Below are 115,343 nucleotides of genomic sequence, written 5' to 3' on the forward strand. Positions count from 1 at the left end.
TAGGTGAGCGTGAACAGGTCGCGGTCCAGCACCGGGTCGCGGAAGCCGGACATCAGCAAGGCATCGCCGAATTGCGCGATCGGCGGGAAGCGGCTGACGTGCGGGGCGGTGTCGGCCTGGGCGAAAGCGTCGCGCAACTCGATCAAGGTTTCCGGCCCGAAGGTGGAGCACAACAGCAGCCCGCCCGGCCGCAGCGCACGGCGGAACCCGGCGAACACTGCCGGCAGGTCTTCCACCCATTGCAGGCACAGGTTGCTGAAGATCACATCCACGCTGCCGTCGGCCACCGGCAGCGCGCGCGCATCGGCGCAGACCTGCGCAAACGGCTTCCACCAACCGGCGGCCTTGCGCGCCTGGCGCAGCATCGGCATGGCCTGATCGAGCGCGATCACCTGCGCCTTGGGCCAGCGTTTCTTGATCGCGCCGCTGGCGTGGCCGGGGCCGGCGCCGACATCCAGCACCACCTTGGGCACCTGCTCGCCCAGGTAATCGAGCGATTCGAGCAGGCGCGTTTCCACTTCGCGCTGCAACGCGGCGGCGGCGGCATAACTGTTGGCGGCCCGCGCAAAGGCGCGGCGGACGTGGCGGGGATCGAAAGTGCTGTTCATGACGACGCTATTGTCGCCCGTGGGCGCGGCGGAGGGAATCGATGCGTGGTGCGGCGTGGCAATCGGCCTGGAGAACTCTGCGAGCGGTCGCTCTGCCAGCGACTGCGTGGCGACCGCAATGAACTAGCAATGTGTTTCGACAAGCCGAGTCGTGGCCGAAAACAACCGCGACGTCGTCCGCGGTTGCCACAAGCTCCGCATGGCCGGTGCGCTAGAACGTGCCCGGATAACTGCCGCCGTCGATCAGCAGGTTTTGCCCGGTGATATAGCCGGCCTGCGCGCTGCACAGAAACGCGCAAGCCGCGCCGAATTCGTTCGGCTCGCCGAAGCGCCCGGCCGGGATGGCGGCCTGCTTGCGCGCGGCGACCGCGTCGGCGGTGCTGCCTTGCTGTTGCGCGATGGCGGCGAAGTTGCCGCGCAGGCGGTCGGTGGCGAACTGGCCGGGCAACAGATTGTTGAGCGTGACGTTGTCGACCACCGTGCTGCGCGCCAGCCCGGCAACGAAGCCGGTGAGGCCGGCACGTGCGCCGTTGGACAGGCCCAGGATGTCGATCGGCGCCTTCACCGCACTGGAGGTGATGTTGACGATGCGGCCGAAGCGGCGCGCACGCATGGCATCGACGGTGGCGCGGATCAGTTCGATCGGCGCCAGCATGTTGGCGTCCAGCGCGCGCAGCCAGTCCTCGCGTTCCCACTGCCGGAAATCGCCCGGTGGCGGGCCGCCTGCGTTATTGATCAGGATGTCGACCTGCGGGCAGGCTGCGAGCGCGGCGGCGCGTCCTTCCGGTGTTGCGATATCGGCCACGACACTGCGCACGTCTCCGCCGCCGGGTAGTGCGCGTAACGCATCGGCGGCCGCGTCCAGTGCAGCGCGGCCGCGTGCGGCGATCACCACGTTGACGCCTTCGCGCGCCAACGCGCGGGCGCAGCCCAGGCCCAACCCTTTGCTGGCAGCGCAGACCAGTGCCCAGCGCCCGGCGATTCCCAGATCCATGCGATGTGTCCTCGATCAGCGAAGTCGCATGATCGGCGATCTGCTCACGGCACGGACGCAACGAAGCGTTGCAACGCCTCGGCCACCTGATCGGCATGGCCGAGAAACGGTGCGTGGCCGCCACCGGCGATGGTGAGCGCCTGCGCGTGTGGCGCGAGCGCGGCGGCGGCGTGCATGCCGGCGGCCGGCACCAGCCGATCGCGTTGCCCGGCAATCCACAGACTGGGGCGCGCCAGCTGCGGCAATGCGCGGCGCAGGTCGGTACGTTCGAGCAGGCGCAAGCCGTGTTGCAGGGCGTCGGCCGCCGGCTCGCCGCGTGCGGTGAGCGTTTCGCGCAGGCTGCGCAGTTCGGCGCGCGCATGCGCCGAACCCAAGGTATCCAACGCAAGAAAACGCTCCAGGGTGCCGCGGTAATCGCGCGCCAGGTCTTGGCCGAATTGCACGAACACGTCGCGCTCGACCGCATCGGTCCAGTCGGCACCCCGCACAAAGCGCGGCGTTGCCGCGATCATCGCCAGCCCACGCACCTGCGGTTGGGTGGCGGCGGCATGCAAGGCAAACAGGCCGCCCAGCGACCAGCCCACCCACACTGCCGGCGGCGTGGCCGCGGCAATCGCGGCGACCACGTACGGCAAGGCCAACGGCGTGGTGTCGTCGCGACTGAAACCGTGCCCGGGCAGATCGACCAGATGCAGTTGGTAGTGCGACGACAGCCGCTCCACCAGCGGTGCGAACACGCCGCCGTGCAACGCCCAACCGTGCAGAAGAACCAGCGCAGGCCCGTGGCCGATGACATCGATATGCATGCGTGGATTGTCGCCGATTGGCGCGCGCTCAGCGTGCAGCGTGTGTGCGCACTGCGCTGATCGCAGGCGCGAGCACTGCCCATTGCTGGCGTGCATACCGGCGCCAGCACCAACGATCCGGCCAACGCCAGCGACGCGCGCGCTGTGTGGCGATCGCAGCCGCCAGCCAGTCGTGATCGAAGCCTTCCCACACGCCGGCTACGCTGCGCAGATTGCCGATCAGCACCGGGTGCACCTCGTGCAGCAGCATCGTGCGCAGTTGCGGCAACGTAAACGGCGAGGCGGCCAGGATCCGGGCAATGCGCGCGTGGTCGCCATCGCACGCGCTGTCCAGATACAGCAGCGACAGCGCTTCCCAGACGCAGCGTTGCGCCGGCGTGGCGGTTTGCGTCTCGGGCGCGGTCATTGCCATGTCAGCGGACTTGTTCCGAGTGACTGCCGGCGTGGGCGATGCGGTACCAGCGCGGAGCTGCCGACACTCTGGTTGCTGCATTCGAGTCGAAGCGCTGCCGCAGTGGGTTGATCAGGCGTGCGGTGATGTGCCGTGCGCCCAATGCCGCCGACGCAGAGTTGCATGCAGTCGGCACGTGCGCCTGGACAGTACGCACGCATCGAACCATTCGCGCGATACATCGAGCGTCCGGGCGCCGGCCGCGCCGGTCCGGCGTTGCGCACGAGCGCGCTGCCGGCAACGGTTTAGAGCAGCGAACAAAACGACTGTGCTCACCGCCAGGCGGGCGTGGGCGGTGCTCGATGCGGCATGGTCCACGCGTACACTCCGGTTCCTCTGCGCCGCCCACACCCACCTGACGACTGCTCGCGACGTTGTGTTAGCCGCTCTTAAGCGGAGGCGCGCAGCGGCTGCCGGCTGACCACGTCACGCGCCTGCACAATCGCCTCGATCAATGCCTGCACCTGCTGCGGCGTGTGCAGCGCCGACAAGGTCACGCGCAGGCGCGCCTTGCCTTCGGGCACGGTGGGCGGGCGGATCGCGCCGACCATGAAACCGGCCTGTTCGAGTGCGGCCGACATCGCCATCACCGTGGCTTCCTCGCCGCATAGCAGCGGCTGGATCGGCGTGTCGGAGGCCATCAGTTCGAACCCATGCCGGCGCGCGCCATCGCGGAAGTTGCCGATCAGTTCGACCAGGCGCGCACGCCGCCAATCGTCGCGTCGCGCCAGCCGCACCGCGGCCAGGGTGGCGGCCACCTGCGCCGGCGGCAGGGCGGTGGTGTAGATGTAAGGGCGTGCGGTTTCGGCCAGATGGCGGATCAGCGCTTCTTCGCCGACCACGACCGCGCCGTAGCCGCCGAGTGCTTTGCCCAGCGTCACCAACTGCAGCGGCACTTCGGCAACGCCCAGGCCGGCATCGGCGACGCAGCCGCGCCCCTGCGGGCCCAGCACGCCCACGCCGTGCGCATCGTCGACATAGAACAGCGCCTCCTGCATGCGCGCCACCAGGCTCAAGGCACGCAGCGGCGCCACATCGCCATCCATGCTGAAAACGCCGTCGCTGGCCAGCATCGCCGCGCCCTCGGGGGCGCCCTTGAGCTGGCGCATCGCGCCTTCTACATCCAGATGCGGATACCGCCGCAGCCGGCAGCCGGCCAGACGCGTGGCGTCGAGCAGGCTGGCGTGGTTGAGCCGGTCCTGCACGCAGACATCGTCTTCTTCGCTGAGCAAGGCTTGCTGCACGGCCAGATTGGCGATGAAGCCGCTCCCAAACAGCAGCGCCGACGGGTAGCCCAGCCACTCGGCGATTTCGCGCTCGAGCGTTTCGTGTGCGGTGTGGTGGCCGCAGATCAGATGCGAGGCGGTCGCACCGGCGCCATCGCGCGCGGCGGCGTCCTGCAGGGCGGCAACCACTTCGAACTGTTGCGACAGGCCCAGATAGTCGTTGGAACAGAAACCGGTCAGCCAGCGGCCGTCGATCTCCAGCCGCACGCCATCGCGGCGGCCGACCTGGCGGCGCACCCGCACCCGTTCCTGGGCGACGCGCAACTTGCGCAGCGACGAAATCCGTTCGTGCAGATCGGGGCGAGCCATGAGGGAGTTCGACAACAGATAAGGGCCGCTAGCGTAGCGTGCCGCGGCCACATCGCCCAGCCGGCACCGACGGCCGGTGGGGGCGGGTTGGCTGCCCGGTGAGCTTGGGCTGCCAGTCATAACGGTTTACTGCCGCGCCTGGCCCTACTGCGGTCAGCAGGGCCGGGCGCAGTGCAGGCTCATCCTTGGATGGCGTGCGCCGTCGTCACGCTGCGTGCTCGCACGCCGCGCCGCGGGTGATGTCCGCATGCACGGTGCCGGGGTGATCGTGATCGTGGTCGGCGGCGTCGACGGTGATCTGCATCGGGCGCAGGCCCAGGCGCTGGAACAGGGCCTGGTCGCGCTCGGTGTCCGGGTTGCCGGTGGTCAGCAGCTTTTCGCCGTAGAAGATCGAGTTGGCGCCGGCCAGGAAGCACAGCGCCTGCAGCTCATCGCTCATCGCCTCGCGGCCGGCGGACAGGCGCACCATCGACTTGGGCATGACGATGCGTGCCACCGCGATCATGCGCACGAACTCGAACGGGTCCAGCTGCTGGGTGCCGTGCAGCGGCGTGCCGGGGACCTGCACCAACTGATTGATCGGCACCGAGTCAGGGTGCGCCGGCAAGGTGGCCAGCGCCAGCAGCAGGCCGATGCGGTGCTCGCGGGTCTCGCCCATGCCGACGATGCCGCCGCAGCAGGTCTTCAGGCCCACATCGCGCACGTGCTCCAGGGTGTTCAGGCGGTCCTGGTACTGGCGGGTGTGGATGATGGAATCGTAGTAATCCGGCGCGGTGTCCAGATTGTGGTTGTAGTAATCCAGCCCGGCGTCCTTGAGCGCACGCGCCTGGCCGGCGTCGAGCATGCCGAGAGTGGCGCAGGTTTCCAGGCCCATGGCTTTGACCTCGCGGATCATCGCGGCCACCTTGGGGATGTCGCGCTCCTTCGGCGAGCGCCACGCCGCGCCCATGCAGAAGCGCGAGGCGCCGGCGGCCTTGGCCTGTCGCGCCTTGGCGACCACTTCTTCGGTTTCCATCAACTTCTGCGCGGTCACGCCGGTGTCGTAGCGCTGCGCTTGCGGGCAGTACGCGCAATCTTCCGGACAACCACCGGTCTTGACCGACAGCAGCGTGGAGACCTGCACCTGCGCCGGATCGAACTGTGCGCGGTGCACGCTGGCCGCGTGATGCAGCAACTCGGGGAACGGCAGATCGAACAACGCCTGCAGCTCTTTGCGATCCCAGTCATGGCGTACGACAACAGACATCGGAGTTTCCTGACAGTCAGCGGCTTGGAAGCCAGGCAGTCTGGTGAGCATGGAAGAGGCTGTCAACTTTGAAGAGGTGGGGTCGGTTTACAGATGGCCGCAACGGGTGTTGCGCCTGCTGTTGCCGAGCCTGTGCCTGGTCTGCGCGGAAGCGGGCATGGCCGATTGCGATTTGTGTCCATCGTGCCGGGCCGCATTGCCGGAGCACGGCCATGCATGTCTGTGCTGCGCCACCCAGCTGTTCGCCTCCGATGGCGTGGCACTGTGCGGACAGTGCCTGCAGCAGATACCGCCGCTGCAGCGCGTGCATGCGTGCTTTACCTATCGTTGGCCGGTGGACGGATTGCTGCGGCGCTTCAAGTTCCATCAAGACCTGGCGGCAGGGCGACTGCTCAGCGAATTGATGGCCAGGCGCTGCGCACGGTTGCCGCGGCCGCAGGCCCTGGTGCCGGTGAGCCTGCATCGGCAGCGCCTGCGTCAGCGCGGGTACGACCAGGCGCTTGAGCTGGCCAAACCGCTGGGCCGCGCGCTGCGGTTGCCGTGTTTGCCGTTGCTGCGCCGCGTGCGTGCGACGGCGCCGCAATCCGAGCTGGATGCCGTCGAGCGCCAACGCAATCTGCGCGACGCCTTCATCGCACGCGGCGCCTTGCCCGCACATGTGGCGCTGGTGGACGACGTGATGACCACCGGCGCCACGCTGCACGCGGCAGCGCTGGCCTTGCGACGCGCGGGCGTGCAGCGGGTCGATGCCTGGGTGTGCGCGCGGGTGCCGTGATGGTGTGGCTGGGAGCGGTCTGTGGTTGAGATGGCCGGGGGCTGAGGCAAGGCTGCCGTAGGTGGTGGCAAGCTAGGTCAACGACGACGGGGTCGGGCCGGCGGGCGCTTTGCCGCTCTGTGCGGTTGGTCAGCGCGTTACGCGTTTTTCGCTTCGGGTGCGGTGGTCAGGTGGGTGCTGTTCTTTTAGCGCGACGCTGCCCTGGGTTCTCGGGTAGTAGACAGGCGTTCTTTTCACTCGGTGAGCGCGATCACAGGCGAAGACGCGAGTGTCGGTAGCCTGCTGTCGTGCTTAAAACGCTTAAAACAGGGGCGAAGCGAGCCGAGGCCAAAAGCAGATGCTGATGCGAGTGCGGGCTTGTTGCATCGGCCCGTACCCTCACCCCAACCCCTCTCCCGCAGGAGAGGGGCTTGTCGCCTGCGGAATGGCCCTCATCACTCTGTGCCTTATCTGGAGAGGTCGGTGCGGGTTCTATCAGCGCGGTTGTGGAAAGAGATCACCTGCTCGGAAAGCCTGGCGCACAGCCTTTAGGGAAGCTCTGAACAACTCTTTTCATAGGCTTCCGATCGATGCCTTGGACAGACTAAATCACGCGCAAGTGTTTGATTTTAAGCGCCGGCGATTGTCGTGATTAGGCTGGATTGCAACTCTCTCTCGCTGGGCCATGAGTTATTCAAGGGTCCTTAGCGTCTCTCATAGCCCACAGCCCACACCCTGAATTACGAATCCCAAACTACGAATCCCCAATCCCCAATCCCCAATCCCCGCTCCTAACGCACCGCCACCGCGATCCCGACAAAGATCGCCAGACCAACCCAGTTGTTATGCAGGAAGGCGCGAAAGCAGGGGCCGCGTTCGCGGTGGCGGGCGATGCGGAATTCGTAGAGCACCAGCGCCGCCGCCACGCCCAGGCCCGCCCAGTAGGCTGCATCCAGGCCGGCGCGCAGTCCGACGGCTGCCAGGGTCGCAAACATCAACGCATAGAGCGCACCTTGCGCCAGCAGGTCGTACTTGCCGAACAGGATGGCGGTGGACTTGCTGCCCATGCGGATGTCGTCGTCGCGGTCGACCATGGCGTACCAGGTGTCGTACGCGGTCGCCCACAGGATATTGGCCGCATACAACAGCCAGCCCAGCAACGGCACGCTGCCTTGTACCGCCGCAAAGCCCATCGGGATGCCCCAGCCGAACGCCATGCCCAGATAGACCTGCGGCAGGTGGGTGTGGCGCTTCAGATAGGGGTAACTCGCGGCCAGGAACACGCCGGGCACGCTCAGTGCCACGGTCAGCCAGTTGAGGCTGAGCACCAATGCGAACGCCACTAGCATTAGCACCACGAATACCCACAGCGCTTCGCGCCCGGACACCGCGCCGGTGGCGAGCGGGCGCGACTTGGTGCGCTCTACATGCGGGTCCAGCCAGCGGTCGGCGTAGTCGTTGATCACGCAGCCGGCCGAGCGGGTCAGCCAGACCCCGGCGGTGAACACGAACAACGTCCATAACGGTGGCATGCCGTCGGCGGCCAGCCACAGTGCCCACCAGGTGGGCCAGAGCAGCAGCAAGCTGCCGATCGGGCGGTCGCCACGCACCAGTTTCCAGTATTGCCCCAGCCGCTCGGACCACGTCAGCGCGGGCGCTGCGGGTGCCTGTTCGAAACCATGCTTGCTCATGCTGCAAAGGGTAGCAGCGCGCCCTGGATGCGGCCATCTGGATGCGGCAATGCAGGTGCCGGCTGCAAGAACTCCGGCCAACACGGGGACATGCATCTGCGGTCGGAACTGGGGCGAAGCACCATGTGCGTGAGGCTCGGTGGCTGCGTCGGGTGTCGGCTGCTCCGGCAAGCGTGCGCTCCGCATGAGGGAGTCTGCAGAACACATTGGACAGCTCCCGCCGGGCGGCCTGCGGACGTCAGCGGCCCAAGGCATCACGCGGGTGGCACGGGTTCTGGCATAATGCGCGGCCAGGCGCTCGTAGCTCAGCCGGATAGAGTAGTGGCTTCCGAAGCCATTGGTCGGGGGTTCGAATCCCTCCGGGCGCACCAGATCGCATCGTTCGGCCCGCTGCAGTGGCATTCCATTGCAGCGGGCCGAAGTCGTTTCTGGGGTCAGGTCTTACGGTTTCTAAGCGCCTTTGCGTCGCAAGTGACGCTGCATGTCGCCAGCGCTGGTGTCGAAGTTTGTGATGTTCTGTCCCGGCAGCGCGGATGCACCGCTGCGAAGCCGGACGTTTACCTCGCAGCGCTAGTGTGGGCCGATGTCATCGTGTGTGAGCGCTGATGGCCTTCGCTTAGTGCGCCGGTGAGCGCCATGCGAGGCGTCCATTGCGGACTGCGCTCAAGCCTGCGGCGAATCGCTCCCACGCCATGTGTCGAAGAACGTGGTGCGCCGAACAGGCCTCGAAGCTGGACTCACTCAGACGTTGGGCTCACTCAGATGTGGGCTCACGCAAAGGCAGGGCGCGTACGCCCCGCCTTTGAAGCGAATCAGAGGTTGTCCGGTGCCGGTGCGGTGGCCCTGGCGTGCTGCTTGCCGCGCGCATGTTCGATGGCGGTGCGTAACTTGCGGGCCGCGCCGGTGACGGCGGAGGCGGTGGTTTCGGCGCTATTGGTGGCGGCGATCGGCGGCAAGCCGGCCACGTGCGCTTCGATACTGCAGGTTCGATCCGCTGCGCCGCCGCGTTGGCCGTTCTCGTCGCGCAAATGCACTTCGACGCGGGTGATGTCGTTGGCGAAATGCGCCAGCTGGGCGGTGCAGGTCTTCTCGACATGCTGCACGACGGACGGGTCATGCGGCACGTGCTTGTCGGTCTGGATCTGAATCTGCATGGAGTTCTCCTTCGCGGTCATCCGCTGCGTCTGCCGCAGCGGTGACCTGATTCTGCGACAGCGCACTGTTGCCGCGAGGTGACAAGCCGCACAACGTTCATGCGCAGGTTTGGATGCGGGGATGCCACGTCACATGCGGCTGCTGGCGTGATAGCTGCCTTCGCTGACGAGCCGCCCATTGCGTCTTGCCATTGCACACTGGCGAGCTCTGCCAGCCTGAACCCGGGTGGCAGTGGCGATCGGCTGCGCTGTAGGCAGTGGCTTAAGATGCCGGCACCGCGGTGGTCCGCGCCTGTCCGATGCCTGCCTGTGTCCGAATTCCGAGTTGTTCGAAGTGCTCCGTGGGGTGTGGTGCGGCGTCTGCTGTTGCTGGCCGTGCTGTGGACGGTCTGCGTGGGCGCGGCGGCGGCGCAGGACGAGGACAAGCAGCTGGAGAGTACGAAGACCCAGCTGGACAGCATGCAGCAGGTGGTGACCAAGGCCGACGCGAGCATGGACAAGGCCGATACCGAGCAACTCGTCAAGCTGACCGATGACGTCACTGGCACCCAGCGGAAGGCGCAGGAGCTGGTACGCACGTTGGAGCAGCCGCTCAAAGATCTCAACGCACGGTTGGAGGGGCTCGGCATCGCGCAGCCAAACGAGCCGGCCGATCTGGTCAAACAGCGCAAAGCGTTGATCAAAGAGCGCGATCAGTTAAATGCCGAGTTCATCCAGGCCACGCTGCTGGTCTCCAACGCCAAGGATCTGGCCGATCGGCTCGAACGCGAGCGGGTGCAGCGCTTCAGCGTCAAGCTCTCCACGCGGGTCGCCTCGCCGCTGTCGCCTGCGTTGTGGGGCCAGATCACACAGCAATGGCCCGACGATCGTGGCCGCCTGCAGGCGCTGTCCGGCAAGGCGGTGCAGGTGGTGCAGGCGGGAACCGCAGCCAACGGCGTGGGTGGGTTGATCACCGGGGCCTTGGTCGCGTTGTTTCTGGCACTCCCGCTGCGTATTTTCCTGCGCCACCTGGGGCGCCGTTACGCGGCCTCGCGTGCGCCGGGCGGACGCCTGCGGCGCTCCGGGCTGGCGCTGTGGTTCCTCTTGGTCGGTACCCTGAGCCTGGGGGTGGCGGCGTTCGTGCTGGCCGAAAGCATTCGCGCGTTGAGCGAGCTGCCAGAGGATTTCGATCAATGGCTGACCGGGTTTGTCGCCATCAGTGTGGTGGCAGCCTTCGTCGGTTCGCTCAGTGCCAGCCTGCTGATGAAACACCAGCCCAGCTGGCGCCTGTTTCCGCTGGACGATGCCACTGTCGATCGCCTGCGCCTGCATTGTCTTGCCACTGCGGCAGTGATCTGGTTCAGCGGCATGGCGATGAAGACCAACGAGGTGGCCGGCAGCAGCGGCGCGCTGCTCACGGCCACCGACGCGCTGGCCGCCTTGCTGTACGCCGGGTTGATCCTGTCGGCATTGGCTGGCTTGAGCCTGTCGTTGCGTGCGCATGCGGCCAATGCAGGCGTGGCCGATCCCGACAGCGATGCGCCGCCGGTGGTGTCGCGCGGTGGCGGTTTCATCGTGCTGATCCGCCTGTTGGGCCACCTGGCGGTGATCTTCGCGTTGATCGCGGCCTTGTTCGGCTATCTCAATCTGGCCTTGTTCGTAGAGCGGCAGATCATCTGGATCACCTTGGTGTGCAGCCTGCTCGGCTTGCTGGTGATCTTTGCCGACGATCTGATGACCTGGTTGTTCAAGCCGGATGGACGCTTCAGCCGCGCGCTGTCGCACGCGCTCAGCATCGGGAGCGGACGCCTGGTACAGCTGGGCTTGCTGATCTCGGCGGCGGCGCGGGTGTTGCTGGTGCTGTTAGGCATTGCGGTGCTGTTGACGCCCTATGGCGCCAACATCAACGTGGTCACCGACTGGGCGGAGAACATCGCGCACGGCATCCCAATCGGCAAGGAACTGGTGATCACTCCCGGCGATGTGTTCCGGGCGCTGTGCGTGTTCCTGCTTGGCATGGGACTGGTGCAAGTGGTGCAGCAGTGGCTGCTCAATACCTATTTGCCCAAGACCGAGCTCGATGACGGGGCGCGCAACTCGATCAGCACGGTGGCGCGCTATCTGGGCTGGTTGATCGTGGTGGTGTGGGGTCTGACCGCATTGGGCCTGGATCTGAAGCGGCTGGCGCTGGTGTTGAGCGCATTGTCGGTGGGTATCGGTTTCGGTTTGCAGGCGATCACGCAGAACTTCGTGTCGGGGTTGATCCTGTTGGCCGAGCGGCCGGTGAAAATCGGCGATTGGGTGCGTATCGGCGACCAGGAGGGCGATGTGCGCAAGATCAGTGTGCGTGCGACCGAAATCCAGGTCGGCGATCGCTCCACCCTGATCGTGCCGAATTCGGAATTGATCACCAAAAGCGTGCGCAACATGACCCTGTCCAATCCGATGGGGCGGGTGCAATTGCAGTTCTCGGTACCGCTGGAAACCGAAGTGGCGAAGGTGCGCGACATGCTGCTGGAACTGTTCGCCGAGCATGCCAAGGTGCTGGCCGAGCCGGCGCCGTCGGTGTTCATCGACTCGCTGGCCGGCGGCCATGTCAACTTCAATTCGTTCGCCTACGTCCGCAGCCCGCGCGATTCGTATGGCGTGCGCAGCGAGCTGTTCTTTGCGTTGTTGCAGCGGATGGAGACGGTGGGGATTGCGCTGCAGTCGCCGCAGGAAATCCGCTTCAGTCGTGCTGGGGTGGCGGTGGCACGCGATGGTGGCGAGGACGCGTCGTCAGCGCCGCAGTGATGCGGAGTGTGCGCCCCGCTTAACGTGCGTGACGTAGACGTGTGCCGGCATGTGTTGGACATCGCCGGTAACGCTGCATCGCGCGCCAGCGCGCTCCTGCGAGGCGAATGCGTTTGTTAGCAATGCTGTTTTACGAACGGTCGGCCACCGGGGTGTCCTTGACCAGTGCCAGATCGTCGACGCTGACATCTTCGGTGTAGTCGAGCCAGGCGCGAATTTCCAAGTCCTCCACCGCATGCTCCAGGCCCACCGGCATGCGGATGCGTCCGGCGGCATCGGGCACCACCCATTGCTGGGCCAGCACCACCTTGCGCTCGGACGACACCGCTTCCACCCAGAACGCGCGGGTAGGGCGACGCTTGGCGTAGAGCTCGAGCATGTAGCTGCCGGCAGCGGTCTTGCGCGCAGATTGGGTGAGCATGATCGGCTGACGCACGCGCGGGCGCGGGCCTTGCGGTGTGGCATCCAGGGGCGCATCGACGGCGATGCCGCGGGTCAGGTCCGGGTCGCGGTAGAGCTTCATGTTTTGCTGGCGATCGACGACCAGCGCGCACCAGTCGCCGTCGGCCGAGCCGTCCTCGAATGCGGTGCAGCGGTCCACGTAGGCCAGCGTGCCCTTGCTGTGGGTGCGGTCGAACTGACGCGAGGTGTTTTCCAGATACACCGTTTTCAGATGGGTGTCCTCGTCGTATTCGAGCAGCACCGGCGGACGCACCTGTTGCACGCCCACCACCACATCGCCATTGCCGTTGACGCGCAGCATGCGGGTGCTTTGCCCGGTCCACAGCGTGCGCGCAAAGGCGAGATAGCGCGGGTAATCCTTGCCGCTGTCGCGACTGGCGGCGACGCTGGCGCTGGGCGGTGCATCGCTGGCAAGCAGGGAGCGGCCGAAGCCCAGGGTGCGCATGCCCGGCTCAAGCAATTGCAGTAGCGTGGCACCGGAATCGAGCGTGCTGCCTGCGCGCGTGAGCACCTGTTGCGGCGCGATGCCCTTGCCGAGAAACAACAGCAGGTTTTCGCGTTTCTGATGGGCCAACACATCGCTCAGATCGTTTGGCATGGCCAGATGATCGGACGCGATCACGATGATGGTGTTGTTGCCGTAGCGACTGTTGCGGATGCGCGCCACCAGCTCGCCGATCAGGCGATCGCTGCACTTGATCGCATGCAACAGACCGATGTCGCCCAGCGCGCTGTCGTAGCGCTGGCCCTTGCACGCCAGCGGCAGGTGGCCGGCCGGGTGATGGGTGTCCATGGTCAGCGTGGTCAGCATGAACGGTTGGCCGGCGCGCGACAGGGTCTGGAAGCTGTCCCAGGCATCGTCCAGCAACACGTCGTCATGCACGCCCCATGCGGAAAAATGCTTGGGCGCCACGCCTTTATCGCGGAAATGCTGCACGTCATCCACCACGTCGAAGCCATGGCTGGACAGGAAACGGCCCTTGCCGGCAAAGCTGGCATCGGCCCCGCCCACGTAGTGATTGCGGTAGCCCTGATCCTTGAGGTAGTCGCCCAGGCAGCGCGCTTCCGGCAGGAACATGCCCATGCGATCCATGCTGTTTTCATCGCCCGGTGCGGTGGTCAGCGGCACGCCGCACATCGAGGCCACCATGCCGGCGATGGTCCACCCGCTGCCTTCGGTGGAACTGAGATTGCGTACGTCCACCGCTTCGGTGGCCAGCGCGCGCAGGTTGGGCATCAGGCCCGGAAACACCGACTCATCGAAGTAGGTGCGCTCCAGGCTCTCGCCGTAGATCCAGACGATGTTCTTGCGCTTTTGCAGCGGTTGCTGCGGCACCTGATACTCCGGCACCACCGTGGCGTAATCGACCGGGCGCAACTGGTAGTACAGCCGTTTGCCATCGCGATACAGCGGGCTCACCACGATGCTGACCAACAACATCGCCACGAACGATCCGAACACCACACCGCCGCCGCGCGGGCGGCGGAAACGGCGCACCTTGACCAGGATGAGCGGGCTTAATGACAGCAGCAGCATGCCGATAAAAACGGCGATGTAGCCGGAAAAGTCGCTGACGCCGGCGCCGTCCATGTCTGCGCGCAGGTGATACAGCGTGGCCGCATTGACGCCGTCGCCGCTGAGCCGGTCGATCAAGCCCCAGGCGCTGAGCAGCAGCAGCAACAGCGACAGCAGGCCGGCCTTGAGCCAGGCCAGACGCGGCGAGGCGACCAACAGCCACAGCAATAGCAACAACGAGAACAACAACATCCAATGCATGCGCAACGTCCGTGGGGGAATGATGCGAGCGCGTACCGGACGCCTTGCTCGCCATGTCCTGTGCGCCACCTGCAATGTGACACCCGGATGACGGACTATGCCGCGCTGAAGCTGACTGAAATGTTTGTTGTGTTTGGATGTGGGTTTAGAGCAGCAAACAACACGTAGCGAGCAGTCGTCAGGTGGGTGTGGACGGCACGGATGAGCCGGAGTGTAAGGGTGGTAAATGCGCCACCGAGCGCCGGCTGCGCCCGCCTGGCGGTGAGCACAGTGATTTTGTTAGCCGCTTTTAATGCGTTGTTCGATGCGGGTGTGTCCATCCGCATGGAGTGTTGCTTGGGTGTGCTGTGGGGGCGGTGCGTGCGGTGTTGATTCACGGCAGTCGCACTGGGTGCTGGCAAGGTAACTTTGCAATGCGCTGTGCGTGACGCATCTGTTGTGCGTGGTCACGAATGGCGAATGGCGAATGGCGAATGGCGACTGGCGACGGATGATCGAGATCGGGCGATTGCGCCAGGTTCGGCCTTCACTGATCGATGCAATCGGTCATATCGTTAGCGGGAGCGTTTGCGTCTGTTTGCGCCAGCGCGTCGTTGAGGGCGATGCGGGGTTTGCGTCACGCCGTCGAGGCTTGATGCGTGGGCTCGATGAGCGGCATTGCCCCGTACCCTCACCCCAACCCCTCTCCCGGTGGGAGAGGGGCTTTGTCGAATGGGAGCGCGCTGACTCGTCGGCCCCTATCTGTGCCCGCGCTCTTCGCGTGCGCGGACGCGGCGGTCGAATAGCAGTGCGCTGAGCACGATGCCAAGGCCCAGCACGACGCCGAGCAGAAACAGCACCATCGCAATGGCCGGATAGCCCCACAGTTTCAGGCCGGTTTCGATGCGCATCATCTGCGCCGAGGCCATGATCAGCGCCGCGGTGACGATGCCGGCTGCAACGCGGTTGGCGATCTTCTGCAGGCTTTCCATCAGATGCGATTCTTCCAGCCCGGTGACACGCATCTGCAGGCGGTTTTCCGCGGCCAGCGACAGGATCTCGGACATGCGGCGCGGTCCTTCGCGCACCAGATGCTGCAGTTCCATCGCTTCGCTGGCTAGGTTGGCGGCGGACAGCGATTTTTTCAGCCGCGCGCGCATCACGTGCTGCAGGTGGCGTTCGACGATGCGGCGCGTGTCCAGGTTGGGCGACAACGCGCGGCACACGCCTTCCAGATTCAACAGGGTCTTGCCGAGCAGGCTCAGTTCCGGTGGCGTGCGCAGGCCGTTCGCGGTGGCGATACGTACCAGATCCAGTACCACGCGGCCTTCGGAGGTGGTGTCGTGCGCGGCGTAGCGGGCGATCATCTGCCCGGTTTCGCGCTGGTAGCGGTCTTCGTCGTAATCCTCCAGGCGCGTGCTGAGCGCGATGGTTTCTTCGGCCACTTCTTCGCCGCGCCCGTCGACGGCGGCAAACAGCAGCTTGAGCAGCCGTTCGCGCAGACGCGGCGGTACGTGCGCCACCATGCCCAGGTCGAAGATGGCCAGCCGCCCGTCCTGCAACACACGCAGGTTGCCCGGGTGCGGGTCGGCATGGATTTCGCCATGCACGAACATCTGATCCAGATAGCCCTTGACCAGCTCCGCCGCCAAATTATCCATCGGCTGTTCGGTGCGACGCAGGCCGGAGATCTTGTCCACGCGCACGCCTTCGGCCAGCTGCATGGTCAGCACCTTGCGGCTGCTCAGGTCCCAGATCGGTTGCGGTATCCACAACAACGGAAACGGCTTGAGATGTTTGCCGAAGCGCACCAGGGTTTCGGCTTCGTCTTCGTAATTGAGCTCGGCGCGCAGGGTCTTGCCGAATTCGCCCAGCCAGTCGGCAAAGCGCACGCGGCGGCCGATGCCGGTGAGCCGGTCGGCGGCGGTGGCAAAACTTTTGAGGACATCCAGGTCCGAGCGCACTTGCGCGGCGACTTCGGGCTTTTGCACCTTGATCGCCACCGGTGTGCCATCGCGCAACGCAGCCCGATGCACCTGCGCCAGCGATGCGCAGCCCAGCGGCACTGGGTCGAAGAACGAGAACGCTTTGTTGACCGACACGCCGAGTTCTTCTTCGATGATCTGGCGGATGCGCTCCACCGGCACCGAGCTGGTGTTTTCCTGCATGCGCTCCAGCGCGGTGGCGAACTCTGGCGGCACGATGTCCGGGCGCGTGGACAACATCTGACCGAGTTTGACGAAGGTGGGGCCTAGCGATTCCAGGTCGGAGACGAACTGGTCGGGCGTGCCTTCGGCCGGCACCTCGTACTCGTTGATGGCGGCCGGATCCAGATTCATGCCGGCAAACACACCCGACCCGCGGTACCGCAGCAACAAGCGCAGGATCTGCGTACGCCGGCTCATGCCGCCCACCACGGCCTGATCGGCCGGGTGCGTTGCCGGAGCCGGTGTGCGGTGCGGGTCATTCGGACTCAAGGCCATCTCCGGGGCGTCATGCGAGCAGCGAGTGTGGCCAGCGCGGGGTCGTCAGCCGGTGAATCCGGGTGCGCCGTGACAGCGTTGCGAGCGCTGCCGATGCCTGCGCTGGCACATGTCTGGCCTGGGTTTGGCAGTGCCGGCAACCGCCCGGCAACGGCACGCAACGACCGCACAATGGCCTGCCATCACCCCATGCGGGCGCAGGATCGGCGAGAATTCACGCCTACTCACGCACGACCACCCTCGAAGGACCTCCGCATGGCCGGTGCCAGCCTGTTTACCCTGCTCGACGACATCGCCACCCTGCTGGACGACGTTTCCATCCTGACCAAGGTTGCGGCCAAGAAAACCGCCGGCGTGCTGGGCGACGATCTGGCACTCAACGCGCAGCAGGTCACCGGCGTCAGCGCCGACCGCGAGTTGCCGGTGGTCTGGGCAGTCGCCAAGGGGTCGCTGGTCAACAAGGTGATCCTGGTGCCGGCGGCGTTGGCGATCAGCGCGCTGGAAGCCTGGCTGCGCGGACGCGGCTACAACGTGCCGTTGGTGATGCCGCTGATGATGATCGGCGGCGCCTACTTGTGCTTCGAAGGCGTGGAGAAGCTGGCGCACAAGTTCCTGCACGACGCGGACGAAGAAGCGCAGCGGCATGCCGAGCGCACCCGCGCGCTGGCCGACGAGCAGGTCGATGTGGTGGCGCTGGAGAAGGACAAGGTCAAGGGCGCGATCCGCACCGACTTCATCCTGTCGGCCGAGATCATCGTGCTGTCGCTGGGCGTGGTGGCCGGTGTGTCGTTCGGCCAGCAGGTGGCGGTGCTGGTGGCGATCGCGCTGGCGATGACCATTGGCGTGTACGGCCTGGTCGCGGCGATCGTGAAGCTGGACGATCTGGGCCTGTACCTGACCCAGAAGGGCGCGTCGCTAGCGGCGCTCGGCCGCGGCATTCTGGTGGCCGCGCCATGGTTGATGAAGTTCCTGTCGGTAGCCGGCACGCTGGCGATGTTCCTGGTCGGCGGCGGCATCCTGGTTCACAACATCCCCGCGCTGCACCACCTCGTCATGGATCTGGCCAAGTCGGCCGGCGGCCTGGGCTGGCTGGTCGAAGCGCTGGGCAACATGGTGGTCGGCGTGGTCGCCGGTGCGGTGGTGCTGGGAGCCGTGATGTTGTTCCAGAAGCTGCGCGGGAATAAGGCCGCGCACTGATCTTGTCCTAGAGCGGCTACCAGAACGTAGTGAGCGCTCGTAGGTGAGTGCGGACGGCGCGGAGGAACACGGAGCGGACGAGTGGACCATGCCGCACCGAGCACTCGCCGCGTCCGCCTGGCGGTGAGCAAGTCGTTTTGTCAGCCGCCCTAATCTGCGCTGATCACCCGGTTCTTGCCCGCGGCCTTGGCGTCGTACATGGCGCGGTCGGCGCGGCGCACCAGCTCGTCCTGGGTTTCGTCGGTATGGCGCAGCGCCACGCCTGCGCTGAAGCTGATGAAGATCCGCACGTCTTCGTGCAGCAAGGAGCGCTGCGCCATGGCACGTTGCAGGCGGATGACCGCCGCGCTGGCCTCGAAGATGGTCGAGTCCGGCAGCAGCAGCACGAATTCTTCGCCGCCGAAGCGGGCAATGGCATCGGTGGTACGCAATACCGCCTTGGCCACATCCACGGTGTGGCGTAGCGCGGCGTCGCCGCCGGCGTGGCCGTGGGCTTCGTTGAGGCGGCGGAAGTCATCCAGGTCCAGCATCGCCACGCACAGCGGCTGGCCGCTGCGTTGGGTGCGCACCGCTTCGCGCTGGAACAGTTCTTCGAATCCGCGCCGGTTGAGCGCGCCGGTCAGCTGGTCTTCGCGCACCAGTCCGGCGACTGCGTTGAGTTCCTGTTCGAGCGAGGCGATGCGTTGTTCGGCGTCTTCGACCTGGCGGCGTGCGGACAGCAGTTCGTCGCGCGCGGCCAGCGCCTGGGCCTGGACCCCGGCGGTGTCCTGCAGCACGTCCTGCAGCAGGCGGTTGAGGTCGGGAATGCTGCGAGCGTCGCCGATCGCCTGCGAATAGCCGGCAACGCGGTCGTGATACTCGCCGGTGCTGGTGGCCATGCCGTCGAGCCGGTCGACAAAGGACACCATCATTTCGCGCATGGCGCTCTTGGAATCGGCAATGCCCTGCTTGAGCAGGCCCTGCTTGTAGATCACCTCGCGCAGGGTGCCGCGCGCCTGTTCGATCGATTCCACGTCCAGCGGGCCGGCCAGCAGCTGCCGCACCACCGAGATCTGGCCCTGCAACCAGCTGCGATCGTCGAGGAGTTCGCCGACGTTTTCCAGCAATAGGTCGAACAAGCCGAGCAGCAGGTTCTGTTGTTCGCTGGCATCCTCGGCGCGCAGGCCGATCTGATGGCTCAATTCGCGCAGCCGCTGCTCCAGCGTGATCAGCTCATGTCCCGGGCGCCAGTGGCGCAGGGCCGATGCCAGGGTCTGGGCTTCTTCGGCCAGCTCGGGGCTGCGTTGCAACAGCGTGGCCAGGGCGTTGCCCAGCGCATGCCGCAGCAGGTCGCGCAGCTGTTCGGCTTCGGTGCGGCCTTCGGCGATGGAGTCGCCGATATCGATGGTGCGGATGTATTTGTCGATTAGCTGGCGCAGCGTGCGGCCGTAGCCTGGCCAGTCGCCGGCCGCATAGGCCGCACTCAGGCGCACGCCCATGTCGCCGAGCTCACCATGCAGGCTGGCGATGCCTTCTGCGAACGCCAGCAACAGCGCCTCGGGATGCGCGGCATGCGAGAACAGACGAACGAGCATCGCCGTGGCGGCCGCCGGATCGTGCGCGCCGGACTTGGTCTTGGCGGGAACCAGCTGATGTGCCGCCAGCCCCGACGCGGCATGCGCTCTGCCGCGCACGCTCGGCAGCGCAGCGACCGGGCGCGCGGTGTCCGTGCCGCCCCAGGGCAACAGACGGCGCAGCCCGCCACGCGGGCGGCTTGGAAGGTCAGGCTGGTCGGTCATGCCAGGTCTCGAAAGGTCGACGTGCTATCGCTGGTTATCGGCGCGTATGCGAGTCGCTTGAGCAGACCGGACCGTACGGCGCAGTCCGCAACATGCATCCAATCGCGACGCCGCGATGCGATGCATGACGCGAACATGGGCATGAACAAGTTACACAGATGACGACGAGCGCAGCCGCACTCTCCCGCATTCGGTGCATCTCAGTGCCTATGCACCGATGCGGGGATGTCATCGCACTGCAATGCATCGCTTATGCCCGCAGACCTGCGCAACTGTGCGTAAAGGAATGTGGGCTGTCGCAGAAAAGTCAGCACATGTTCACGCATATTTTATTTGTACGGGGTGTAGATTCATCACCAAGGACAACGTGGAGTACGCGCGTGGTCCCTGCTCCTCATTCGTAGCATGTCGTCTGGCCACATCGGCAGACGATGGTTTTCGCTTCGCCGTTTTCCGTCTCCACCCACTTTACGACGGACGTTTAGATGGTTGCCACGATGCCGCTTCACGCCAGCACTGCACGCTTAGAGCGCAGCACGATGATCCCCACGCTGAAGAAGAGCGGGCGGCCGCGTGATGCACGCGGGCGTTTCATTCGCCATCACGAGCGATTGCCGGTGTCGCTGGCCGATACGCGCGGTGCGTTGTTCGTGGTGTCGGAGATGGCCGACTTCATCAAGGCTGGCGGTCTGGGCGATGTCGCGGCAGCACTGCCGCGCGCGCTGCGCCATCGCTACGACGTGCGTGTGTTGATCCCCGGCTACCGCGCGGTGCTTGAGCGCGCCGGCAAGGTGGAGATCGTGGGCCGCGTGTTGGCGCATGCCGCGCTGCCGGCCTGCGACATCGGCCGCATCGTGCAGTCCGATGGCTTGCCGATCTACATCCTGTTGTCCAAGGAACTGTTCGAACGCGATGGCTCGCCGTATGTGAGCACCAGCGGTTCGGAGTTCGAAGACAACGCGATCCGCTTCGCCACCTTGTCGCATGCCGCCGCGCAGATTGCCGCCGGTCATGCCGGCCTGGGCTGGAAGCCGCGCCTGCTGCATCTCAACGACTGGCCGTGCGCGCTGGCGGCCGGCTACGTGCGTTGGTCCGGCGGCACCACCCCGTGCCTGTTGACCATCCATAACCTGGCCTATCAGGGCCTGGTGCCGTATTCGATGGCGTCGGCACTGGGCATCCCGGCCGAGCGGGTGGCCGAGCTGGAGTTCTACGGGCAGATGTCGTTCCTGCGTGGCGGTATCGTCAATGCAGACCACGTCAACACCGTCAGCATCAGCTATGCCAAGCAGATCACCGGCCCGGCGCAGGGCTGTGGGCTGGATCGGCTGCTGGCCGGCCGCGCCGCCAAGGGCGCGCTGACCGGCATCGTCAACGGCATCGACGCCAGCTGGGACCCGCGCACCGACGTCCACCTGGATTCGCACTTCAGCGTGAATCAGTGGCAGGGCCGGCAGGCCAACGCCGCCCAGGTGCGCAAGGCTTTCGGGCTGCGCGACAGCACCGGGCCGTTGTTCGCGGTGGTGTCGCGGCTGGTGCATCAGAAGGGCCTGGACCTGATCTGCGAGGTTGCCCCGCAGATCGTGGCGGCCGGTGGCCAGATCGCCGTGATCGGCGGTGGCGAGCCGGAGATCGAACAACAGGTGGCCGAGCTGACCCGCCGGTATCCCGGCCAGGTCGGCGCCTTCATCGGCTTCGAGGAAGGCCTGGCGCGGCGCATGTTCGCCGGTGCGGACTTCCTGCTGATGCCGTCGCGCTTCGAGCCTTGCGGCCTGAGCCAGATGTACGCGCAGCGCTTCGGCTGCCTGCCGATCGCACACGCTACCGGTGGGCTGATCGATACCGTGGACGATGGCGTGACCGGTTTCCTGTTCCAGCACGCCAGCGTGGAGGCCTTGCGCCGTTGCCTGGAACGCGCGTTCCGCACCTTCCGGCTGCCCAGCCTGCTGTCGGCCATGCGCCGCGCGGCCATGCTGCGGCCCAGCGGCTGGGATGTGGCCGGCAAGAAGTATCTGTCCCTTTACGAACGCACCGCCGCAACCGCACCTGCGCTTGCGACGGTGTCATGAGCGAACGGTTGGGCGTGCAAGGGCAGGGAACGGAAGGCGAGGCTGTGACCACGGAAGGAGTGTCTGATAGCGCGCTTGCCTTGCAGGCGCTGGCCGACGGAGCGCCGACCGACGCGTTCGCGGTGCTGGGCCCGCATCTGCAGGCCGATGGCCGCCGCCGCGTTCGGGTGCTGGCACCCGGCGCCGAGGCGATGGGCCTGATCGATCCACGCGGCAAGTTGCTGGCGCGCATGCAGGCCGGCGCGGTCGATGGCGTGTTCGAAGGCGAGCTGGCGATCGATGGCCCGTATCGGCTGCGCATCGTCTGGCCGGACGTGGTGCAGGAGATCGAAGACCCGTACGCGTTTGCCCCCACCCTGGACGAGTCGCTGCTGCTGCAGATCGCCGCCGGCGACGGGCAGGCGTTGCGCAGCACGCTGGGCGCACAGCATCTGCGCTGCGACGATGTGCCGGGCGTACGCTTTGCGGTCTGGGCGCCACACGCGCAGCGAGTGGCGGTGGTGGGCGACTTCAATGGTTGGGAGGCGCGGCGGCATCCCATGCGTCAGCGTCTGGGCGGCTTCTGGGAGCTGTTTCTGCCGCGTGTTGAAGCCGGCGCCCGCTACAAATACGCGATCACCGCCGCGGACGGTCGTGTGCTGCTCAAGGCCGACCCGGTCGCGCGCCAGAGCGAGCTGCCGCCGGCCACCGCCTCGGTGGTGCCAAGTGGCGCCGCGTTTGCGTGGACCGATGCCGAGTGGATGGACAAGCGTGCGGTGCAGGCATTGCCGGCGCCGATGTCCATCTATGAGGTGCACGCCGCGTCGTGGCGCCGCGATGGTCACAACCAGCCGCTGGACTGGCCCAGTCTGGCCAAGCAACTGATCCCGTATGTGCAGGAGCTGGGCTTCACCCATCTCGAGTTGCTGCCGATCACCGAGCACCCGTTTGGTGGCTCGTGGGGTTACCAGCCGCTGGGCCTGTATGCGCCGACTGCCCGTCACGGCAGCCCGGATGGTTTTGCGCAGTTCGTCGATGCCTGCCACCGTGCCGGCATCGGCGTGATCCTGGATTGGGTCAGCGCGCACTTCCCCGATGATGCGCACGGCCTGGCGCAGTTCGATGGCGCCGCGCTGTACGAGCATGCCGACCCGCGCGAAGGCATGCATCGCGACTGGAATACGCTGATCTACAACTACGGCCGCCCGGAAGTGACCGCCTACTTGTTGGGCAGCGCGCTGGAGTGGATCGACCATTACCACCTCGACGGCCTGCGCGTGGATGCGGTGGCCTCGATGCTGTACCGCGATTACGGCCGTGCCGAAGGCGAGTGGGTGCCCAACGCGCATGGCGGCCGCGAGAATCTGGAGGCGGTGGCGTTCTTGCGCCAGCTCAACCGCGAGATTGCCGCGCGCCATCCGGGCGTGCTGACCATCGCCGAAGAATCTACCGCCTGGCCCGGCGTGACCGCGCCGATCAGCGACGGCGGGTTGGGCTTTACGCACAAGTGGAACATGGGTTGGATGCACGACACGCTGAGCTATATGCAGCGCGATCCTGCCGAGCGTGCGCAACACCACAGCCAGCTCACCTTCGGCCTGGTGTACGCGTTCTCCGAACGCTTCGTGTTGCCGCTGTCGCACGACGAAGTGGTGCATCGCACCGGCGGCCTGCTTGGGCAGATGCCGGGCGACGACTGGCGCCGCTTCGCCAACCTGCGTGCGTATCTGGCGCTGATGTGGGCGCATCCGGGCGACAAACTCGTGTTCATGGGCGCCGAATTCGGCCAGTGGAGCGATTGGAATCACGACCAGTCGCTGGACTGGCATCTGCTCGACGGCGCGCCGCATCGCGGCGTGCAGCAACTGGTGGGCGATCTCAATGCCACCTTGCGCCGCGTGCCGGCACTGTATCGCAGCACGCATCGCGCCGACGGCTTCGACTGGAGCGTGGCCGACGACGCACGTAATAGCGTACTGGCCTTCATTCGTCACGATCCCGAAGGCGGTGCGCCGCCGTTGCTGGCGGTGAGCAACCTCACCCCGCAACCGCAGCACGACTACCGTGTGGGAGTGCCGCGCGCCGGCATCTGGCGCGAAATCCTCAATACCGACAGTGCCCGTTACGGCGGCAGCAACCTCGGCAACAGCGGTCGTCTTGCGACCGAGCCGATGGGCATGCATGGGCATACGCAACGTCTGCGCCTGACTCTGCCGCCGCTGGCCACGATCTACCTGCAAGCGGAGAAATAACAATGAACCAGCGCAACGACATCATCCCGGCCTGGGGCGCATGGCCAGCGGGTGAGGGACAGGTGCGCTTCGCGCTCTGGGCACCCGACGCAACGCGCGTGGAAGTGGTCTTCGACGACGGCACGCGCAGCGCGCTGCAGGCCGGGCAGGACGGGTTCTTCACCGCCACCCTGGCCTGCGCGGCAACCGCGCGCTATCGCTACAGCGTCGATGGCGGCGAGCCGGTGCCGGACCCGGCCTCGCGCTGGCAGCCCGATGGCGTGCACGGCCCCAGCGCCGTGCAGCCCACCGACGGCTACCGCTGGAGCAACACGCAGTGGCAGGGCCGTCCGTGGGACGAGGCGGTGATCTATGAGCTGCACGTGGGCACCTGCGGCGGCTATGCCGGCGTGCAGGCGCAGTTGCCGCAGCTGGCCGCGATGGGCATCACCGCCATCGAGCTGATGCCGTTGAGCGCCTTCCCCGGTGCGCACAACTGGGGCTACGACGGCGTGCTGCCGTATGCGCCGGCCGACGCCTATGGCACGCCCGACGCACTCAAGGCGTTGATTGATGCTGCGCATGGCCACGGCCTGATGGTGTTGCTGGACGTGGTCTACAACCACTTCGGCCCGGACGGCAATTACCTGCACAGCTACGCCGGCGCGTTTTTCAATGCAGACAAGCCCACCCCGTGGGGCGCGGCGATCGACTTCCACAAGTCGCCGGTGCAGCGCTATTTTCTCGATAACGCATTGATGTGGTTGCACGAATACCGCTTCGACGGCTTGCGTCTGGATGCGGTGCACGCGATCACGCCCAATGCATTTCTGGACACCTTGCGCGAGACCGTGGAGAGCAGCCTGCCGTCTGGCCGCCACGTGCATCTGGTGCTGGAAAACGAGGCCAACCAGGCCTCGCAATTGCAACGCGGCTACACCGCGCAGTGGGACGACGATTTCCACAACGCCTTGCATGTGTTGCTGACCGGGGAGGAAGAAGGCTATTACGCCGCCTTCGCCGACAAGCCCACCGAGCATCTGGCGCGCGTGCTCAGCGAAGGCTTTGCCTATCAGGGCGAGCCGGACCCGCGTGGCCACGTGCGTGGCGAGCCCAGTGGTGCGCTGCCGCCGTACAAGTTTGTGGTGTTTGCGCAGAATCACGACCAGATCGGCAACCGTGCGCGTGGCGAGCGGCTGACCGTGCTGGTCGCGCAGCCGCGCCTGCGCGCAGCGTTGGCGTTGACCGCATTGACGCCGATGATTCCGCTGTTTTTTATGGGCGAGCCCTGGGGCGCGACGCAGCCGTTCCTGTTCTTCACCGACTTCGGTCCGCCGCTGGATGAGGCGGTGCGCGAAGGGCGGCGTCGCGAGTTCGCGCACTTTGCCGCGTTCGCTGACGAGGCACAGCGCGCCACCATTCCCGACCCCAACAGCCATGCCACCTTCGCCGCCTCGCGATCGCCGATCGGCGATGCAGCGCACGGCGACGGCGCGCAGTGGGCAGCGTGGTTCACTGCGCTGCTCGCCGTGCGTCGGCAGTGGTTGGTGCCAGGCCTTGCCGACGCGCGCGCGGTGCGTGCCACCGTGCTGGCCGATGGCGCGCTCACCGCCACCTGGGAGCTGCCGGACGGGCTGTGGCATATCGCTTTCAACGTCGGCAGCGCGGCCGTGCCGTTGCCACCACTGCGCGGGCGCGTGGCGTTTGCCGAAAACGTGGATATCTCCGCGCAGCAGTTGCCGGTCGACAGTTTCATTGCCTGGCATGAGGACCGCACATGAGCACGAACACCTTGCACACCCTGGCCGCCGCGGCCGGGGTGATGGTGGAGTGGGTGGACGCCAGCGACCAACCGCGACAGGTCTCCGAACAGTCGGTGCAGGCGGTACTGACCGCTCTTGAATTGCCATCGGCCACTGCCGCACAACGCGAAGACAGCCTGCGACGCTGCAAGGCGCAGGCAGATGAGCCGGCAGTGCTGCTCACCGTGCAGGTGGGCGCGCCGTTGCCGTTGCGCGTTGCCGCCAATGCGAGTGGCCGTTGGACCGATGACAGCGGCTCCAGCGAAGAAGCGCGTGCGGATGCCCAGGGGCAATTGCTTGCACCGCAGCGTTTTGGTTATTGGACGCTACAGATCGGTGCGCTGACCCAGCAGGTGGCAGTCGCGCCGCAACGCTGTTTCAGCGTGGCCGATGCCTGCGGCCAGTCGTCGCCGCGTGCCTGGGGCATGGCGCTGCAGGTGTATTCGGCCTGCAGCCTCGATGATGGTGGCATCGGCGATGCTGCCGGCGCTGTCGATTGGCTGCGGCACGCGGCGCTGGCCGGCGCCGATGCGCTGGCACTGAGCCCGGTGCACGCCTCGCGCCCGATCACCGGTGGTTACAGCCCGTATTCGCCCAGTGACCGACGCTTTTTCGATCCCTTGCATGCCGCACCGGTCCGCGTGTTGGGCGAACTGGCGCTGGAGGCGATCGACGAGATCGCAGGCCTGCGCCAGCGCTTCGACACGCTGCACACCAATGCATTGATCGACTGGCCTGCCTCGGCGCAGGCCAAGTGGGAGCTGTTGCGCCATCTGCATGCGCGCGTGGCGCCGGATCATGCCGATCTGCTCGCCTTCCGCACTGCAGGCGGTGCAGCGCTGGACGGGTTTGCACGCTTCGCCGCGCAGGATTTTGGCGACAACGATCCGCAGCTGCATGTGTTCACCCAATGGCTGGCAGCGCGCAGTTGGTCCGATGCGCAGCGCGAAGCGCACGAGCGCGGCATGAAGATCGGCCTGATCGCCGATCTGGCGGTGGGCTTCGACCCCAACGGTGCCGAAGCCGCTGCCGCCGCCGAGACGGTATTGCGTGGCCTGGTGCTGGGCGCGCCGCCGGATGCCTTCAATGCCGATGGCCAGCATTGGGGCATCGGTGCGTATTCGCCCACCGCCTTGCGCCGCAGCGGGTTTGCGCCTTACATCGCGCTGCTACGCGCGGTGCTGCGCGATCGCGGCGGGATCCGCATCGATCACATTCTTGGCCTGCTGCGGTTGTGGGTGGTGCCCGAGGGTGCCGGCTCCAACGAAGGCGCCTATCTGGCATACCCGCTGCACGATCTGCTCAATCTGCTGGCGCTGGAATCGTGGCGTCACCGCGCCATTGTGATCGGCGAAGATCTGGGCGTGGTGCCGCCGGGCATCCGCGAAGAACTCTCGCGCCGCGGCGTGATGGGCATCGATGTGCTGATGTTCACCCGCGACGAAGATGGTGCATTCATCGCGCCCGGTTTGTGGCGCCCGGATGCGGTGGCCACCACCACCACCCATGATCTGCCCACGCTTACCGGCTGGCGCGCTGGCCGCGATATCGACTGGCGTCGCAAGCTTGCGCTGATCAAGCCTGAGCAAGCCAGCGACGACGCAAACCACCGCACCAAGGATGTCGCGCGGCTGGATGCGGCGGTGGAGCACGTCGGCCTGTCCAGCGACGATGCGCTGCTGGGCGCGCTGCGGTTTACCGCCAGCAGCGTGTCGCCGCTGGCCTTGCTGCCGGCCGAAGACGCACTGGCGCTGGACGAGCAACCCAATCTGCCGGGCACCGTCGAAGTCCATCCCAACTGGCGTCGACGCCTGCCCGATCCCTTGCCGCATGCGCGCCTGACCACGGCGCTGCAGGGCTTTGCCGAGGCGCGTCGCGTCGCGGCCGTTTCGGAACCACAGTCATGATCGATCTTCGCGCCACCGCCCGCCTGCAGCTGCATGCCGGCTTCACCCTGCACGATGCGCTTGCGCAGGTGCCGTACTACGCCGGCCTTGGCATCAGCCATCTGTATCTGTCGCCGATCGGCACTGCGGTGCCGGGCTCCACGCACGGCTACGACAATATCGACCCGTCCGTGGTCAACCCGGAACTCGGTGGCGAAGCGGCGTTGATCGCGTTGTCGCAGGCCGCGCGCGAACACGGCATGGGTCTGATCGCCGACATCGTGCCCAACCACATGGCCACCCACGCGCAGAACGCCTGGTGGTGGGATGTGTTGCGCAACGGCCGCAGCGCCAAGCATGCCGACTGGTTCGATATCGATTGGCGCGCGCCGGGCCGCGATGGAAAGCTGTGGCTGGCAGTGCTGGACCGCCCGTACGCCACCGCGCTGGCCGACGGCTTGATCACGCTGGTGATCCAGGACGACGGCAGTGCCGCACTGGCGCATTACGACCAGCGTTATCCAATTCGTCCGCAGACGCTGGACATTCCGGAACCATCCGCACGAGCGCAGTGGCTGCGCGACTACAACGACGGTGCCAAGCGTGGCGATGGCCGCCTGCACAAGGTGATCGAACGCCAGCCGTATCGATTGAACTGGTGGCGGGTGGGCAACGACATGCTCAACTATCGCCGTTTCTTCGACATCACCTCGCTGGTGGCGTTGCGGGTCGAGCTGCCGGCGGTGTTCGATGCGGTGCATGCGCTGCCGCTGCGGCTGGTGGCCGAAGGGCACCTGGACGGCCTGCGCATCGACCATGTGGACGGCCTCACCGACCCCACCGGTTACGTGCGCAAGCTGCGCAGCCGGCTGGATGCGGCCGGGCGCACGCGCGGGCTCAAGCCCGGCACGCTGGGCCTGTATCTGGAAAAGATCCTCGCCCCCGGCGAGCATCTGCCGGCCGACTGGCCCTGCGATGGCACCACCGGTTACGACTTCATGGACCAGGTCGGCGGCGTGTTGCACGACGCGGCCGGCTTCAAGCCGTTGGCGCGTGCCTGGCAACGCGTGAGCGGACGCAGTGGCGACTTCGCGCAGGAAGAACGCGCGGCCCGCGATGAAATCCTGCGTGGCCCGCTGCAGACCGAATTCAATCGCGCCGTGGGTGCGTTGTCGGCGCTGGCACGCCTGGACCCGCCAACGCGCGAGTTCAGCCCGCAGATGCTGGCACGCGGTCTATGTGTGCTGCTGCGCTGGTTCCCGGTGTATCGCACCTATGCTGGTGCCAAGGGCGTTACCGGCAGTGAGGCAGAGCGGCTGCGCAGCACCGCCGCGCGTGCCCGCGACGGCATGCCGGAGTCGATCGTTGCAGCGGTCGACGCCATCGAGCGTTGGTTGCTGGACGATGCCGGTGCCGACCGCGCGCAGATCGCCTTGCGGCGCATCCTGCGCCGCCGCGTGGAGCAGCTGTCCGCACCGCTCAATGCCAAGTCGGTGGAAGACACCGCGTTCTACCGGCACGGCGTGCTGTTGTCGCGCAACGAGGTCGGCAGCCATCCGACCCACTTCGCCAACGAGGCCGCCGAGTTCCACGCGCAGAATCAGCAGCGCGCCAAGCACTATCCGCGCGCGCTGTTGGCCACTGCCACCCACGATCACAAGCGCGGCGAAGACCTGCGCATGCGGCTGGCGGTGCTATCCGAGCAGCCGAAGTGGTGGGTCGAGCAGAGCGCCCAATTCGATGCCCTGGCCCAGACGCTGGAATCGCCGGCGCTGGCCGGTGGCGACCAGCAAATGCTGTGGCAGACGCTGGTGGCGGCCTGGCCCATCGGGCTGGGCGCCGATCAAACCGAGCCGCTCGCTGCCTATGCCGAGCGCGTGGCGCAGTGGCTGCTCAAGGCGGTGCGCGAAGCCAAGCTGCATACCAGCTGGACCGATGGCTCGGCCGAGTACGAACAGGCCGTGCAGGCCACCGTGGAGCAGGTGCTGAGCAGCCGTGCCGGGCTGCCGCTACGCCGCGCGCTGCTACGTGCCAGCAACCACATCGCCGCGGCCGGTGCGCGTAATTCGCTGGTGCAAACCACCTTACGCCTGACCGTGCCCGGTGTGCCCGACCTGTATCAGGGCACCGAAGGCTGGGATCTTTCGCTGGTGGACCCGGACAACCGCCGCCCGGTGGATTACACGCAGCGGCAGCAGTGGCTGCAGCAGGCGCGCGATTTCAATACGCTGCTGCGCGGCTGGCGCGATGGCGCAGTCAAGGCGCGTCTCACCGCTGTGCTGCTGCAGCTGCGCAGCGAACATCCGGCGCTGTTTGCGAAGGGCGACTACCAGCCATTGAACGTCGCGGCCAGCGGCGCTGCGCAGGTGCTGGCGTTCCGTCGTCAGTACCGCGGCCAGTCGTTGGTGGTTGCGGTCACCCGGCTGGGTGCCGGTGCGCACAGCGAAGGCGATCTGCCGTTGCTGGTGCCGCCGGCCAATTGGGGTCAGGCGTCGTTGGCATTGCCGGAAGCCACATACCGTAATGTGCTCGACGGCAGCACGCTGCAGCCGCAGCGCGGCCGCGTGGCGCTATCCACGGTGTTTGCACGTGCGCCGGTGGCAGTGTTGTTGACCCCGTAATCGACCTTGAGGGAAATGTACGCAATGAATGACACGGAACGGCAAGCGCGGCTTCGCCAGTTGGCACAGGAGATCTGGGAGGCCGAAGGCCGCCCGGACGGGCATGCGCACCGCCACTGGGCCATGGCCGAGCGGCTGGTGGATGCCGAAGAACGCGCGGCCGAGCAGTCCGCCGAGCACGCGGCCACGCCGATCACTGCGCGCCAGTAACGCGGTGTCTGCCACCTTGCACGGGTTGTGCTGCGCGCTCCTGCAAGCGTGCACAGCCCGCCGCAGCCGCACACCGCGCACTGTCTTGAGTTCACCGTTTTAAGGAGTTACCGATGGCCACTCGCAAGTTCACTCAGCGCTCGCGCATCCGCGAAGGCCGTCCCAACCCCCTCGGCGCCACCTGGGACGGTTTGGGCGTCAATTTTGCGCTGTATTCGCGCAATGCCACGCGCGTGGAGTTGTGCCTGTTCGACGAGCGTGGCCGCGAGCAGGAGCGCATCGCGCTGCCCGAATACACCGACGAGGTCTGGCACGGCTATTTGCCCGACGCCCGCCCCGGTCAGCTGTACGGCTACCGCGTGCATGGGCCCTACGCCCCCGAGGCCGGGCATCGCTTCAACCACAACAAATTGCTGCTTGATCCGTACGCCAAGCAGATTGTCGGCGAACTCAAATGGGCGCCGCATCTGTTCGGGTACACCATTGGTCACCGCGACAAGGACCTGAGTTTCGATCGCCGCGACAGTGCGGCATTCATGCCTAAATCTGCGGTGATCGACCCGGCCTTTACCTGGGGCCAGGACCGCCCGCCGCAGACGCCCTGGAACCGCACGGTGATCTACGAAGCGCACGTGCGCGGGTTGAGCATGCTGCACCCGGCGGTGCCGCCGGAAGAACGCGGCACGTTCTCGGCGCTGAAGACCGACGAGCTGATCGACCACATCAGCTCACTCGGCGTCACTGCGGTGGAACTGCTGCCCGTGCACGCCTTCGTCGACGACCAATATCTGCTGGAAAAAGGCCTGCGCAATTACTGGGGCTACAACACGCTCGGGTTCTTTGCGCCGCAGGGCCGCTACATGTCCACGCGCACCGTGGCCGAGTTCAAGCAGATGGTGGCGCGGCTGCACCACGCCGGCCTGGAAGTGCTGCTGGACGTGGTCTACAACCACACCGCCGAAGGCAACGAGCTGGGGCCGACGCTGTCGTTCAAGGGCATCGACAACGCCAGTTACTACCGCCTGGCCGACGATCGCCGCTTCTATATCAACGACACCGGCACCGGCAACACCTTCGACCTGACCAACGTCGGCGCGCTGCGCATGGTGATGGATTCGCTGCGCTACTGGGTGCAGGAAATGCACGTGGATGGCTTCCGCTTCGATCTGGCCAGCATCCTGGGCCGCGAGCGCTACGGTTTCGATCCGTCGGGCAGCTTTCTGGATGCGGTGCGGCAGGACCCGGTGCTGAGCCAGACCAAGTTGATCGCCGAGCCGTGGGATATCGGCCCCGGCGGCTACCAGGTCGGCAATTTCCCGCCGGGTTGGGTGGAGTGGAACGACAAGTTCCGCGACAACGTGCGCGCGTTCTGGCGCGGCGATGGCGGGCAGTTGGCCGAGTTGGCCACGCGTCTGACCGGCTCTGCCGATCTGTTCGATCACAGCGGCCGCCGGCCAACCGCGTCGGTCAATTTCGTCACCGCGCACGACGGGTTCACCCTGCGCGATCTGGTCAGTTATGAGGGCAAGCACAACCTCGCCAACGGCGAAGACGGCAGGGATGGCAGCGACCACAATATCTCCGCCAATTACGGCGTCGAAGGCGAGACCAATGATGCGGCGATCAAGCAGCTGCGCCGTCAACAGATGCGTAATCTGCTCGCCACCTTGCTGCTGTCGCAAGGCACGCCGATGCTGTTGGCCGGCGATGAATTCGGCCATAGCCAGAACGGCAATAACAACGCGTACTGCCAGGACAATGAGCTGAGCTGGATCGACTGGACGGCCGCCACCAAGGCTGCCGCTGCCGATCAGGCCGCGTTCGTGCGCCGCTTGATCCGCATCCGTCAGCGTTACCCGTTGCTGCATCGCGCACGCTTCTTCGACGGCAAGTTCGACGAAGCGCTGGGCTTGCGGGATCTCACCTGGCTGGCGCCCAACGGCACCGAGATGGACGAAGCCGGTTGGCACGACCCGGAAGCGCGTGCGCTGATGCTGCGTCTGGATGGCCGCTCGCCGACTACCGGCCTGCGCGAAATTGCCGCCAACGTCACCTTACTGATGCTGATCAACGCCGCCTCCACCACTGTGTCGTTCACGCTGCCGGCCATGCACGACGAACACTGGCGCGTGCTGGTCGACACCGCACGTCATGGCGGCCGGGTGGTGGCCGGTGGCAGCGAGTGGAAGGCGCCCGCGCATTCGCTCACCTTGCTGGCAGTGGAGCGCGACCGCGTGATCAGCAGTGCGCGCATCGTCTCCGAAGGTGGGCGTTGATGAGCGGAGTGGCCTGATGGATGTGTTGTTGGCAGGGGCGACCGGTCTGGTCGGGAAACAGGTCTTGCAGCAGTTGCTCGCCGATGCGCGCTGCACGGGCGTGGTGGCGCTGACGCGTCGCCCGCTGACGCAGATTCATCCCAAACTGCGCAACCAGGTGATCGATTTCGAGCGCCTGGAGCATTGGACCGCACCACGCATGGAAGCGGCCATCTGCGCGTTGGGCAGCACCATGAAACAGGCTGGTTCGCGCGAGGTCTTCTATCGCATCGACCACGATTACCCGCTGGCCCTGGCGCGCGCTGCCTGCGCGCAGGGCACCTCGGTGTTCGTGCTGAACTCGGCGGCCGGCGCAGACGCGCAATCGCGCATCTTCTACAACCGCGTCAAGGGCGAACTGGAACGCGATTTGCGCACGATCGGCTTCCCCTCGCTGACCTTCGTACGCCCTGGGCTGATCGGCGGCGAGCGCGAAGAACGCCGCACCGGCGAACACCTCGGCAGCCTGGTGCTGGGCGCACTCGGCCCGATCCTGCCACGGCGCTTCCGCATCAACCCGGCCGAGCGCATTGCCGCCGCGATGGTCGCCGCCGCGCTATCGCCGGCGCGTGGCGAGCATAGTGTGGAGGCGGCGGAACTGGCAGGCTGAGCGTTGCCACCGCCGTGCAACGGTGCCAGGCGGTGTCAGCGAATGGAGACAGGTTGGTGCGAATGCAGAGCGCAACGACTGCTTTTGTAGGAGCGTGCCTGCGCGCGACGCGGCATTGCCGAGATGGCCTCATCGCGCAACAACACGTTCCTACCAAGCGTTGCGCACTAGCATTCCTGCACCAAGCCTTGCGCTGATCACACCCCCAACGACTGCCCGCCATCCACCGCCAGCACCTGCCCGGTGATCCAGCGCGCCTGCGGCGATGCGAGGAACAGCGCGGCATCGGCGATGTGCTGCACCTGCCCGAAGCTGCCGAATGGGATGCTGTCGCGGATGCGTGCGTAGAGTTCCGGTTCGTCGCGACTGCGCTTGTCCCAGAGTCCATCCGGGAACTCGATGGAGCCCGGTGCGATCGCATTGACGCGGATGCGGTCGCGCGCAAGTTCGGCGGCCAGTGTGGTGGTGTAGTAACTGAGCGCGGCCTTGGCGGTGGAATAGGCGATCGCACGCGGTGTGGGGCGCTGGGCGTTGATCGAGCTGATGTTGAGGATCACCGCTGCGTCGCTGGTGCGCAGATGCGCCAGCGCGGCGCGGTTGCAGCGCACTGCCGCCATCAGGTCGACATCCAGCCCCGCCTGCCAACTGGCGTCGTCGTTGCCATGCCCGTAGCCGGAGGCATTATTGATCACTACGTCCAGGCCGCCCAGCGCCTGCGCCGCGGCCTGCACATATGCCTCGATCTGCACTGCATCGGCAAGATCGCAGGGCAGGGTGTGTACCGGCCTTCCGTGTGCTGCCAGCGTCTGCGCCGCCTGGGTCAGGCCGTCTGCACTGCGCGCGCAGATCGATAAGTGAGCGCCGCTGCGCACAAACGCCTCGGCGATCGCCAGGCCGATGCCGCGGCTACCCCCGGCGATCAGCACGCGTTGCGCACGGTGTGCAGAAAGAGGCATGGCGTTACTCATTGCGGAAAACCCGCATTATCGAACAGCTTGGTGCCGACGTGGCCGCTGCGTGCGCTGACCGTTGTGCTGTCCAGGCGTAAGGCGTCATCGCATAAAGCGCTGCAACAGTCTGCACAGCGCTGCCCACGTTGCTTGGAGAGTCGTGCGACAACACCTGGTACTGCACTTAGAGCAGCTAACAGAAGGATTGGATGCCCGCCAGGCTGGCGCGGCCTGTGCCCGGTGCTGCATGGGCCACTCGTCCACTCTGGTTCTTGTGCGCCGTCCGCACTCACCTGACGACTGCTCGCTACGTTTTTTCAGCCGCTCTTCGTTCGGATACAGGCGCCCTGACATAAAACACGGTTGCCGGCGCGACATCGGCGCCGGCACAGAGTCGCCACCATCTCCAAAATCACACCAACACCAACACCAACACCAACACCAACACCAAGCTCCCAACTACCAACTACCAACTACCAACTACCAACACCAACACCCAACACCAACACCAGCACCAGCACCAGCACCAGCACCAAACCTCGAATCTTGACGCAGCTGCACCTCGACAAGGCACTTCGTCAGCCCCGGAGGCGGCCCGGCGTGCATTGCGCAGCGCAAGCCAAACCCACCACACGCATCCCCCATCGGCAGCACCAATTGCAGTGACGGCCGCTGTCATCTCACTGCCATCTGCAACACGCGCAGCCTGCGCCATAAGCCTCATCACGGCTGGCGATCAGCTCATGCCTTTCGGGTTGCTCGCCGCTAACCATTTGTTTACACAACCACGCGGCGCTGCGGGCACAACGTGCGAGTCATTCAGTGGGAGTTGCACATGGAAACCCATATCACCGTCATCGGTGCCGGCTTTTGCGGCACCGCGCTGGTCCGTGCGCTGGCGCAGACGGCCGATGCGCAGGTGCGTATCACCCTGGTCGGCGTGGCCGAGACTTTTGGCAGCGGCATCGCGTATGGCGCGGCACGACCGGAGCATCTGCTCAATGTGCGTGCCAAGGATCTGGGCATCGATGCGCAGGCGCCCGGCGCCTTCGCCGATACCTTGCATCTGGGCGAGAGCGGACGGCTGGAGTTCCTGCCGCGGTTGGCCTACGGCGATTACTTGCGCAGCGAGCTGGATGCGGCGGTGAGCGGTGCGCAGGCATCGGTGATGCGGCTGTCGCAAGAAGCGGTGGCGGTGGAGCGCGCACGTAGCGGTTTCCGCGTGTTTCTTGCCAACGGCGATGCCTTCCATAGCGACCGTGTGGTGCTGGCGGTCGGTGCGCTGCAGCCGCAGGCGCTCGCCGGCATCGGCCCGCGGTTGAGCGTGCATGCGCGCTACATCGGCTGGCCGTGGCAGGGCGATGCGTTGTCGCGGCTGGCACCTGACGATGACGTACTGATCGTGGGCACCGGGCTGACCATGGTGGATGTGGCGTTGACCCTGCATGCGCGCGGACACCGCGGCCGCATGCTGGCGATCTCGCGGCGCGGATTGGCCCCGCAGGCGCATCTGCGTCAGCCTGGTACGCCGCTGGACCTGCCGCCGCATCTGCAACGTGCGCTCAAGGATGCCGATCTGCGCGGCCTGCTGCGCGGCGTACGTCAGCTCAGCGCGGTGGTGGACGATTGGCGTCGTGTGGTGGACGCATTGCGCCCGCATCTGCAGCCGCTGTGGCAGCGGCTCACGCTGGCGCAGCGTGCGCGTTTCCTGCGCCATCTGCGCCCGTACTGGGAAGTGGCGCGGCATCGCGTTGCGCCGGGCGCGGCGGAGCACTTGCAGCAGTTGCAGGCATCCGGCCAGTTGCAGATCGTTGCGGCGCGGCTGCTGCGTGCGCGCTGGGTGCCCGATGGCGTGGAAGCGGTGATCCGTCCGCGTGCCGCCGCCGATGCGCAGACGCATCGCTTCGATGCGGTGATCCGCGCTACTGGCCTGGATACCGATATCGACCGCACCAGCGACCCGTTGATTGCCGGCATGCGCGAAGCCGGCCTGTTGCGCGCCGATCCGCTGGGCTTGGGTGTGGATACAGATGCGCAACTGCGCGTGCGCGACGGCGCCGGACAGATCGTGCAGGGGCTGTATTGCGTGGGGCCGCTGCTACGCGGGCGGTACTGGGAAATCACCGCAGTGCCGGAATTGCGCGTGGCAACACGTGCGTTGGCAGAGCGCTTGCTGCTGGGTGCGACGCCGGCGTTACAGCCAGAGCGTGAGCCAGTATCGCGCGAGGTCAATGCGCGTTTGTAGATGGGGATACCTGATGGGCTGTTTGCATTAGGGAAGCTCTGAACAACTCTTTCATAGGCTTCCGATCGATGCCTTGGACAGACTAAATCACGCGCAAGTGTTTGATTTTAAGCGCCGGCGATTGTCGTGATTAGGCTGGATTGCAACTCTCTCTCGCTGGGCCATGAGTTATTCAGAGGTTGCTTGGGCGCTTGATGTGTTTCTCTCGGGATCGAGGTGGTGTGCGGAGAGAATGTGCTTGCCGCGTTCGGTTTGAGTCGAGGCGTCGCTTTGCTTCGTACCCTCACCCCAATCCCTCTCGCGGCAGGAAACGGACTCTGTCTTGATCTCAGGCTGGCTTCGTTGGAACTGCGAGAACCTGGTGTTTACGTCGTGGGTGAGTTGTTGCGTCGTGCGCGCAGCTGCGCAGTTGGATCGTGATGTGACGCTCGTTCTATCGCGGTTCTACCGACGCGTTTCAACCAATCTCTGCGCGTGCAGGCATCGTTGAAAACTGTGCACATGCGCACGTGCTGCGCCAAACAGCGCAACTATGCAGCGCGATGCGTAGCGCAGGATGCTCCCGCGAACAGGAGTGGGTCATGTTGTGCACCCTGGGTTCGCTACAGCCCAGGGCGCTGCATTCCCTTGTCTGCCTGGAGTTCGCCATGCCCCGTCTTGCTCCCATTGCTCTCGCCGCTGTGCTGTGTGCGTCCGCGCTACCTGCCGTCGCCAGCGAAACGCTCAATACGCGTGCCGATGTCATCGCTGCGCTGGATGCCGGTTACGACGTCAGCCTGTCCAGCGATCTCAGTCGTTGCACCCCCGAAGAGGGCACCCCGGTCAGTCGCACCCGCGGTGGCCGCCATATCGATGCCTACCGCATCACCGAAGATGGCACCGCAGCGTTTTCGGGTTCGCATTTCACCGTGGCCAACGATGGCAAGCCGATCCAGCAGTTCATGCGCTATCAGCTACGTCCGGATGGCAGTGTGCGCTTCACCACCTACATGTACGACCTACCGGCGCTGCAACAGCGCGGGCCGATGCTGGCGTATCTGTGCACGATCAATCAGGGCATCCGCTTCCACGCCGATTGAAAGCCACTGACAAAACGATTGCGTAGCTGCATGACGCGTGCGATGTGTCGCCTGGCCAGCTTGGGCCAGTGCAGAGCCAGCGTCATGCAGCTGCACCTCTGCTAACACGGTTGTGCCAGCCGCGCGGGGGTTTGCAGCGCATGCGTTGAACACACCGTCAACCCATCATCCCGCGCGCACATGCCGACGATTGCAGGCATGTGCGCTTAGCAAGGAGAACCATCATGTTGACGCGTCGTCTAGCACTTGTTGCCGTTGCCGCTATGTCTGCGACGATCTCACCGGCATCCGCCAAGCAGAGCATCACCTCGTCAGCCAATCTGATCGCCACGCTGGAGTCCGGCCATGACGTTGCAGTGTCGGTCGATCTGTCGCGCTGTACGCCGGAGGCCGGCACTGCGGCCAGCCGCAGCCGCGGCGGGGTGCGTCTCGGTGCCTACCGTCTGACCGACGATGGAACGCTGTCGTTTTCTGATACGCAGTTCATTGCCGCCAGCAGCGATGGCCGGCCGTTTCAGCAATTTCAGCGTTACCAGGTGGCTCCGGACAATCGCGTGCGGCTGACCACGTATATGTACGATTTGCCGAGCCTGCAGCAGCGCGGCCCACTGTTGGCGTATCAGTGCACGCTCGACCAGGGCATCCGTTTCCACGCCGATTAAGAGCAGCCAACAAACCGACTGTGCTCACCGCCAGGCGGGTGCGGCCGGTACTCGGTGCGGCATGGACCGTTCGTACACTCCGGCTCCTCCGCACCGTCCACACCCAGCTGACGACGGCTCGCTACGTTTTGTTAGCCGCTCTAAAGGCGTTGCTTGCAGGGCGCGATGCCACGCCGACAGTGGCATCGCGCGGATCCTCGCATGGCATCGGATGCCGAATGGAGCTGCGAAGCCCTGCCACTGCCTCATTGCGACACGCGCCGAGCGGAATCCAGCGCGACCGCCCTGTCAGGTGTGGAAGCAGCGTCTGATCCCGATCGCTGTAGGTCACCTGCAGCTGCAGCAGGCGTCAGCGTTGTTCCCCAGCAGCTATCGCTGCTGCACCGCCACCGCTGCGGTATCGCCGCTTTGCCAGCCGCCGCCCAGCGCTTTGAAGGTGGCCACCGCGCTGCGTGCGGCTTCGGTGCGCGCCTGTACCTGCGCATCGGAGGCACGCAGCAGGCTGTCGTCGGCATTGAGCACTTCGATCAGGCTGACGGTGCCTTTTTCATATGCCAGCGCCGATGCGCCGCGCGCCTTGCCCAACGCGTCCACGCCTTGCGTCAGCACGGCAGCTTGTTGTTCGCGTTTGACCAGCGCGGTGAAGGCGTTTTCGACATCTTCGGTGGCGCGCAAGACCGCCAGGCGGTAGGCGGCCAACTGCTCTGCTTCCTGCCCCTTGGCCTGCGCGATCTGCGCATTGATGCGTCCGAAGTCGAATAGCCGCCAGCGCAGCCCCAGCACGCCGGACGCCTGCGCGGCATCGCCGGTAAACAGGTTGGCGCCGGAGAGGGCGGTGGCGCTGCCCAGCAGGCCGCTCAGCGAGAACTTGGGGTAATACTCGGCCATCGCCACGCCGATGCGCGCATTGGAGGCAGCCAGCCGGCGCTCGGCGGCGATCAGGTCGGGCCGGCGCCGCAACAGGTCGGCCGGCGAGCCGCTGTCGGCGATCTGCGGCGCCAGCGGGATGGGTTTGCTGGCGGCCAGTTCGGCCCGGTGGGCGCCGGGCGCTGCGCCCAGCATCACGTCCAGTGCATTCATTGCCGCGAACAGGCCCGCTTCCAGGCCGGGCACGGTCGCCTGTGCCTGGGACAGCGCGCCCTGGGCTTGCTGCAATTGCAGTTCGGCAGCCAGGCCCTTGTCGTGCAATAGCATCACCATCGCCACCAGCCCTTGCTGGGCTGCGACCTGGCGCTGCGCCACGTCCAGCCGCGCCTGCAGGCCGCGGATGCTGATGTAGATGTCGGCGGTCTGCGCGGCCACCGCCAGCCGGGTGGCCGCGGCGCCGGCTTCGGTGGCCTGGTAGTCGGCCACGGCGGCCTGGCGCCCACGGCGCAGCCCGCCGAACAGATCCAGCTCCCAGCTGGCGCCCAGATTGGCCTCGTAGACGCTGGCGTAGCGGTCGAAGTCGGGGGTGCTGTTGAGGACCTGCCCCAGCGGAGTCTCCAGCGATTGGTAGGCGCGGGTGGCGCTGCCGCTGATGTTGCCGGACGGCAGCAGCGCAGCGGTGGCGGCGGTCAGCCCGGCGCGGGCCTGGGTGACCCGCGCGGTGGCCTGGGCCAGATCCAGGTTCTGTTCCAGCGCGGCGCCGACGTAGCGGCTCAGGTCCGGGTCGTTGAAGCCCGCCCACCAGGTGGCCAGCTCCGCCTGCGTGGTGGCCTGGCGATCAGCCAGCGCAGACTGACCCAGGTAGTGGTCGAGCAACGGTGCATCTGGACGGGCGTAGTTGGGGCCCACCGCGCAACCCGCGGCAAGGCTGGTGGCAATGAGCACGGCAAGGAGGCGGAGTGAAGGCATGACGGAACCAGAGTGGCGGGACGGTGAGTGACTATAATACGAAATAGTCACTTTTGTAAGTCGGGGGCGACAGCGTTAAGCTGTTGGAATGAACAAAGCATCCAGTTACCCCGGTTCGGCCCGCGGGCCGGCCGATCACGAGGTGCGCGACCAGATCGTGATCGCCGCCACCGAGCATTTCAGCCGCTATGGCTACGAGAAGACCGCCGTGTCCGACCTGGCCAAGGCAGTCGGTTTTTCCAAGGCGTATATCTACAAGTTCTTCGAGTCCAAGCAGGCCATCGGCGAGATGATCTGCACCCACTGCCTGCGCGAGATCGAGACCGAAGTGTTGGCGGCGGTAGCTGCCGCGGCGTCGCCGCCGGAGAAATTACGCAGTCTTTTCAAGGTGATTATCGAGGCCAGCCTGCGGTTGTACTCGCGCGATCGCAAGTTGTATGAGATTGCTACCTCCGCGGCAACCGAGCGCTGGCCGCCGGTGATCGCCTATGAAACGCATGTCCAGGCGCTGCTGCAAGAGATCCTGTTGCAGGGGCGGCAGAACGGGGATTTCGAGCGCAAGACGCCATTGGACGAGATGGTGCAGGCGGTCTATCTGGTGATGCGGCCGTATATCAGCCCGGTGCTGCTGCAACATAGCCTGGAGCACGTTAGCGAGGTGCCGGCGCTGCTGTCGGCGCTGGTGCTCAGGAGCCTGGCTCCCTAAATTTGGTTGTGACTATTGACTGAAATAGTCACAAGTCCCAGGATGCGAGCCTTCATTAGCTTGCTTCGGGATTCCCATGCTTCGGCGCCGCCTTGTTACCTCTACCGTCCTGTGTGTCCTGCCGCTGGCACTGATTGCGTGCGGTGGCAAGGCGCAGCCCGATCCACGCACCGCCACGCCGCTGGTCCGGGCGGCCACGGTGGCCGACGCCAGCAGCGCGGCGCGCAGTTTCTCCGGCACCGTCGCGGCCCGGGTCCAGAGCGATCTGGGCTTCCGGGTTGCCGGCAAGGTGTCCGAGCGGCTGGTCGATGCCGGCCAACGCGTCAAGCGCGGGCAACCGCTGCTGCGGATCGACCCGATCGACCTGCAACTGGCTGCAAAGGCGCAGCAGGACGCGGTGGCCGCCGCCAGGGCCCGTGCCCAGCAGACCGCCGACGATGAAGCGCGTTACCGCGATCTGCGCGGCACCGGCGCCATCTCAGCTTCTGCGTACGACCAGATCAAGGCCGCCGCCGACGCCGCCAAGGCGCAGCTGAGCGCCGCCCAGGCCCAGGCCGATGTGGCACGCAACGCCAACCGCTACACCGATCTGCTGGCCGATGCCGACGGCGTGGTGATGGAGACGCTGGTCGAGCCCGGCCAGGTGGTCGCCGCCGGGCAGCCGGTGGTGCGCCTGGCGCATGCCGGCCCCCGCGAAGCGGTGATCCAGTTGCCGGAAACGCTGCGCCCGCAGGTCGGTTCCGTCGCGCAGGCCACCTTGTTCGGCAATGCCGCCGTGAGCGTTCCCGCCACCTTGCGTCAGCTGTCCGAAAGCGCCGACCGGCTCACCCGCACCTTCGAGGCGCGTTACGTGCTCGACGGCGCGCTTGCGCAGGCGCCGTTGGGCACCACGGTCAGCATCCGCATTGCCGATGGCACGGCCACCGGCACGCAAACCGGCCTGCAGGTGCCGCTGGCCGCCGTGTTCGATGCCGGTAAGGGGCCTGGCGTGTGGGTGATTGCCGGTCAACCGGCCAAGGTGAGCTGGCGGCCGGTGACGGTGCTGGGGCTGGACGACGACCACGCCAACGTCGCCGGCACGCTGGCACGTGGCGAGCGCATCGTGGCGCTTGGCGCGCACTTGTTGCGCGAAGGCGAGCAGGTACGCATTGCCGGCGCCAACGCTGCCGGCACCACCGCAACGACTGCGTCCAAAACCGCCACCGCGGCAGGAGCGCAGCCGTGAGCGAGGGCCGATTCAATCTCTCCGCGCTCGCCGTCCGCGAGCGCTCGATCACGCTGTTTCTGCTCGTGCTGATTTCGCTGGCCGGCCTGGTCGCGTTTCTCAAACTCGGTCGTGCGGAAGACCCGGCATTCACCGTCAAGGTGATGACGATCATCACCGCCTGGCCCGGCGCCACGCCGCAGGAAATGCAGGACCAGGTTGCCGAAAAACTCGAAAAGCGCATGCAGGAACTGCGCTGGTACGACCGCACCGAAACCTACACCCGCCCCGGTCTTGCATTCACCACCTTGACCTTGCTGGACAGCACACCGCCCGGCCAGGTGCAGGAGCAGTTCTATCAGGCGCGCAAGAAAGCCGGCGATGAAGTGGGCAATCTGCCGGCCGGGGTGATCGGGCCGATGATCAACGACGAATATGCCGACGTCACCTTTGCGCTGTTCGCGCTCAAGGCAAAGGGCGAGCCGCAACGGTTGCTTGCACGCGATGCGGAAACGCTGCGCCAGCGCATCCTGCATGTGCCGGGCGTCAAGAAGGTCAACATCATCGGCGAGCAGCCCGAACGTATCTTTGTCGAGTTCTCGCACGAGCGTCTGGCCACCTTGGGCGTCAGCCCGCAGGACGTGTTTGCCGCGCTCAACACCCAGAACGCGTTGAATGCGGCCGGCTCGGTGGAAACGCGCGGCCCGCAGGTGTTCATCCGCCTGGATGGCGCGCTGGATAACCTGCAGAAGATTCGCGATACCCCGTTGGTGGTGCAGGGCCGCACGCTGAAGTTGTCGGATATCGCCACGGTCAAGCGCGGTTACGAAGATCCGTCCACCTTCATGATCCGCAGCGGCGGCGAGCAAGCGTTGCTGCTCGGCATCATCATGCGCGACGGCTGGAACGGTCTGGATCTGGGCAAATCGCTGGACAGCGAAGTGGGCGCAATCAATGCCGAGTTGCCGCTGGGTATGCGCCTGAGCAAGGTCACCGACCAGGCGGTCAACATCGACGCGTCGGTCGGCGAATTCATGACCAAGTTCTTCGTCGCACTGCTGGTGGTGATGCTGGTGTGCTTCGTCAGCATGGGCTGGCGCGTGGGCATCGTGGTGGCGGCAGCGGTGCCGCTGACGCTGGCTGCGGTGTTCGTGGTGATGCTGGCCACCGGCAAGAACTTCGACCGCATCACCCTGGGCTCGTTGATCCTGGCGCTGGGGTTGTTGGTGGACGACGCCATCATCGCGATCGAAATGATGGTGGTGAAAATGGAGGAAGGCTATAGCCGCGTCGCCGCCTCGGCGTATGCGTGGAGCCACACCGCCGCGCCGATGTTGTCCGGCACCCTGGTGACCGCGGTCGGCTTCATGCCCAACGGGTTTGCTGCCTCCACCGCCGGCGAATACACCAGCAACATGTTCTGGATCGTGGGCATCGCGTTGATCGTGTCGTGGGTGGTGGCGGTGGTGTTTACGCCTTACCTGGGCGTCAAGATGTTGCCGGACCTGAAGAAGGTCGAAGGCGGCCACGCCGCGATGTACAACACGCCACGTTACAACCGCTTCCGTGAGGCGCTGTCACGCGTGATTGCGCGCAAGTGGCTGGTGGCCGGCTCTGTGGTGGGGCTGTTCGTGGTGTCGATCCTGGGCATGGGCATCGTCAAGAAGCAGTTCTTCCCGATCTCCGATCGCCCAGAAGTGCTGGTCGAAGTGCAGCTGCCGTACGGCACCTCGATCAACCAGACCAGCGCCGCTGCGGCCAAAGTGGAAGCCTGGCTGGCCAAACAGGACGAGGCGAAGATTGTCACCGCATATATCGGCCAGGGCGCGCCGCGCTTCTACCTGGCGATGGGCCCGGAACTGCCGGACCCGTCCTTCGCCAAGATCGTGATCCGCACCGACGACCAGAAACAACGCGATGCATTGAAGCTGCGCTTGCGTCAGGCCGTTGCAGAAGGGCTGGCACCGGAAGCGCGTGTGCGCGTGACCCAACTCACTTTCGGCCCGTACTCGCAATTTCCGGTGGCCTACCGGGTGAGCGGTGCCGACCCGCAGGTGCTGCGTGGCATCGCCGCGCAGGTCAAGCAGGTCATGCAGGACAGCCCGATGATGCGGACCGTCAACACCGATTGGGGCACGCGCACACCCACGCTGCATTTCAGTCTGGACCAGGACCGTCTGCAGGCAGTGGGGCTGACATCCACCGCCGTCGCGCAACAGTTGCAGTTCCTGCTCAGTGGCGTGCCGATCACGCTGGTGCGCGAGGATATCCGCAGCGTGCAGGTGGTGGCCCGTTCGGCCGGCGACACGCGCTTTGATCCGGCACGCATTGCCGACTTCACCCTGGCAGGCGCCAACGGCCAGCGCGTGCCGCTGTCGCAGGTGGGCAAGGTGGATGTGCGCATGGAAGAGCCGATCATGCGCCGCCGCGATCGCGTGCCGACGATCACCGTCGGCGGCGATGTCGACGACAAACTGCAGCCACCGGATGTCTCGGCCGCGATCACCAAACAGTTGCAGCCGATCATCGAAAAACTGCCCAGTGGCTATCGCATCATCGAGGCCGGTTCCATCGAAGAATCCGGCAAGGCCACCGCTGCGATGCTGCCGCTGTTCCCGATCATGCTGGCCGCCACCTTGCTGATCATCATCCTGCAGGTGCGTTCGATCTCGGCGATGGTGATGGTGTTTTTGACCAGCCCGCTCGGCTTGATCGGTGTGGTGCCGACCTTGATCCTGTTCCAGCAACCATTCGGCATCAATGCGTTGGTCGGGTTGATCGCGTTGTCGGGCATCCTGATGCGCAACACGCTGATCTTGATCGGGCAGATCCATCACAACGAAGCCGAAGGGCTGGACCCGTTCCCCGCGCTGGTGGAAGCCACCGTGCAACGTGCGCGCCCGGTGATCCTGACCGCACTGGCCGCGATTTTGGCCTTCATCCCGCTGACCCATTCGGTGTTCTGGGGCACGCTGGCCTACACGCTGATCGGCGGCACCTTGGCCGGCACCATCCTGACCCTGGTGTTCCTGCCGGCGATGTATTCGATCTGGTTCAAGATTCGGCCGGAGAACAGCGGCGCACCGACACCTACCAAGTACGTATGAGGTGGGTCTGCGACGGTGGTCAGAGCCCCGTCGCAGAGATCGCGTGGCAGTGTCGCTCGCTCGATTCCCACTCCACTTCTCTTGCAGCGTTGCAGCGGCGCGGTGTCTCAACGGGTTGGCCTAGCTTCCGCCCGAAGGCCAGGACCGGCACCCGTTGGGAGGAGGTTCCCTGCTTCGGTCGCATTGCAGGCCCGAATCCCGCCCGGACAGCCGCCGATTCACCCACAATGCCCGCATGGCCTCACAATAGGCGGCCAGTTCCGGAACGATGTCCCCATGCGCAAGACCTACCAGCTCAACCTCGAAGGCAAGAACCGCGACCGTCTGCTGGAAGCCAGCAAGAGCGATATCCGCAAGTACATCCGCCGCGAGCGCCGCAAGGACCTGCCCGAAGGTGCGGACTATTGGGACTTCGACATGCGCTTCGGGGTGGACGAGGCCAGCGCCGCGCCGCTGCCGCCGGCCGAGTTGATCCGCGCGATCAATGCGCTGACCGGCGAAGGCGGCGACCAGTTCTTTGTGGAAATCCTGCGCAAGCCCGCCAAGCGTGTTCCGCGTGCCGATGGCGATGCGCTGGCCGGTGGCGAGCTGGATTTCGAGCAGGACTGAGGTCTTCGCTCTCCTCCCGTGGCGGCGCACCGCTGCGGGACGACCAATCCCTGTCGCGTTGTGACCGGCGCCGGATCGAATGCATTTCGCGTACCGTCTTGCGGATGCCAGTGGCACGGCTCACACGAAGGTTGTAGTGCTCCAGCGAGCGCTTTCAGGTGGCTTATGGACGATTGCCTGGCCTGCTGGTGATACGTAGCGGCATCTGCCGCTCGCGCTAAGAGCGGCTAACAAAACAGCTGTGCAACCGCCAGGCGGGCGCGGCCGGTGTTAGGAATCGGACTCGTACACTAAGGTCCTGAGCGCGCCGTCCAGACCCAGCTGACGACTGCTCGCTACGTTTTGTTAGCCACTCTTAGCCATTCGAGTGGCTATGCACATCAGGTGACAACTGCTCGCTGCGGCGTGTCGGCCGCTCTCAGCCCGGCTTGTCGAGCTGTGCCTGTGCCACGGCGCGTAGTTTGTCTTTCTTGCTCGGCCGTTTGCCTTTGATGCCGCCGTTATCGTCCGCTGCGCGCGCGTCTGCGGCTGGGGTATTTTGTGCGGCGGCCTCGGCCGGGGTCGGCTCGAAGCCTTCGATCACGCTGGTCGGTACGCGCAGGCCCTGACGTTTTTCGATCAGGCGCCATTGCTGCGCGTTGTCGGCAGTGATGAAGCTGATCGCCAGCCCGCTGGCGCCGGCGCGCGCGGTGCGGCCGATGCGGTGGGTGTAGTCCACGGTGGAGCGGGGCAAGTCGTAGTTGACCACCGCCGGCAAGGCGTCGATATCGATGCCGCGCCCGGCCAGATCGGTGGCCACCAGCACTTGCACCTCGTGCTGTTTGAATGCGTGCAAGGTGCGCTCGCGGCGGCCCTGACTCAATTCGCCATGCAGCGGCTGGGCGTTGATACCGGTCTTGGTGAGTTTTTCGGCGACCTTGTCGGCGGTGTGGCGGCTGGCGACGAACACCAGCACATGCGACCAGCCGTGCTCGGTCAGCAGGTGCCGCAGCAGTTGCGTGCGTTGGCCGGCATCCACCGCGATGGCGCGCTGTTCGATCGCCGGGGCCTGCTCGGGTGTGGCTTCGATGGTGATGCGCAGCGGGTCGCGCAGCCGGCGTTTGGCCAGCGCGGCGATGGCCGGCGGGTAGGTGGCAGAAAACAGCACGCTCTGCCGTTGCGCCGGCAGCAACGCCAGGATGCGATCAAGCTCGGCGCCGAAGCCCAGCTCCAGCAGGCGGTCGGCTTCGTCCAGCACCAGTGTGGCTACCTCGCCCAGGCGCAGCGCGTTGTGATCAACCAGATCCAGCAACCGGCCGGGCGTGGCCACCACGATGTCGGCGCCGCCGCGCAGCGCCAACAGCTGCGGGTTGATCGAACTGCCGCCGGTGGCGACCACCGTCTTCAAGCGGCGCGGCAGATGCGCGGCCAGCTGACGTAGCGTGTCGTCCACCTGTGCGGCGAGTTCGCGCGTGGGCACCAGTACCAGCGCACCGAGCACGCGCGGCGCGGTGTCCGGGGCCAGGCAGCGCTGCTGCAGCAGCGGCAACGCATAAGCCAGCGTCTTGCCCGAGCCGGTCTGTGCCATCGCAATCAGGTCGCGCCCGGCCAGCATCGGTGGGATGGCCTGCTGCTGGATTGGCGTGGGCGTGCGATGACCGGCCTTGCTCAGCGCGGTGTCGAAGAACGGCTGCAGCTGCGGCGACAGCGAGAGATGGGCAAATGACATGCCGCCGATTATCCAGGATTGGCGATGGCGCGTGCGCGCTGGGCACTGTGGGTCGGATGGGGGTGGATCGGCATCGCGGCCAATCGGCAAGCCAACCCGTGTTGCGCGAAGACGCTGCACGCAGCGCTCTCGGAAGCGCTGTGCACAAAACAAACGCGTGCCATGCAGCTTCACTGCAACGCCGTAGGCCCTCGTCACATTGATGCGGACATGGCCCCAACATGATGGCGTCAGTGCACCTGCATGCCCACAAAAAAGCCGCCCATCTTGAGCGGCGTTGCGTGCCGTGCAGCCATTGCGTGCCCACTGCGGCTTTCGCTTCACCGGCAGCGTTGCAGGCGCAACGCCGCCGGTGGATGGGCCAGGGCGATTACTGCGCCAGTGCCAGATCGTCCAGCATGGCACGCAGGAAACGTGCGGCTTCACCGCCGGTGGCGGCGCGGTGATCGAAGGTCAGCGACAGCGGCATCACCTTGTGCGTTTCCACCCCGCCCATCACCGGGGTGAGCTGGTAACGCGCGCGGCCGGCAGCGACGATGGCCACGCACGGCGGCACCACCACCGGGGTGGCATAGCGGCCGGCGAACATGCCGAAGTTGGACAGCGAGATGGTGTAGCCGCTCAATTCGGAGGCGGCGATGCTGCGGGTTTCCACCTGCTGGCGCAACCGGTTGACGCCTTCGCGGATGCCGTACGCATCCAGCATGTCGGCATTGCGCAGCGCCGGCACGAACAGGCCTTCTTCGGTATCCACCGCAATGCCGATATCGACCTGGTTGTGCAGGGTGCGGCTGAGCGCGTCGCCGTCGAACCAGGCATTGAGCGCGGGCACGGCCTGGCACGCACGCACGATGGCGCGCACCAGACGCACGGTGACATCGTTGCCGGGCTGCCAGGCGTGCAGGTCGGCGTCGTCGTTGAGCGTGGTCGGCACCACCTTGCTGTGCGCATCGGCCATCACGCGCGCCATGTTGCGTCGCACACCCTTGAGCTGTTCGGGCTGGCCCTTGGCGACCACGCCTGGCGGCTGGGTGCGCATGGGTTTGCCGCTGGTGGAGAGTGCGGAGCGGTGCTGGCCCTCATCCGCCCTGCGGGCACCTTCTCCCGCAGACGGGAGAAGGGTCGCCGTTGCCGGTCGATCGCTGCCGTCGGCAGCGATCCCATTGGCTCTGCCACCTTCAGCGATCGAACCACCAGCTAACGAACCACCTCTCCCGCTGGCGGGAGAGGTCGGCGCGCGCTGCGTGCCGGGTGAGGGCTGCGCGGTCCCAGCGGCGGCAGCCTGCTTCACGTCGGCCAGCGTCACCGTGCCGTCCGGGCCGGTGGCGCGGACCTGCGTCAGATCCACGCGCAGCTTGCGCGCGAGCGCGCGCACCACCGGCATGGCGCGGACGCCGCCGACTGCAATGGCCTGTTCGCTTTGCACGGTGTTGGAGCTCTGCATCGCACCAACCACGGTACCGGCGTCATCGCGCTCGCCTGCTGCCTCGGAAGCTGCATTTGCGTCGGCATCGGCAATTTCGCCACCGTTGTCGGAGGCCACCACGCGGTCGGTGGGGCCCGCCGCGCTCTGTCCGGTGCTCGGCGTGGCCGCCTGCGCGCTGCCGCCGTGACCATGCCCATGACCGGTGTCCTGGCCATCGGCGCGTTGCGGCTGCGAGGCATCCAGTGCGAACTGCGCCAGCATGGAGCCGGTCACGATCACATCGCCGGCCGCACCGGCCAGCTTGACCACGGTGCCGGAAAACGGCGACGGCACCTCGACCACCGCCTTGGCGGTTTCCATCGACACCAGCGGGTCGTCCAGGCGCACCGTATCGCCCTCCTTGACGAACCACTCGACGATGGTGGCATCGGGCAGGCCTTCGCCCAGATCGGGCAGATGAAAATTCTTCGCTTCGCTCATGGCAGATTCTCTTGCACCGCAGACAGCTGCGGCGTGGTGTCGTCGAGGAGTTCCAGATCGGCTGCCGGCAGCCAGCCCTGCGCGCCATCGGCACGCTCGGACCACCACCAACCACCGTGTTCGTAGTGCAGCAACACGTCCTCGCCCTGGCGGGCATCGAGTTCGCGTGCGTCGTAATCGCGCAAGGCTTCGGCCCGGCCATCGCCCAGCGGGCGCAGCCACGCCACCGGCGCCCAGCCGGCATGGCCTTCGCCAGTGTTGACCCAGGCAAACGCCGGCCATTCTTCATCGCGTACGCCGATGCCGACCTGCTGGCCGGCACGGAAGCGGATCGGATTGGCGACTCTGGCGCGGTGATCGCAGAGCAGACGGGCGCGCATGTCAGCCAGCAGCCACCGCACGGCGCGCTGCCGTGACGATGCGCTCCACGCTCGGCAGATACTTCATTTCCAGCCGGAACAGCGGGATATGCGTGTCGTAACCGGTGACGCGTTCGACCGGCGCGAGCAGGTCGTACATCGATTTTTCGGCGAGCTGTGCGGCGATCTCGGCACCGAAGCCGGCGGTGCGCGGCGCCTCCTGCACGATCACGCAGCGGCCGGTCTTGGCCACCGATTCGGCAATGGTGTCGAAGTCCAGCGGGCGTAGCGTGGCCACGTCGATAACTTCGGCGCTGATGCCTTCGCCAGCGAGTTTGTCGGCCGCTTCCAGCGCTTCTTTGACCTGCGCGCCCCAGGTGACCAGGGTGACGTCGGTGCCGTCGCGCAGCACGAAGCACACATCCAGCGGCAAGGCTTCGCCATCGTTGGCGACCACTTCCTTGTACTGCCGATAGATGCGCTTGGGCTCCATGTAGATCACCGGATCCGGGTCGCGGATCGCGGCCAGCAACAGGCCGTAAGCGCGCTGCGGCGAGGACGGCAGCACCACGCGCAAACCGGGCACGTTGGTGAAGATGGCTTCGTTGGCTTCGCTGTGATGTTCCGGCGCGCGGATGCCGCCGCCCCACGGCACGCGCAGCACCATCGGGCAATGCAGGCGGCCACGGGTGCGGTTACGCAGGCGTGCGGCGTGGCAGATCAGGTGATCGACCATGGGATACACGAAGCCGTCGAACTGCGCTTCGGCCACCGGCTTCATGCCTTGTGCGGCGAGGCCGACGCTGAGGCCGGCGATGGTGGTTTCATCCAGCGGGGTATCGAGCACGCGCTCGCTGCCGAAGCGCTGCTGCAGGCCGGCGGTGGCGCGGAACACGCCGCCGTTGACGCCGACGTCCTCGCCCAGCACCAGCACTGCCGGGTCGTGCTCCAACTCCCAGGCCAGCGCCTGGGTGATGGCTTCGATCAAGGTGATGGGCGAACTCATGGCACTGTCTCCGCGCGTGGCTGCGGCGTTGTAGGGGGCACTGGCGTGGTGCGAGGTTTCCGCATGCACCTGCTTGAGCTCATCCATGACGCGCCTCCAGGGCCATCACTTCGGCGCGCTGCGCCAGCAACTGCGCCGGCGGGTCGCCATAGAGGTAATCGAACATGGCCTCCACCGGCTGCACCGGGGTATTGAGATAGGCGTTGACCTCTTCGTCGATACGCGCGCCGCATTCGGTCTTCCACGCGTCTTCCTGCGCCTGGTCCCACAGACCTTGCGCGGTGAGATAGGTCCGCAGACGCAGCAGCGGTTCGCGCGTCCAGGCCTGTTTGACCTCGTCTTCGCCGCGATAGCGGCGCGCATCGTCGGCGGTGGTGTGGTCGGTGAGGCGATAGGTCATGAACTCGATCACCGTGCCGCCGTCGCCGGCCAGCGCACGCACGCGCGCCTGACGCATCGCTTCGAGCACCGCGATCAGATCGTTGCCGTCCACCTGCAGGCAATGCAGGCCGCCGGCCAGCCCCTTTTGCGCCAGCGTCTGCGCACCGGTCTGCGCCGAACGCGGCACCGAAATCGCCCAGCCGTTGTTGATCACGCACAGGATCAGCGGCAGCTTGTAGGCGCCGGCCGAATTGAGTGCGGCATAAAAGTCGGTCTTGGAGCTGCCGCCATCGCCGCAGCAGGCCACGGCTACCTGCGGCTTGTTCTGCAGTTTGAACGACAGCGCCGAGCCGGCCGCATGCAGGCACTGGGTGGAAATCGGCACGCAGATCGGGAAGTCGATGGCCGCATCGGCATCGCGCGGATAATCGCTGCCGCGCTCGTCGCCGCCCCAGTACAGCAGCACATCGCGCGGACGTACGCCGCGCTCGAACATGGTGCCGTACTCGCGGTAGCTGGGCGCAAACACGTCGCCGCTGCGCATCGATGCACCGATGCCCACATGCGTGGCCTCGTGGCCCAGGCTGGCGGCGTAGGTGCCGAGCTTGCCGGTGCGCTGCAGGGCCACCGACTTGCTGTCGAAGGTGCGCACGAACAGCATGCGCTTGAACAGGGCGAGCAGGGTTTGCGTGTTGGCGGCGTCGGCCGGCAGGTCGTCGCGGACGAAGTTGCCGTCCGCGTCCATGTATTGCAGATAGTCGATCTGGAACTGCGCGGCTACGCTCATTGCGGCGACACCTTCATCAAGAAGTTTCAAATGATATGAGTTGCCATGTTAAGGACGGCGAAGCAAAACGCTGTCCTGCACCGCAACACATAATGATGCTGGCATGCACAAAAAAAGGGCGCGGACCAGGCCGCGCCCTTTGTCGCAGTAAGAAACTGCGACGTGGTGCACTGCGATCAGCGGCGGCCGGCGCCTCCTCCGATCGGGGTGACGATCAGCGCCGAATCGTTGGCCGGGTTGGCATCCGGCGATGCCGATGTGGCACTTGCCTGCACGCGGATGGCACCGTCGGCCGGGATCGGCTTGGCCGCCACGGTCAGCTGGAAGGCCAGCTGCGCGCCCGGCAGCACCACTGCCGCACTGCTGCACACGAAGCGGGCACTGCGCAGCGATTGCACCTGCTTGTCGCAGCGCCAGCCCTGCGGCGGCACCAGCTGCGACAACGCAGACACCGTATTGCCCTCGATCACCAGGCCGGGACGCTGCGCCGGCGCGGCACCGACGTTGTCCAGCAGCACGCGGTAGCTGGCGTTGAACGCGGTGGTCGGCAGACTGGCCGGGCCATCGAACCGCACCGCCAGGTCGCTACGCGGCTGCGGCCGTGCCTGCACCACGACGGCCGCGGTGTCGGTGTTGTTGTCCGGCTGCGGGTCGGGCGATTGCGAGGCCACCGAGGCGGCCAGGGTGAGGGTGCGTCCGGCCAGTTGCGAGCTAGCTTCGACCTGCGCGGCGAAGCTTTGTGCGTTGCCGGATGCCAGCGAGGCGATGGTGCAGGTGACCACAGTCTGGGTGCCGGTTTCCGGCGGTAGGCAGCTCCAACCCGGTGCCGCAGTTAGCCGTGGGCTGACCGCTGCATCGAAGGCAAATGCCACTGCTGCAAACGCTGCACTGTCGGGTCCACGGTTTTCCACATCCACACGGAAGTCGATGCGCTCGCCTTCGGTGACCTGCGCCTGTGCGGCACTGACTGCCACGCCCAGGTCCGCGTTGACTTGCGGAGTCATGCGCAACAGCACCACGGTGGGATCGTGATCCGAAAGACGCGTGGGCGTGTTGGCATCGTTGCGCGCGGTGCCGGGGAAATCGGCATTGATGCGGGCATGGCCCACCGACAGCGAGGCGATGTTGGGTGCGCGCATCAGCGCCGCGTTGGCCAGGATGTGATCCAGTGACTGCACGTTGCCATCGAAGGCGTACGAGTAGCTCTGGTCGGGCGTGTTGAACCAGGTCAGATCGGTGTAGTCCGGGTCGACCAGATCCACGCCATCGCCGCCCACCACGGTCTGCACATCCGGCGCCGGTTTGCCGGTGACGGTGCCCATCGCATCCACATAGCCGTCGTTGAACTCGAAGGCGTTGAAGTCGCCCATCACCAGCACGTTTTCCGCCGGATTGAGTTGCTGACGCGTCTGCAGCAGGCGCGCCAGATACTCGGCCTGGGCCTGGCGCTTGGCGCGGATGCGGGTGCCGGCTGCGTCGTCGGTCTCGGCGCCGTTGAGCGAGCGCTGATGCACCACGATGGCGGACAGCGGCAGCACGCGGCCGTCGGCCTGATGCACGTTGGCCGTGAGCACCAGCGGTGGACGGTCGTTGAGCAGGCTGACAGCGCCGGCCGGCTCCGTCCACGTGGTGGTCTTGCCTTCCTGCGCGATGGAAAGCACTTCCACGCGTGGCACGCCGGCGGCAACGTCGGCGGTCTTGACCAGGAAGCCGACATCGATGCCGCCGACGTCGTTGCCTTCCTGCAGGTAGGCCACGTATTGCGGATTCGGTTGGCCGGAGCCTGCCGTATCGGCATTGATGCGTGCCGCCAATGCCTGCAACACGCTGAGGTTTTCCACTTCCACCGTACCCAGGATGTCGGGCAGATGCAGATAACGGCGGATCGCCAGCGAAGCCTTGTTGAGGCGCGCCTGGAACGCGGCCGGGGTGAGCACCGGTTCGCCGATGGCCGGGTCGTTCTGGTCGTCGAAGAAACGTTCCATGTTGTAGGTGGCCACGGACACATCGTCGGCCTGCGGCATCGGTGCCGGACGCGGTTTATCCGCATCGTTGCAACTCACCTGCGGGGTGCGTTCGGGGTACAGCGTGTAGCGGCGGAAGCTGTAATCCAGCGGGCCGACCACATTGAGCACCTGGCAGCCAGCGGCCAGATCCAGCCGCTCGGCGCCGACGCCGGCACTGCCGACGGCGATCACTTCCGGGTTGGTGTTCCAGCGCGGCACGCCGACAGGCGCGGCGGCCGGCAGCGGGTCGGGCATTTGCACGCCGGGTTCGCGGAAGGCGCGCGGCACGCCGGTGACCACCGCATGGAACACGCCATTGCTGGTGGCCGTGGCGTTGGTCTCGTTGACGCTGCCGCCGGTAGGCGCATTGACGGTGAGGCTGGGCGCGGTCACGCGCATGCCTTCCAGCGCTTCGAGCTGATCGAAGGCGCCTTTGGGGTTGGGGAAGTCCGGGCGCAACAGCACCGGCGACGGCAGCGGGTTGCCGGTGGAATCGGCCAGCACGGTGACGCTGCCGCCGATTTCGGTCAGTGGCGGCTGGGTCGGGTCGGCGGTGGGCACGTATTCGATCACCGTGCCCTGCACGCGCACCCGGTTGCCGATGGCGGCCGCTTCCGGCGGGGCGCTGCCGGTATAGACGTAGACGCCTTCGGAGGTGGTCGGATCGGCGTCGGCCTCGGTATCCGGGGCCTGCAGGAAGAAGCCGGCGCTGCGGCGTGCGGTCACGATGCCGGAGGTGGCCACCACCTGGCCGTCCAGCGGCGAGCGTGTGCTCTTGCCCTGGATACTGTGGATCGGCAACAGATTGAAGTCGTCGTTGACGATGGTGCCAGTGGCACTGAGCGTGGCCGGCAACGCGCCGGTGAGGCCGCTGATCTGCAGGCTGAAGCGCTCGTCCGGCTCGGAGAGGGTGTCGCCGAGCACATCTACCGAAATAGTGGCCGTGCGGTCGCCTGCGGCAATGCGCACGGTGGTCGCGGGCAGGGCGATGTAGTCGCTGCCAGCGGTGGCGGTGCCATCGCGCGAGGCAGCGGTGAAGCTCACCCCGCCCGCACCGGCCGCCTGGCTCAGGCTCAGCGTGAACACCACGCTGCGGCTGCCGCTATTGCCTTCGGCCTGGCTGACATCGGCCAGCGTGGCGATTGGCTGGCCGCCGCCGCTGCACAGACGCGCAGCGCTGGCGCTATTGCGCGGCGTGGGCGCGCCGGTGGCGAAATCGGCCGCGTTGTTGTCGGTATCGGTGCAGCCATCGCCACCGCGCAGCACCGCCAGCGTGTTGCTGGGGGCCGGCGTGGGCGCATTGCCTTCGGCGCAGCTGGCATTGCTGCCATAGCCGACCAGATCGGCGTTGCCGGTGGGGCAGGCGCCGCTCAGTGCGGACGCGGTGGTGCTCAGCGCTACCTTGCCGGCGGTACCGCTCAGGGCCAGAGTGCCGGTGGCATCGGGCGGCGGCAGCGCTACGCTGCCGCCGCTGCCATCGGCCTGCTTGACCAGGTAATACCCGCCGGCCGGCACGCTGCCTGCCAACGGGGTGGCCTGCCAGCTGCTGCCGGCGGCCGAGGCGTACTGCACCGACCAGCCGTCGAGGCTGACCGTGGTACTGCCGATGTTGTGCAGCTCGATGAAATCGCTGCGGAGGGTGGCGCCGCTATTGCCGCCACCGCCATAGACCTGGCTGATGACGACCTGGGCATTGGCGTGGCCGGCAACTGCCAGCGCACAGAGAAATACGGCTGCACGACGCTGCAACACATGCATGAGATGAGAGTCCCCTGATCCTTGAGACGTGAAACGCTCCCCTGGTCCGGCCACGTCCCTGGCCGGCAGCGCCGTTCGATTCTGCATGAATTTGCAGACCTTGGTTGACGATACTGTGACAGCGGTGCACTGGCTGAGACTGCACTGGCGGCTGGCCGGGTGGTTCAGAAGCAAAATAAGTGCCGGCGTCGAACACGCCTGGACGTGTGGCGTTTGATGTGTCGCCGGGTCGCGCGGCATCCGGTGCAGGCACCGGCTGGCCCTTGCATGGTTCTCCAGCGCTGCAAGCAGCCTGGTAACCAAGCGACCAAGCGACCAAGCGACCAAGCAACCAAGCAACCAAGCAACCAAGCAACCAAGCAACCAGGCAACTCGGACTGTGCCCGCCGATCCCCGAACCGGGCGCAACAAAAGGCCGCAGCCATCTGCGCCGAGTCGCACCGAGATGCTTGCAAGCAACGGACGCCCGTTTCATCCATCCCGGTCGCCAGGGACGCGGCCTCACTGGCCCGATGCCTCGAATTGCCGCCGACCTCGACTGTACGCGCGGATTTTCAGTTCCACCTCGGCGACGACGCGCATTCCACTCTGAACTCGCAACAGCAAAGCCAACCGCTGACCCTGGCCCGATTCCCGATTCCCGATTCCCGATTCCCACTCCCCACTCCCCACTCCCCACCGCTGAGCTACCCTGACCGGCCCGATCCATCAGCACTGCCATGCCCGTCGACAAGAACCTGCGTGACCTGGAACCCGGCATCCACACCGATCTGGAGGGGCGGCTAACCTACGGCGGCTATCTGCGGCTGGATCAGCTGTTGTCCGCGCAGCAGCCGCTGTCCGAGCCGGCGCACCACGACGAGATGCTGTTCATCATCCAGCACCAGACCTCCGAGCTCTGGTTAAAGCTGCTGGCGCACGAGTTGCGCGCGGCCATCGTGCATCTGCAGCGCGACGAGGTCTGGCAGTGCCGCAAGGTGCTGGCGCGCAGCAAGCAGGTGCTGCGCCAGCTCACCGAGCAATGGTCGGTGCTGGAGACGCTGACGCCCAGCGAATACATGGGATTTCGCGATGTGCTCGGCCCCTCGTCAGGGTTCCAGTCGCTGCAATACCGCTATATCGAGTTTCTGCTGGGCAACAAAAACCCGCAGATGCTGCAGGTGTTCGCGTACGACCGGCAGGGCCAGGAGCGCCTGCGCGAAGTGCTCGAAGCGCCCAGTCTGTACGAAGAATTTCTGCGTTATCTGGCCCGCTTCGGCCATGCGATTCCGCAGCAGTACCAAACCCGCGACTGGACCGCTGCGCATGTGGCGGACGACGCCTTGCGTCCGGTGTTCGAGCGCATCTACGAAAACACCGACCGCTACTGGCGCGAATATGCGCTGTGCGAGGACCTGGTGGATGTGGAAACCCAGTTCCAGCTCTGGCGCTTCCGCCACATGCGCACGGTGATGCGGGTGATCGGCTTCAAGCGCGGCACCGGCGGCTCCAGCGGCGTGGGATTTTTGCAGCAAGCGCTGGCGCTGACGTTCTTCCCGGAACTGTTCGACGTCCGCACCTCGGTGGGTATGGAAAGCCGGGCGCCGCAGGGTGGTGCGGACGCTGGGAAGCGCTGAGCGAGGCAAAAAGCTTAGCAACGCAGGGGCGCGCGCGCTGAAACTCGGGAGAGCACTCACTTGGGAAAGCAGTCGCTTGAAGCCCCTCTCCCGTCTGGAGAGGGGTTGGGGTGAGGGTACGGGCCTCATCCCCGGGATCAGCCGTTTGCTGATGCTCTTATTTCGGCGATCGGCACCACCCAGCGACATCGCACCCTCATCCGCCCTACGGGCAGCTTCTCCCGGCGGGAGAAGGGGAAGCGGGCATGCGGCGGTGGGAGATGCGGGCGTTGGTTACCGCTGACCGGCAGCGCCTTGGTCGCCTTACCGATCAACCCACTGATCACCCAAAGGGCTGCCAAAAGAACATCACAAATGTGGAAATGGTGTCGCGCACGCTGGTAGAGGATACGCAGCAAACCCAACAACACCCGGCCACTTCACCCATCCCCATCACGCCGCCGACTCCGGCGAATTTGACGCGTACATGACGTCTAAGTGATCCTCGCGCGTCGCCCAGGGTTCCGCCCTGGGGCACCCAGCCATTACTGAATACGCAAGGGACACCACATGAGCGTTGACGCAACTGCGCCGACATCCGCTTCCACCCCGCCGCAGCCGCCTGCGCCTCCCGAGTTCCCCACACTGCTTGGCCACCCCCGGCCGCTGTGGATGCTGTTCATGACCGAGTTCTGGGAACGCTTTGCGTTCTACGGCATTCGCTGGGCGCTGGTGCTGTACATCGTGGCGCAGTTCTTTGGCGGCGATGCCACCGGCCAGGCGCCGGCGGGGCGTACCTACGGCGCGTATCTGGCGCTGGTGTATGCAGCGGCGATCTTCGGCGGTTATGTGGCCGACCGTGTGCTCGGTTACCAGCGCTCGATCCTGGTCGGCGCTGCGGTGATGGCCACCGGCCTGTTCCTGATCGCCATCCCCGACCACACCATGTTCGAGATCGGCCTGGCGACCGTGGTGGTCGGCAATGGGCTGTTCAAGCCGAATATCTCCACCATGGTCGGCAAGCTGTATTCGGTGGCCGATCCGCGCCGCGACAGCGGCTTCACTATTTTCTACATGGGCATCAACCTGGGCGCGATGATCTCGCCGGTGTTGACCCAGCTGCTGGCCGAAAAGGTGTTCGGTACCGAGGCCATGCCGGCTTACAAAATGGTGTTCATGGCGTCCGGCGTGGGCATGTTGATCAGCCTGGTGTGGTTCTGGATCGGCCGCGCGCAGCTCAAGGGCATTGGTGCACCCGCACCGGACGCGCAGGGCATCGGCCGTGTGCTGATGGTGCTGGCCGGCTGCGTGCTGGCGATTCCGGTGGTGTACTTCTTGCTGGCTGTCGGCGCCGATGTGCTGCAGATCGTGCTGACGGTGCTGTTTATCGGCCTGTCGGTGATGCTGCTGGTCGAAGGCATCCGCGAGGGCAAAGTGCAGCGCGACAAGGTGATCGCGATGCTGATCGTCTTCGCCTTCAACGTGCTGTTCTGGATGTTCTTCGAACAGGCCGGCAGCTCGTTCACCTTCCTGGCCGACAACATCGTCAACCGCAACTTCGGCGAGTGGACCTTCCCGACGGCGTGGTTCCAGTCGGTCAACTCGATCGCCATCATTGCGCTGGCGCCGGTCATCGCGTGGATCTGGGTCAAGTCCGGCCGCTTCAATCCGTCGATTCCGCGCAAGTTCGGCCTGGGCCTGCTGTTCAACGGCCTGGCCTTCCTGCTGCTGATGTTTGCGTTGTCCAGCCTGGTCAACGATGCCGGCAAGATCCCGTTCTGGACCTTGTTCATGGTCTACGTCATCCAGTCGGTGGGCGAGCTGTGCCTGTCGCCGATCGGCTTGTCGATGGTGACCAAGCTGGCACCGGTGCGCCTGGTCGGTTTCGGCATGGGTGGCTGGTTTTTGTCCACCGGCATCGGTAACAACCTCTCGGGTATCTTTGCCGGCCATGTCAGCGGAAGCGAAGGCATGAGCGTGTCGTCGGCGCTGGGCGGGTATACCTTCGGGTTCTGGGCGCTGGTTGGCGCCGGCGCGCTGCTGTTCCTGATCGCGCCGCTGATCAACAAACTGATGCATGGTGTGAAGTGAGGAGAAAAGCGATGCCGATCAAACCCATTGTCTGTGGCCTGCTGCTGGCCGGTCTGTTAAGCGCCTGCGGGCAGCATGCCGAGCAACAGGAAGCGCCACGGCCGCTGGATACGTCGATGCAGAAGCCACCCAGTGCCGACCCCAGCCAGCCGGTGTCCTCGGGCAACACGCCCACCGCGGCCGACATCGCAGCGGCGGCCGCGCTCAATGCGCAGTACGACCCGTCGCGCGATCCGGCCGCCGATCTGGAAACGGCCAAGGTCGAGGCCAAGCGCGGCGGCAAGCGCATCGTGCTCAACGTGGGCAACGCCGCCTGCGAGCCGTGCAAGACGCTGGACGAGTTGATGGGCGGCGATGCCGAGCTGCGCAGCTTCCGCGATGCGCACTTTGTGGTGGTCAAGGTCAATCGCGATGCGGCCAACGAAAACGCCGCGTTCCTGTCGCAGTTCGCCCAACTCAACGACTATCCGTCGCTGCTGGTGCTGGACAACGACGGCAAGCTGTTGACCACCCAGACCAGCCCGGAGCTGCGCAAGGGCGAGGGCTTCGATCGCAAGAAGCTGTTCGATTTCCTCAAGCAGTGGGCACCGCCGGAAGCCTGATTCCCTGCGAATGCGTCACACAAAAAACCCCGCACTGCTGCGGGGTTTTTTTATGAGTACCTGTCGAAGCGCAATGTCCGAAGACCACGCGGATGTGCATGGACCGTTGCATGCGATGCCCGATGACGCGAGCGGGTTGGGCATCGCTGCCTGCAATAACGCAGTGCCCGCAGCGATCGCGCAACACACTCGGCGACATCGGCGACATCGGCGTCAGCCGCGTGCCTGGCAGCGCGGCGTATCCGAGCCCAACCCGATCAACGCAGCGCTGCACGAATGCCATCTGCCGTACTGCAAAGCGAAGCTCAGTCCTTGCCCGCCATGCGCGGTAGCCCATCCTTGGCCAGCCGGTCGATCAGGCGTTCCAGCAACTGCTGTTCTTCGTCGCTGAACACCGACATCAGCCGTTGTTCCATTTCGTTGACCAGCGGTGCGACGGTTTCGTACACCTGGCGCCCGGCCGGCGACAGTGCCAGCATCGAGCGGCGGCGGTCGTCGCCGTGGGTCTCGCGGCGGATGAAGCCCCGTTCCAGCAGCCGCGCCACCGCGCGACTCACGGCAACCTTGTCCATCGCGGTGCGGTCGGAGACCTCGCTGGCCGACGAGCCCGGATACAGCGCCAGGATGGTGATCACCCGCCACTCGGGAATGGCCATGCCGTAGCGATCGCCGTAGACCTTGGCGATGTTGGCGCTGATGCGGTTGGACAGCACGCTGAGGCGATACGGCAGGAACTGCTCAAGGTTGAGCAGCACGGGATGTTGCGGCGGGTTGGAGGTGTCGTGATCGCTCATGTTGCACTGTGTCTTGATTTTGGTTTCATTTGCAACTACAAACGAGGGGTGGCCTGCGCATTCTCGCGGGTCTTCTGCCACCCCGCATAGCCCTGCGGGCCGCCTAGCGTGGAGAAACGACGATGAGCGCACAACCGAACACCACTGTAGCCCGCCCCGATCCAGGGATGCAGGTCACCACCTTCGACAATCCGATGGGAATCGACGGGTTCGAATTCGTCGAATTCGCCGCACCGGCCGGCCAGGCCGCGCAACTGCACGACTATTTCCGCAAGATGGGCTTCAGTGCGGTGCTGCGGCACCGCAGTCGCGCCATTACCGTCTATCGCCAGGGCGGGGTCAATTTCCTGCTCAACGAAGACCCCGATTCGTTTGCCGCCGATTTTGCGGCCGCGCATGGCCCCTGCGCCTGCGGCTTCGCCATCCGCTTCCGCACCCCGGCCGATACCGTGCTGCAGACGGTGCTGGGCAACGGCGGCGAAGCGGTGCAGAACAAGCCAGAGACGCGCGCAGTGCCGGCACCGGTGGTCAAGGGCATCGGCGATTGCATGCTGTATCTGGTGGACCGCTATGGCGATGCCGGCAGCATCTACGACGCCGACTACGAGCCCATCGAAGGCGCCGACCAACACCCGGTCGGCTTCGGCCTGACCTTCATCGACCATCTCACCCACAACCTGTATTTCGGCAACATGCAGCGTTGGTCGGATTACTACGAACGCTTGTTCAACTTCCGCGAGATTCGCTACTTCGACATCAAGGGCGCCAAGACCGGCCTGGTGTCCAAGGCGATGACCGCACCCGATGGCATCGTGCGCATTCCGCTCAACGAATCGTCCGACCCCAAGAGCCAGATCAACGAATATCTGGACGCCTACCAAGGCGAAGGCATCCAGCACATCGCCTGCTTCACCGACGACATCTACGCCAGCGTGGAAAAGATGCACGAGGCCGGCGTGAGTTTTCTGGATACGCCTGACACCTATTTCGACGTGGTCGACCTGCGCATCCCCGATCACGGCGAAGACGTCGCGCGCCTGCGCCGCAACAAGATCCTGATCGATGCGGACGTGGACACCAAGCAGCGCAAGTTGCTGCAGATCTTCACCACCAACAGCATCGGCCCGATCTTCTTCGAGATCATCCAGCGCAAGGGCAATGAAGGCTTCGGCGAAGGCAATTTCCAAGCGCTGTTCGAAAGCATCGAGCGCGACCAGATCAAGCGCGGGGTGCTTTGAGGGCGGGGATGGGTGATTCGCCGTTCGGGATTTGTGGTTGGTGCCATTAGCTGCGTCGGCGCGAGTTTGGAGTGGTGCAGATTGTTGCGGTGTCGCGCCTGCCTGTTCGTCACGTCGGATGTGGTTCCGGTACGGATGAGACGAAGCGTTAGGCAAGTGGCCGCAATCGACTACGCCCAGGCAAGGTGTTTTTCTGACAACACAGGGCAACGAAGACGCACGTGGTTAAAGCCCCTCTCCCTGCGGGAGAGGGGTTGGGGTGAGGGTACGGTGGAGCGATGAAAATCATACCGCCATTGCCCACTGTCACACGCACCCATGCGCGCGCATTACGCAAAGAGTTGACGGACGCAGAACGTGAGCTTTGGCGCTGTCTCCGCAGCAATCAGCTGCAAGGCTTCAAGTTCAGACGTCAGCATCCACTTCCGCCGTACATCGCAGATTTTTGCTGCGTCGAAGTCAGGTTGATTGTTGAGTTGGATGGATCGCAGCACCAGGCATTCAGCTATCAGGCAAGGACGCGCTGGTTGCAGTCCAAGGGATGGACAGTGCTGCGCTTCTGGAACAACGATGTGTTGCTTTCGCTGGATGCGGTGGTGGAGACAATCTTCAAGATGGCCGCTACACCGTACCCTCACCCCAACCCCTCTCCCGATGGGAGAGGGGCTTGATTCACCCCAAGCCCAGCCTTCTGCGGTCGAGGAGGAGGGTCAACATCCGGACGCGCCACCATGCACAACCAGCAGCACTACATGACCGGCTTCGGCAACGAGTTCGCTACCGAAGCGGTGGCCGGCAGCCTGCCGGTCGGGCAGAACTCGCCGCAGCGCGTGGCGCACGGGCTGTATGCCGAGCAGTTGTCCGGCACCGCGTTCACCGCACCGCGCGGCGAGAACCGGCGCAGTTGGCTGTACCGCATTCGCCCGGCGGCCGTGCATGGCAGCTTCTCCTTGATCGAGCAGTCGCAGCTCCACAACGCGTTCGGCAGCGGGCCGGTGCCGCCGGATCAACTGCGCTGGAGTCCGTTGCCGCTGCCGACCGCGCCGACCGATTTCATCGATGGCCTCTACACCATGGCCGGCAATGGCGGCCCCGAGGCGATGACCGGGGTGGCCGTGCATCTGTATGCGGCCAACGCCTCCATGCACGATCGCTTTTTCTATGACGCCGATGGCGAGTTGTTGCTGGTGCCGCAGCTGGGCCGGCTGCGGGTGCACACCGAGCTTGGCGTGCTGGAACTGGAGCCGCAGCAGATTGGCGTGATTCCGCGCGGCGTGCGCTTCCGTGTCGAGCTGCGCGACGACACCGCGCGCGGCTATGTCTGCGAAAACTTCGGTGGCTTGTTGCGCCTGCCCGACCTGGGCCCGATCGGCAGCAATGGCCTGGCCAACCCGCGCGACTTCGAGACCCCGCACGCCGCCTTCGAGCAGCGCGAAGGCGCATTCGAACTGGTTGCTAAATTTCAGGGCCATCTGTGGCGTGCGGACATCGGCCATTCGCCGCTGGACGTGGTGGCCTGGCACGGCAGTTACGCGCCGTATCGCTACGATCTGCGCCGTTTCAACGCCATCGGTTCGATCAGTTTCGATCACCCCGATCCCAGCATCTTCACCGTGCTGACCTCGCCCAGCGACACGCACGGCACGGCCAATATGGATTTTGCAATCTTCCCGCCGCGCTGGCTGGTGGCGCAGCACACCTTTCGCCCGCCATGGTTCCACCGCAATGTGGCCAGCGAGTTCATGGGATTGGTGCATGGCGTCTACGACGCCAAGGCCGAAGGCTTCGCACCCGGCGGTGCGTCGCTGCACAACTGCATGAGTGGGCACGGCCCGGATGCGGCAACCTTCGACAAGGCCTCGCAGGCGGATCTATCGCGTCCGGACGTTATCGCCGAGACCATGGCTTTCATGTTCGAAACCCGCGCGGTATTGCGCCCCACCCAGCAGGCGCTACAGGCTACCCATCGACAAGGCGATTACCAGCAATGCTGGTCCGGCTTGCGTGCAGGGTTCAAGGCGCCGACGTCTGGCCCGGCAGACTAAGCGCAGCTAACAAAACGTATGCGCTCACCGCCAGGCGGGCGCAGCCGGTGCTCGGTGCGGCATGGACCACGCGTGCACTCTGGTTCTGAGTGCGCCTCCCACACAGGCCCGACGCCTGCTCGCTAAGTCTCCATAGCCGCTCTAAGCGCGCCGATCAAACCGGTTTGCGCCGCCTCCAATGGCGTGCAATCGGGGCCAACGTTTCCAACGCGGACACTGCCGGCCGTCGCGTCACCGGCATCCATTGCACGCCCACGTGCATTCAGCGCAACGCGGGTGCTGGCGTGCTCTTCGACATTGGTTTCGCATCGCAGCTGCGACGGACTGCGACAACAGCAGGCAGCGTCGGTCTCGGCGATCGCCAGGAAATGACCGAGCGCGTGGAGTTCATCACCGACATCCGCGTGCTGCGCTCCAGAATCGAATCCGCGTGCGGGCCGGCATTACGCGGCCTGCAACGCATCCGGCAGTAGCTCTTCGATTCGGGTGCGCACGCGCTGTGCATACGAAGCCGAAGTGAACTGCGGAAGCTCAAGCAAGGCAGTATTGATGGCGATGCCGATCTCCTCTTCCGCGCGTGCGGCCTGCAACTGCCGGTGCAACACCACCGCCACCGGGTTGCGCTGCAACTGCAGGATGTCAAGCAGGTACAGGCGCGCGTTGGTGGCAGCGCGACGGCGCAGACGTTGCAGGTCTTCCTCGGTGGGCGCAGTAACTGGCGGCGCCTGGACCGCCGCAGACACTGCGGCAATGGGCATCACCGCAACCATCGGAGCGGTCGAGCGCGATGCACTGGCTGGCGCATCTTCAACGTGGGTCAGATACCCCATCGCGCACAGTGTCTGCACCAACGCGGCTCCGTTATCTCCCAGCAACAGCGCCAGTGTCGCCAGATCGCGCTGCCCATCGGCCAGGATCAGCGCACGGCGCTGCAGTAACGTCAGTGGGCTGCGGTGCGATTGCAGCGCCGTCAGGGCGAGTTCGGTCTTGCGTGGGGTCATGGCGGCAGTCCTGCGAAGCCGACAGCGTGACCGCTGCCAATGAAGCGCCGATGACATCACCGCGACGGCAGGTTGCCGTGCCCTGCACACCGCCGCGATGCCGGCTGTGTAGGCTGGGCCAACGCATAACGGAGCACATCGATGACACGCAGACTGCTTGGTTGGATAGGTGTAGTGCTGATGGTGGCTGGCTGTCATCGCGGCGACGATGCGCCGGCTGCGCAAGCGCCGGCCGATACCGCGCATGCAGCGGTCGCGTCTGCCAACGATCAGCCCGCAGACGCGGTGCCGCCGGCAACCGCCCCGCCCGGCACGTTTCCGCCGCATCTACGCCAGGAACCCACCACGCTTGCACGGCTGGATGGCTATGGCGACCTGCGGTTGGGCATGGACGCTGCGCAGGCGCGCGCGGCCTGGGGTGGCGAATTGCGCGGCGATGCCGCCAGCGATGGCGGGTGTTACTTGCTGCGCCCGCAGTGGGCCGATGACGCGCGTCGATTCGGTTTCATGTTCGAAGGCGATCACCTGGTGCGTTACCAGACCAGCGAGCCGAAGGAAATCGCGCCCGGCGGCGGCAAGGTCGGCATGACGGTGGCGCAGTTGCGCGCGCTGTATCCCGACGGCTTGGACGCACAACCGCACAAATACCTGCCCGGTGCGCAGACGCTGCGCCATGCCGATGCCGCGACGCAGTCTGCGCTGGTCTTCGAGACCGATGCCGGCGGCACGGTCAGCAGCTGGCGGGTAGGGCAGGCGCCGCAAGTCGATTATGTGGAAGGCTGCGGCTGAGCTCCGCGTCACGTCGAATGTCGGTGTGGGCCTGTCGCTGCATGCGCAGCAGCGCGAGGTGGATGGATCACGCTGGCGCTGCCGGCGTCAGCGTCGCTGCAGCGCTACGGTGAATGGATCAGCCGTGCTTTGCTGGCTCAGCCGCCGACGTGCGTGGCGGATGCACGATGCAACGGGCAGTGGTCGAGGTCTACCGGAGTGCTAGCAACAGATGTCGGCTTACGGTTTTCTGCAATCCGCACAGACGCCGCATCGCGACCCCTGAAGTCACGTGGCATCCATCGCGTCCGCAGCGGCGTTACTGTGGCAATGCGCGGCGCGTAACCAAGCTACGTCGCGCACCCGCGTTACCGGCCCCGCGCGAGATCAGTGCTCCGACGCTGGCCGCTCATGCTGCTTGGCGGTCTCTGCGTTCTCGCCGACATCGCCTTCGGTGGCCGGCGTTGGCAGGCCTTCTTTTTCCATCTCGCCGTGATTGGGTACTTCCGGGCGGTCTTCCATCATCAACGACAACGCGGCCTTGGCCATCATGTGCGCGCTGATCGGCGCGGTAATGAACAAAAACACGGTGATCAGCAGCTCGCGCGGTTGCGGGTCCACGCCCAGGAACAGGTGGTAGCCCACCGAGCCAAGCAGCACGCAGCCCACGCCCAGTGTGCTGGCCTTGGTCGGCGCATGCAGCCGCTTGAAGAAGTCCGACAGTTTGACCAGCCCGAATGCGCCGATCAGGATGAAGAAGGTGCCGACCAGCAGCAGCGCGCTCAACAGATATTCGGTGAGTGCGATCATTCGACGATATCCCGGCGCAATACGTACTTGCTCAGCACCACGGTGCTGCCGAAGCCCAGCATCGCAATCACCAGCGCGGCCTCGAAATAGATCGGCGAATCCAGATACATGCCCAGCAGCATCAGCTCGGCGATGGCGGTGATGGACAGCGTGTCCAGCGCCAGGATGCGGTCGGGCACCGTCGGCCCGCGTAGCAGCCGCCATAGCGCCATCAGGATGGCCAGGCCCACCGTGTGCATGCAGATGACGATGGTCGATTCGATGAACATGTGACCGGTCATGGAAAGATCTCCATCAGAGGCTTTTCGTAGCGGGTCTTGATCTCGGCGATCAACGCGTCCGGGTCGTCCAGATGCAGCACGTGCACCAGCAGATATTTGCGGTCGTCCGACAACGCCGCCGACACCGTGCCAGGCGTGAGCGTGATCATGCTGGTCAGCGCGGCAATGCCATGGATATTGGCGATATCCAGCGGCACCCAGATAAACCCGGGATGGATGCGCGATTCCGGGCCGAGCACCTGGATGGCCACCTTGATGTTGGAACGCACGATGTCGGCGGCGACCACCAGCAACATGCGCGGTACCGAGCGCAACGAGCCGATGCGGGCGAATTCGCGGTCCAGCCTTGCGGCGAAGATCGGCACCACCACGCCCAGCAGCGCGCCCAGCACCCACTGCTGCGGCCCGAAGCTGTCGCTGAGCAGCAGCCAGAATACGAAGACCGTCACGCTCAATGGCGCCGATGGAAAGACGCGGTGTCGCCACGAGACGCGCGCGTTCATGGTTGCCTCCGTTGCGGCGTGGTGGCGCGCACCTGATCCACATAGGCGCCGGGGTCGTGCAGCTGCGCGGCCGCGGCATCGGTGTAGCGCATCAGCGGCGCAGCACCGACCGTCATCGCCACCAGCCCGGTCAGCAGCAAGACCGTGGCGGCGGTCTCCACCGGCCGCATGCGGCCGCGGCGCTGCGGTTGCAGCGCGGGCGTGTCTTCCACTGCCTCCGGCACGCGCCAGAACAGCCGCACGCCAGCCCGGGTCAAACCAATCACCACAAGCAGGCTGCTGCCGAGAACCGCGCCCCAGACCGGCCCGACCAGGCCTTCGGGCACATGCTGCAACAAGGCGGCCTTGGCGAGGAATCCGGACAACGGCGGCAGGCCGGCCACCGCAATCGCGGCGATCAGGAACATCGTGCCGGGAATCGCCCGCCCCGGCAGCGGCGCCACCACTTCCTTGCGGTCGCTGGCAGTGCCGCGGCGGCGCCGGATCAGGTCCGACACCATGAACAAGGCCGCGGCCACAAAGCTGCTGTGCGGCAGGTAATACAGGCCCGCGCCCAGTGCGCCGGCATCGTCGAGCGAGAAGGCGATGAACAAAGTCGCTGCCGAAAACACCACCAGATACGACACCATCACCCGCAATCGCGATGCGGCCATCACCCCGAAGGCGGCCATCAGCAGCGTGGCAATGCCCAGCCACAGCAGCGCATGCCGGCCAAAGCCATGCAGCGCGCCGGCACCGGCGCCGAACCACAGCGACGACACGCGCAGCGTTGCGTACAGCCCGACCTTGGTCATGATTGCGAACAGCGCGGCTACCGCGGCCGGCGCGCGCGAGTAGGTTTCCGGCAGCCACAGGTACAGCGGCAACAAGGCGGCCTTGCTGCAGAACACCAGCAGCAACAATCCCAGTGCGGCCTTGGCCAGCGGCACATCCTGCGCCGGCAGGTCGGCAATACGCTGCGACAGTTCGGCCATGTTGAGCGTGCCGAACACGCCAAACACCAAGCCCAGCGCAATCAGAAACAGCGTCGACGCACACACGTTGAACACCACGTAATGCAAGCCGACGCGCATCTGCAGGCCGCGCCCGCCACTGAGCAACAGCCCATAGGACGCGATCAGCATCACTTCGAAGAACACGAACAGATTGAAGATGTCGCCGGTCAGAAACGCGCCGTTCAAGCCCATCAGCTGGAACTGGAACAAGGCATGGAAGTGCGGCGCGCGCCTGTCCCAGCCGGCGCAGGCATGCAGCAGGCACGCCGAGGCCAGGATCAAGGTCGTCAACAACATCCAGGCAGACAGCCGGTCGCCCATCAGCACGATGCCGAGCCGCGCCGGCCAGTCGCCGAGCAGATAGACCAGCACGCCGCCATCGGCGGCACGTGCAAACAACGCGATCACCGCAGCCGCCAGCAACGCCATGCTCACCCATGCCACGCTGCGCTGCACCCGCGGCCCATAGCGGCGGTGCTCGACGAACAGCGATGCGGATGCACCCAGCATCGGAATCAGGATCGGCAGGATCAGCAGATGATTCATCGCCGCGCCTGCCGGGTGTCCATGCCGGTGGCGGCATCTTCATGCGCATCCACATGGTCGCTGCCGTTATCGCTGCGGCTACGGATCGCCAGCACCAGGCTCACGGCCGTCATCGCAAACGCGATCACGATCGCGGTCAGCACCAACGCTTGCGGCAACGGGTCGGTGTAGTGCTGCAGGTCCACCGGCACGCCGTCGCGCAAGACCGGCGGCTGGCCGCTGCGCAGCCGCCCACCGGCGAAGATCAGCAGATTGGTCGCATACGACAGGAAGGTCATCCCCAGGATCACATCGAAGCTGCGCGCGCGCAGCAGCAGATAGATCGCCAATGCGGTGAGGACGCCGATCGCGCTTGCCATTGCCAATTCCATCAATGCTGCTCCGCGGTGCGTGTCGAACGTTGCGTGGGGTCGATCTCGCCGCGCTGCGAACTGCGCGTACGCGACGGTTTGATCGTGCCCATCATCGACAGCATCAACATCGCCGCACCGAATACCACCAGATACACACCGATATCGAAGCCCAGCGCGCTGGCAAGTTCCAGCTCGCCCAACAGCGGCAAGGGGATGTTGACGTGCCCGCTGCTCAAGAACGGCAAGCCGAAGAGCAGCGACCCGGCACCGCTGAGCAATGCGCACAACAAGCCGATGCCGATCAGCCGGATGTAGTCGAAGCCGAAGCGCGACTCCACCGATGCGGCGCCCTGGATCACGTACTGCATCAGCAACGGCACCGCCAGCACCAACCCGGCGATAAAGCCGCCGCCGGGCGCGTTGTGCCCGCGCAGGAACAGGAACAGCGACACCGTCAAGGTCAGCGGGAACATGATCTGCGCCAGATCCGCCGGCACCGGCAAGCGGATCGCCGGCCCCGGCATGTTGCGTTCCGGTGCCATGCGCGAGCGTCGCAACAGCGCATGCACCACCAACCCGGCAATCGCGAACACGGTGATTTCACCAAAGGTGTCGAAACCGCGGAAATCCACCAGGATCACGTTGACCACGTTGCGGCCATACGCCTCGGGCAGTGCGCGTTGCAGCAGTTCGCCGGCAACGGTGTGGCTGGATTGCGTCATCAAGGTGTACGACAACGCGGCCAGACCGGCGCCGCCCACGATCGCGATGCAGACATCGCGGATCTTGCGCAGCCGCGCGCGCTCGGGCAGCGAGCGTTCGGGCAGGTAGTTCATCGCCAGCAGCATCAGCACCAGCGTCACCATCTCCACCAGCAACTGCGTCAGTGCCAGATCCGGTGCGGACAGGAAGACGAAAGTCAGGCTGACCGCCAGCCCGGTCCCGCCCAGCACCAGCACTGCCAGCAGGCGCTGCTTGTACAGGAACAGGCTGCCCAGCGCACAGGCGATCAACAGCAGCCACACCGTCCACCCCAGCAACGGCATCGGCGTGGGCGCCGGCCAGGCCGGCAGTGTGCCGCCCTGCAGGAACGGCACCAGCGCCACCACCACCGCGCTCAGCACCAGCAACATCAGCATGCGCTGCAAATTGCCGTTGGTGACCGCATCGGTCATGCGGGCGGTGGCGGCAAACAGCGCACGCAGGTTCCAGTGAAACACCGCCTTGCCTGGCGAGCGGTTCTGCACCGCATACAGATCCAGCATGCGGCGGATCGCCATGTACAACAGCGTGCCGCCAATCATGCCGGCGATGCTCATGGCCAGCGGCCAGTTGAAGCCATGCCACAGCGCCAGGCTGTAATCGGGCAAGCGGTCGCCAAGAATCGCACTGGCACCGGCGCGCAGCACCGGCGCCACCGTCCACGCCGGCACGATGCCGACCGCCAGGCAGATCAGCACCAGCACTTCCACCGGGATCTTCATCCAGCGCGGCGGCTCGTGCGGCGTGGTCTCCAGCGCGCGTGGGCCGTCGCCGAAGAACGTGTCGTGCACGAACCGCAGGCTGTAAGCCACGCCGAGCAGGCCGGCCAGCAACGCTGCGATACTCGCCAGAATGCGCATCAGCTGCGGCGCTTGCGTGTCCAGCGCCACCGCAAAGAACATTTCCTTGGACAGGAAGCCGTTGAGCAGCGGAATGCCGGCCATCGCCAGCGATGCGATGATCGCCAACGCACTGGTGAACGGCATCAAGCGGCGCAGATTGCCCAACCTGCGCATGTCGCGCGTACCGGTTTCATGGTCGATGATGCCCGCGGCCATGAACAACGACGCCTTGAAGACGGCGTGGTTGAGGATGTGGAACACGCCCGCCACTACCGCCATCGGTGTCGACAGGCCGAATAGCATCGTGATCAGACCAAGATGCGAGATGGTGGAGTACGCCAGCACGCCTTTGAGGTCGTGCTGGAAAATCGCGTACCACGCACCCAGCAAGAGCGTGATCGCGCCGATGCTGGTGACGGTGTAAAAAAACAGATCGGTGCCGGCCAGCGCAGGATGCAGGCGCGCCAGCAAAAATACCCCGGCCTTCACCATCGTGGCCGAATGCAGATACGCCGACACCGGGGTGGGCGCGGCCATCGCATGCGGCAACCAGAAGTGGAACGGAAACTGCGCGCTCTTGGTAAAGATGCCCAGCAGTACCAATCCCAACGCATACGGATACAGCGGGCTGGCGCGGATCACGTCGCCTGCGGCCAGCACCGCATCCAGCTGAAAACTGCCGACGATGCGGCCGAGCATCAGTACACCGCCCAGCAGTGCGAGCCCACCGCCGGCGGTCAGCACGAACGCCATGCGCGCGCCCTCGCGCGCATCCTTGCGGTGCGACCAGAACCCGATCAGCAGGAACGAACTGATGCTGGTGAGTTCCCAGAACACCATCAGCAACAGCAGATTGCCCGACAGCACCATGCCGAGCATCGCGCCCATAAACAGCAATAGATAGGCGAAGAAGCGCGACGCGCTATCGCGTGCGCTCAGGTAGTAGTGCGCATACATCACCACCAGCGCGCCGATGCCCAGCACCAGCAACGCGAACATCCAGGCCAGCCCATCGAGCCGCAGCGAGAACATCAACCCGATCTGCGGCAACCACGCATGCTCGCTGCGGATCACCTCGCCGCGCAGCACTGCCGGGGTCAAGCTGGCAAGCACCAGCAAGCCGGCCAACGGCGCGGCCGCGGCTAACCACGCAGTGAGCGAACGTGGCGCGCGCGCGAACAGCGCAGCGGCGGCGGCCATCACGAAGGGCAGCGCCAGCAGAATTTCCAGCGGAAAAGGCATGCAGGGAACACAAGATTCGCGAGCAGGCCAGAGAGTTTAACAAAACGTTGACTGACGCCCGTGTCAACGCCGGTGGCGTGCATACGAGGACTTACCCGCCAAACGGCAGGCGCATCGGCGTGAGGGACTCGGTATGCTGCTGTCATTCATCACCGCGTAGTTTTCCAGTGACCGCTGCCCATCCCGCTCCATCCACCGCTGTGTCTGCGCCGCGCGCCCTGGTGTTCGGCGGCAGCGGGCAGATTGGTGAGCGCCTGTTGACCCGGCTGTTGAGCCGCGGCTGGCAGGTAACGGCATGGTCGCGGCAGCCGCGCGCAGCACGCTCCGGGTTGATCTGGCGGCAAGGCGATCTGGCCGTGCCGGCCGCCGCGGGCGAGGCGTTCGAGGTGATCTTCAGCTGCGGACCGCTGGACCACTTCGCCCGCTGGTATGCCGAAAACCCGGTCGCCGCGCCGCGCATCGTGGCGTTCGGTTCGACCAGCGTGGAGGTCAAGGAGCATTCGATCGATGCGGCCGAGCGCGACGTGGCGCAACGGTTGGCGCATGCCGAACAGGCGTTGTTTTCTGCGGCCATGGCGCGCGGCGCCACCGCCACCGTACTGCGCCCGACCCTGGTCTACGGTGCCGGACGCGACAAGACGCTCACCCAGATTGCCGGTCTGGCGCAGCGCACCGGCGCCTTCGTGCTGCCCGCCAATGCCACCGGTTTGCGTCAGCCAGTGCATGTGGACGATCTGGCCAGCGCGGCGCTGGCGGTGATCGGGCAAGCGGCGACCCAGCAACGCAGCTACGCGGTGGGCGGCGGCGAAGTGCTGGCCTACACGCAGATGGTGGAGCGGGTGCTGGAGGCGCTGCCGCGGCCGGCGCGGCTCTATCAGGTGCCACCAAGCCTGTTCGGGTTGGCGCTGACTGCCGCGCAACGCCTGGGCCGCCTGCGTGGCATGAACGCGGCGGCGCTGCAACGCATGCGCGACGATCTGGTGTTCGACCTGGAGCCGGCACGTCGCGATTTCGGCTATGCCCCGCGCGCGTTCCGCCCGCTGCCCGAAGAGCTCGGTATTGGCGAGTAAGCGATTGCGCGCGTCCGGTCGCAGTGTTGAGCAGCGCATAACGGGTTCGACGCGCCGACAGTCGCAGTGCTCACGCGCGACTAAAAGCGGCTAATAAACCGTAGCGAACAGTCGTCAGGTGGGTACGGACGGCGCACTCAGAACCGGAAGGTGCGCGTGGTACATGCTGCATCGAACACCGGCCGCGGCCGCCTGGCGGTGAGCCCAGTCGTTTTGTTAGCCGCTTTAAACGGGATGACAGCTGCGTGGCCTTGCATCTGCCGGGTCTGCGCGCTCACCGCACTCAGTAGCGCCAACCCAACTGCCGATACACCTTGGCCAGCACCCAGATCGGCCCGATCAGCAGATAGGTCAGATCGGTCAGAAAGCTCGGCTTGCGACCTTCGATCTTGTGGCCGACAAATTGCGCAATCCACGCCAGTACGAACACCGACAGCGCGGTGGCGAACAATCCAGTCAGCCCGATCCGGCCTTCGATCAACCGGCACAGGCAGCCGAAGAAAAAGAAGATGCCCAGCATGCCCAACCCGAGCGGGCGCGACAGCCGGTTGTAGTACGACCACGCCGCAAACATCGACAACGCCGCCCACACGCCGCTGCTGAACCAGGTGCCGCCCACCGGAATGCACCACAGCAGCCCCACCACCGACCACAGGATTGCCGGCACGGCCACCACGTGGATCAGCTGATTGGTGTCGTTGCGGTGATCATCGGAATAGCTGGCGAAATAGCGCTCGATCGGTCGCGCGGTCGCGGTGCGTTCGGTCATGTTCCCTCCCAGGAATGACTCCAAGCATACGCGTGCGAACGGCCGCAGTGGCGCTCTGCCGGCAACCGGGCCCCACCACGCCCCAATGGCGTGGGGAGGCCCGGATAGCATCAGTTGACCGACACCGCACTCCAGGCGGCTGCAACCGCGCGGTACTGCGTGGAGGTGCCGCCATACAGATCGGTGGCCGCGCTCAACGTCGCCCGACGGGCTGCCGCGTAATTGGTGGAGGACGTCATGTAGACGGTGAGTGCGCGATACCAGATACGGCTGGCCGCGGCCCGGCCGATCGCCGTCAATGCGGTATTACCGTTGCAGACCAGCCCGGCCGGGGTCACGTTGTAGCTGGTGCCCGCACCGAAACCACTCGGCACTACCGCGCCTTCGGCCAATAAATAGTAGAAGTGGTTGGCCACACCGGAGCTGTAATGCACGTTGAGCGAGCCGATGCCGCTGCGGTAGCAGTCCGGCGAATCGCCATCCAGGCTCGGCTTGAACATGTAGCGCAACGCCAGCGTCCCGCTGCTGTTGCCGGGGATGATTTTTTCGCCGATCAGGTAATTCCCAGGCTCGGCCGGGTTGTTGGCGTAGTACTCCACCATGCTGCCCATGATGTCGGAGGTGGCTTCGTTCAATCCGCCCGATTCGCCGGAATACACCAGCCGTGCCGAGCGGCTGGTCACGCCGTGCGTCATCTCGTGGCCTGCCACATCCACCGACACCAGCGGCGTCAGGCTGCTGCCGTCGCCATCGCCGAAGGTCATGCAGAAGCAGTCGTCCGACCAGAATGCATTGTTGTAGCGGCTTCCGTAATGCACGCGGCTGCGCGCGCCTTTGCCGTCGTTGGCGATCCCGGTGCGCGCGTGGGTGTTCTTGAAGTAATCCCAGGTCAGCGCCACGCCGAAGTGCGCGTCGGCAGCCACCGTCACTGCATCGCTGGTGGCGCCGTTGCCCCAGGTGTTGTCGGCATCGGTGATCAAGGTGCCGTTGCCGGAGGTGGCATTGCGCAGGTTGTAAGTGGCACCGCCACCGCGGCTCAGATCGGTCAGCTCATATCCGCTGCTGCAACGCGTGGTCGATAGCGCCACGCTACCCGCATACAGCGAGCGCCCGGTGCCGGCCGCACTGGTGCCGCCTGCGCATGCGGTATGCACCGTGTCCCAGGATTCGAGGATGCGTTGATCCGCCGCATCGACGATGTAATGCATTTCGGTCGGCGTCTGATCGGGTTTGATACCGCTATAGATCACCTCATACACCAAACGCGGTGCGCCTTGGCGCGCGTACAGCGCAAGGCTGGCGCGTGGCGCGGCAGCCTGCGGCACATCGAACTGCGCGCCTGCGACGCGCAATGCGGTGGCTGTATCGATGCCCGGCAGCAGGCTGGGACGTAGGTTGGTGTCCATGGTTTGACTCAACTGCCGCATCACCCCGCGCCGCGAATGCACCACCACATCGCCGCCGATGACCGGCAAGCCCTGATAGGTACGATCGAAGCGCACATGCTCGGTGCCATCGGCATCGACGATGCTGTCGCGTGCGATAAAGGTATCGGCCGGCGCACGATTGGCCAGCGCTGCGGCGTTGTTCCCCAGCAGCGACTGCGCACGCGATACCGCCGCAGTGGTGGATAAATCAGCAGCCGTAGCGACAGCAGAAAACGATAGCGCGCAGCAGATTGCCGCGCCCAGTACATGGAATTGCATGACGACTCTCTCCAGAAAACGTGCAATGCAAAGACCGGCGGCACCCCCCGACAGCCGGTCGCCGATGGCACCTCGGGTGCCGGCAGCTACGCTTGCACAGTCCCGAACTGGACAGTAGTAAAAATTACGGATGTATCGCGTTCTGTGCGCCCGGCCACTTTGCGCTGCGGACCGCATCGCAGAGATGTGTCTGTCCCATTGCGCGCAGAGCTCCCGCAGCCTTGCGTCCGCGCAATCTCTCTCTCGTGCTCAGCAGATTCCGTGGATTGATGCGCCGACATGCGGGTCGTGCGGCAGACGATCACGGTGAATGACGCGGCTGCATGAAGTCAGCAGTCAAAGGCGTGCGATCTCACTTCTAGCCGAGTGCATAAACCGTTGTGCAGGGAAAAGGCAGATACAAAAAAGCCGGCCATACAGGCCGGCCGGCTTTTTCGTGCGCTGCGAAAACTCAGCGGCCGCCGATGGCGACCTTTTGCTGCTCTTCGTGCGCCTGTTGCTGCTGCGACTGGCCGGCCAGCAACTGTGCGCTGGTCTGCTCCAATGGCGGGGCAGGCTGGTTCAGATCCACCGCCGCACGGAAGCCAGGCGTGGTCCCCATCACGAACGCCTTGCCGTCCTGCACCGTCACGCTTTGCAGTTTGTCTGCGCTGTCGATGCCGTTCTGCTTGGCCTGCAAAGTGACGTTGGCCGCGGTCTCGTTGGAGATCATGCTCGGCAGCTTGGTGCGAATCGCGTTGTGCAACGCATGGTCCGGATGCGATGCATCGTTGAGCGACGGACCCTTCGGCGCCGCCACCGGGGCGTCTGCCGCTTTGGCCGCAATCTGCGCCGCAGGCGCCGACAACGCCGTCCGCGTATCGCGACCGACGACACCGTCCTGCTGCAGCCCATGCTGCTTCTGGAACGCCATCACCGCCTCGCGCGTGTTGTCGCCAAAGCGCCCATCCTCGGCAAGCCGATTTCCCTGCGCATCGCGTACACCAAGGCGATTGAGATCCTGCTGTAGCTTGCCGACATCGCCGCTCTGCTCGCCGTGACGCAGCGCGCCATTGCCGGCCGGTGTGGCTGGCTGGGATTGGCGAGCGCCGGACTCCTGCTGATGGCCCTGATTCCAGAACGTCTCAGGACTGGTCAGCTTGCCGTTGGCATCGCGCAGTTGGTAATGCACATGCTGTGCGTACTGGCTCTTACCATCAGGGCCGCGTCCACCCATCGTGCCGATGGCATCGCCCGCGGACAGTGTCTGACCTTCTTTTACCTTGAGTGCGTCCAGGTGCAGGATCTCGTGCGAGTTACCCTGTGCATCGCGAATCTTGACGGTGCCGTAGTTGCCGCCTGCGAAGGTGACGGTCCCGGAGATCGGCGCATGCACGGTCGGATGCTGCAAATTGCGGCCTGTTTGGCCACCCTGGTAGTTGAAGTCGGTCCCGCCGTGCGGCCCGTGGCTACCGCGGTGCTCTCCATAATGACCAGTGATATGCGGATCGGTACGGCCTTGACCAGGCAGCATGCGTTCCATCGTTTGCTGAAAATTGCTGCGAGCGCCATGGCTGGGTTCGGCCTGGTGCATCGCTGGTGCCGGTGCCGGTGCCGGCCGGTCCACGGTATTGCCCTGCGTCTGGGCAAGACGCTGTTCGACAAACTGGGTGTAGTTGTCCAAATGAGGGGCAATCTCGCGCCGCGACAGCGCAAGGCCACCATAATCCTTGCTGGGACCATCGTGGTGATATTTGTAGATGTAATCCTCACCCTGGCCGCGGCTGCGCGCTAGGTCGCGGTTATCGACAAAATGTTGCACCAATGCCTGCGACTGCGTTTGCACGTCGAAGCGGTTGGACGCGTTGACCCCGTAATGCGCGCCAGTGCGGTCAATGAACTGACCCAGGCCCGAGGCAGACGTCGTGCCCGCAGCGGCATCGGGATTGAAGCCTGATTCAACGCGGGCGATGGCAAGAACGTAAGCGGTCTCGCGCGCGGAAAGCCCGGCATCCCGCGAGGAATCGATCAGGCTGTCGATCACTCTGGATTGGGTCTGTGGACTGGCATCGCCCCAGCGCCGGGACTCGCCGTGCAGCCGGCCATCGGTGCTGTCGATGGGCTCGCGATAATGGCTCCAGGCTTTGATTCTGTCGCTGCTGTATCCAGCGCCGCGGGGCTGGACCATGTCGGTGTAGATCGTATCGTCGGTCATGATGTGCGTTCCTTTCTATGAGACAGATTCTTCCGTGTCGGGGGTGTTGCTCCATGTACTGCGTACTTCATTCGCCATGCACCAAATCCGTGACGGTGCATGCGCATCTCTTGTTCCAGTCAAGACTGGAACGGCAATAGCTCGGGGTGCTTCAACCCCAGCTGTTCAAGCATGTGTTCGTAGTCGTCGTTGTTCGGGCTCTGCTGGCCGTCCTGCTCGAGAAGCGGCGGGGTCGCGTGATTGAGCAGTTTCCCTGTGGCGTCGTAGAGGAAGAACCACTCGCAGAATTCGCAACCATAGGGCAGCTCGCCATACTGGACGACAGCGTAGGCGGTCCCCTTGCCATCTTCCGCACAGCCAATCCCGACGGGCGTGTACTCCGCCATCTCGGCAGGTGCGGGCAAGGTCTGGCGTTGGCCCTCGCGCTCCATGTCCACCCGCGTCCTGGTGGAAGTTGCGTCTTGTGAAGGCAGTGCGGTCAATTGCAGGCGCATGCCGCGGCATTCCTTGATCATGTCGTTTTGTCCTGGTCGGACCGCTTCCGCCGAAACAGCAGGTTGGGGAGTGGGCGCCGCCGCCGCCGGCGCGCTTGGGGCACTCGTTGCGGACATCGGTTTGTCGCCGCAGGCGGACAAGCACAGCGTCGCAGCGAGCACAGGTAACAGAAACATGTCACGTCGCATTGGTTGGCCTCCTTGGAGGTCTCATCAAAGTATCTCGCCCCTATGCCCAATCCATCGGAACGCCTGCCGGCGGCTTACGTAGCGTCGAAAGCTGCATCAACGCGTCCTTCTGTAACGTCCGCCGCGTGGGCTCTACCGGCTGCCGAGTTACAGCGACTGGTCGTCCACCTTGACCAACGTCCAGCACGGACGCTGAGCGAAATGGTAGACCTGCTGGTCGCCGGTGTTCGGTGTGCGGACCAGTACCTGGCGACCGCCAGCGTCCTCGGAGACGGCGACTTCGCGGCCGCCGTTGCGGACAGCGTCCAGGTTGGGGATGACCGGCCACTCGACCTTGGCAAGCGGGACCTCGCGCGTCACCGGTGCCGGCTCGGGCTGCGCCTCCGGGTCTAGCTGGACCATGGTGAGCGGATCGGCGGTAGCCTTCTCCTGCACAGCGATCTCTGCACTGAAGCGCTTCAAGAACGCGGAGAAGTCGGTATCCGGGCAACTCGCTGCCGGTGCCGGCGCGGTGGCTGCGACGGTGGTCGCGGGCGTGGCGGCTGTCGGCGAGCCTGAGGCTGCCGGCGGCGCCTGTGCGGAGCAGGCCGCAAGCGCCAAGCTCAATACCAGAGCGGTCAGGTTAGTACGGTAACTAGCCAATGGGATCCTCCTGATCGTGTCGGGGCAGCGTGCGCGCGACGGAAGTCTATCGGCCGCCCGGTTGTAGTGTGTGAAGATTCTGCAGTCTGAGCGTCGGCGCTAGTGAAGAGGCTGCGCAACGCCGCGAGCACGCAGCCGTGGTTTCGAGGGATGCGGCCGTTCCGATACGGCACGCAGGCTCCGCTGATCGAACCAGTGTGTCACCGGGACCATCTGTCGGCGCACGTGCGCATTGCGCTCCTCTTAGCATCCCCGATGTGCGGAACGTAACTTAGAGCGGCTGACAAAACTCCTGCGCTTATCGCCAGGCGAGCGTGGCCGGTGCTCAGTGCAGCGTGTACCACGCGCATATTCCGGTTTTGAGCGCGCCGTCCACACCCGCCTGACGACGACTCGCTACGTTTTATAAACCGCCCTAAATCCCGTTCGAGAAAACGTCCAGCGCATCTGCATCCACCCAGCCCTGTGCACAGTCGCCGACATAGCGGCCCTGCGCAGCGGGCCGACAGGCCGCGCCGCCCGTTGGCTTCAAACGTTTGATCGGCCTGTCGCCATACGTTTCACACAGCGTCGCGTTCTTGCACGCAGCGACACTGCTCGCCGGGATTGCGATCACGTAGTAATAGCGCGGATTCTGCCCGGTGCGGGCGATGCCTTGCACGCAGACGAGTTGACCTTGTGCCAGGCGAGCAGTGGTGGTTGCAGTGCTGCCCGTGGCTGGCACGGCATCAAGTATGTCGGCACCCGTTGCACGCGCGACGCCTGCGAAGAATCCTGTGTCACCGCACTCCGGTAGCAGCTCCACATCGTAAAAATCGCCTGCATCGATATTGCCTGCCGTACAGCCTGTGCCTGAGAGTGGATTGGCACACGTTACGCCGCTTGCCTTGATCATCGCTGCGAATGGCTGACCGACAGCAGTAACCGCTGCAGGTGCTGCCGGTAAGGCGCGTGCTGCGGCCTGCGTAGCAATGGGCTCGCCAGCGCTGCATGCCATCGCTGCGAACAACAGCGCAGGCAGCATGACTCGAGACAATGGCGTGAGGCGATTACTTGAAGAACGCGACATCGTCAAAACCTGGCTGCTGGGTTTGAACACTGCTGAAACAGTTCGCTGGAAGAAGTCTCGCACATCATCAAATGCGCGCATTGCCCTGTTTCATGCGCGCATTATCGATCGATGCGTTACCGGCATCTCCAGTGCCGACAGCGATGATCGGCGACCGCAAAAACTAAAGCCCCGCACTCGGGGCTTCAAGCCATCAATCAACCGAAATATTGGCCAGCCGCTGCAGCGCTTCGGCGTATTTGGCGCGTGTGCGGTCGATGACGTCGGTCGGCAGGCTCGGGCCCGGTGCGGTCTTGCCCCAGTCCAGCGTCTCCAGATAATCGCGCACAAACTGCTTGTCGTAGCTTGGCGGGCTGGTGCCCACTTCGTACTGATCGGCCGGCCAGTAGCGCGACGAATCCGGGGTCAGCATCTCGTCCATGATGTACAGGCGGCCATCGGCGTCGGTGCCGAATTCGAACTTGGTGTCGGCCAGCAAAATGCCGCGTTCGGCGGCAAAATCCGCGGCGAAGCGGTAGATGCGCAAGGTGGCATCGCGCACGCGTTCGGCCAGTTCGGCGCCGACGGTCTTGACCATCGCATCGAAGTCGATGTTTTCGTCATGGTCGCCCACGGCGGCCTTGGTCGACGGGGTAAAGATCGGCTCGGGCAGTTTCTCGGCCTGGCGCAGGCCGTCGGGCAATTCGATGCCGCTGACCTTGCCGGTGCGCTGATAGTCCTTCCAGCCGCTGCCGATCAGATAGCCGCGCGCGATCGCTTCCACCGGCACCGGCTTGAGCTTGCGCGTGACCACCGCACGTTTGGTGTACAGCGCCGGGTCCACGCCCTCGGGCAGCACCTGCTCCACCGCGATGTTGACCAGGTGGTTGGGCATCAGGTGTTCGGTCTTGTGGAACCAGAAATTGGAGACCTGGCACAGCATCTCGCCCTTGCCGGGAATCGGGTCCGGCAACACCACATCGAACGCGGACAGGCGGTCGGTGGCCACCATCAACAGATAGTCGCCGGGCGGCGCGTTGGCGGGCAGGCGGTCGCGGGGAATATCGAAGACATCGCGGACCTTGCCACGATGACGCAACGGCAGGCCGGGCAGATCGGATTGCAACAGCGTGGTCGACACAGGCACTCCTAAGGACGTCGCTATGACGCTGTCCCCGGGACCCGGCGGGCCCGCGGGTGGGCAGCGGGCCGCGTAGTGTACGGCGCTTCGGCGCGCCCCGCTGGATTTATTGGCGGCTGCCGTGCACCGGTTGTGGACGGCCCGTCAGCCAGGCCAGGCGGGCGTTCGGGTAAGATCGCCAGCCCGCCTTGCCACCCCCGATTGCTCATGTCCTGGTACGGAAAATTGCTCGGCGCATTGGCCGGCGCCTTGCTGTTCCGCGGCGCGCCATTCGTGGGGCTGATGATCGGCCTGGCCATCGGGCACGCGGTGGATGCCGGCTGGTTCAAGCGGCGCGCGGAAAATCCGTACGAAGCCCTGGGACTGGAGCCGGACGCGACCACGGCCGAGATCGATCTGGCCTATCGCCGGCTGATGTCGCGCTATCACCCGGACAAGGTGATCAACGCTGAGCCGGAGGCGCGCCGCCAGGCAGAGAAAAAAGCCAGTCAGATCAACGCCGCGTACGACCGGATCCAGCGGCTGCGCAAGCGCTGAGTGGCAGAGGTGAACGCATTGCGCGTTCAACAGGTCGTAGCAAGCAGGGTCGCTGCCCATCCCAAACAGAAACAGCGCCACCCAGGCCGAGCCCAGGTGGCGCTGCCGTCAGCCCTGTATCAGAAGCGATACGTCGCCGTCAGCCGCACTGCATTGGTCGAAAAGTCGGTGTCGGTGCGACGCAGGTCGGTACCGGCCGGATTGACCCGCAGGAACGGGTTGGTGGCAGGCGCGGTGCCTGGACCGACGCGCACGCGGGTGTCTTCGTCCTGCAGGCGGGTGAACAGATATTCCACGCCCACCGAGACATGGTCGCTCAAACGACGCTGCAGGCCCACGCCAGCCTGGTAGCCGTCGGCGCTGTCGCCGCCGCTGCCGGTGAAGCTGTTGGCGGTGTTGCTGCTGGCAAAGCTGTGGTCGAACTCGCCGCGCGCCACGCCGGCGGTGAAGTACGCCAGGTAATCGCCCTGCGCGCCGAATGCATAGCCGATCCGGCCGCGCAGCGCGGCGGTGCGGTTGAGCTGGCGGGTGAAGGTGTACAGCGCAGGCGTGGTGCTGAAGGCGCTGACGCTGTCGCGGATGTCGTTGCGGGTGTATTCGGCCACCACGCCATAGACCCAGTTGCCGGCCTGCCAGTCGTAGCCCAGCCGCGCACCGTATTCGGCGCCGCCCTTGTCCTTGCTGCAGCCGCTGGCCGGCGTGCGCCCGGCCGCCGCGCCGCCGCAGAAGCCCGGCGAGAACGCATCGGCGCCGGTGGCGGTGCTGACCTGATCGCCGTCGCGGCCATCCAGGTTGGTATCGAAGCCGAAACGGCCGCCGGACACGCCGGCAGGATCGGCACCGCCCACATTGGCGCCAATGGAGAAGCCGGACCAGTCGGCCGGGCCGGTTTGCGCCCAGGCGGACGGAGCGAGGGCCAGCAACACGATGGCGGCGGAGGCGAGCGGGGTGGTTTTCATGGAGTCTCCTCAAATCGGGCGCATTGCGCCGGTCAAGTGCATACGCAGTTGGGCCCGCCACGGATGCACGCCTTTCCTCGTCGGGCAGGGGTTGCGACAATGAGGTTTCCGTCTTCCTACGAGCTGCCCATGCAATCGACGGCGATCGCCCCGTCCATCCTGTCCGCCGATTTCGCCCGTCTTGGCGAAGAAGTGAACAACGTCCTCAAGGCTGGCGCCGACTGGGTGCACTTCGACGTGATGGACAACCATTACGTGCCCAATCTGACCATCGGCCCGATGGTGTGCCAGGCGCTGCGCAAGCACGGCATCACCGCGCCGATCGACGTGCACCTGATGGTCGAGCCGGTGGATCGCATCGTGCCGGACTTCGCCGAGGCCGGCGCCACCACCATCAGCTTCCATCCCGAAGCCAGCCGCCACGTGCACCGCACCATCCAACTGATCAAATCGCACGGCTGCCAGGCCGGGCTGGTGCTCAATCCGGCCACCCCGGTGGATATTCTCGATTGGGTGCTGCCGGAGCTGGACTTGGTGCTGGTGATGTCGGTCAACCCCGGCTTCGGCGGGCAGGCATTCATTCCGTCGGCACTGGATAAATTGCGTGCCATCCGCAGCAAGATCGATGCGCTGGGCAAGCCGATCCGCCTGGAAATCGATGGCGGGGTCAAGGCCGACAATATCGGCGCGATTGCCGCCGCCGGCGCCGATACCTTCGTGGCCGGCTCGGCGATCTTCAACGCGCCCGACTATGCCGATGTGATCGCGCAGATGCGCGCAGCGGTGGATGCGGTGCGATGAGTGCGGCCACGCTGCAGATCCGCAGCGCCACGCCCGATGACGTGCCGCTGCTGCATGCGTTGATCACCGCACTGGCGGTGTACGAGCGCGAGCCCGATGCGGTCAAGGCCAGCCCCGACGATCTGCGTGCCAGCCTGTTCGCCGAGGGCGCCACCGCACATGCGCTGATCTGCGAGCACGATGGCCAGGCACTGGGATTTGCGGTGTATTTCTTCAATTACTCGACCTGGCTGGGCCGCAACGGCCTGTATCTGGAAGACCTGTTCGTGCGCCCGGAAGCGCGCGGCAAGGGCGCCGGTCTGGCGCTGCTGCGGCATCTGGCGCAGCTGGCGGTGCAGCGTGGCTGCGGGCGCTTCGAATGGTCGGTGCTGGACTGGAATCAACCGGCCATCGACTTTTACCAAGCCGTCGGCGCCCGCCCGATGGACGGCTGGACGGTGTACCGGCTCGATGGCGAGCGCCTGGCCGCATTTGCCGCAGGCGGTTAAGAGCGGCTGAAAGATTGTCGCGAGCAGTCGACAGCTGGATGTGGATGGCGCACTCAGAGCCGGAATGTGCGCGTGGTCGGTGCCGTCCCGCGCAATGCCAACTCCGCCTGACGCTGAGCGCAATCGTCTTGCTTAGCCGCTCCAAGCCCGGCATCGCACACAAAAGGAAGGCCGCTCCACCCGGAGCGGCCTTCAAGAAAATTGGAGGCTGATCCTGCCTCCGCCCGTCGTCCCTGCTATGGACTTCTACTCTCCGGGTCATCGATGACATGCCAATGACAGCCCGGTGGCATTACGTATTCACGATCCACCCATTGGCGCGCTGCTAGCCTGCGTGCACCACTCTCACAGCATCGGCAGCGCGCATGGCCCCGTCCCACTGGCGTCTGATCCTCAACGGCAAGTCCACCGATAATCTGGACCTGCGTGAGGCGGTGGGGGAGTTGCGCAAACGCGGCGTCCGGCTCGAGGTACGCGTTACCTGGGAAGAGGGCGACGCCGAGCGCTATGTCGCCGAAGCGGTCGCCGATGGCGTGCACACGGTGGTGGCGGCCGGCGGCGATGGCACCTTGAGCGAGGTGGCCGCCGCGCTCGCGCACCACGACGGCGATGCCGCCAGCCTGCCATCGCTGGGCTTGGTCCCGTTGGGTACCGCCAATGATTTCGCCACGGCCGCCAACATCCCGATCGAGCCGCTCGATGCGCTGAGCCTGATTGCCGAGCGCCCCGCACAAGCGATCGATCTGCTGCGCCTGGACACCCCGCATGGCCCCCACTGGTGCGCGAATGTCGCCAGCGGCGGCTTCGGCACCCAGGTCACCGTGGAAACCGACGACGGCCTCAAAAAAATGCTCGGTGGCCTGGCCTACCTGATCACCGGCATGTCGCGGCTGGGCCGGATCGACCCAATCAGTGCCCGCTTTTCAGGTCCGGATTTCAGCTGGGAAGGCGAGTTCATCGCACTCGGTCTGGGCAACGGCCGTCAGGCCGGCGGCGGCCAGGCGCTGTGCCCGGAAGCGGTGATCGACGATGGCCTGCTCGACGTCACCATCGTGCCCGCGCTCAATGGCGAGGTCGCCGCCACGCTCGGCACCCTGGTCACCAGCGGCAAGCAGGCGGCGTTGGAACGCGTCGCCGTCCGCGCGCGGCTGCCATGGCTGGAAATCGTCTCGCATCAACCGCTCACGTTGAACCTGGATGGCGAACCGGAAACCTCGCTGCATTTCCATATCGACTGCGTCCCGGCGCGGCTGCGGATGCATTTGCCGGTGGATTGCCCGTTGCTTAGCGCGTGAGCGCGGTGATTGGGGAGTCGGGATTGGGAAGTCGAACGCAGGATTTGGAAAACCTGATCCTGCAGTGCGCACCGCTCAAAGCCCCTCTCCCCCCGGGAGAGGGGTTGGGGTGAGGGTCCCTGCGCCAACACCGATGCCGACACCAGAGGCACCTCGCCCAGCGACGGCCCAGGGCAGTGGCTGCCAACAGCGCAACAGGCGCACAACGACCTGCAGTGCGCGCCGCTCACAGCCCCTCTCCCCCCGGGAGAGGGGTTGGGGTGAGGGTCCCTGCGCCGACACCGATGCCGACACCAGAGGTACCTCGCCCTGCGACGGCCCAGGGCAGTGGCTGCCAACAGCGCAACAGGCCCGCAACGACAGGCTCGCGTTGCCCGGAACGAGATACCAGTCCGAGTTGACAGACTCTGCCCGACAACACCCAAACCAACACAACGCGCCTTCGCAATTCGCACCGCATTCGCCCGCGCGCCTGCTGCCCTGAAGCGGCACTTGCGCTACAGTAGCCACGTGTCCCGCCTGACGACCCCACGCTCCTTCTCTTCCGCTCGCCGCTGGTGGCGATGGTGGCCCGTTGCCGTCGTCCGCCCCGCCACAGAGTCCCGGAAGGAAAGTCGTCTTGATCACTGCAGAGCAGTTCCAGCGCCAAGCCGCTGAAGGTCACACCCGTATCCCCGTTGTCCGCGAAGTGCTGTCCGACCTGGACACGCCGCTCTCGGTCTATCTGAAGCTCGCCGACGGCGCCTACACCTATCTGTTCGAATCGGTCGAAGGCGGTGAGCGCTTCGGTCGCTATTCCATCATCGGCCTGCCGGCGCGGCGCGTTTACAGCTTCCGCGGCCACACGCTGGAAGTCAGCGAACACGGCGAAGTCATCGACACCCGCAACGTCGCCGACCCGTTGGCCGAAGTCGACGCGCTACGTGCCGAGCATTCAGTGCCGCAACTCGATGGCCTGCCCGGCTTCACCGGCGGGCTGGTGGGCTGGTTCGGCTTCGAATGCATCCAGTACATCGAGCCGCGCCTGGGCAGCGGCGACAAGCCCGACGAACTGGGCACGCCCGACATCCTGCTGATGCTCTCCGAAGAGCTGGCGGTGTTCGACAATCTCAAGGGTCGGCTGTATCTGATCGTGCATGCCGACCCGCGTCAGCCGCAGGCGTATGTGCGCGCAAACCGCCGACTGGACGAGCTGGCGCATCGCCTGCGTCAGGGCGGCGCCGGGTATCCGCAGGCGCAGATCTCCGATGCCATCGACGAATCGGATTTCCATTCCTCGTTCACCCGCGAGGAGTACCACGCAGTGGTGCGCAAGGCGCAGGAGTATGTGCGCGCCGGCGATATCTTCCAGGTGGTGCCATCGCAGCGCTTGCGTGTGCCGTTCCGTGCGCGCCCGGTGGATGTGTATCGCGCGCTGCGTGCGCTCAATCCCTCGCCGTACATGTATTTTCTGGATGTCGGCGGCACCCAAGTCGTCGGCTCGTCGCCGGAAATCCTGGCGCGGCTGCGCGATGGCGTGGTCACCGTGCGCCCGATCGCCGGCACCCGCCCGCGTGGCGCAACGCCGGAGCTGGACAAGGCGCTGGAAGAAGAATTGCTGGCCGACCCGAAAGAGCGCGCCGAGCACGTGATGCTGATCGATCTGGGTCGCAACGATGTCGGTCGCGTTGCCGAACCGGGCACGGTCAAGGTGGGCGAGCAGTTCGTGATCGAACGCTATAGCCACGTCATGCACATCGTCAGCGAGGTTACCGGCACGCTCAAGGCTGGCCTCAATTACAGCGACGTGCTGCGCGCCACGTTCCCCGCAGGTACCGTCAGCGGCGCGCCGAAAATTCGTGCGCTGGAAATCATTCGCGAGCTGGAGCCGGTCAAGCGCAACGTCTACTCCGGTGCAGTCGGCTACATCGGTTGGCACGGCGATGCCGACACCGCCATCGCCATCCGCACCGCGGTCATCCAGGACGGCTATCTGTATGTGCAGGCCGGCGGCGGCGTGGTCTACGACTCCGACCCCGATCTGGAATGGCAGGAGACGATGAACAAGGGGCGCGCGCTGTTTCGCGCCGTCGCCCAGGCCGCAAAGGGGCTGTGATGGACGGGCAGGGCAGTGCGCCGCGCATCAGTTTTCGCAACGATTACAGCGAAGGCGCGCATCCGCGTGTCTTGCAGGCGTTGGCGCAGGCCAGTGCTGAGCAGAACGGCGGCTATGGCACCGATCGGCATAGCGAACGTGCTGCGGCATTGATTCGCACTGCCATCGCGCAACCGCAGGCTGCCGTGCAGTTGCTAGTGGGCGGCACGCAGACCAACCTGATCGCAATCAGTGCTTTTTTGCGCCCGCATCAGGCAGTGATTGCAGTCGAAGCGGGGCATATCGCCACGCACGAAACCGGCGCCATCGAAGCGACCGGGCATAAGGTGCTCACGGTGCCGGCGCTGCACGACAAGCTGACGCCGGCATTGATCGCGCCAGTGCTGGAGGTGCACAGTAATGAGCACATGGTGCAGCCGCGGCTGGTCTACATTTCCAATAGCACCGAAAGCGGCACTATCTATACGCGCGCCGAACTCGATGCACTGTCGCGCTTTTGTCGCGCACACGATCTGCTGCTGTACCTCGACGGCGCGCGGCTAGGCGCGGCGCTCACCGCCAACGGCAATGATCTGGATCTTCCGACGATTGCCGCGCTCACCGATGCGTTCTATATCGGTGGCACCAAGAACGGTGCGCTGCTCGGCGAAGCCTTGGTCGTGATCCATCCTGCCTTGCAGGCCGATCTGCGCTATCTGATCAAGCAACGCGGCGCATTGCTGGCCAAGGGCATGGTGCTCGGTGCGCAGTTCGCCACCTTGTTCGAAGATGGCTTGTTCTTCGCACTGGCCGCGCATGCCAACGCCATGGCGCAGCGTCTGCGCGCCGGCCTGCTGGCAGCGGGCGCGGAATTCACCAGCGACTCGCCAACCAATCAGCAGTTCATCGCCGTCACCGCGCAGCAGGCCGAGCAACTCGCGCAGCGCTACGACTTCGAACGCTGGGAAACCCGCGGCGATGGACGGCTGGTCATTCGCTTCGTGACCTCGTGGGCCACCACGGCCGATGCAGTCGATCGGTTGTGTGCGGATGTTGCTGCGCTTCTGCAAAATCCCACATTTCAGGACCGTTTCTAGGACACAAGGATGATGACGATGAAAAGACTCGCAGGTTGGATGCTCGCTGGTGCCCTGATGTTGCCTGTGATGGCATCGGCACAGATCAACACCCTGCCTTCGCAGCCGCACTTGCTGGTGAAGGGGCAAGCATTTCGTACCGTCGATCCGGATCGTTTCATCGTCGATCTCAAGATCAGCAAAATCGACCTGCAGCCAGATCTGGCACGGCAGTTCGTCGAAGAGCGCGCCAAGCAGGTCTTGCAAGGGCTTCAGCGCAATCACGTGATGAAGGATTCGCTCTACGCCTCCGCACTGTCGATCTCTCCGCAATCTCGCTATGAGAACGGCAAGCTGGCCTTCCAGGGAACCCAGGTGGAGCGCAAGATTCGCGGCACCTTCACGTCCTTGAAGGATGTGCGTGCCTTCCTCGGCGGACTGGATGCCAACGAGAATGTCCAGGTACTGTCGATGCAGACAGCGTTCGCCGATGCGGCCGCATTGCGTGCAGCACTCAAGCGCGAAGCAGCCACGCAGTCACGCGAATCTGCGCAGGGGCTGGCCGCTGCCTACGGCGTTCGACTTGGCGGGATCTACAGCATCTCCGATGTCGCCCCCAGCTTTGCCTATGGCGTCGAAGCAGGCACCTGGTCTTCCCCCGCAGTGCCCAGGCCGGGCTCGGCGGTATCGCCGCCTTCGCCACCGGCACCGCCCCCTCCGCCGCCACCTGCTCCAGGCGCGGGTGCCCAAAGTCTCGGTGAAAGCCTGCTGACCGGCACCATCACCTATACCGAAAACATCTATGCGGTCTTCCTGATCGCGCAATGAGTCCCTTGCCATGCTGCTGATGCTCGACAACTACGACAGCTTCACCTACAACCTCGTGCAGTACCTGCAGGCACTGGGCGCCGAGGTCACCGTGGTGCGCAACGATGCGATGAGCGTCGATCAGATCGCTGCGCTCAAGCCCGAGCGCATCGTGATCTCGCCCGGCCCATGTACACCCAACGAGGCCGGTATCTCGTTGCAATTGATCGAGCAGCTTGGCCAGACCACGCCCATCCTTGGTGTGTGCCTGGGTCACCAGAGCATCGGCCAGGTGTATGGCGGCGATGTGATCCGCGCCGGCAACATCATGCATGGCAAGACCTCGCCGATCCGCCACGAGGGCAGGGGTGTGTTCGCCGGCCTGCCAGACAGTTACCAGGCCACGCGCTATCACTCGCTGGTGGTGGACAAGACCACCCTGCCGGATGCGCTGGAAGTCACCGCCTGGACCGAGAATCCGGATGGCTCGGTGGAAGAGATCATGGGCCTGCGCCACCGTCATTTCCCGGTGGAAGGAGTGCAATTCCATCCCGAGTCGATCCTGACCCAGCACGGTCATGCCCTGCTGAAAAATTTTCTGGAGCGGTGATCGCGATGGGCGCTACACCTGTTGCCGCTGGCGGTGCAGCTCGTCTGGGCAGCGATGTATCCGCGTGGCACTACTGCGCCGGCACGCGTGCTTACGGCGCACTACGCAGTGGGTTGCTGACGGTTTCGCTGCAGCACACAGACAGCGAAACCATCGCTAAGCAAGGCCTGCACGCTGCGCAATTCGACAAGGTTGCTTCACGATGAACACGTCTAACGACAGCATGCACTTCTACGAACCGGCGCACGGCCACGGGCTGCCACACGACCCGTTCAATGCCATCGTCGGCCCGCGTCCGATCGGCTGGATCGGCTCGCGCAGCGCCGAGGGCATCGCCAATCTGGCGCCGTATAGCTTCTTCAACGCCTTCAACTACACCCCGCCGATCGTCGGGTTTGCCAGCATCGGGCGCAAGGACAGCTTGCGCAATATCGAAGCGACCGGTCAGTTCACCTGGAATCTGGCCACGCGCCCGCTCGCTGAAGCAATGAACGCGAGCGCGGCGATGGTGCCGTCGGAGGTCGACGAGTTCGCGCTTGCCGGCTTGCAGATGGCGCCGTCGCGTTTGATCGATGCGCCGCGTGTGGCGGCAAGCCCGGTCAGTTTCGAATGTCGGTTGAGTCAACTGCTGCAGCTGCACAGTGCAAGCGGTCAGGCCGTAGAAACCTGGCTGGTGCTTGGCGAAGTGGTGGGCGTGCATCTTGCGCACGCCGCGCTCGATAACGGCGTCTACGACCCGGCCAAGGTGCAGACCATTTTGCGTGCCGGGGGTCCGGCCGATTATTTCGAAGTGCAGCCGCAGGCGCGCTTCCAGATGCGTCGGCCCGGCCAATGACCGACTGACCGCATCGATTCGGTCCTGCGCACCTGGCTGCCTGTAGCAGCCCTGCGCGGTGATCCCTGCGCGACACACTGCAGGCCCTCGCTTGCAGCCGTTTTCCTTTTTTCTATGGCCGTTCCCATGCCCATCACGCCCCAAGAAGCCCTGCAGCGCACCATCGAACATCGCGAAATCTTCCATGACGAAATGGTCGAATTGATGCGGCAGATCATGCGCGGCGAAGTCTCCGACATGATGGTCGCCGCCATCCTCACCGGGCTGCGGGTCAAGAAGGAAACCATCGGCGAGATTGCCGGCGCCGCTACCGTCATGCGCGAATTTTCGCGCCGCGTGGAGGTGAGCGATCGCCAGCATATGGTCGACATCGTCGGCACCGGCGGCGATGGGTCGCATACGTTCAACATCTCTACCTGCGCGATGTTCGTGGCCGCCGCCGGCGGTGCCAGGGTGGCCAAGCACGGCAACCGCAGCGTCTCATCCAAATCCGGCAGCGCAGATGCGTTGGAAGCGCTGGGTGCAGTGATCGAATTGCAGCCCGAGCAGGTTGCTGCATCGCTGGCGCAGACCGGCATCGGTTTCATGTATGCGCCGGTGCATCACCCGGCCATGAAGGTGGTGGCGCCGGTGCGTCGCGAAATGGGCGTGCGCACCATCTTCAACATCCTGGGCCCGCTGACCAATCCGGCCGGTTCGCCCAACATCCTGATGGGCGTGTTCCATCCGGATCTGGTCGGCATCCAGGCGCGCGTGTTGCAAGAGTTGGGCGCCGAACGCGCATTGGTGGTGTGGGGGCGCGACGGCATGGACGAACTCTCGCTCGGTGCCGGCACCCTGGTTGGCGAACTGCGCGACGGCCAGGTGCGCGAATACGAAGTGCATCCGGAAGATTTCGGCATTGCCATGTCGGCCAGCCGCAACCTCAAGGTGGCCGATGCCGCCGAGTCACGCGCGATGCTGCTGCAGGTGCTGGAGAACGTGCCCGGCCCGGCGCTGGATATCGTTGCGCTCAACGCTGGCGCTGCGCTATACGTCGCCGGCGTTGCCGACAGCATCGCCGAAGGCATCGTGCGCGCCCGCGCCGTGCTGGCCGATGGCTCGGCGCGCGCCAAATTGGACGCGTATGTCGCCTTTACGCGCCAGGTCAGCGCATCGCACTGACCATGCCTGGCGCTGCAACGCTTCGGCAATCATGCGGCGGCATCTTCACCCTTCCGCAGGCATGCTGCACAGGTTGGCGTGCAGCCGCGGCCCATTGCGGCCGTCTTGACCGATAATGCCCGCCCGCCAGGACCCGATACGATGAGCGATATCCTCAACACCATCCTTGCCCGCAAGGCCGACGAAGTCGCCGAGCGCAGTGCGCGCGTGCCGCTGGCCGAGCTGATCGCGCGCAGCGCAGACCTGCCGCTCACGCGCGGTTTCGCCGCGGCCATGCAGGCCAGCATTGCTGCCGGCGACCCGGCCGTGATCGCCGAAGTGAAGAAGGCCAGCCCATCCAAGGGCGTGATTCGCCCCGATTTCCACCCCGCCGACATCGCGGTCAGCTATGAATTTGGCGGCGCCAGTTGCCTGTCGGTGCTGACCGACGTGGATTTCTTCCAGGGCGCCGATGCCTACCTGCGCCAGGCGCGCGACGCCTGCACGCTGCCGGTCTTGCGCAAGGATTTCACCGTCGACCCCTATCAGGTCTACGAAGCGCGCGTGTTGGGCGCCGACTGCATTCTGTTGATCGTCTCGGCGCTGGAAGACGCGCAGCTGGTCGATCTGTCCGGATTGGCGATGCAGCTGGGCCTGGACGTGCTGGTGGAAGTGCACGACATCGACGAGCTCGAGCGCGCGGTGCAGGTGCCGGTGCCGCTGATCGGCATCAACAATCGCAATCTGCGCACTTTCGAGGTGTCGCTGCAGACCACGCTGGACATGCGCGCCGCGGTGCCGCGCGACCGCATCCTGGTCACCGAAAGCGGCATCGTCACCCATGCCGATGTCCAGCTGATGCGCGGCCATGGTGTGAACGCGTTTCTGGTCGGCGAGACCTTCATGCGCGCGCCCGAACCCGGCGAGTCGCTGCGTCAGCTATTCTTCGCGCATGACTGAGTCGTTTCCCGCACCGCGCGACGATGCGCCGTTGGTGGTCTTCGACTTCGACCACACCTTGTACGACGGCGACTCCGGCAGCCATCTGTTTGCCTGGTTGATCAAGCGCAATCCGTTACGTCTGCTGGTCGCGGTATTGGCCTCGCCGATTCTCGGACCCATGGTGGCGATGCTGCCCACCCGCCGCCGCGGGGTGTCCGGCTACGTCTGGATCGCCACGTTCGGCCTGCACCGTACGCGCGAGTTCAATCGCTTCATCGATGCCTACGTGCTCAAGCATGAAGCGCAGATCCGGCAGCGTCTGCTTCCGCATGCATTGAAAGTCTTCACCGACCACCGGGCCGCCGGCGATCGCGTGGTGGTCGCCACCGGCGCGCCGCCCGAGCTTGCGCGCGCGATTCTCGGGTTCGTCGCCCATCAGGACGTGCCGGTCATCGGCAGCCTGGTCGGGCCACGGCTGGGCGCGGTCACTGCGCGGCGTCACTGCCACAACGAAGAAAAGATGCGCATGCTGCGCGAACGCGGCTACGCGGACATCGCCATCGCCTATTCGGACAGCACCGCAGACTTGCCGTTGTTGAAGGCCGCACGCGCGCCGGTGGTGGTCAATCCCAAGGCCAATCGCGAAGACCTGTTCCGCCAGGTGCTGCCTGCCGGTACGCCGATCCTCAACTGGGGTTGTCGCGACCGTGGTGGCAAGGCGCTCTGAGACAGGCGCAAGCCTCTATGTGGCGGACTGTGTGCAATTGACAAAGACATCGCCCAGTCCGGCTACCGGCCGCCCGCTTCGCAAGTGAGTAGGCCGCACGTACATGAGGTCGCTGCAATCAATGGATCGTCAGGACTGTGATGCAGTCGCGATGCAGACCGTGCAGTCTGATCGGTTGAAAACACTCTTATAAGAGGTATCGCGCAAAACTGCAGTGTTACGGCGCGCCAAACGAGCCCAAGAACACAGCGGCGTTGCCTAAATTCTGCCGTCTCGGCATGCAGCCAGTGCACTGGGCACTGGCTGCATCGTGCGCTTAGCGCGTGCCGTACAGCACGACAGTCTTGCCGCGTGCATGCAGCAGGCCATCGGCCTGCAGCTTCTTGAGCACACGTCCGGCCATCTCGCGCGAGCAACCGACCAGGCGTGCCAGCTCCTGTCGCGAGACACGCAGCTGCGTGCCCTGCGGATGGCTCATCGCTTCCGGCTCCTTGGACAGATCGTGCAAGGTGCGCACGATGCGGTCGGTCACATCCAGGAACGCCAGGCGGCTGGCTTTCCTTGTAGTGTCGAGCAGCCGTTTTGAAAGCTGAACGCCCAGCGCGTAAAGGATGCGGGGGGCATCCGGCGACAAACTGGTCTGAAACAGCTGCTGCAGGCGCTCGTAGCTGATCTCCGCCAACTCGCACTGGGTGCGGGTGCGCAGGATCACTTCGCGCGTATCGGATTCGATGAACAACCCCATCTCGCCAACGAACTCGCCGTTACCGAAGTAGCCCAGCACCAACTCACGATCGTCATCTTCCTCGGCAATGATGCTTACCGAGCCGCTGATGACGTAGTAGAGGGTGCCGGCCGGGTCTCCTGGCCGGAACACATCGGTCCGGGTCGGATAGCGCCTGCGGTGGCTGTGCGCAAGAAAACGCTCAATGGTGCCTGCGTCCAGCGCCAGCGAAGGGGAAGCGTTACGTACCGTCGTAGTGACAACCGTCGTGTTTCCTGGGCTCATGGTAGTTCCGCGTGTAATTCCTGAAGCTTAACGGCATGAGTCATGCAAGGTAAACCATTCTTAACATCGGCATTTCGTTGCTGGGATCTTTGGCTCATAATTGTTTCCTTTCCCGCCTTCCATAAGGACAGACCGACGTGGTCAAGCCGTTGCCTCGCCTGAGGCTACAGGGGTTCAACAACCTCACCAAGGCGTTGAGCTTCAACATCTACGACGTCTGTTACGCGCGTACTGAAGAGGAGCGTCAGCGCTACATCGAGTACATCGATGAGCAGTACGACGCCGATCGTCTGACGCAGATCCTGACCGATGTGGCCGAGATCATTGGCGCCAACATCCTCAATATCGCACGTCAGGACTACGATCCGCAGGGCGCATCGGTGACGATCCTGATTTCCGAAGAGCCGGTGATCGACAAGAAGCAGGCCGGCAAGGAGCTCATCTCCGACGCTGTGGTTGCTCATATGGACAAGAGCCATATCACTGTGCACACATACCCGGAGACGCATCCGCAGGAAGGCATTGCCACGTTCCGCGCTGACATTGACGTTGCCACCTGTGGCGTCATCTCGCCGCTGAAGGCGCTGAACTACCTGATCGAGAGTCTGGAATCGGACATCGTGATCATGGACTACCGCGTGCGCGGCTTTACGCGTGACGTGAAGGGTAAAAAGCACTACATCGATCACAAGATCAACTCGATCCAGCACTTCCTTGCCAAGAATGTGAAGTCGCGTTACGAGATGTTCGACGTCAACGTCTATCAGGAAAATATCTTCCATACGAAGATGCACCTGAAAGATTTCGATCTCGATCAGTACCTGTTCGAAGAGCGTGCCAAGAACCTGTCGTTCAAGGAGCGCATGAAGATCGAAACGCTGCTCAAGCGCGAGATCGAAGAGCTGTTCCACGGGCGCAACCTGAGCGAGTAATCGCAAAGAACGACCGCTTGCGCGCCTGTTCGCAGGTGCGACAACGACTCAAGGCGGGACGGCCCGCCACGCGATGACCTCGCGTTCCACAGCCGACGGCGGCCCAGTGTGCAGACACTGGGTCGCTTTTTTTTTGTCCGTTTTTTCTGTTGAGGAGTACTGCAATGCCCTGGATTTATCTCGTACTGGCCGGCCTGTTCGAAATCGGCTTCGCCCTGGGCCTGAAATACAGCGACGGCTTTACGCGGCTGTGGCCAACCGTGCTGACGATCAGCTTGGCCGGCATCAGCCTGTGGTTTTTGACCCAGGCACTGAAGACCATTCCGGTCGGCACCGGCTACGCGATCTGGACAGGTATCGGCGCATTGGGCGTAACCATTGCCGGCATCGCCTTGTTTGGCGACAGCGCATCGTGGTCGCGTCTGGCCTGCATTGGGCTGATCGTTGCCGGTGTGATCGGCTTGAAGTTGGTCAGTTAGTCAGCCCCGCTACGCGGGCCTGCCCCCCCAAGGTTTGCTTCGCAAATCTTGGGCCCCGACTCCGTGGCTGCCTATCCCCGCGCTTATCAGCGAGCCCCCTTAATAAAGGGGGCTCTGCTCCAGATTGGGTATCGAGGGGCGTGATGCGCTATTTGAGCCGGAGACGAGTTGTGCGTTGCGCTTTATGGCCTGCTTTCCCTACGATTGCTGCAAGGGATTTCGAATGGGTTGGTGCTTCTTGCTGCTGGTTGAGCGCAGCCATGTTGTGCTGAGTGGGTATTGCCTTCGGAGTGGCTGGTTTGACGGTAGGCGGCGTTTTCGCAATCACTTTCGGCCCGCGTTGCAACGGCGTTTCTTACTCTACGGTGTGCGTGTCACTGCAGGCCGGAACCTGCTTGCCAACTTCCAACTTCCAACTTCCAACTTCCAACTTCCAACTGCAACCGGCAACCGGCAACCGGCAACCGGCAACCGGAAATTCCCAGTCCCCAATCCTAGAAGCGGTAAGCGACGGTCTTCATCAGCTTGGAGGCCAAAGCCATGGCGGTGGGGATGGGGGGCGGGAGGATGCGGGCGCCGGCTTGTTCGGCCTGGTCGGCGTGGCGGGCTTCGTCGATCTTCATCACGCGCAGGATCGCGCGGCTGCGTTGGTCGATCTCCGGCAGGGTTTCGAGATGTTCGTCCAGGTGAGCTTCCACCTGGCGCTCGGTCTCGACCACGAAGCCCAGGCTCCAGTCGTCGCCGCGCAGCCCGGCCAGGGCGCCCAGCGCGTAGCTGCCGGCATACCAGACCGGGTTGAGCAGGCTGGGGCGGCTGTCCAGTTCGTGCAGGCGATCCGCGCACCAGGACAGATGGTCGGTTTCTTCCTGCGCGGCTTCCAGTAGGTGGTGCTGGGTGTGCGCGTCGCGGGCGACCGCAGCCTGGCCGAAGTACAGGCCTTGCGCGCACACTTCGCCGACATGATTGATGCGCATCAGCCCGGCAGCATGGCGACGCTGGTCTGGTTGCAGCGCGACATCGGGGGTGTCGGCAGCGGGGTTGGGACGCTCGGCGGGCGGGTTGCCGAAGACGGTCTCCAGCGCGCGCTGGGCTTCGACCAGCAGCCGATCGAGCGGGCTGTGCAGTCGGTTGGGGGAGGTCTGGGTCATGCGTCGATTCTGGCGCCCGGCCGATCCGCTGCCAACCGCCTTGACCCTGACGGACGCCCGACTTGCGCCGCTGCGGGCTGCCGCGTACAATCCCGCCTCTTCTGTTTCGCCTTCACAACGCGTGGCAAAGTTCCAGCGGTCATCGCCGCTGCAATCCGCCCGACTACTCAAGAGCTTCCTCATGACTACGTTCACCGCCAAGTCCGAGACCGTCCAGCGCGACTGGTATCTCGTTGACGCCGCCGGCAAGACGCTTGGCCGTCTTTGCACCGAACTGGCTAGCCGCCTGCGCGGTAAGCACAAGCCGATCTATACCCCTCACGTCGATACTGGCGATTACCTCGTGGTGATCAATGCCGAAAAGATCGTGGTCACGGGCAACAAGCTGAAAGACAAGAAGTATCACCGCTTCACCGGCTACATCGGTAACTTGAAGACCGAGAGCCTGGAGCAGGCGCTGCAGCGCCACCCGGAGCGCGTGATCGAAATCGCCGTCAAGGGCATGTTGCCGAAGGGTCCCCTGGGCCGCACCATGTACCGCAAGCTCAAGGTGTATTCGGGTGCCGAGCATCCGCACGCCGCCCAGCAGCCGCAAGTTCTGGATATCTAATCATGGCTATCACGCAAAACTACGGCACTGGCCGCCGCAAGTCCTCCACCGCTCGCGTGTTCCTGCGCAAGGGTACCGGCAAGATCACCGTCAACGACCGTCCGCTGGATGAGTTCTTCGGCCGTGAGACGGCGCGCATGATCGTGCGTCAGCCGCTTGAGCTGACCAAGAACACGGAAAGCTTCGACATCCTGGTCACCGCCTCCGGCGGCGGCACCACCGGTCAGGCCGGTGCGATCCGTCTGGGCATCTCCCGTGCGCTGGTCGAGTACGACGAAACCCTGAAGTCCGAGCTGCGCAAGGCTGGCTTCATGACCCGCGACGCCCGTGAAGTCGAGCGTAAGAAGGTCGGTCTGCACAAGGCCCGTCGCGCGACCCAGTTCTCCAAGCGCTGATTCATCGCGTTCGCTGCGTCCCGGCTTGCTGGGACGATTGCTTCAAAAGCCCGGCATTGCCGGGCTTTTGTCGTTTTGCAGTGGTGCTGGCCGGACCCTTATTGGTGTGCGCGGTAAGGCGACGGCTCTGATGGCGGCTCCCGGCGCACCGAGGTCAGTGGCTGGCGCGGGATCGGTGTGTTGGTGTGGCGCGGGATCGTGAGTTGGTACCGGTCACATGCTGTATATCCACGTCCGTGCGCGCATGGAAAACGGTCGGTGACATTCCTGCGCGACAAGGCGGCGCTACTGGTGGATTCCGGCGCGCGGCAGTTGCCCGATGTCGCTGAGATGTCGAAGGTTTGGGGAGTTGCGTAGTTCCGGGGGTAAGCAGTGGCCGAATATAGGGCGCTGCTTCCACGGGTGGACCAAATGCTGTGTAGAGATTCGGATCATCTGCATGAGGCACAGGCAACAAAAAAGGCCCGATCTTTCGATCGGACCTTCTGTGTTTGGCTGCCCCGGATGGATTCGAACCACCGATGCCTGAGTCAGAGTCAGGTGCCTTACCGCTTGGCGACGGGGCAATAAAAACATGTTGTCCCAGAGTATCGCATGCCTGTGCAGGCTTGAATACCGTGGTGGCTATGGGTGGACTCGAACCACCGACCCCAGCATTATGAGTGCTGTGCTCTAACCGGCTGAGCTACATAGCCTAGGGAGCCGGCAATTCTCGCGATGCGCCTGGGTGTTGTCAAGTATTTCGTTTTCAGCTTGTGAGCCGGGCGTCGCCGTGGCAGAGTCGGTCACAGTAGATTTTCAGGAGTCCGCATCGTGATCGATCCGGACGGCTTCCGGCCAAACGTTGGCATCGTGCTGATGCGGAAGGACGGTCAGGTGTTCTGGGCACGACGTGTGCGCAGGGACGGCTGGCAGTTCCCGCAAGGTGGCATGAACACCGATGAGACGCCCGTTGAAGCCATGTACCGCGAGTTGCGCGAAGAAACCGGGTTGTTGCCCGAGCATGTGGAATTGCTCGGTGCCACGCCTGGATGGCTACGCTATCGCCTGCCGAGCCGGGCGGTGCGCCGCAATGAGCGACAGGTGTGTATCGGCCAGAAGCAGGTGTGGTTCCTGCTGCAGTTCACTGGCGACGAATCCCATCTCAAGCTCGACCACACCGATACCCCCGAGTTCGATCATTGGCGCTGGGTGGACTTCTGGTACCCGGTCGAGCACGTGGTGATCTTCAAGCGTGGCGTCTATGCGCGTGCGCTGCGGCATTTGGCGCCGCTTGCGCAGACGCTGGCAGGCCCTGCGGCGGTCGGTGTGATGCCCGAGCGTGCGCTGGAAGCCTGGTTGCCCGGTAGCAGCGCGGCCGGCCACGACAGTCCTCGCAAGCGTCCACGCAAGCGTGGCGGGCCTCGGCAGGTGCGGATTAATAATGATTAACGTTTGGAATTGACACCTATTCTCGTTTGCGGTGCAATCAGTACCGGTCCTCTCCGGATCGCCAGCACCCGACCGATACCGTGTACGTCTGCATCTGTAATGGGGTCACCGACCACCAGATCCGCGAAGCGGCCGAGAACGGCTGCGCCAGCCTTGCCGAGCTGACCATGCGCACCGGTTGCGGATCCAACTGCGGCTCGTGTCTGGACATGGCGGCCGACCTGTTGAGGCAGGCGCACGCTACCCGCGCGCTGCCGCTTCCGTTGCTGGGTCTGGCAAGCGCTGCCTGAGTGGTGTGGGGCGCGCCTGGGCTGCTTCCAGCATGCGACGCGGATCTGGCTGGGCTTGCGCCTCGATCAGCGGTTGGTATGCAAATCCTGTCTCACGCGGTGCACGGTTAGTCGACAGGCTCTCCCGCGTCCCCCAGTCGCTTTCCATGCGGCATGCGTGGATTCGTAGCCGCCCGGTCGGCATCACGCAACTGATCACGATTCGCGTTCCTTCATGCGCCGCGCCAACGCGTTAGAGTGCGGCCGGCTCACTGTCTCGGAGACATCGCATGAAGGGCGATACCAAAGTCATCGAGTACCTCAATAAGGTGCTCTACAACGAACTCACTGCGATCAACCAGTACTTTCTGCATGCCAAGATGCTGAAAAACTGGGGCCTGAAAGAATTGGCCGAGCATGAGTACAAAGAATCCATCGACGAGATGAAGCATGCGGACAAGTTGTCCGACCGCATTCTGTTTCTCGAAGGGCTGCCTAATTTTCAGGCGCTCGGCAAGCTGCGCATCGGCGAAAACCCGACCGAAATGTTCCGCTGCGACCTGACGCTGGAGCGCGAAGCGGTCGCGGTGTTGCGCGAAGCTGTGGCGTATGCGGAAACCGTCAACGACTACGTGAGCCGCCAGTTGCTGGTGGACATCCTGGAGTCGGAAGAAGAGCACATCGACTGGCTGGAAACCCAGCTGGATCTGGTGGCGCGGATCGGCGAGCCGAATTACCTGCTGACCAAGCTGGACGACTGAGCGCGCGCTCAGCGCAGTGCTGGTCGGCGTTGTGTTGAGAGCAGCGCAGATGGTAGTTAGTGAGCGCGTGCCATGCTGGGGAGCATGCAAGCGCTGCGGGCGATGCGTGTGTGTTGTGCTGTAGCTGCTTGGCTGCCTGTGGCTTCGCGCGCACGCTCACTCCAAACCCCGCTCCGCGCCCCAGCCCGCGTTTGCGACGCGGGCGCTCCAAGGCACCCGCGCCAGTGGCGTGCGACCCGTGCCTTCTCGCCCCGTCGGGCGAGGGGCTTTATTTGATTCCCTCGCGCATCGCGTGAGTGTGGGTCGGGCGAGGGTGTGCCGCTGCTGCTGCGTTGTGAGTGGATAAGCGCCTCTGCGGAACTTGAGACTGTCCAGCGCTGCTCAGGTAATGCTCCAGTGCTGCTCAGGTACCGCTGCAGATGCAGCGCGACGTTCGACGCCGATGACCGGTCAGACTTGCGGTTGAGATGCAGGTATTGCTGTGCCGCCATGGCACGCGATCGGGCGTCTTGGATCGGGTGCTCCATACCCTCACCCCAACTCCTCTCGCGCGGGGAGAGGGGCTCGACCGTTCTTTCGCTGCGGGATTTCTGCGACTGCAGTGCCTGGCTGGTTCTTGTCACCGGCTCACGAGCTGCGCGGCTTAGCCGGCTGCGCGGGTTGCGGCTTGCAGGCGGGCGACCTGGCCTAGCAGGGCCAGGCGGGCGCGGGCGTACTCGGCGATCACCAGGGCGACCATCACCGAGGGGCGTTCGATGGTGCCGGTGCGGGCGGCCAGTTCGATCCGCCGTGCGGCGTTGGACACGGCCTGGGCGCCGACGTTGGCGCTGGACGATTTGAGCGTGTGGGCCAGGTCGCGCAGCTGCATGCTGTCGCGGTTTGCGGCCGCTGCTTCTAGCTGTTCGATGATGCCTGGGGCATCGTCCAGGAACAGCTGCAGGATGGTGATGGTGTCCGCGCCGGCCACTTCGTACAGCTCGTCGATCACGCTGCTGTCCAGGATCGGCAGCGCACGTGCCTGGGCGCCCGCGCTGGCGCTTTCCGGATCGGCCGGGGCTGCGCCGTTGGTCTGGCTGGGCAACACCGGTTGACGCGGCAGCCAGCGCTGCAGGCAGGCATCGAGTTGTTCGCGGGCGACCGGCTTGGAAAGGTAATCGTCCATACCGGCGGCCAGGCAGCGTTCGCGGTCGCCAGCCATGGCGTTGGCCGTCATCGCCACGATCGGGATCGGGCGGCCGCCGCTTTCGGTTTCCATCGCGCGCCAGCGGCGGGTTGCGGCGTAGCCGTCCAGCACCGGCATCTGGCAATCCATGAAGACCATGTCGTAGCGCGTGGATTCCATGCTGCTCAGCGCGGCCTCGCCGTCGGTGGCGGTATCGGCTTCGAAGCCCAGCACCCCCAGCAGCTTCTGCGCGACCAGCAGGTTCACCGGGTTGTCCTCGACCAGCAGGATGCGCACTTCGCGCGCGTTGGCCATCGGTGGCGGCAGCGGCTCGGGGATCATCGACGCGGACAGCGCATGCACGGGCTTGGCGTCCTGCGGCAGCACCAGCGTCCGCAGGATCTCGTCCGGGCTCTGACGCGGTACCAGGGTGGCGTTGTCCTGCAGTTCGACCGGCACCGGCTCGTCGCCGTAGAGCCAGATCAGCTTCGAGCCGCTGATGTCTTCCGGGCGAGCCAGTGCGCGATGGACGGCGCGCGCGCTGTAGCGCAGCGTGTCGTGGTCGGCGATGACGCAGCGGAAGCCCTCTCCATCGCTGTGGCGGCGCACGCGTTCCAGCGCTTCCTGGGTGGTTTCCATCAGCACGTGCGACACGCCCCAGCCGTCGAGCAGGCGCTTGAGCCGTTGCGTCAGGCGTGCGTCGGAGCTGATCACCATGACGCGTGCCGCATCGGCGCCGGTGCTCTGCTGCAGGTCGCCGATCACCTTGAGCAGCGGGATCTCGAACCAGAACGTGGCACCGCGGCCGGGTTCGGATTCCACGCCGATGCGCCCGCCCATCAGGTCGATGATGCGCTTGCAGATCGCCAGGCCCAGCCCGGTGCCGCCGTACAGGCGGGTGGTGGAGGCGTCGGCCTGGGCGAAGGAGCGGAACAGGCGGGCCTGCTGATCCGGTGCGATGCCGATGCCGGTGTCGCGCACCTGGAAACGCAGCAGGTGCTGGGCGCGGGTTTCGCCGAGGCGACGCAGCTGGATATCGATGCTGCCACGCTCGGTGAACTTGATCGCATTGCCGATCAGGTTGCCCAGCACCTGACGCAGGCGGATCGGGTCGCCGCGCACCAGCAGGCGCACCGAGGGTTCGATGTCCAGGCCCAGGCGCAGCTGGCGGCTTTCGGCGGTGCGTTGCAGCAGCTGCACCACACCGTCGAGCAACTCGCGCAGGTTGAAGGTGGTGATCTCCAGTTCGAGCTTGTTCGCTTCGAGCTTGGAGTAATCGAGGATGTCGTCGACGATGCGCAGCAGCTGCAGCGAGCTGCCGGTGGCGGTCTGCAGCATGTCGCGCTGATCCAGGCTGAGCTGGCCGCTGGAGATGAGCTCCAGCATCGGAATGATGCCGTTGAGCGGGGTGCGGATCTCGTGGCTCATGGTGGCCAGAAACTCACCCTTGGCCAGCGTCGCGGCTTCGGCCGCTTGTTTGGCGCGCAGCAGTTCCTGTTCGAGTTCGCCGTGGCGTTGCAGTTCCTGTTGCAGGCGCTCGCGGGCCAGCTCCGCCTCGTCCAGGCGCTGCGACAAGCGCTGCTGGGCGCGGGCGCTGCGCTGGGCGGCGACGGCTGCGCACAGGGCAAACACCACGGCCAGCGCAGCAGCGATGGCGGTGAGCGCGCGCCACGGCCCCTGGATGTCGCTCCACTGCAGGCCTGCGCCCACCGCTGCGGTGAGTGCGGTCACCGTGGCCAAAGCGCTCCAGGCGCGAAGGCCTCCCGCCTGCGCCGTCATTTAGAGCACCGCGTTCGTGAAGTCGAAATCCAGTTCCTTGCCGACGGTCTGCACCAGGTTGCCCTGAATGAAATCCACGCCGCTCATCCACATCGCAGCGGCCGCCTGCGGGTCTTCGATGCGCTGGCCGATGATCAACAGGCCGCGCTGATGGGCGATGTCGATCACGCCGCGCAGCTCGTCGCGCACTGCGGCATTGCCATGCGCATCGGCAAAGCGGTTGGCCATACGCACGAAACTCAGCGGCAACTGGCTCAGCAGCGCGTTTGCTTCATCGCCGGGTTCGAACTGGCTCAGGCAAAACTGCACGCCGGCCGGCATGAGCTTGGCGCAGAACTGCTGCACGGTGACCGCGTGGATCAGGGCATCGTCCAGACGCAGGTCCACGATCAGCGATTGCCCGGCCACGCCGCGTTCGACCAGTGCCTTGAGCAGCCAGTCGGCGAAGGCATCACGGGCCAGCGTGCGCGGCGATTGCGAGACGAACAGGCGCAGCGGCGGGTTGGCGTGCTGATACAGATGCAGCAAGCCAAGCGCGTGATCCATGACCTGCTGATCCAGGTCGGCGATGCGTCCGGCCGCTTCGGCGGCAGGGATCACCTGGCCGGCCGACAGCAGCGTGCCGTCGGCCTGACGCAGCCGCAGCAGCACCTGGTACTGCGCGGTGTCGCCGCCAGCCACCGCCACGATCGGCTGATAGGCCAGTTCGAGTTGGCCTTCGACCAGGCGCAGTTGCTCCTGCTGCTCGGCCTGGCTGGGCGCCAGATAGGCCTGCACACCGTCGCTGCGCAGGCGTGCCTGCAACGCGGTGCGCTCGACCGCTTCCAGCGCGCTGCCGGTGTCGTCAAAGCCCAGGCCCAGCGGAGCCACGCCGATGGCGCAGCGCACATGTACCGATTCTTCTTCGCGCACCGGGAAGGCGTTGGCGGAAAGACGCTCGCGGATATCCAGCGCGCGTTGTTCCAGGCTGGCTTCGTCCATTTCCACGGCCAGCAGCAGAAAGCTGTTGTCGTTCAGACGCGCCAGCGGATATGGCTGGGCGGCAGTGGCCAGGCGATGCCCGGCCTGGGTCATCAGGCGCTCGTAGGCGGCGTAGCCGTAGCGTTCGCGCAGGCCGAGTGCGCTGGCGATCTCGATGAAGAACAGCCCACCGGGCTGCTTGCGCTCCAGTGCATTGGCGAGCAGCTCCATCACGTGGCCGCGCGTGGGCAGGCCGGTTTCCGGGTTGCTGCGCACGCTGACCTGCTCGCCGGCCAGCTGCAGCGCCTGTTGGCGCGCGCGGCGGATACGGTTGGACACCGCGGCGATCAGATGGCGCGGGCGGATCGGCTTGGTGAGGAAATCATCGGCACCGCTGTCGAGCACTTCGAACTGACGTTCCGGGTCCGGGTCGCCAGTGAGGAACACGATCGGCAGCAGCTGCTGCCCCGGCTGTTGGCGGATCAAGGTGGTCAGGCGGATGCCGTCCAGCTCGGGCATGTGCAGATCCATCAGGATCAGATCCGGGTGATAGTCCTGGATCGCCTGCGGAACGCTGGCGGCGGTCATTTCGACCTGCGCGTGCATGCCGGCGCCATGCAGCACGCTCTGTGCGAACAACGCCTGCGAGCGGTCGTCTTCGACGATCAGAACGCGATACGGCGCATCGGCCGCCACGTTGTCGCCACCGTCGTTGTTGACTGCGGACGCGGCGGAGGACGGCGGCAACGCCGGCGCAACGCGCGTTGCGCCGGCGTTGGACACGGCACGCGCCGGTGCAATGGGTGTCGCATGGCTGGGAACGTTGGCGGCGGCGGGCGCGGGAATGATCGCCGCACTCACCGGCGCGCTGTCGTCGGCCGCGCTGGCAGCCTCGTCGGCCCAGCGACGCCAATAGTCGGCCGGCGGCGTCTCGGCGCGCAGCGGGCGATTACGCGTGGCGGTGTCGTCACGGGTGGTGAAAGGAACCGGATCTCGGGCGGCCATCGATACTCCCTGCAGTCGCGATGATTATGCGATGAACTTCACGATAGCGGGGAGCGGCGTGCAGCCGGCGTGCTTGAAGCGCGCATCGGCGCGACCAGCCGGCGCATGCCACGCCACAGCAATCGCCACACCCACCACACCATCAGCGCGACCAGCACGCTGGACCCCACTGCCAGACTCAATGCCAACCAGGGGTGCGCCAAGGCCAGCGCCAGTGCAGTGGTGGCGATGGTGTCTTCGGCCAGCGACGCGACCCAGTTGCTGGCCGGCTCCGGCGAGGTGTTGAGCAGTGCGCGGGTGCCGGCCTTGAGCGTGTGGCTGGTCAACGCCACGCCAGCGCCGGCCGCCAACGCGCCCGCGCCCAGGTCGCCGTCCGGCGACAGCGTGGCGGCGGCCAGAAACGCACCGGCCGGCACCCGCGCCAGGGTCTGCAGCAGATCCCAGCCCGAATCCACACCGGGAATCTTGTCGGCGAAGAATTCGGCCACCGCCAGCGCGCCGGACGTGCTCAGCACCCACAGCGATTGCGCCGGATGCAAGGCCGGCGGCAGCTCGATCCAGCCGAGCAGGCCGGCCAGGCCGACGCCGAACACGGTGAGGTAGACGCGGATGCCAGCCAGCCAGGCCAGCAGGATGCCGATCACGAACAGATGGGCTTCGCTCATGGCGTTGCTTCCTGCGAACAATGCGGAACTATCGGATAACCGCCGGCCCAGCGCCAGCGCGACGGCCGTCGAGGCTCTGGCACACTACGCCGCCGCCCACACCGCCGGCCCGTCCGGACCCGATGCCCATGAGACCAGCCGCACGCGTTCAGATCGTCCAACGTGACTCCGGTGGTGGCCCTTCCAGCGGCCGCTGGCTGTGGATCGTGGTCGTCCTGCTCTGGCTGGCATCGCTGGGCGGTGTGTGGTGGATGGCCAGCCGCACCGCCGCGCCGCGCCTGGTCGAGGCCGAGGCGGCCTTGCAGCAGGCCCAGCGCAGCCAGGCCCAGCAGCGCCGGCTGATCGAGCAATTACAGCAGCGCCAGGTCAATCTGGCGATGTCCGACAAGATCAGCCGCGTCGCCAATACCGAAGTGCAGGCCTCGCTGGCCGAGCGCGACGAGCAGATCGCCGCGCTGCGTGCCGATGTGGCCTTCTACGAGCGGCTGGTGGGCTCCACCGCGCAGCGCAAGGGGCTCAATGCGCACTCGGTGCAGTTCACCGCCGAGGCCGGCGGAACCTGGAATTACAGCGTGGTGCTGACCCAGAACCTCAACCGTGGCGCGATCAGCCAGGGCCAGCTGCGCTTTGCGGTGGAAGGCGTGCGCGCCGGCAAGCTGGTGACGGTGAGCTGGAACGAGCTGCACCAGAAGCCCGATGCTGCCGCCCAGCCGTATTCGTTCCGCTATTTCCAGCAGTTGGACGGTAGCGTGATCCTGCCGAAGGATTTCACCCCGCAACGTGTCAAAATCTCCCTCAGCGGCGATGGGGCGCCGGTCAACCAGACATTCGATTGGAAAGTCGCCGGCAATGGCGCGGGGGAGTAGCTCATGTTCGGAAACAAGTCCAACCGTGGTGCGCAGACCGTGGTCGATACCTTGATCGGACCGCAGGTGGTGATCCGCGGCGACCTGACCTTCAGCGGTGGCCTGTATGTGGAAGGCCGCATCCTGGGCAAAGTGATTGCCGAAGACGGCGCCAGCGCCATCCTGACCGTGGCCGAGCAGGGAAGTATCGAGGGCGAAGTGCGTGCGCCGGTGGTGATCATCAACGGTCAGCTGACCGGCGACGTGCATGCGGCCGAGCGGGTCGAACTGGCCGCCAATGCCCGAGTGCAGGGCAACGTGCACTACCAGGTGGTGGAAATGAGCGCCGGTGCGCAGCTCACCGGGCGGTTGATCCATGCCGCCACGGCGGGCGCGACCGCCGCGCTGCCGGCTCCGGAAGGCAGCCGCACCGAGCCGGTCAAGGCGCTGCAGGCCGAAACCGCCGAGGCCTGAGCGGGCACGCGGCTGAAGCGCGAGCCTGTCGCTGGCACAACCGGCTTGAAGTGGGGCCGCCTGGCCCCCATGCTGACGCCATGAGTACGCTCGTTTCGCTTCCTACTGCCGCCCCGGCCCCGGACTATCAGTCCATCGACCGGCCGCTGAATTTTTCCGGAGCTGCCGCCGCCAAGGTGCGCGAGCTGATCCAGGAAGAGGGCAACGCCGAGTTGGCGTTGCGCGTGTATATCCAGGGAGGCGGGTGTTCCGGCTTCCAGTACGGTTTCGAGTTCGACGAGAACCGTGCCGAAGACGATCTGGCCGTGGCCACCGATGGCGTGACGCTGTTGGTCGATCCACTGAGCCTGCAATACCTGATGGGCGCCGAGGTGGATTACACCGAGAGCCTGACCGGTGCGCAGTTCGTGATCCGCAACCCCAATGCCAAGACCACCTGCGGGTGCGGTAGCAGCTTCAGCGTCTGAGGCTGTTCGGCGGGCTGCGGTCTGACGCGGTCGTGATCGGTTGACGGCGCGCGTATGCGCCGCCAATGGCGCTGTCGCACTTGGCTGACGCGTCCTGATCGAGCGCAGCGGGCAAGCCCTGTTGCGATGATCGATACAGATGGCGCAAAACGCGTTTCGGCAGGTCCGCGTTGCGGAGGCATGGCGTCTGCAGCGACGAACCGGTTGTAATCATCAGCGACCTGTCACGAGTGCGCGCGCATTGCATGCGCCTACGCTGCGGCGATCGTCATGCACTGCCGGTTGCGGGTGTCGCCAATTATCGGCAGGCTTGCGCCGATGTCCGAGTCTACTTTTCCGTTGTCCGGTTTCGCCTTCACCCACGCGCCGCTCGATCGTGGCGATGCGTTGCGTGACGATCCCGCTGCGTTGGCGCAACTGTGGCCGCAAGGCAACGTGCTGCTGATCGATGCCAAGGGCACCGCGCTGGCCGATGCGCAGGGGCAGCCGTTGCTGCTGCAGGGCTCGGCGCTTGCTGATAGCCCGGAGGCGGCGATCTTCCTGGGCGTGCGCGATGGCCAAGGCTGGTTCTGCCTGTCGGCCGACCCGCTCGACGTCAAGGCGCCGCAGCGTGTGGACCTGCGCCAGGCGGCGGCCGAGTGGCCGGCGGAGATCGCCACCGCGGTGTCGTATGCGCGGGCCATGCTGCACTGGCAATCGCGCACGCGCTTTTGCGGCGTGTGCGGCGGGGCGATCGTGTTCCGCCGCGCCGGCTTCATCGCGCATTGCACGCAGTGCCAGACCGAGCACTACCCGCGCGTGGACCCGGCGATCATTGTCGCGGTCAGCGACGGGCAGCGGTTGCTGTTGGGCCGCCAGGCCAGCTGGGCGCCGCGGCGTTATTCGGTGATCGCTGGATTTGTGGAGCCGGGCGAGTCGCTGGAACAGACGGTGGCGCGCGAGGTGCACGAAGAGACCCGGGTGCGGATCCAGCACTGCAGCTATGTCGGCGCGCAACCGTGGCCATTCCCGGGTGCGCTGATGCTGGGCTTTACTGCGCATGCGGCGGCGAGCGAAGTGCCGCAGGTGACCGGTGAGCTGGAAGACGCGCGTTGGGTAAGTCATGCCGAGGTCGGCGCTGCGCTGGCCGGGCAAGGCGGCGAGGACGGGATTGGGCTGCCGCCTGCTATTTCGATTGCGCGCGCGCTGATCGAGCAGTGGTATCGCACGCATGGCTGAGGGCATCGCTTGCGCATGCACGCGGCGTGCGGCAAGCGCATGCGCGCCCTTGCCCGGTGCGCACGGTACCGGCGCGCGAAACGCGTTACGGGGCGGTTGTGCCCGCTCGGCTAGACTCGGCTGAGGAGGGACACCCATGTTCACCACCCTGGTTGCCGTCGTCGTCGCACTCACGCTGGGCCATCTGGTCCCGGCGCAGGTGGTCAGGCTGCGGCGTTTTGAATGGTTTGGTCATTGGCTGCGCCGGCTGGACAGTTATGCCGCCGGGCGTGGCGCCTGGCAGGGCCGCTATGGGGTGCTGCTGGCGCTGTTGCCGGCCCTGGTGGTGGTGCTCGTGCTGCAGTGGCTGCTGGACGATGTCTGGCACGGGTTCCTGTCGCTGCTGTTCGGCGTGGCGGTGCTGGCCTGGACCTGGGGGCCGCGCGATCTGGATCGCGATGTCGAGGCGGTGATCGATGCCGACGAACCCGGGGCGCGGCGCGATGCGATCTCGCAGTTGCAGGCCGCCGGCGGCAGCGTGCACGAGGATGCGCCGTCGCTGGTCGAGGCTGTGGTGGTCAATGGCCTGCGGCGCTGGTTTGCGGTGCTGTGGTGGTTTCTGTTGCTGGGGCCTTTCGGCGCGGTGCTGTATCGCCTGACCGCGCTGGCGGTGGAAAGCCCGCTGGCGGTGCTGCTGCCGCCGCGCAATCTTGCCGGCGCGCGATGGCTGCTGGCGGTGCTGGAATGGCCGGTAGCGCAGCTGATCACGGTGTCGATGGCATTGGTCGGCAACTTCGACACGGTGTTCCGCGCGTGGCGGCAAGCGCATGGCAACCGCTGGTCGTTGGAACCGCATTTTCTCGGTGCCGTTGCGCGTGCCAGTGTCAGTGCCGAGCTGCGCGAAGAAGCGCACGACTACACCGATTCGGGCCTGGTGCCGGTCTGGCGCCGGCTGCCGGAAGTGCGCGATGCAATGAGCCTGGTGTGGCGCGTGCTGCTGCTGTGGATGGTGGTGCTGGCGTTGTTGGTGATTGCGGGTTGGGTGCGGTGATCTTGTGCAATGCGGATGTTCGGGCTCGCCTCTAAGGCGCAAGTTTGCGTAGTAATGACATCTTGTCGAATGTGGCTTTGTCGCTTGACGTCTAATTTCATCAGCCGAACTGTGGTCACGCGGCGGCTAGTTGCTAGTTACTGAGGCTAGCTACTTATAGATTTTTTGAGGTGAGTTTGGCTTGAGCGATCATTAAGCCTCATTGCTTCTTTTTGAAAGCAGCAACGATAAGCATGGATGCGGATCCCAATGTGCAAAACATTCCGCAAGTCAGCAAAGACGGTGGCAGATTCGCCACGCCGGATAGAGTGTCAGTGAGGGAATAGAGAAATCTGATTAAAGGCCAGAACAACACCAGGTCCATCATTAGAATTCCGACGCATCCAAAGACGACTCCCATGCTCCTGCTTTTGCTCGGAGGGTCATTTGCCATTCTGACGGCAAGAGAATTCACGGCTCCGGTTACGAAGAAGAACAGGACGATAATTCCTATTCCAATCACTTTGAATTCAATGCCGACCTCGAAGTCCATGCTGGCCTTGTAAGTTCCGGATATGAGCTAGGTGAAATCGTTGGATCTCTTGCGCTACGGAATATCTGGTTTTTCCTAACCCGGCGCCAGCAGCGTAAACGGGTACCACGGCAGATTTCGCGCAATCCAGTACGTGGGGAGTGCCCATAACCAGAATTTCGGTTCGGACATCACGCTCACCACCGGTGCGAACCAGCGGGCGCGCCAGCCGGCTTTCCAGGCGATCAGGCCGGGCAGGGTGAACAGGCCGAGCACGGCGGCAGGATTCATGGCGAAGGCGCCAGGAAGATCGAAATGCACCAGCGCATACAACGCGCGGGTCATGCCGCAACCGGGGCAGTAGCAGCCGGTGACGGTGCGAAAAATGCAGGGCGGGAACGGGCTGTTGCTCGCGTTCGGGTCGAAGCGATAGAGCAGCGATACGCCAAAGGCGGCCACGCTGGTGGCCGCCCCCAGTCCAAGCCAATGGCGTGGACGCAGTTCCATTACTGCATGTGCTGCAGCTGCTGCATGTAATCCGAGTACCCCTGCATGCCGCCGGTGGCGACCATGCCGATGTTGACCAGCAGGCCGATCGCGGCCAGCACGCTGGTCACGATGCACCAGGTCTTGGCGGTGTTGGAGGCGCGACGCGCGCCGTCGATGTCGCCCTGGTTGAGCAGGCCGTTGACCTTGCTGGAGAACACGATCGCCACGATGCCGGTGATCAGGGACGGGCAGCACAGGCAGAAGCCGAGCACGGTGGAGACGATCGCCCAGATCAGGTGATTGGGCACCGGGCCGGGCGCTGCGCTGGACGAGGGATGGATCGGCGGTGGGATGGCACTCATGGTGAAGCTCCTTGGGTGGTAAACGACAACAAACGGATCGGGTGCGTGGGGAGAGTGATGACGGTCGCAGCGCGACGGATGGCAACGTGCGTCGTGCCCGCAGGGCCGCGGTGCAGCGCTGCAACCGCAGGTCGCCGACAGGCGCGACGGCTGCCGGTTGCGGCAGATGCCTCAGACACGATGTTGCGCACGACGACTTCCCCCGGTACGACCTGCCGCGTCCGCTTGGCGAACGCGGCGACAAAGCGTGCAGTGGCGCACAGGCTACTCGCGGTGCGCGACGGACGCAAAGCCCGCGCCGGTGCGGCTCACGGTTGGTCCTGGCGCAGTGCCCGGACCTGCTGTTCGAGCAACGCGGCGCTGGCCTGGTCGCCGGCAACGGCGGGGCCTGCAGCCACTTCAATCTGCGCACGCATCCGGCGCGGCACGCGCATGCGGCCCAGACGCGTATCGCGGCGGCTCCACATGCTCGACCACATGCCACGCAGCGCCATCGGAATCACCGGCACCTTGCGGCGCTCCAGGATCTTTTCGACACCGGACTTGAACGCGGCAATCTCACCGTCCTTGGTCAACGCACCTTCCGGAAAGATGCACACCAGCTCGCCATCGGCCAGCGCGGCGTCGATGCGGTCGAACGCCTGCTGCATCAGCGCAGGATCTTCGCGCGCGCCAGCGATCGGGATGGCCTTGGCGGTGCGGAAGATCCAGCGCATCACCGGGATGCGAAAGATCTTGTAGTACATGACAAAGCGTACCGGGCGCGGAATCACCGCCGACAGAATCAGCGCGTCCATGTAGCTGACGTGGTTGCACACCAGCAAGGCGGCGCCGTTGTCGGGCACATGGGTGTCGATGTCGCGTGTGCGCAGCCGGTACAACACGCTCACCAGCACCCAGCTGAGAAAGCGCATCAGGAACTCGGGCACCAGGGTGAAGATCCACAGCGCCACCAGGGTATTGGCAATCGCCAGCGCCAGAAACACCTGCGGAATGCTCAACCCGGGCATCGGGATGCGATGGCCGAACAGCACCACCTGCGGCAGCTGCAGCGCAATGCCGATGACGGCGGCGGCCACGATGAAGAGCGAATTCTGGATGTTGAGCCCGGCGATCACGCGCGAGAGTTCGGCCTTGGGCGTGCGGCTCTGGATCAGCGCGAACAACGGCACTACGAACAGACCGGTGAACAGGCCGATGCCGACCAGATCGATGATCAAGCGCACGCTGCCGGCCTGCTGCACGAACTGGCCGATCGACAGATCGCTCACCGGCGCGGCACCAGGGCGGGCGAAATACAGGTCCAGCAGGAACGCGCTGATGCCGAACGCACCCAGCGGCACCAGGCCGATTTCCACCGTGCGCCCGGACAGCCGTTCGCACAGCAGCGAGCCCACGCCGGTGCCGATCGAAAACAGCGCCAGCGCAAACACGTACAGGTCTTGCTGGCCACCGAGATTGAGCTGCGCGTAGGTGGGCAACTGCGCGGTGAGCACGGTGCCGACGAACCAGAACCACGACACGCCCAGCACCGAGTTGCGCACGGCCGGCGTGCGCCGGGTCAGGCGCATGATGGCGCGCGATTCGGGGATGGGGTTCCAGTTGATCTTCAGCTCCGGCGCGCCGGCATCGACCTTGGGCACCAGCCGTGCCACCAGGTTGCCGGTGACGGCGATGGCGATCACCGCGGTGGCTGCGGCGACCGGGCCATGGCTGCCGGCGATCTGGAAGATCAGCCCGCCGAAGATCATGCCGCACAGGATCGAGATCGAGGTGCCCATCTCGACCAGACCATTACCGCCGGTGAGTTCCTCGGGTTTGAGCACAGAGGGCAGGATCGAATACTTCACCGGCCCAAACAGCGTGGATTGCAGGCCGGTGCAGAACAGCGCGATCAGCAGGATCACCATGTTCTCGGTGATGAAGCCCACCGCAGCCAGCGACATGATGGCGATCTCCATCGTGGTGGTGATCACGATGAGCTTCTGCTTCTCCATTTTTTCGGCGATCTGGCCGGCCAGCGCGGAGAACAGGAAGTACGGCAGGATGAACAGCGCCGGCGCCAGATTGGTGTAGAGCGTGCGCTGCGCCGCATCGATGCCGAGATAAAACAGCAAGCCGATGATGGCCTGGCGATAGACGTTGTCGTTGAACGCGCCCAGCGCCTGGACAGCGAAGAACGGCAAGAAGCGGCGCTGCCTGAGCAGGGCGAACTGACTGTGACCGGACATGCAGTTTCCTTTGCGAACGCGCGCAGCCTAGCAGGCTTCCACGGTGCTGGTGGAGGGCCTGTGCGCTTAGCGCGACCGGCCAGGCGATGGCGCGCGCGGCGCCGCTTGGGCACGCAGCAGCGCCACGAACGCGCGTGCGGCCGGGGTGGGGTCCGGCCGCCACACTGCGTAGGTCAAAAAGCGGAAGCGCTCCTTGAGCGCGACAGTCACCACCTCGCGCATGGCGTTGGCCATGGTGTGCGGCACGATGCCCACGCCCAGGTCGGCGGCGACCAGTTCGCGCATCAGGTCGGCGTGAGTCACCTCGTATTGCTGGCGCTGCCGCAGCCCGGCCTGCTCGAAGGCCGCATCGATGATGCCGCGCACCCCGGCACCGGGGATCAGCCCGGCCATCGGTTCGTCCTCCAGCTCGGCCAGGGCCACCCGCTTGCGCGCGGCAAAGCGATGGCCGGGGGCGACGATCAAGGCGAGCGGTTCTTCGTGCAGGAGCAGGCGCTGCTCCGGTACCGCGACCTGCGGGCCGACGCCGACCAAGGCCACATCCAGCCGGCCTTCGCCCAGATCGTGCAGCAAGGCCTCGCTCATGGCGGTACGAAGGTGCACGTCTACCCGCGCATGTGCGGTGCGGAACTGGCGCAGCAGCTGCGGCACCTGCACCGTACTCAGCGAGGAGATCTGCCCCAGTGTGAGCCGGCCACGCACGGTGCCCAATGCCTGTGCCATTTCTTCGTGCAGGCGTTCGGCCGCGCGCAGGGTTTCGCGCGCGTTGTGCAGAAAGACTTCGCCGGCCGACGTGGGGCGTACCCGGCGGGTGCCGCGCTCGAACAGCCGCGCACCAAGCGTCTCTTCGATCTTGGCCACCTGATGGCTGAGCGCCGATTGCACCGTGTTGCAGCGGCGTGCGGCCGCGGTGAAGCCGCCTTCGTCAGCCACGGCCACGGCAAATTCCAGCTGGCGCAGGGTGAGCATGCGATCTCGAAACGCGATGGTGACGGTGAAAACAATACATTGGAAAGATGCATCGCCGCTGCCCACACTGCCGCCATTCCTTCCACAGGCCTCTGCCATGACCGTCGACCCCGCCGCCCATCCGCCATTGCCGCGCCGCCTGGTGCTGTTGATGGCCGCCGCTACCGGGCTGGCAGTGGCGAGCAATTACTACGCCCAGCCGCTGCTGGAAACGCTGGCGCAGACCTTCGGCATCCAGGTGCGCAGCGCCGGGGCGGTGGTGACCGCAGCGCAGCTGGCGTATGCGGCCGGGCTGCTGTTGCTGGTGCCATTGGGCGACCGGCTGGAGCGGCGCAGCCTGATCGTGGG

At 65.2% G+C, this 115,343-nt stretch carries 96 protein-coding genes, 3 tRNA genes and 9 other RNA genes (2 of these 108 cut by a window edge); 58 read left to right on the forward strand and 50 right to left on the reverse strand.

Annotation, left to right across the window (positions count from 1 at the left end; translation table 11 throughout):
* The 4 genes from bioC to VC212_RS03040 all read right to left on the reverse strand — a co-directional run.
* Positions 1-608: the 5' portion of a malonyl-ACP O-methyltransferase BioC gene (gene bioC, locus VC212_RS03025; RefSeq protein ID WP_323514528.1), read on the reverse strand. It extends 277 nt beyond the left edge of the window; the window shows 608 of its 885 coding nt (coding positions 1-608); the start codon lies at positions 606-608; the stop codon falls past the left edge of the window.
* A gap of 211 nt (positions 609-819) precedes the next feature.
* Positions 820-1,602: an SDR family oxidoreductase gene (locus VC212_RS03030; RefSeq protein ID WP_323514527.1), complete on the reverse strand. Its 783-nt coding sequence runs from the start codon at positions 1,600-1,602 to the stop codon at positions 820-822.
* Positions 1,603-1,646: 44 nt separating this feature from the next.
* Positions 1,647-2,408, reverse strand: a complete 762-nt coding sequence (gene bioH / locus VC212_RS03035; RefSeq protein ID WP_323514526.1) for a pimeloyl-ACP methyl ester esterase BioH — start codon at positions 2,406-2,408, stop codon at positions 1,647-1,649.
* A gap of 28 nt (positions 2,409-2,436) precedes the next feature.
* Positions 2,437-2,820, reverse strand: a complete 384-nt coding sequence (locus tag VC212_RS03040; RefSeq protein ID WP_323514525.1) for a hypothetical protein — start codon at positions 2,818-2,820, stop codon at positions 2,437-2,439.
* A 348-nt stretch (positions 2,821-3,168) separates the two neighbouring features.
* On the opposite strand from VC212_RS03040, the gene VC212_RS03045 reads away from it, so the two are divergent.
* Positions 3,169-3,244: non-coding RNA, sX9 sRNA (locus VC212_RS03045), on the forward strand.
* Between the two features lie 4 nt (positions 3,245-3,248).
* Here the strand turns inward: VC212_RS03045 and bioF are convergent.
* Positions 3,249-4,454 (reverse strand): 8-amino-7-oxononanoate synthase, encoded by a 1,206-nt coding sequence (bioF, locus tag VC212_RS03050; protein WP_055853344.1) that lies wholly within the window; start codon positions 4,452-4,454, stop codon positions 3,249-3,251.
* 205 nt (positions 4,455-4,659) lie between these two features.
* Positions 4,660-5,700: a biotin synthase BioB gene (bioB, locus tag VC212_RS03055; RefSeq protein ID WP_323514524.1), complete on the reverse strand. Its 1,041-nt coding sequence runs from the start codon at positions 5,698-5,700 to the stop codon at positions 4,660-4,662.
* Positions 5,701-5,749: 49 nt separating this feature from the next.
* Between bioB and VC212_RS03060 the strand changes: the two genes are divergently transcribed.
* A complete protein-coding gene (locus VC212_RS03060; protein ID WP_193553172.1) occupies positions 5,750-6,475 on the forward strand; it encodes a ComF family protein in 726 nt (241 codons plus the stop codon).
* Positions 6,476-7,245: 770 nt separating this feature from the next.
* On the opposite strand, the gene ubiA is transcribed toward VC212_RS03060, so the two are convergent.
* Positions 7,246-8,145, reverse strand: coding sequence for a 4-hydroxybenzoate octaprenyltransferase (gene ubiA, locus VC212_RS03065; RefSeq protein WP_323514522.1), 900 nt, complete (start codon positions 8,143-8,145; stop codon positions 7,246-7,248).
* A 294-nt stretch (positions 8,146-8,439) separates the two neighbouring features.
* Here ubiA and VC212_RS03070 point away from each other — a divergent pair.
* Positions 8,440-8,516, forward strand: a tRNA-Arg gene (locus tag VC212_RS03070).
* A 441-nt stretch (positions 8,517-8,957) separates the two neighbouring features.
* On the opposite strand, the gene VC212_RS03075 is transcribed toward VC212_RS03070, so the two are convergent.
* Entirely contained in the window at positions 8,958-9,299 is a 342-nt protein-coding gene (locus VC212_RS03075; protein ID WP_323514521.1) for an HPF/RaiA family ribosome-associated protein, read from the reverse strand.
* A 351-nt stretch (positions 9,300-9,650) separates the two neighbouring features.
* Between VC212_RS03075 and VC212_RS03080 the strand changes: the two genes are divergently transcribed.
* Positions 9,651-12,071, forward strand: coding sequence for a DUF3772 domain-containing protein (locus VC212_RS03080; RefSeq protein ID WP_323514577.1), 2,421 nt, complete (start codon positions 9,651-9,653; stop codon positions 12,069-12,071).
* A 130-nt stretch (positions 12,072-12,201) separates the two neighbouring features.
* Here VC212_RS03080 and VC212_RS03085 read toward each other — a convergent pair whose 3' ends face one another.
* The 3 genes from VC212_RS03085 to VC212_RS03095 all read right to left on the reverse strand — a co-directional run bounded on the left by VC212_RS03085 (position 12,202) and on the right by VC212_RS03095 (position 16,772).
* Positions 12,202-14,310 (reverse strand): phosphoglycerol transferase I, encoded by a 2,109-nt coding sequence (locus VC212_RS03085; RefSeq protein ID WP_323514519.1) that lies wholly within the window; start codon positions 14,308-14,310, stop codon positions 12,202-12,204.
* Positions 14,311-14,462: 152 nt separating this feature from the next.
* Positions 14,463-14,538, reverse strand: a non-coding RNA gene (locus VC212_RS03090) — sX9 sRNA.
* Positions 14,539-15,047: 509 nt separating this feature from the next.
* Positions 15,048-16,772, reverse strand: coding sequence for an AarF/UbiB family protein (locus tag VC212_RS03095; protein WP_055853336.1), 1,725 nt, complete (start codon positions 16,770-16,772; stop codon positions 15,048-15,050).
* 255 nt (positions 16,773-17,027) lie between these two features.
* Between VC212_RS03095 and VC212_RS03100 the strand changes: the two genes are divergently transcribed.
* On the forward strand, positions 17,028-17,969 hold the full coding sequence (locus tag VC212_RS03100) for a DUF808 domain-containing protein (RefSeq protein ID WP_115552734.1): 942 nt from the start codon (positions 17,028-17,030) through the stop codon (positions 17,967-17,969).
* 14 nt (positions 17,970-17,983) lie between these two features.
* On the opposite strand, the gene VC212_RS03105 is transcribed toward VC212_RS03100, so the two are convergent.
* Positions 17,984-18,059: non-coding RNA, sX9 sRNA (locus VC212_RS03105), on the reverse strand.
* Between the two features lie 59 nt (positions 18,060-18,118).
* Positions 18,119-19,747 (reverse strand): diguanylate cyclase, encoded by a 1,629-nt coding sequence (locus VC212_RS03110; protein WP_323514518.1) that lies wholly within the window; start codon positions 19,745-19,747, stop codon positions 18,119-18,121.
* A 485-nt stretch (positions 19,748-20,232) separates the two neighbouring features.
* Between VC212_RS03110 and glgA the strand changes: the two genes are divergently transcribed.
* The 8 genes from glgA (at position 20,233) to VC212_RS03150 (ending at position 33,470) form a co-directional block, all read left to right on the forward strand.
* Positions 20,233-21,816, forward strand: coding sequence for a glycogen synthase GlgA (gene glgA, locus VC212_RS03115; protein WP_115512780.1), 1,584 nt, complete (start codon positions 20,233-20,235; stop codon positions 21,814-21,816).
* On the forward strand, positions 21,813-24,047 hold the full coding sequence (locus VC212_RS03120; RefSeq protein WP_323514516.1) for a 1,4-alpha-glucan branching enzyme: 2,235 nt from the start codon (positions 21,813-21,815) through the stop codon (positions 24,045-24,047). The genes glgA and VC212_RS03120 overlap by 4 nt, the downstream gene beginning before the upstream one ends.
* 2 nt (positions 24,048-24,049) lie before the next feature.
* Entirely contained in the window at positions 24,050-25,807 is a 1,758-nt protein-coding gene (gene treZ / locus VC212_RS03125; RefSeq protein ID WP_323514515.1) for a malto-oligosyltrehalose trehalohydrolase, read from the forward strand.
* Positions 25,804-27,735, forward strand: a complete 1,932-nt coding sequence (locus VC212_RS03130) for a 4-alpha-glucanotransferase (protein WP_323514514.1) — start codon at positions 25,804-25,806, stop codon at positions 27,733-27,735. The genes treZ and VC212_RS03130 overlap by 4 nt, the downstream gene beginning before the upstream one ends.
* The gene (gene treY / locus VC212_RS03135; protein WP_323514513.1) at positions 27,732-30,335 is read left to right on the forward strand and encodes a malto-oligosyltrehalose synthase; all 2,604 of its coding nucleotides are present in this window, start codon (positions 27,732-27,734) and stop codon (positions 30,333-30,335) included. Before VC212_RS03130 ends, treY begins: the two co-directional genes overlap by 4 nt.
* Before the next feature lie 24 nt (positions 30,336-30,359).
* A complete protein-coding gene (locus VC212_RS03140; RefSeq protein WP_055853319.1) occupies positions 30,360-30,545 on the forward strand; it encodes a DUF2934 domain-containing protein in 186 nt (61 codons plus the stop codon).
* A 113-nt stretch (positions 30,546-30,658) separates the two neighbouring features.
* Positions 30,659-32,821, forward strand: a complete 2,163-nt coding sequence (gene glgX / locus VC212_RS03145; protein ID WP_055853318.1) for a glycogen debranching protein GlgX — start codon at positions 30,659-30,661, stop codon at positions 32,819-32,821.
* Between the two features lie 16 nt (positions 32,822-32,837).
* A complete protein-coding gene (locus VC212_RS03150; RefSeq protein ID WP_323514512.1) occupies positions 32,838-33,470 on the forward strand; it encodes an NAD(P)H-binding protein in 633 nt (210 codons plus the stop codon).
* A 197-nt stretch (positions 33,471-33,667) separates the two neighbouring features.
* Here VC212_RS03150 and VC212_RS03155 read toward each other — a convergent pair whose 3' ends face one another.
* A complete protein-coding gene (locus VC212_RS03155) occupies positions 33,668-34,426 on the reverse strand; it encodes an SDR family NAD(P)-dependent oxidoreductase (RefSeq protein ID WP_323514511.1) in 759 nt (252 codons plus the stop codon).
* 241 nt (positions 34,427-34,667) lie between these two features.
* On the opposite strand from VC212_RS03155, the gene VC212_RS03160 reads away from it, so the two are divergent.
* From VC212_RS03160 to VC212_RS03180, 5 genes are all read left to right on the forward strand, one after another.
* A non-coding RNA gene (locus VC212_RS03160) (sX9 sRNA) lies at positions 34,668-34,743 on the forward strand.
* A gap of 512 nt (positions 34,744-35,255) precedes the next feature.
* On the forward strand, positions 35,256-36,665 hold the full coding sequence (locus VC212_RS03165) for an FAD/NAD(P)-binding protein (RefSeq protein ID WP_323514509.1): 1,410 nt from the start codon (positions 35,256-35,258) through the stop codon (positions 36,663-36,665).
* A gap of 647 nt (positions 36,666-37,312) precedes the next feature.
* The gene (locus tag VC212_RS03170) at positions 37,313-37,744 is read left to right on the forward strand and encodes a VirK family protein (protein ID WP_055853312.1); all 432 of its coding nucleotides are present in this window, start codon (positions 37,313-37,315) and stop codon (positions 37,742-37,744) included.
* A gap of 263 nt (positions 37,745-38,007) precedes the next feature.
* Positions 38,008-38,406 carry a VirK family protein gene (locus tag VC212_RS03175; RefSeq protein ID WP_323514508.1) on the forward strand — a complete coding sequence of 133 codons (399 nt, stop codon included), beginning with the start codon at positions 38,008-38,010 and terminating at the stop codon, positions 38,404-38,406.
* 61 nt (positions 38,407-38,467) lie between these two features.
* A non-coding RNA gene (locus VC212_RS03180) (sX9 sRNA) lies at positions 38,468-38,543 on the forward strand.
* Positions 38,544-38,775: 232 nt separating this feature from the next.
* On the opposite strand, the gene VC212_RS03185 is transcribed toward VC212_RS03180, so the two are convergent.
* Positions 38,776-40,242: an efflux transporter outer membrane subunit gene (locus VC212_RS03185; protein WP_323514507.1), complete on the reverse strand. Its 1,467-nt coding sequence runs from the start codon at positions 40,240-40,242 to the stop codon at positions 38,776-38,778.
* An 88-nt stretch (positions 40,243-40,330) separates the two neighbouring features.
* Here VC212_RS03185 and VC212_RS03190 point away from each other — a divergent pair, with 88 nt between their 5' ends.
* The 5 genes from VC212_RS03190 (at position 40,331) to VC212_RS03210 (ending at position 46,219) form a co-directional block, all read left to right on the forward strand.
* Positions 40,331-40,948, forward strand: coding sequence for a TetR/AcrR family transcriptional regulator (locus VC212_RS03190; protein ID WP_323514506.1), 618 nt, complete (start codon positions 40,331-40,333; stop codon positions 40,946-40,948).
* Positions 40,949-41,024: 76 nt separating this feature from the next.
* Positions 41,025-42,173 (forward strand): efflux RND transporter periplasmic adaptor subunit, encoded by a 1,149-nt coding sequence (locus tag VC212_RS03195; protein ID WP_323514505.1) that lies wholly within the window; start codon positions 41,025-41,027, stop codon positions 42,171-42,173.
* Entirely contained in the window at positions 42,170-45,259 is a 3,090-nt protein-coding gene (locus VC212_RS03200) for an efflux RND transporter permease subunit (protein ID WP_323514504.1), read from the forward strand. Before VC212_RS03195 ends, VC212_RS03200 begins: the two co-directional genes overlap by 4 nt.
* Positions 45,260-45,535: 276 nt before the next feature.
* Positions 45,536-45,868: a DUF6172 family protein gene (locus VC212_RS03205; protein ID WP_323514503.1), complete on the forward strand. Its 333-nt coding sequence runs from the start codon at positions 45,536-45,538 to the stop codon at positions 45,866-45,868.
* Positions 45,869-46,140: 272 nt separating this feature from the next.
* Positions 46,141-46,219: non-coding RNA, sX9 sRNA (locus VC212_RS03210), on the forward strand.
* A gap of 67 nt (positions 46,220-46,286) precedes the next feature.
* Here the strand turns inward: VC212_RS03210 and VC212_RS03215 are convergent.
* From VC212_RS03215 to VC212_RS03240, 6 genes are all read right to left on the reverse strand, one after another.
* On the reverse strand, positions 46,287-47,576 hold the full coding sequence (locus VC212_RS03215; protein WP_323514502.1) for a DEAD/DEAH box helicase: 1,290 nt from the start codon (positions 47,574-47,576) through the stop codon (positions 46,287-46,289).
* A gap of 370 nt (positions 47,577-47,946) precedes the next feature.
* The gene (locus VC212_RS03220; protein WP_323514501.1) at positions 47,947-49,482 is read right to left on the reverse strand and encodes a dihydrolipoamide acetyltransferase family protein; all 1,536 of its coding nucleotides are present in this window, start codon (positions 49,480-49,482) and stop codon (positions 47,947-47,949) included.
* On the reverse strand, positions 49,479-49,862 hold the full coding sequence (locus VC212_RS03225) for an SH3 domain-containing protein (RefSeq protein WP_055853298.1): 384 nt from the start codon (positions 49,860-49,862) through the stop codon (positions 49,479-49,481). Before VC212_RS03225 ends, VC212_RS03220 begins: the two co-directional genes overlap by 4 nt.
* A 1-nt stretch (position 49,863) precedes the next feature.
* Positions 49,864-50,934: an alpha-ketoacid dehydrogenase subunit beta gene (locus VC212_RS03230; RefSeq protein ID WP_055853297.1), complete on the reverse strand. Its 1,071-nt coding sequence runs from the start codon at positions 50,932-50,934 to the stop codon at positions 49,864-49,866.
* Positions 50,927-52,015 carry a pyruvate dehydrogenase (acetyl-transferring) E1 component subunit alpha gene (gene pdhA / locus VC212_RS03235; protein ID WP_323514500.1) on the reverse strand — a complete coding sequence of 363 codons (1,089 nt, stop codon included), beginning with the start codon at positions 52,013-52,015 and terminating at the stop codon, positions 50,927-50,929. Before pdhA ends, VC212_RS03230 begins: the two co-directional genes overlap by 8 nt.
* 176 nt (positions 52,016-52,191) lie before the next feature.
* Positions 52,192-55,779 carry a lamin tail domain-containing protein gene (locus tag VC212_RS03240; RefSeq protein ID WP_323514499.1) on the reverse strand — a complete coding sequence of 1,196 codons (3,588 nt, stop codon included), beginning with the start codon at positions 55,777-55,779 and terminating at the stop codon, positions 52,192-52,194.
* Positions 55,780-56,498: 719 nt separating this feature from the next.
* On the opposite strand from VC212_RS03240, the gene VC212_RS03245 reads away from it, so the two are divergent.
* From VC212_RS03245 to VC212_RS03255, 3 genes are all read left to right on the forward strand, one after another.
* Complete coding sequence (locus VC212_RS03245; RefSeq protein ID WP_323514497.1) at positions 56,499-57,395, forward strand: tryptophan 2,3-dioxygenase family protein; 897 nt, start codon at positions 56,499-56,501, stop codon at positions 57,393-57,395.
* A gap of 549 nt (positions 57,396-57,944) precedes the next feature.
* A complete protein-coding gene (locus VC212_RS03250; RefSeq protein ID WP_115526874.1) occupies positions 57,945-59,465 on the forward strand; it encodes an oligopeptide:H+ symporter in 1,521 nt (506 codons plus the stop codon).
* An 11-nt stretch (positions 59,466-59,476) separates the two neighbouring features.
* A complete protein-coding gene (locus VC212_RS03255; protein ID WP_104614334.1) occupies positions 59,477-60,067 on the forward strand; it encodes a thioredoxin family protein in 591 nt (196 codons plus the stop codon).
* 305 nt (positions 60,068-60,372) lie between these two features.
* Here the strand turns inward: VC212_RS03255 and VC212_RS03260 are convergent, their stop codons facing one another.
* Complete coding sequence (locus VC212_RS03260; protein ID WP_055853286.1) at positions 60,373-60,861, reverse strand: MarR family winged helix-turn-helix transcriptional regulator; 489 nt, start codon at positions 60,859-60,861, stop codon at positions 60,373-60,375.
* A gap of 122 nt (positions 60,862-60,983) precedes the next feature.
* On the opposite strand from VC212_RS03260, the gene hppD reads away from it, so the two are divergent.
* From hppD to VC212_RS03280, 4 genes are all read left to right on the forward strand, one after another.
* A complete protein-coding gene (gene hppD, locus VC212_RS03265) occupies positions 60,984-62,099 on the forward strand; it encodes a 4-hydroxyphenylpyruvate dioxygenase (protein WP_193553173.1) in 1,116 nt (371 codons plus the stop codon).
* Positions 62,100-62,377: 278 nt separating this feature from the next.
* A complete protein-coding gene (locus tag VC212_RS03270; protein ID WP_323514496.1) occupies positions 62,378-62,770 on the forward strand; it encodes a DUF559 domain-containing protein in 393 nt (130 codons plus the stop codon).
* Positions 62,771-62,830: 60 nt separating this feature from the next.
* Positions 62,831-64,144, forward strand: a complete 1,314-nt coding sequence (gene hmgA, locus VC212_RS03275) for a homogentisate 1,2-dioxygenase (RefSeq protein WP_323514494.1) — start codon at positions 62,831-62,833, stop codon at positions 64,142-64,144.
* A gap of 61 nt (positions 64,145-64,205) precedes the next feature.
* Positions 64,206-64,282: non-coding RNA, sX9 sRNA (locus VC212_RS03280), on the forward strand.
* Positions 64,283-64,587: 305 nt separating this feature from the next.
* Here the strand turns inward: VC212_RS03280 and VC212_RS03285 are convergent.
* Entirely contained in the window at positions 64,588-65,145 is a 558-nt protein-coding gene (locus VC212_RS03285; protein ID WP_323514492.1) for a hypothetical protein, read from the reverse strand.
* 165 nt (positions 65,146-65,310) lie between these two features.
* Here VC212_RS03285 and VC212_RS03290 point away from each other — a divergent pair, with 165 nt between their 5' ends.
* Positions 65,311-65,934: a lectin gene (locus tag VC212_RS03290; RefSeq protein ID WP_323514576.1), complete on the forward strand. Its 624-nt coding sequence runs from the start codon at positions 65,311-65,313 to the stop codon at positions 65,932-65,934.
* Positions 65,935-66,300: 366 nt separating this feature from the next.
* Here the strand turns inward: VC212_RS03290 and VC212_RS03295 are convergent, their stop codons facing one another.
* Genes VC212_RS03295 through VC212_RS03320 form a run of 6 tightly spaced genes read right to left on the reverse strand, consistent with a single transcriptional unit; the run spans position 66,301 to position 72,247 of the window.
* Entirely contained in the window at positions 66,301-66,723 is a 423-nt protein-coding gene (locus tag VC212_RS03295) for a Na+/H+ antiporter subunit G (protein WP_115552759.1), read from the reverse strand.
* Positions 66,720-67,004 (reverse strand): K+/H+ antiporter subunit F, encoded by a 285-nt coding sequence (locus VC212_RS03300; protein WP_055853273.1) that lies wholly within the window; start codon positions 67,002-67,004, stop codon positions 66,720-66,722. The genes VC212_RS03295 and VC212_RS03300 overlap by 4 nt, the downstream gene beginning before the upstream one ends.
* Complete coding sequence (locus tag VC212_RS03305; RefSeq protein WP_115512758.1) at positions 67,001-67,507, reverse strand: Na+/H+ antiporter subunit E; 507 nt, start codon at positions 67,505-67,507, stop codon at positions 67,001-67,003. Before VC212_RS03305 ends, VC212_RS03300 begins: the two co-directional genes overlap by 4 nt.
* On the reverse strand, positions 67,504-69,048 hold the full coding sequence (locus VC212_RS03310) for a monovalent cation/H+ antiporter subunit D (RefSeq protein ID WP_323514490.1): 1,545 nt from the start codon (positions 69,046-69,048) through the stop codon (positions 67,504-67,506). The genes VC212_RS03305 and VC212_RS03310 overlap by 4 nt, the downstream gene beginning before the upstream one ends.
* Positions 69,045-69,419 (reverse strand): Na+/H+ antiporter subunit C, encoded by a 375-nt coding sequence (locus VC212_RS03315; RefSeq protein ID WP_055853268.1) that lies wholly within the window; start codon positions 69,417-69,419, stop codon positions 69,045-69,047. The genes VC212_RS03310 and VC212_RS03315 overlap by 4 nt, the downstream gene beginning before the upstream one ends.
* Positions 69,419-72,247 carry a monovalent cation/H+ antiporter subunit A gene (locus VC212_RS03320; RefSeq protein WP_323514489.1) on the reverse strand — a complete coding sequence of 943 codons (2,829 nt, stop codon included), beginning with the start codon at positions 72,245-72,247 and terminating at the stop codon, positions 69,419-69,421. Before VC212_RS03320 ends, VC212_RS03315 begins: the two co-directional genes overlap by 1 nt.
* A gap of 167 nt (positions 72,248-72,414) precedes the next feature.
* Here VC212_RS03320 and VC212_RS03325 point away from each other — a divergent pair, with 167 nt between their 5' ends.
* Positions 72,415-73,317 carry an NAD-dependent epimerase/dehydratase family protein gene (locus VC212_RS03325; protein WP_055853265.1) on the forward strand — a complete coding sequence of 301 codons (903 nt, stop codon included), beginning with the start codon at positions 72,415-72,417 and terminating at the stop codon, positions 73,315-73,317.
* Between the two features lie 88 nt (positions 73,318-73,405).
* Here the strand turns inward: VC212_RS03325 and VC212_RS03330 are convergent.
* The 6 genes from VC212_RS03330 to VC212_RS03355 all read right to left on the reverse strand — a co-directional run bounded on the left by VC212_RS03330 (position 73,406) and on the right by VC212_RS03355 (position 79,311).
* A non-coding RNA gene (locus tag VC212_RS03330) (sX9 sRNA) lies at positions 73,406-73,482 on the reverse strand.
* A gap of 118 nt (positions 73,483-73,600) precedes the next feature.
* Complete coding sequence (locus tag VC212_RS03335) at positions 73,601-74,086, reverse strand: Mpo1-like protein (protein ID WP_115512754.1); 486 nt, start codon at positions 74,084-74,086, stop codon at positions 73,601-73,603.
* A gap of 110 nt (positions 74,087-74,196) precedes the next feature.
* Positions 74,197-75,792 (reverse strand): M4 family metallopeptidase, encoded by a 1,596-nt coding sequence (locus tag VC212_RS03340; protein WP_115558803.1) that lies wholly within the window; start codon positions 75,790-75,792, stop codon positions 74,197-74,199.
* Positions 75,793-76,243: 451 nt separating this feature from the next.
* Complete coding sequence (locus tag VC212_RS03345) at positions 76,244-77,986, reverse strand: peptidoglycan-binding protein (RefSeq protein WP_323514488.1); 1,743 nt, start codon at positions 77,984-77,986, stop codon at positions 76,244-76,246.
* A gap of 119 nt (positions 77,987-78,105) precedes the next feature.
* Positions 78,106-78,501 carry a hypothetical protein gene (locus VC212_RS03350; RefSeq protein WP_311239014.1) on the reverse strand — a complete coding sequence of 132 codons (396 nt, stop codon included), beginning with the start codon at positions 78,499-78,501 and terminating at the stop codon, positions 78,106-78,108.
* 315 nt (positions 78,502-78,816) lie between these two features.
* Positions 78,817-79,311: a hypothetical protein gene (locus tag VC212_RS03355; protein WP_323514487.1), complete on the reverse strand. Its 495-nt coding sequence runs from the start codon at positions 79,309-79,311 to the stop codon at positions 78,817-78,819.
* A 335-nt stretch (positions 79,312-79,646) separates the two neighbouring features.
* Between VC212_RS03355 and VC212_RS03360 the strand changes: the two genes are divergently transcribed.
* Positions 79,647-79,723: non-coding RNA, sX9 sRNA (locus tag VC212_RS03360), on the forward strand.
* Between the two features lie 3 nt (positions 79,724-79,726).
* Here the strand turns inward: VC212_RS03360 and VC212_RS03365 are convergent.
* A complete protein-coding gene (locus VC212_RS03365; protein ID WP_323514574.1) occupies positions 79,727-80,380 on the reverse strand; it encodes a hypothetical protein in 654 nt (217 codons plus the stop codon).
* Between the two features lie 193 nt (positions 80,381-80,573).
* Entirely contained in the window at positions 80,574-81,500 is a 927-nt protein-coding gene (locus VC212_RS03370; RefSeq protein WP_323514486.1) for a phosphoribosylaminoimidazolesuccinocarboxamide synthase, read from the reverse strand.
* Between the two features lie 207 nt (positions 81,501-81,707).
* Here VC212_RS03370 and VC212_RS03375 point away from each other — a divergent pair, with 207 nt between their 5' ends.
* A complete protein-coding gene (locus VC212_RS03375) occupies positions 81,708-82,037 on the forward strand; it encodes a DnaJ domain-containing protein (RefSeq protein WP_055853254.1) in 330 nt (109 codons plus the stop codon).
* Between the two features lie 119 nt (positions 82,038-82,156).
* Here VC212_RS03375 and VC212_RS03380 read toward each other — a convergent pair whose 3' ends face one another.
* Complete coding sequence (locus VC212_RS03380) at positions 82,157-82,996, reverse strand: outer membrane beta-barrel protein (protein ID WP_323514485.1); 840 nt, start codon at positions 82,994-82,996, stop codon at positions 82,157-82,159.
* Positions 82,997-83,125: 129 nt separating this feature from the next.
* Between VC212_RS03380 and rpe the strand changes: the two genes are divergently transcribed.
* From rpe to VC212_RS03435, 11 genes are all read left to right on the forward strand, one after another.
* Positions 83,126-83,797: a ribulose-phosphate 3-epimerase gene (gene rpe / locus VC212_RS03385; RefSeq protein ID WP_104614356.1), complete on the forward strand. Its 672-nt coding sequence runs from the start codon at positions 83,126-83,128 to the stop codon at positions 83,795-83,797.
* On the forward strand, positions 83,794-84,285 hold the full coding sequence (locus VC212_RS03390) for a GNAT family N-acetyltransferase (protein WP_323514484.1): 492 nt from the start codon (positions 83,794-83,796) through the stop codon (positions 84,283-84,285). The genes rpe and VC212_RS03390 overlap by 4 nt, the downstream gene beginning before the upstream one ends.
* Positions 84,286-84,650: 365 nt before the next feature.
* A complete protein-coding gene (gene yegS / locus VC212_RS03395) occupies positions 84,651-85,580 on the forward strand; it encodes a lipid kinase YegS (RefSeq protein WP_055853249.1) in 930 nt (309 codons plus the stop codon).
* Positions 85,581-86,199: 619 nt separating this feature from the next.
* Positions 86,200-87,675: an anthranilate synthase component I gene (gene trpE, locus VC212_RS03400; protein ID WP_323514483.1), complete on the forward strand. Its 1,476-nt coding sequence runs from the start codon at positions 86,200-86,202 to the stop codon at positions 87,673-87,675.
* Positions 87,675-88,751 carry an aminotransferase class I/II-fold pyridoxal phosphate-dependent enzyme gene (locus VC212_RS03405; protein ID WP_323514481.1) on the forward strand — a complete coding sequence of 359 codons (1,077 nt, stop codon included), beginning with the start codon at positions 87,675-87,677 and terminating at the stop codon, positions 88,749-88,751. Before trpE ends, VC212_RS03405 begins: the two co-directional genes overlap by 1 nt.
* Before the next feature lie 18 nt (positions 88,752-88,769).
* On the forward strand, positions 88,770-89,558 hold the full coding sequence (locus VC212_RS03410; protein WP_323514480.1) for an SIMPL domain-containing protein: 789 nt from the start codon (positions 88,770-88,772) through the stop codon (positions 89,556-89,558).
* 10 nt (positions 89,559-89,568) lie between these two features.
* Positions 89,569-90,147, forward strand: coding sequence for an aminodeoxychorismate/anthranilate synthase component II (locus VC212_RS03415; RefSeq protein WP_311239009.1), 579 nt, complete (start codon positions 89,569-89,571; stop codon positions 90,145-90,147).
* Between the two features lie 202 nt (positions 90,148-90,349).
* Entirely contained in the window at positions 90,350-90,982 is a 633-nt protein-coding gene (locus VC212_RS03420) for a flavin reductase family protein (protein ID WP_323514478.1), read from the forward strand.
* A gap of 126 nt (positions 90,983-91,108) precedes the next feature.
* Positions 91,109-92,146: an anthranilate phosphoribosyltransferase gene (trpD, locus tag VC212_RS03425; protein ID WP_323514477.1), complete on the forward strand. Its 1,038-nt coding sequence runs from the start codon at positions 91,109-91,111 to the stop codon at positions 92,144-92,146.
* A gap of 141 nt (positions 92,147-92,287) precedes the next feature.
* Complete coding sequence (gene trpC / locus VC212_RS03430) at positions 92,288-93,085, forward strand: indole-3-glycerol phosphate synthase TrpC (protein WP_311239007.1); 798 nt, start codon at positions 92,288-92,290, stop codon at positions 93,083-93,085.
* The gene (locus VC212_RS03435) at positions 93,078-93,794 is read left to right on the forward strand and encodes a haloacid dehalogenase-like hydrolase (RefSeq protein ID WP_055853237.1); all 717 of its coding nucleotides are present in this window, start codon (positions 93,078-93,080) and stop codon (positions 93,792-93,794) included. The genes trpC and VC212_RS03435 overlap by 8 nt, the downstream gene beginning before the upstream one ends.
* 316 nt (positions 93,795-94,110) lie before the next feature.
* Here the strand turns inward: VC212_RS03435 and crp are convergent, their stop codons facing one another.
* Positions 94,111-94,803: a cAMP-activated global transcriptional regulator CRP gene (gene crp, locus VC212_RS03440; RefSeq protein ID WP_055853235.1), complete on the reverse strand. Its 693-nt coding sequence runs from the start codon at positions 94,801-94,803 to the stop codon at positions 94,111-94,113.
* Positions 94,804-94,940: 137 nt separating this feature from the next.
* Between crp and speD the strand changes: the two genes are divergently transcribed.
* Both speD and VC212_RS03450 read left to right on the forward strand, forming a co-directional pair.
* Positions 94,941-95,735 (forward strand): adenosylmethionine decarboxylase, encoded by a 795-nt coding sequence (speD, locus tag VC212_RS03445; protein ID WP_005990692.1) that lies wholly within the window; start codon positions 94,941-94,943, stop codon positions 95,733-95,735.
* Between the two features lie 164 nt (positions 95,736-95,899).
* Positions 95,900-96,214, forward strand: a complete 315-nt coding sequence (locus VC212_RS03450) for a multidrug efflux SMR transporter (protein WP_115526896.1) — start codon at positions 95,900-95,902, stop codon at positions 96,212-96,214.
* Positions 96,215-96,708: 494 nt separating this feature from the next.
* Here VC212_RS03450 and coq7 read toward each other — a convergent pair whose 3' ends face one another.
* Positions 96,709-97,362 (reverse strand): 2-polyprenyl-3-methyl-6-methoxy-1,4-benzoquinone monooxygenase, encoded by a 654-nt coding sequence (gene coq7 / locus VC212_RS03455; RefSeq protein WP_115512737.1) that lies wholly within the window; start codon positions 97,360-97,362, stop codon positions 96,709-96,711.
* 181 nt (positions 97,363-97,543) lie between these two features.
* On the opposite strand from coq7, the gene rplM reads away from it, so the two are divergent.
* A complete protein-coding gene (gene rplM, locus VC212_RS03460; protein WP_006451009.1) occupies positions 97,544-97,972 on the forward strand; it encodes a 50S ribosomal protein L13 in 429 nt (142 codons plus the stop codon).
* Between the two features lie 2 nt (positions 97,973-97,974).
* On the forward strand, positions 97,975-98,367 hold the full coding sequence (rpsI, locus tag VC212_RS03465) for a 30S ribosomal protein S9 (protein WP_055853228.1): 393 nt from the start codon (positions 97,975-97,977) through the stop codon (positions 98,365-98,367).
* A gap of 492 nt (positions 98,368-98,859) precedes the next feature.
* On the opposite strand, the gene VC212_RS03470 is transcribed toward rpsI, so the two are convergent.
* Positions 98,860-98,933, reverse strand: a tRNA-Gln gene (locus VC212_RS03470).
* A 52-nt stretch (positions 98,934-98,985) separates the two neighbouring features.
* Positions 98,986-99,062, reverse strand: a tRNA-Met gene (locus VC212_RS03475).
* A 118-nt stretch (positions 99,063-99,180) separates the two neighbouring features.
* Between VC212_RS03475 and VC212_RS03480 the strand changes: the two genes are divergently transcribed.
* From VC212_RS03480 to bfr, 3 genes are all read left to right on the forward strand, one after another.
* On the forward strand, positions 99,181-99,798 hold the full coding sequence (locus VC212_RS03480) for an RNA pyrophosphohydrolase (protein ID WP_055853227.1): 618 nt from the start codon (positions 99,181-99,183) through the stop codon (positions 99,796-99,798).
* Positions 99,799-99,878: 80 nt separating this feature from the next.
* Complete coding sequence (locus VC212_RS03485) at positions 99,879-100,088, forward strand: (2Fe-2S)-binding protein (protein ID WP_115526897.1); 210 nt, start codon at positions 99,879-99,881, stop codon at positions 100,086-100,088.
* A 269-nt stretch (positions 100,089-100,357) separates the two neighbouring features.
* Positions 100,358-100,828 (forward strand): bacterioferritin, encoded by a 471-nt coding sequence (gene bfr, locus VC212_RS03490; protein WP_055853222.1) that lies wholly within the window; start codon positions 100,358-100,360, stop codon positions 100,826-100,828.
* Between the two features lie 643 nt (positions 100,829-101,471).
* Here the strand turns inward: bfr and VC212_RS03495 are convergent.
* From VC212_RS03495 to VC212_RS03505, 3 genes are read right to left on the reverse strand one after another with little or no spacing between them, the layout of a single operon-like run.
* Positions 101,472-103,730 carry an ATP-binding protein gene (locus VC212_RS03495; protein WP_193552838.1) on the reverse strand — a complete coding sequence of 753 codons (2,259 nt, stop codon included), beginning with the start codon at positions 103,728-103,730 and terminating at the stop codon, positions 101,472-101,474.
* A 39-nt stretch (positions 103,731-103,769) separates the two neighbouring features.
* On the reverse strand, positions 103,770-105,734 hold the full coding sequence (locus VC212_RS03500) for an EAL domain-containing protein (RefSeq protein WP_323514476.1): 1,965 nt from the start codon (positions 105,732-105,734) through the stop codon (positions 103,770-103,772).
* 38 nt (positions 105,735-105,772) lie between these two features.
* Positions 105,773-106,399 carry a DUF4126 domain-containing protein gene (locus tag VC212_RS03505; protein ID WP_323514475.1) on the reverse strand — a complete coding sequence of 209 codons (627 nt, stop codon included), beginning with the start codon at positions 106,397-106,399 and terminating at the stop codon, positions 105,773-105,775.
* Between the two features lie 128 nt (positions 106,400-106,527).
* On the opposite strand from VC212_RS03505, the gene VC212_RS03510 reads away from it, so the two are divergent.
* The 5 genes from VC212_RS03510 to ampE all read left to right on the forward strand — a co-directional run bounded on the left by VC212_RS03510 (position 106,528) and on the right by ampE (position 110,433).
* On the forward strand, positions 106,528-107,265 hold the full coding sequence (locus tag VC212_RS03510) for a DUF6776 family protein (RefSeq protein ID WP_055853215.1): 738 nt from the start codon (positions 106,528-106,530) through the stop codon (positions 107,263-107,265).
* A gap of 3 nt (positions 107,266-107,268) precedes the next feature.
* On the forward strand, positions 107,269-107,718 hold the full coding sequence (locus VC212_RS03515) for a polymer-forming cytoskeletal protein (RefSeq protein WP_055853213.1): 450 nt from the start codon (positions 107,269-107,271) through the stop codon (positions 107,716-107,718).
* Between the two features lie 80 nt (positions 107,719-107,798).
* Positions 107,799-108,185: an iron-sulfur cluster insertion protein ErpA gene (erpA, locus tag VC212_RS03520; RefSeq protein ID WP_055853212.1), complete on the forward strand. Its 387-nt coding sequence runs from the start codon at positions 107,799-107,801 to the stop codon at positions 108,183-108,185.
* A gap of 318 nt (positions 108,186-108,503) precedes the next feature.
* On the forward strand, positions 108,504-109,403 hold the full coding sequence (gene nudC / locus VC212_RS03525) for an NAD(+) diphosphatase (protein ID WP_115526902.1): 900 nt from the start codon (positions 108,504-108,506) through the stop codon (positions 109,401-109,403).
* 136 nt (positions 109,404-109,539) lie between these two features.
* Positions 109,540-110,433: a regulatory signaling modulator protein AmpE gene (ampE, locus tag VC212_RS03530; protein ID WP_115561110.1), complete on the forward strand. Its 894-nt coding sequence runs from the start codon at positions 109,540-109,542 to the stop codon at positions 110,431-110,433.
* 199 nt (positions 110,434-110,632) lie between these two features.
* On the opposite strand, the gene VC212_RS03535 is transcribed toward ampE, so the two are convergent.
* From VC212_RS03535 to VC212_RS03555, 5 genes are all read right to left on the reverse strand, one after another.
* On the reverse strand, positions 110,633-110,965 hold the full coding sequence (locus tag VC212_RS03535) for a hypothetical protein (protein WP_115561111.1): 333 nt from the start codon (positions 110,963-110,965) through the stop codon (positions 110,633-110,635).
* Between the two features lie 75 nt (positions 110,966-111,040).
* Positions 111,041-111,451 carry a DUF2752 domain-containing protein gene (locus VC212_RS03540; RefSeq protein WP_055853205.1) on the reverse strand — a complete coding sequence of 137 codons (411 nt, stop codon included), beginning with the start codon at positions 111,449-111,451 and terminating at the stop codon, positions 111,041-111,043.
* A complete protein-coding gene (locus tag VC212_RS03545) occupies positions 111,451-111,795 on the reverse strand; it encodes a CD225/dispanin family protein (RefSeq protein ID WP_115512730.1) in 345 nt (114 codons plus the stop codon). Before VC212_RS03545 ends, VC212_RS03540 begins: the two co-directional genes overlap by 1 nt.
* A 308-nt stretch (positions 111,796-112,103) precedes the next feature.
* Positions 112,104-114,026 carry an MFS transporter gene (locus VC212_RS03550; protein ID WP_323514474.1) on the reverse strand — a complete coding sequence of 641 codons (1,923 nt, stop codon included), beginning with the start codon at positions 114,024-114,026 and terminating at the stop codon, positions 112,104-112,106.
* 66 nt (positions 114,027-114,092) lie between these two features.
* A complete protein-coding gene (locus VC212_RS03555) occupies positions 114,093-114,995 on the reverse strand; it encodes a LysR family transcriptional regulator (protein ID WP_323514473.1) in 903 nt (300 codons plus the stop codon).
* A gap of 97 nt (positions 114,996-115,092) precedes the next feature.
* Here VC212_RS03555 and VC212_RS03560 point away from each other — a divergent pair, with 97 nt between their 5' ends.
* A protein-coding gene (locus VC212_RS03560) for an MFS transporter (protein ID WP_323514472.1) crosses the window boundary here: on the forward strand, positions 115,093-115,343 show its 5' end (the start). Its footprint extends 940 nt past the window's final position; only the first 251 of its 1,191 coding nucleotides appear in the window; the start codon lies at positions 115,093-115,095; the stop codon falls past the right edge of the window.

This window comes from Xanthomonas sp. WHRI 8932A (genome assembly GCF_035012785.1).
Classification (GTDB): domain Bacteria; phylum Pseudomonadota; class Gammaproteobacteria; order Xanthomonadales; family Xanthomonadaceae; genus Xanthomonas.

Coding starts and splice junctions, on each gene's coding strand:
- VC212_RS03295 (WP_115552759.1), bottom strand. CDS start 66,723: ATGATCGCACTCACCGAATATCTGTTGAGCGCGCTGCTGCTGGTCGGC.
- VC212_RS03030 (WP_323514527.1), bottom strand. CDS start 1,602: ATGGATCTGGGAATCGCCGGGCGCTGGGCACTGGTCTGCGCTGCCAGC.
- VC212_RS03555 (WP_323514473.1), bottom strand. CDS start 114,995: ATGCTCACCCTGCGCCAGCTGGAATTTGCCGTGGCCGTGGCTGACGAA.
- VC212_RS03175 (WP_323514508.1), top strand. CDS start 38,008: ATGTCTGCGACGATCTCACCGGCATCCGCCAAGCAGAGCATCACCTCG.
- VC212_RS03345 (WP_323514488.1), bottom strand. CDS start 77,986: ATGACCGACGATACGATCTACACCGACATGGTCCAGCCCCGCGGCGCT.
- ampE (WP_115561110.1), top strand. CDS start 109,540: ATGTTCACCACCCTGGTTGCCGTCGTCGTCGCACTCACGCTGGGCCAT.
- VC212_RS03190 (WP_323514506.1), top strand. CDS start 40,331: ATGAACAAAGCATCCAGTTACCCCGGTTCGGCCCGCGGGCCGGCCGAT.
- pdhA (WP_323514500.1), bottom strand. CDS start 52,015: ATGAGCGTAGCCGCGCAGTTCCAGATCGACTATCTGCAATACATGGAC.
- VC212_RS03545 (WP_115512730.1), bottom strand. CDS start 111,795: ATGAGTGCCATCCCACCGCCGATCCATCCCTCGTCCAGCGCAGCGCCC.
- VC212_RS03350 (WP_311239014.1), bottom strand. CDS start 78,501: ATGATCAAGGAATGCCGCGGCATGCGCCTGCAATTGACCGCACTGCCT.
- VC212_RS03380 (WP_323514485.1), bottom strand. CDS start 82,996: ATGAAAACCACCCCGCTCGCCTCCGCCGCCATCGTGTTGCTGGCCCTC.
- VC212_RS03410 (WP_323514480.1), top strand. CDS start 88,770: ATGAAAAGACTCGCAGGTTGGATGCTCGCTGGTGCCCTGATGTTGCCT.
- VC212_RS03155 (WP_323514511.1), bottom strand. CDS start 34,426: ATGCCTCTTTCTGCACACCGTGCGCAACGCGTGCTGATCGCCGGGGGT.
- VC212_RS03285 (WP_323514492.1), bottom strand. CDS start 65,145: ATGACCCCACGCAAGACCGAACTCGCCCTGACGGCGCTGCAATCGCAC.
- VC212_RS03405 (WP_323514481.1), top strand. CDS start 87,675: ATGGACGGGCAGGGCAGTGCGCCGCGCATCAGTTTTCGCAACGATTAC.
- VC212_RS03500 (WP_323514476.1), bottom strand. CDS start 105,734: ATGGCCGCCCGAGATCCGGTTCCTTTCACCACCCGTGACGACACCGCC.
- VC212_RS03225 (WP_055853298.1), bottom strand. CDS start 49,862: ATGCGCGCCCGTCTGCTCTGCGATCACCGCGCCAGAGTCGCCAATCCG.
- bioH (WP_323514526.1), bottom strand. CDS start 2,408: ATGCATATCGATGTCATCGGCCACGGGCCTGCGCTGGTTCTTCTGCAC.
- VC212_RS03230 (WP_055853297.1), bottom strand. CDS start 50,934: ATGGATGAGCTCAAGCAGGTGCATGCGGAAACCTCGCACCACGCCAGT.
- VC212_RS03550 (WP_323514474.1), bottom strand. CDS start 114,026: ATGTCCGGTCACAGTCAGTTCGCCCTGCTCAGGCAGCGCCGCTTCTTG.
- VC212_RS03310 (WP_323514490.1), bottom strand. CDS start 69,048: ATGAATCATCTGCTGATCCTGCCGATCCTGATTCCGATGCTGGGTGCA.
- glgA (WP_115512780.1), top strand. CDS start 20,233: ATGGTTGCCACGATGCCGCTTCACGCCAGCACTGCACGCTTAGAGCGC.
- VC212_RS03535 (WP_115561111.1), bottom strand. CDS start 110,965: ATGGACTTCGAGGTCGGCATTGAATTCAAAGTGATTGGAATAGGAATT.
- rplM (WP_006451009.1), top strand. CDS start 97,544: ATGACTACGTTCACCGCCAAGTCCGAGACCGTCCAGCGCGACTGGTAT.
- VC212_RS03315 (WP_055853268.1), bottom strand. CDS start 69,419: ATGGAATTGGCAATGGCAAGCGCGATCGGCGTCCTCACCGCATTGGCG.
- VC212_RS03365 (WP_323514574.1), bottom strand. CDS start 80,380: ATGTCGCGTTCTTCAAGTAATCGCCTCACGCCATTGTCTCGAGTCATG.
- VC212_RS03515 (WP_055853213.1), top strand. CDS start 107,269: ATGTTCGGAAACAAGTCCAACCGTGGTGCGCAGACCGTGGTCGATACC.
- VC212_RS03220 (WP_323514501.1), bottom strand. CDS start 49,482: ATGAGCGAAGCGAAGAATTTTCATCTGCCCGATCTGGGCGAAGGCCTG.
- VC212_RS03435 (WP_055853237.1), top strand. CDS start 93,078: ATGACTGAGTCGTTTCCCGCACCGCGCGACGATGCGCCGTTGGTGGTC.
- treZ (WP_323514515.1), top strand. CDS start 24,050: ATGAACCAGCGCAACGACATCATCCCGGCCTGGGGCGCATGGCCAGCG.
- VC212_RS03450 (WP_115526896.1), top strand. CDS start 95,900: ATGCCCTGGATTTATCTCGTACTGGCCGGCCTGTTCGAAATCGGCTTC.
- treY (WP_323514513.1), top strand. CDS start 27,732: ATGATCGATCTTCGCGCCACCGCCCGCCTGCAGCTGCATGCCGGCTTC.
- yegS (WP_055853249.1), top strand. CDS start 84,651: ATGGCCCCGTCCCACTGGCGTCTGATCCTCAACGGCAAGTCCACCGAT.
- VC212_RS03095 (WP_055853336.1), bottom strand. CDS start 16,772: ATGGCCTTGAGTCCGAATGACCCGCACCGCACACCGGCTCCGGCAACG.
- trpD (WP_323514477.1), top strand. CDS start 91,109: ATGCCCATCACGCCCCAAGAAGCCCTGCAGCGCACCATCGAACATCGC.
- VC212_RS03420 (WP_323514478.1), top strand. CDS start 90,350: ATGAACACGTCTAACGACAGCATGCACTTCTACGAACCGGCGCACGGC.
- VC212_RS03375 (WP_055853254.1), top strand. CDS start 81,708: ATGTCCTGGTACGGAAAATTGCTCGGCGCATTGGCCGGCGCCTTGCTG.
- VC212_RS03100 (WP_115552734.1), top strand. CDS start 17,028: ATGGCCGGTGCCAGCCTGTTTACCCTGCTCGACGACATCGCCACCCTG.
- glgX (WP_055853318.1), top strand. CDS start 30,659: ATGGCCACTCGCAAGTTCACTCAGCGCTCGCGCATCCGCGAAGGCCGT.
- VC212_RS03270 (WP_323514496.1), top strand. CDS start 62,378: ATGAAAATCATACCGCCATTGCCCACTGTCACACGCACCCATGCGCGC.
- VC212_RS03110 (WP_323514518.1), bottom strand. CDS start 19,747: ATGACCGACCAGCCTGACCTTCCAAGCCGCCCGCGTGGCGGGCTGCGC.
- VC212_RS03170 (WP_055853312.1), top strand. CDS start 37,313: ATGCCCCGTCTTGCTCCCATTGCTCTCGCCGCTGTGCTGTGTGCGTCC.
- trpC (WP_311239007.1), top strand. CDS start 92,288: ATGAGCGATATCCTCAACACCATCCTTGCCCGCAAGGCCGACGAAGTC.
- VC212_RS03415 (WP_311239009.1), top strand. CDS start 89,569: ATGCTGCTGATGCTCGACAACTACGACAGCTTCACCTACAACCTCGTG.
- VC212_RS03390 (WP_323514484.1), top strand. CDS start 83,794: ATGAGTGCGGCCACGCTGCAGATCCGCAGCGCCACGCCCGATGACGTG.
- VC212_RS03185 (WP_323514507.1), bottom strand. CDS start 40,242: ATGCCTTCACTCCGCCTCCTTGCCGTGCTCATTGCCACCAGCCTTGCC.
- VC212_RS03300 (WP_055853273.1), bottom strand. CDS start 67,004: ATGACCGGTCACATGTTCATCGAATCGACCATCGTCATCTGCATGCAC.
- rpe (WP_104614356.1), top strand. CDS start 83,126: ATGCAATCGACGGCGATCGCCCCGTCCATCCTGTCCGCCGATTTCGCC.
- hppD (WP_193553173.1), top strand. CDS start 60,984: ATGAGCGCACAACCGAACACCACTGTAGCCCGCCCCGATCCAGGGATG.
- VC212_RS03085 (WP_323514519.1), bottom strand. CDS start 14,310: ATGCATTGGATGTTGTTGTTCTCGTTGTTGCTATTGCTGTGGCTGTTG.
- VC212_RS03165 (WP_323514509.1), top strand. CDS start 35,256: ATGGAAACCCATATCACCGTCATCGGTGCCGGCTTTTGCGGCACCGCG.
- VC212_RS03305 (WP_115512758.1), bottom strand. CDS start 67,507: ATGAACGCGCGCGTCTCGTGGCGACACCGCGTCTTTCCATCGGCGCCA.
- VC212_RS03130 (WP_323514514.1), top strand. CDS start 25,804: ATGAGCACGAACACCTTGCACACCCTGGCCGCCGCGGCCGGGGTGATG.
- VC212_RS03505 (WP_323514475.1), bottom strand. CDS start 106,399: ATGAGCGAAGCCCATCTGTTCGTGATCGGCATCCTGCTGGCCTGGCTG.
- VC212_RS03260 (WP_055853286.1), bottom strand. CDS start 60,861: ATGAGCGATCACGACACCTCCAACCCGCCGCAACATCCCGTGCTGCTC.
- VC212_RS03540 (WP_055853205.1), bottom strand. CDS start 111,451: ATGGAACTGCGTCCACGCCATTGGCTTGGACTGGGGGCGGCCACCAGC.
- VC212_RS03120 (WP_323514516.1), top strand. CDS start 21,813: ATGAGCGAACGGTTGGGCGTGCAAGGGCAGGGAACGGAAGGCGAGGCT.
- VC212_RS03240 (WP_323514499.1), bottom strand. CDS start 55,779: ATGCATGTGTTGCAGCGTCGTGCAGCCGTATTTCTCTGTGCGCTGGCA.
- nudC (WP_115526902.1), top strand. CDS start 108,504: ATGTCCGAGTCTACTTTTCCGTTGTCCGGTTTCGCCTTCACCCACGCG.
- bioB (WP_323514524.1), bottom strand. CDS start 5,700: ATGTCTGTTGTCGTACGCCATGACTGGGATCGCAAAGAGCTGCAGGCG.
- crp (WP_055853235.1), bottom strand. CDS start 94,803: ATGAGCCCAGGAAACACGACGGTTGTCACTACGACGGTACGTAACGCT.
- ubiA (WP_323514522.1), bottom strand. CDS start 8,145: ATGAGCAAGCATGGTTTCGAACAGGCACCCGCAGCGCCCGCGCTGACG.
- VC212_RS03340 (WP_115558803.1), bottom strand. CDS start 75,792: ATGCAATTCCATGTACTGGGCGCGGCAATCTGCTGCGCGCTATCGTTT.
- bfr (WP_055853222.1), top strand. CDS start 100,358: ATGAAGGGCGATACCAAAGTCATCGAGTACCTCAATAAGGTGCTCTAC.
- VC212_RS03320 (WP_323514489.1), bottom strand. CDS start 72,247: ATGCCTTTTCCGCTGGAAATTCTGCTGGCGCTGCCCTTCGTGATGGCC.
- hmgA (WP_323514494.1), top strand. CDS start 62,831: ATGCACAACCAGCAGCACTACATGACCGGCTTCGGCAACGAGTTCGCT.
- VC212_RS03195 (WP_323514505.1), top strand. CDS start 41,025: ATGCTTCGGCGCCGCCTTGTTACCTCTACCGTCCTGTGTGTCCTGCCG.
- VC212_RS03060 (WP_193553172.1), top strand. CDS start 5,750: ATGGAAGAGGCTGTCAACTTTGAAGAGGTGGGGTCGGTTTACAGATGG.
- VC212_RS03075 (WP_323514521.1), bottom strand. CDS start 9,299: ATGCAGATTCAGATCCAGACCGACAAGCACGTGCCGCATGACCCGTCC.
- VC212_RS03245 (WP_323514497.1), top strand. CDS start 56,499: ATGCCCGTCGACAAGAACCTGCGTGACCTGGAACCCGGCATCCACACC.
- VC212_RS03140 (WP_055853319.1), top strand. CDS start 30,360: ATGAATGACACGGAACGGCAAGCGCGGCTTCGCCAGTTGGCACAGGAG.
- VC212_RS03250 (WP_115526874.1), top strand. CDS start 57,945: ATGAGCGTTGACGCAACTGCGCCGACATCCGCTTCCACCCCGCCGCAG.
- rpsI (WP_055853228.1), top strand. CDS start 97,975: ATGGCTATCACGCAAAACTACGGCACTGGCCGCCGCAAGTCCTCCACC.
- VC212_RS03040 (WP_323514525.1), bottom strand. CDS start 2,820: ATGGCAATGACCGCGCCCGAGACGCAAACCGCCACGCCGGCGCAACGC.
- coq7 (WP_115512737.1), bottom strand. CDS start 97,362: ATGACCCAGACCTCCCCCAACCGACTGCACAGCCCGCTCGATCGGCTG.
- VC212_RS03205 (WP_323514503.1), top strand. CDS start 45,536: ATGCGCAAGACCTACCAGCTCAACCTCGAAGGCAAGAACCGCGACCGT.
- erpA (WP_055853212.1), top strand. CDS start 107,799: ATGAGTACGCTCGTTTCGCTTCCTACTGCCGCCCCGGCCCCGGACTAT.
- VC212_RS03150 (WP_323514512.1), top strand. CDS start 32,838: ATGGATGTGTTGTTGGCAGGGGCGACCGGTCTGGTCGGGAAACAGGTC.
- VC212_RS03215 (WP_323514502.1), bottom strand. CDS start 47,576: ATGTCATTTGCCCATCTCTCGCTGTCGCCGCAGCTGCAGCCGTTCTTC.
- VC212_RS03255 (WP_104614334.1), top strand. CDS start 59,477: ATGCCGATCAAACCCATTGTCTGTGGCCTGCTGCTGGCCGGTCTGTTA.
- bioF (WP_055853344.1), bottom strand. CDS start 4,454: ATGGCTCGCCCCGATCTGCACGAACGGATTTCGTCGCTGCGCAAGTTG.
- VC212_RS03335 (WP_115512754.1), bottom strand. CDS start 74,086: ATGACCGAACGCACCGCGACCGCGCGACCGATCGAGCGCTATTTCGCC.
- VC212_RS03510 (WP_055853215.1), top strand. CDS start 106,528: ATGAGACCAGCCGCACGCGTTCAGATCGTCCAACGTGACTCCGGTGGT.